Consider the following 115,343-nt stretch of genomic DNA (forward strand, 5'->3'; position numbering starts at 1 on the left):
AAGGTTAACCAGGACGTGTATGGCCTAACTGCCAAGGTGAATTGGGAGAAGACTGAACGGGTAGGCCTTGCTGTCGAAGTCGGCTCCGAAAAAGGCGATGGCTATGACGCTATCAATGCACAGGTGACCGGCACTTACAAATTTTAAGCGCATGATCACAAGAAATAAAACCTCTGCCAGGCAGGGGTTTTGTTTTTTGTAGCCAGCCAAAGCAGTAAAAGTTTATATTGACTACAATATCTAGTATGCTTCGTCGATCAGCGAAGTACTGTGTATCATCGTAAAACGTATCTATCCGGTAGTTATTATGAAAAGGCGACAATTTCTCAGCCTGGGCCTGAAGTCTATTTCTTTGCTGACCATGGCGCCTGCTTTTTCTGCGCAGGCAACCTTTCCGCCTGTGCAACATGCCACCTTGTTGGCTTTTCTGGATACCTTGATTCCTGCAGATGAGACCCCCTCAGCTTCGCAACTTGGCTTAGATAAATCATTGATCCGTCATGCCCTGTCCATAGAAAACTATATGGGCTTGCTTGCTCTGGGTTGCCAGTGGCTGGATAAACAGGCAAGCACCAGGGATCGGTTGCCTTTTTGGCAACTGGCAGAAACTGAGCGGCAGGCCATAATTGCGCAAGCCGAGAACAGCCAGCCAGGCTCCATACCCAGACAATTGTTTGATCATGTCAGGGCGGACCTGTTTAATTTTTACTATTCGCATCCTGACATTTTGCCCAGCCTGGGGTTGCAAGGCGCACCGCAACCTTTTGGTTACCTTGATTATGTCCATGCACCTAAGAAAAACACCGCATGAAACCGTTTGATGCTGTTGTGATTGGTTCAGGTGCCGGTGGCGGGGCAAGCGCTTATGCTTTGACTAGGCAGGGGTATCGTGTTTTGGTGCTTGAGGCAGGTCCTGTCTTTACGCCAGAACAAGATTATCAGGTGGGGACTTCACGCTGGCAGCAAGGCTTTCCACATAAAGCCGGGTCACAGGGCCAGTATAGTTATGTCCTGAATCAGCGATTGTCCGAAAACTGGTCCCACATCCGTTCTTGGAACCATATCACCGGCCGCTTGAATCCCGGTGATGAGCGTATTGCATTCGCATACCATCATGTACGGGGTGTTGGCGGGAGCTCGCTGCATTTCACTGGTGAGGCACATCGCCTGAATCCCAAGTCCATGCGTATGTTCTCACAATTTGGAGTGGCGGCTGACTGGCCCGTCAGTTACGAGGCGCTGGAGCCTTATTACGTCCAAGCCGAAAATATTGTGGGGGTTGCGGGTCCTGCAACCAATGATCACAGGCCGCGGTCTGCGCCTTATCCTTATGCCGCGCATGCCATGGGGTATACCACCCAGTTATTGCAAAAAGGGTTTGCTCGCGTGAGGATGAAGTTGGAGCCCAATTCGCTGGCGGTATTGCCGCAAGCGCGCCCGCAACGCATGAATTGCAATTACTGTAACAGTTGCCTAAAAGGCTGCCCCAGAAAAGACAAGGGGAGTATTGATGTCACATACCTGCAATCTGCAAACCAAACCGGATTATGCGAAATCCGTTCAGGGTGCGTGGTGACGAAAATATTGACGGATTACACGAGCGGGACCGTTTCTGGCCTGGAATATATAGCCAATGGTAAAAAACATAAGGTCAAGACTCCTTTACTGGTTATTGCTGCAGGCGCCATTGAAACACCGCGCTTGTTGCTGTTGTCTGCCACGGCAGATTCGCCCAATGGCTTGTGTAATGAGAGTGGGCAAGTTGGCAGGAACTTCATGGAAACACTGTTGTGGACCAGCAATGCCCTCTATCATCAGCCCGTGCAAAGCTATCGAGGTCTGCCAGTCGACAGTATTTGCTGGGACTTTAATGCACCTGATGCTATTCCCGGTGTAGTGGGCGGATGCCGATTCTCGCCGTCGGTCGCAGAATCGGACCTGCTTGGACCGGTTGCTTATGCAACAAGGGTGGTGAAGGGCTGGGGGCGACAACACAAACAAGAGATGCGTCGGCGTTTTGGTCAGGTGATCTCATTAAGCGGAATTTGCGAAAGTTTACCGCACGCGAAATCTTTTGTTGCGCTGGATCCTGTGACTAAAGACAGGCATGGCCTACCTATAGCCAGCATACATAGTTATGTGGATGATATGGCCGCTAAACGGATTGCTTTCATGGCGAAAAAATGCCGGGAAATATTAAAGGCGGCGGGCGCGACGGAAATATTTGAAGAGTTCAGTTCTTATGATATTTTCAGTTCCAGTCATGTTTTTGGAACCTGCCGTATGGGCAATGACCCTCAACAGTCCGTCGTCGATGCGAATTGTCGCAGCCACCGCTGGCGCAATCTTTATATTCTTGATGCCAGTGTGTTTCCGAGTTCTGGTGGCGGTGAATCGCCGGGATTAACCATACAGGCCCTGGCATTGCGCGCCATGGACCACATTGAAATGAGTCAGGCGAGGGCGGCATGAAACGCTTTCCTCTACCTTTGCTTGCGGCTTCTGCAAGGCAACGATCTGCTGGTGGACATCAACATCGCCCCAAGAAATCACCACTCTCCCATGGTGTGGGCTATATTGCTTCACCAGCGCTTGATTTTTGGCTAACTGGTGGCGTATCTGTGATTGTCATGGCGATGTTGTTACTCCTCTATTGGTGGGATGGAAACCAATCAACCAGCGTGACAGCTGCGATTAGCCAGGCGATTGTGCTACAGGCGCTGGTGAACTGGCCGCATTTTATGGGTGCGTATGGCTTGCTTTACCGGCCATTAAGCAATATCAAAAAATATCCCTTTGCGACGCTATATATTCCCGCAATATTATTGATTTGCCTTGTGGTGGCTTTAGTGACGGCGCCACATCAAGTTTCTATATGGGCGGTTAATCAAGACATCGCTTATGCCATTTGGCTAGTCGCCGCTTTCTACCTGGCATGGCATTACACTGGCCAGGCCTGGGGCATGATGGCGACCTTTTCACGACTGTCGGGATTAGCGCTTGATCAACGGCAGCGTTGGTTGCTACGAGCGGGCTTGCGATTGTTGTTGATTTGGCACGTGGTCTGGGGCGCTCAGGATTTGCCGGAGAAATGGCTTGGTGGATGGAGCCGCTACATTCCCGAGTTGCTGGCAGTCATGACATGGCTTTGCGTCATCGCCTTTTTTGTCGGGCTGGGTATCTGGTCCAGAATCAGAATGCAAAGTGGAAGATGGCCTGACAGGCGTGTTTTGGTGTCTTGGCTCGCAGTGTATATGTGGTATTGGGTCCTGCTGTTTATGCCGGCTGCATATATCTGGGTGCAGCTATCACATGCCTTGCAATACCTGGCTTTTCCGATGCGCATGCAAGTTAATCAGGCGGCTGCCTCGATTTCTGCAACGATGAGTAAAAACAAGCGCTTGCTGGTATGGATGCCAGCAGGGCTCAGGTATTACCTTTGGCTTGTGGCGCTGGGGATGTTGATTTTTTATGTGCCTACGATCTTGTTTCCGGCGACCCAGACTTACGGTTTATCTGTGGTGCTCGCCTCCATGGTCAGCATCCATCATTATTTCGTAGATGGGTGTATTTGGAAGATCAGCCATCCAGAAGTCAGGCGTGCATTATTCTGGCATTTGCCTGCGCAGAAGGCCGCTTGAGTATGCGTTCTGTTTGGATCGCCTGTTTTTGCTTGCTGGCCAGCTGTGCCCATCAGGAAGTGTCTGACAGGGTGCAGGCTGTGGCCTCTTTGTTTGATCGGCATGGATTTGTTCAGAGGGATATCATCACTGATCAATTCAATCTGCGTGTGTGGCAGCATTCGGTTTCTGGCGCGGGTACCATGCATGTCTATATTGAAGGAGATGGTTTCGCCTGGGTAAACCGCTACCAGCCTTCCATGAATCCAACGCCTGTGAACAGTATCGTTGCTGCGATGGCAAGCAAGGACGATATTGCAGCGCATGTCGTTTATCTGGCAAGGCCTTGCCAGTACGTATCGTTGGCAGAGCGTGCTTGCCCATCCGTTTACTGGACGCAGGCCAGGTTTGCTCCGGAGGTCGTGGCAGCGATGAACCAGGCGGTGAGCCAGCTGAAAAATGAAACCAAAGCGCAAAAGATTGTGTTGATTGGTTACTCTGGTGGAGGTGCGCTGGCTTTGTTAATGGCAGCGCAAAGACAGGATATCGGCTCTGTGGTGACCATTGCTGGTAATCTTGATCATCATGCCTGGGCTAGGCTGCATGGGATCAGTGAGTTGCAAGGATCATTGAATCCCCCAGATTTCTCGAAAACATTGCAAATGATCAGGCAAGTGCATTTTATCGGTGGTCAGGACTCTAACATGCCAGTGTCCGTCTATCAGGCTTATCGTTCTGCATTTCCGCCTCAAGCCGAGATACTGCGAGAGGTGATCCCCGGTTTTGATCATCAATGTTGCTGGGTGGAACGCTGGCCTTCATTGCTGCATCGTTATTTGAATTAAACGGTGTATGTTGGTCAACTTATGATTTTATTTCTGCTGACGCTTGCTATGATGACATGAACCGCCACCCCTCAGTTTGTGGCAAGGCGTTTGTTAAGGATCAAAGAACTGCTATGAAATTAATTATTCAATTAATGTTGTGTGCCGGTCTGGCGTTAACCATGCCTATTCATGCACTGGCAAGTTATGAGACTGGTCTGGAAGCCGCAAACCGCGGAGAGTTTGCACTCGCTCAAAAGGAGTGGGAAGCTGCTGCTAAAAAAGGCGATATGAATGCCCAGTATAACCTTGGAGCGTTGATGCTTTCAGGCAAGACCGGCCAGAGCGACCCCAAAAAAGCAATTAAATGGATAGAGCAGGCTGCCAACAAAGGGCATGTGGATGCTGCTTATTCGCTTGGGTTGCTGTATTACACAGGCTCCAAAGAGTTTAAACAGGATTTTTCCAAGGCGTACAAGGCATTTGAAGTCGCGGCTAAAAAAGGTCATTCTGCTGCTCAATTCAGTATGGGCGTGATGCTGATTAATGGTCAGGGTATGAAAAAAGATGCTTCTGCTGGCCTGGAGATGTTGAAGAAATCTGGAGAAGCTGGAAATCCCGAGGCGCAGTTTAATTTAGGGATGGCCTTTGCGAGTGGACAGGCTGGTAAAAAAGATCCGGCAGAAGCTTTTAAGTGGTTTTTGCGTTCTGCAGATGGCGGTTATCCCATGGCTCAATATCAGGTGGGCAGGATGTACCTAGATGGACAGGGTACCGATTTGAACCCTGCAACAGCCAAAAGCTGGTTTCTCCGTGCGGCTGATAAGGGACATATAGAGTCTCAGTATGCGCTAGGTCTGATGGCGTATACAGGGCTTGGGCAAGCAGTGAATTTCGAAGAAGCGCAGCAGTGGTTTATGCGGGCAGTCAAAGGGTGGGACCGCAACGCACAGTTTTATCTTGGCAAAATGTACATGAACGGCGAAACAGGTAAGGCAGACATGGTTGAGGCTTACAAGTGGCTCGATCTTGCTGCCAGTAGTGGTCACGAGGATGCGCATTTTTACCGCTCATTCGTCGCAAGCAAACTGCCGAAAGTTGATGTGCAAAAGGCGCATGCAATGGCACAGCAATGGTTTGATGCTAACCACAGTCAACCACACAAGCATTATGATTTAAAGCCACACGCGCATCATTAATCAAAAAGGGTCTTAAGCTTGAAGAGAAGCGATGGATTCTGTATAATCTTGGATTGGCTTTTATAGTCAATTAATTTGCATGTATTCACATAGGGTGCCCTTTGGGGTGATTTTGAATGCATGTTTGATGAATAACCCTTTGAATGGAAAGATAAAATCATGTCCGTGACTATGCGTCAAATGTTGGAGGCTGGTGTTCACTTTGGCCACCAAACCCGTTACTGGAACCCGAAAATGGCTGAGTTCATTTTTGGTGATCGTAACAAAATCCATATCGTAAACCTTGAAAAAACCCTGCCACTGTTTGAAGAAGCGCAGAAATATGTGCGCACACTGGCAGCCAACAAGGGTCGTATTCTGTTTGTGGGCACCAAGCGTCAAGCTCGCGACATCGTCAAAGAAGAAGCGCAACGCGCTGGTTGTGCATACGTCAATCACCGCTGGTTGGGTGGTATGCTGACTAACTTCAAAACTGTTAAACAGTCTATCAAGCGTCTGCAAGACTTTGAAGCCATGATGATTGATGGCAGCATCGAGAAGTTTGGCAAAAAAGAAGCTTTGGGTATCAAGCGCGAAATCGAAAAGCTGGAGCGTTCAATTGGTGGTATTAAAGAGATGGGTGGCTTGCCAGATGCGATTTTTGTGATCGACGTTGGTCACGAAAGCGGTGCCATTACCGAAGCACGTAAACTGGGTATCCCAGTGATTGGTATCGTCGATACCAACAACTCTCCAGATGGCATTACTTACGTGATTCCTGGTAACGATGACTCCTCACGTGCAATTCGTTTGTATGCACGTGGTATGGCGGACGCGGTGCTGGAAGGCCGTGCCAACGCGATTTCTGAAATCGTGAAAGCGGCTCAGGAAGAAACAGCACCAGTGGCTGAGGCGACTGCCGAGTAATTGCTCGTGGCTGAAAAAGGGGCGATGCGCCCCTTTTTCTATTGCATCGCATGCAATATGACTGACACAGAGTCGGTGTATTGTTGTTAAAAGAATTCTTAGACAAATCCTGAATGATCATCCTCAATGCAGGAATCCTAACAAAAGGAGTAATAAATGGCTGAAATTACCGCAAGCATGGTGAAAGACTTACGTGAGCGCACCGATGCTCCAATGATGGACTGTAAAAAAGCACTGACAGAAGCCGAAGGCGATATGGCCCGTGCGGAAGAAATTTTGCGTGTGCGTTTTGGTAACAAGGCAAGCAAGGCTGCTGGCCGCGTGGCCGCTGAAGGGACTGTTGGTATCAGCATCACTGCTGATGGTAAACTGGGTACCTTGATTGAAGTGAACTCAGAAACTGACTTCTGTGCTAAAAACGAAGAGTTCCTTAAGTTTGTTGGTGAGTTGGCACAAGTGGTTAACGAAAATAATCCAGCCAACATCGAAGCGGTTGCTAATGCGCCTATGCGTGGCGAAACAGCTGAAGCGGTGCGCGCGCAACTGGTTGGTAAAATCGGTGAAAACATTACTCCTCGTCGTTTTGTGCGTACACAAGCCCAAGGCAAACTGTACAGCTACGTACACGGCAGCAAAATTGGTGTGTTGGTTGACCTGGTGGGTGGTGATGAGACTCTGGGTAAAGATATCGCGATGCACATTGCTGCAGCTAAACCAAAGTCACTGGATGCTAGCGGTGTAGATGCTGCATTGATTGAAGCCGAGCGCCGTGTCGCGATTGAGAAAGCAAAAGAAGCAGGCAAGCCTGATGCGATGCTGGAAAAAATTGCTGAAGGTACCGTCCAGAAGTTCCTCAAAGAAGTCACCTTGCTGAGCCAGGCTTTTGTGAAGGATGATAAAGTGACTATCGAGCAGTTGCTGAAATCTAAAGGGGCTTCCGTTGCTTCTTTCACCCTGTATACTGTTGGTGAAGGTATTGAAAAAGCAGTGGTTGACTACGCTGCTGAAGTAGCTGCTGCCGCTAAAGTTTAATCGTTTTTAAACGATGGACAGGAAAAGTGGAATCCTTGGATTCCACTTTTTTTATGGCTCGCGGGTCGGTTGACGGCCCAAAAAACCTTGTTTTGTGATTAAATAAGCACATTTTGAGTTTGGGAAAATAACGATGGCACAACCTGTTTTCAAGCGCGTTCTCCTTAAATTATCCGGTGAGGCGCTGATGGGCGATGATGCATATGGAATCAATCGCGAAACAGTCAATGCGATAGTCGGGCAGATCAAAGAAATTGTCGATATGGGCGTGCAAGTCGGTATCGTCATTGGTGGTGGTAACATTTTTCGTGGTGTCGCACCTGCTGCCGAAGGCATGGATAGGGCAAATGCCGATTACATGGGCATGCTGGCCACAGTCATGAATGCGATGGCACTGCAGGATGCCATGAAGCATGCCGGCGTACCCGCGCGTGTGCAAAGTGCGTTGAATATTGAAGCAGTCGCAGAACCTTATATCCGAGGCAAGGCTATTCGCTACCTTGAAGAAGGTAAAGTAGTCATTTTTGGTGCTGGTACGGGTAATCCATTTTTTACCACCGATACTGCAGCGGCTTTGCGTGGGGTTGAAATCGATGCCGAAATCGTGTTGAAAGCCACCAAGGTGGATGGCATCTATACGGCTGACCCGAAAAAAGATCCGTCGGCAACGCGGTATGATCAGGTCTCGTATGACGAGGCAATCAATAAAAACTTGAAGGTGATGGATGCGACAGCTTTTACGCTGTGTCGTGACCAGAAAATGCCGATTGCTGTCTTCAGCATTTTTAAAGAAGGGGCACTCAAGAGCGTCATCTTAGGTGAGAATGAAGGAACACGCGTCAGGGCTTAAGCCGGACGCTGGCGTTATGGAGAAACAATAATGGTTGAAGATATTAAAAAATCTGCTGAGCAGAAAATGCAGAAGTCCCTGGAGGCTTTGAAAACTGATTTGGCTAAAGTCCGTACGGGACGTGCGCATGCTGGTTTGCTCGACCACGTGATGGTTGAGTACTACGGTTCCATGGTGGCGATTAACCAGGTAGCTAACGTCAATCTGGGCGATGCGCGTACGATTAACGTTCAGCCCTATGAAAAAAACATGATTGCGAAAGTCGAAAAAGCCATCCGCGATAGTGATTTGGGCCTGAACCCAGCCACAAATGGTGACTTGATCCGTGTGCCTATGCCAATGCTGACTGAAGAACGTAGGCGTGACCTGACCAAAATTGTGCGTAACGAAGGTGAAGGCGCTAAAGTGGCGATCCGCAATGTGCGTCGTGATGCCAATGATGCCTTGAAAAAACTCATCAAGGATAAAGCGATTTCTGAAGATGATGAGCGCCGTGCCCAGGATGAGGTTCAAAAGATGACCGATAAGGCCGTGGCTGAAGTTGACAAAATCCTGCAACAAAAAGAAGCTGACTTGATGGCTGTGTAACAGCCATCAACGCGAACGGAAGCTGTTTTGGGTTTATTCTCCAGTTCTACCAAAGAGGTCCCGCCAATTCAAGAGGTGCCACAACATGTGGCTGTCATTATGGATGGCAACGGGCGTTGGGCCAAAAAACGCTTTTTACCGCGCGTGGCAGGCCATCAACGCGGTTTAGAGTCAGTGCGTGCCATGGTGAAAGCTTGTGTCCGCCTGGATATCAAGTACCTGACGCTGTTTGCATTTAGCAGTGAGAACTGGCGCCGACCTCCCGAGGAGGTTACTTTCCTGATGAGCTTGTTTCTGGAGGCGCTGGATCGCGAAGTCAAAAAACTGCATGAAGCCAACGTGATTTTGAAGCTGATTGGCGATCGTTCAGCTTTTAATGCCACCTTGCAGCAAAAGATGCTCGAAGCTGAGCAGAAAACAGCAGCGAACACAGGATTGACCCTGACCATTGCTGTGAATTATGGCGGGCGCTGGGATGTGGTGCATGCGGTTAACCAGTTATTGCAGGCTCAACCACATCTCAAGCAGATACAAGAATCAGATTTGACGCCATATCTTTCCATGCCTTATGCGCCTGAGCCTGATCTATTCATCCGCACCGGTGGTGAGACACGTATCAGTAACTTCCTGTTGTGGCAGCTGGCCTATACCGAACTTTATTTCACACCCACCTTATGGCCGGACTTTGATGATGCAGCATTCGAAGCGGCATTAACTTCTTACCGTCAGCGTGAACGCCGTTTCGGACGCACCAGTGAGCAACTGGTTGAGCCAAACGCTTCCTGATTATGCTAAAAACTCGAATTCTTACTGCCATAGTATTGCTTGGGTTGTTTTTACCCGCTTTGTTCTGGTTACCTTTGCTGGCTTGGGCCGCTATCATGTTAGGGCTCATGCTGGTTTGCTTGAGTGAGTGGGCAGGGTTCCTGCAGTTGAGTAAGTCGCAGAGGCATGTGTACCTGGTTGTGTCTGCTTTGCTTGGGTTGACGATGTTATTTTTATTGCCTCAACAAGGGTTCCACTGGTTTTTTTATCATGCCTTGCAGGTGTTTGCATTGGCCACTGCGTTTTGGTTGGTTGTCGTGCCTGTCGCTTTGTTCTTTCATGTGTTCTCAAAAAATAAGGGAATCAATGCTATCGTCGGCTGGGGTTTGATGATGTCTTTGTGGCTGGCATTGGTGGCGGCCAAAGAGGTTAACCCTTATGTGTTGCTAGTGATTATTTCCACGATCTGGCTTGCCGATAGTGCAGCCTATTTTGCTGGCAAGCAGTTTGGACGACATAAGCTGGCGCCAGCCATTAGTCCTGGTAAAACTTGGGAGGGTGTGTTCGGTGCCTTGTTTGCGGTGGCCATCTATGCAGCGGTATTAAAGATATTTGGGGCAGTATCCACCTGGTGGATACTGCCGGGATTATGGGTGGTGACCATTGCTGGTGTTTATGGCGACCTGTTCGAATCATTTTTCAAACGCCGCGCCAACCTGAAAGACAGTGGGCAATTTCTGCCCGGACATGGTGGATTGCTGGATCGCGTTGATGGCGTGATTCCAGCATTGCCTATTGGCATGTGCTTGCTGTTCTGGTTTCATTACTGGCAACAGTCTTATTCGTTTTAAGAGGTTATTTTGCAATACGTCACCATACTTGGCAGCACTGGCACCATCGGTCAGCAGACGCTGGATGTGATTTCACAGCATCCTGGGCGTTATGGCGTATTCGCGTTGGCCGCGCACAGTAATGTGGATGCCATGTTGCAGCAGTGTGCAACATACAAGCCTCGCTATGCCGTGATGCAGGACACGGACGCCGCGCAGCGATTGCGTCAGCGTGTACAGGCCGAACAATTGAACGTCGAAGTACTGGCTGGCGTTGAGGGATTAACCTTGGTGTCTGCCCATGCCGAAGTGACTATTGTCATGGCAGCCATTGTGGGTGCTGCGGGCTTGTTACCTGCGCTGGCTGCTGCAAAAGCGGGTAAAAAGATCCTGCTGGCTAATAAAGAAACCCTGGTGATGGCCGGTCAGCTGTTTATGGATGCAGTGAAACACGGGCAAGCCACTTTGCTACCGATAGATAGCGAGCACAATGCCATTTTTCAGGTGATGCCCAAATTACCCTATGATGAGTTGGCTGATGTCGGTGTTAATCAGATTATCCTCACTGCTTCTGGCGGGCCTTTCCGCACTTATAGTCAGGGACAGCTGCAGCAGGTGACTCCAGCCCTCGCGTTAAAACACCCTAACTGGGTGATGGGTGCAAAGATTACTATCGATTCTTCTACGCTCATGAATAAGGGGCTGGAAGTGATTGAAGCACATTGGTTGTTTGATGCACGCCCAGACCAGATTGATGTGGTCGTGCATCCGCAAAGTGTGATTCATTCCATGGTGTCGTACGTCGATGGCAGTATTCTTGCGCAGCTGGGTAATCCTGATATGCGTACCCCGATTGCTTATGGCTTGGCTTATCCTGAGCGCATCGCTTCTGGCGTGAAACCGCTGAGCTTGATAGAGGTGGCCAGGTTGGAGTTTGAAGCGCCAGATACTCAGCGTTTTCCATGCCTGAAATTGGCTTATGATGCATTGGCTGCTGGAGGCACTGGACCCGCGATGCTGAATGCAGCAAATGAAGTGGCCGTCGCCGCATTTTTACGCGAACAAATCCAGTATTTGGATATTCCCGCACTGATCAATGCCACTCTGCAGAAATTGTCTATCGAACCCGTGCAGTCGATTGAGCAACTGCTGCTTGTGGATAGCCAGGCCAGGGCTTATGTGCAAGCACTCATTTCAAAAATGACTGTTAAACCTGTACGCAAGGTTGCCAGCGTATGACATCAGTCCTGGCGTTTATTGTTGCGATAGGTGTCTTGGTTACTATCCATGAATTTGGCCATTACCTGGCTGCACGCAGTTGCGGTATACGCGTGCTTAAGTTCTCTATCGGTTTCGGCAAGCCGATATTCAAATATCAGGCGAACCCTCAATCCACACAGTGGATATTGTCCTGGATCCCGCTGGGTGGGTACGTCAAAATGCTGGATAGTCGCGAACATGAATCTGTGTCTGAACAGGTGGATTGGTCGCAGGCATTTGACCGCCAAAGCATCGCTGCCAAAATGTGGGTGGTGTTTGCCGGGCCATTCGCTAATTTATTACTGGCGTTTGTGTGCTACTGGGGTTTGATTGCCCAGGGCGAGGTGGGACTGAAACCCTATATTGGCCCGGTAGAGCCAGGTTCATTGGCGGCCCAGGCAAAGTTACGCCAGGGTGACCTGATTGTTTCGCTGGATGGCAAGCCGGTCGAAACCTGGCAGGAAACCCAATGGCACATGTTGGAGAACTGGGTGGCGCATCGATCGGTGCTTGTGTTGACCCAGACTGCACAAGGCGATGTACATCAGCATGTGCTGCCTTTGAACCGCTTGCCGGGTGACCCTGATGGCGAAGTCATGCAAAAAGCTGGTCTGACTGTATTAATGCCGGTTGTCCCGGCAGTGATAGGTGAGGTCATCCCTGGTTCAGTGGCTGAGAAAAGTGGTCTGCAGACCGGTGACCGTATCCTTAAGGTAAATCAAAAAACAATTTCTGACTGGCAACAGTTTGTTAAAGTGGTGCGGGGTAATCCAGGTCAGCCGTTAAAAATAGAATACCAACGCGCTGAGCATTTGTACCAGGTAAGACTGCTGCCTGAAACAGTCCAGCAAGGTGGCCAGAAGGTCGGGCGCCTAGGTGCTGCGGTTAATATGGATGCAGTCGATCTCAAACCATATCAGGTGGTCCGTCATTACAGCTCGTCACAAGCAGCAGTACGTGCGGTGGATAAAATGCATGAAACGATTGCTTTCACCCTTAATATGCTGGGGAAAATGATCACGGGTCAGGCTTCGCTTAAAGCCATCAGTGGCCCCGTCAGTATTGCGGATGCTGCGGGCGAGTCTGCCGGGATGGGTATCAAGCCTTATATTGGGTTTATTGCATTACTCAGCATCAGTATTGCAGTGATGAACCTGCTGCCGATTCCAGTATTGGATGGCGGCCATTTGTTGTATCATATGGCGGAATTGATTCGAGGAGAACCATTACCCGACAAGGTGCTGGCAATAGGACAGCGTTTGGGTCTGGGTATTTTGGGGGCATTGATGTTTATTGCTTTTTTTAATGACATCAATCGTTACCTGATTGGTTGAAAGTATAGTTAATGAGAATAAAATCCAGTTCCAAGTTGTGGTTGTGTTTGTTGGCGGGGGTGATGCACCTGAACGCACATGCGACAGAGCCATTTGTCATTACCGATATCCGTGTTGAAGGTTTGCAACGTACAGAGCCCGGTACTGTCTTCAATTACCTGCCCATGCAGGTAGGTGATGTCATGAGCGACGAAAAAGCCGCACAGGCAATTAAGTCTCTCTATGCGACCGGCTTTTTCAAGGATGTGCGGATTGAGAATGAAGGCGATGTGCTGGTTGTGACTGTGCAGGAGCGCCCTTCTGTCACGCAAATTGATTTCAGCGGTAACAAGTCCTTTCAGACAGACAAAATCAAGGAAGGTTTGAAACAGATTGGGATTGCCGAAGGCCAGATTTTTGATAAATCGCAACTGGACCGGGCAGAGCAGGAAATCAAGCGACAATACCTGTCTCAGGGTAAATACAGCGCTGAGGTCAAGGCCACCGCCAGTCCGCTGGAACGTAACCGTGTTGCCATCCGCTTCGAGATTACAGAAGGTCCTGCAGCAAAAATCCGTGATATCAATATCGTCGGTAACCATTTATTTACCACAGAAGATTTGCGCGCCAACTTTTTGCTCACGACGCCAAACTGGATGAGCTGGTGGAACAAAGATGACCAGTATTCGAAACAAAAACTGACGGCTGATCTGGAAGCATTGCGTTCTTTTTACATGAACCAGGGTTATCTGGAGTTTTCCATCGACTCCACACAAGTGTCCATTTCTCCTGACAAGCGTGATGTTTACATCACCATCAACCTGACCGAAGGTGAAAAATACAATATCAGCAAGACCAAGCTGGCAGGCGATATGTTGTTGCCAGAGGAGGACTTGCGCAAGCTGATCAATATCCAGGATGGTGAAGTATTCAATCGCCAGAAGGTGACAGATGCCAGCAAGATCATTAACGACAAGCTGGGTGAAGAGGGTTATGCGTTTGCCAACGTGAATGCAGTCCCTGAAATCAACAAGCAGGAGCATACGGTTGCGTTTACCTTCTTTATTGATCCTGGCCGTAAAGTCTATGTCAGACGGATTAACGTGCAGGGCAACACCCGCACACGTGACTCCGTGGTCAGGCGTGAAATGCGTCAGATGGAGTCTGCCTGGTATGCAGGGGATAAGATCAAGCGTTCCAAAGAACGTATCCAGCGCCTGAACTTTTTTGATTCGGTTGAGCTGGAAACGCCATCTGTGCCTGGGATCAATGACCAGGTGGATATGAATGTGACGGTGGCTGAAAAAGCGACGGGTAGTGTGCAGTTTGGTGCGGGTTTATCGAGTAGTGATGGTGTCGTTCTGGGTTTCAATGTGAACCAGCCTAACTTCCTCGGCACTGGTAACCGTGTAGCCTTGCAAGTCAATACAAGTAGCTTCAATACGATTTATTCGTTGTCGTATACAGACCCTTATTACACACCAGATGGTATCAGCCGTGGATTTGATATTTATCGTCGTGATGTGGATACTAGCCGTAGAAATTCAACTCAGCTGAATGTGGGTACCTATAACAGTCAGTCTTACGGTCTAGGGGTACGTTTTGGCATGCCGATGTCCGAAATGGACTTTATCAGTGCTGGTTTGACGCTGGACCTGACTGAAGTTGAACTTTCCAGCAGTAGTCCGATTCAATACCTGAGATTCTGTGAAAACAGCAGTGGTTGTAGCAGTAATTCCATCGTATTCAATGCTGGCTGGACGTTCGATTCAAGGGATAATATCCTGTTCCCGCGCAGGGGTGTTTTACAGCGGCTGTCTGGCGATGTATCCATTCCTGGTCTGGATCTGCAATATTACAAAGTCAGTTATCAGCACAGCTGGTATAAAGACATGGGTAAAGACTTCACGCTGATGCTTAATGGGGAAGCTGGCTATGCTAATAGCTACGGCGGTAAAAACTATCCGTTCTTCAAAAACTTCTATGCTGGTGGCGTGAACAGTGTCCGTGGTTTCCTGAACTCTTCTTTAGGTCCGCGTGATATCAATCCAAGTTCAGGTTCTGACTTTGCTGTCGGTGGTACCAAGCGTTTTGTTGGTAATGTCGAATTATTTATGCCTGTACCATTTGTCTCGCAATCCAATCAGTTCCGGTTGAGTGCGTTTGTGGATGGTGGTGGTGTATATGGTAAAGATGATTCAATTAACTCCGAATATTTGAGATTCTCTACTGGTGTGGGCGTGACTTGGGTCTCTCCATTTGGTCCATTGAAACTGGTCTTGGCCAAACCACTGAATGAGAAAGATTACGATGACACGCAAGTGCTGCAATTCCAGTTCGGGCAACAGTTCTAATGCTGAGAAAAGCTAAAGCTGGTGTGAAGGGAGTCATTGCATGAGAAGCATATGGTTAGGATTTTTCTGCTTGTTACTATATGGTAGCCAAGCGACTGCTGCTGACTTCAAGGTTGGTTATGTGCAAGTGGACAAGTTGCTACAAGAGGCACCACAAACTGCTGAGACAGGCAAAAAGCTCGAGAAAGAATTCAGTCCGCGATCCTTGGAACTGGACAAGTTACAAAAACAGATCCGTGACTTGGAGTCTCAACTGGACCATGACCGTGCAACGAGTATGACTGAAGCTGAACGCCGTCAAAAAGAGCGCCAATTGAATAATTCACGCCTTGAATTCCAGAGCAAGCAGCGTGAGTTACGCGAAGATATCAACCTGCGAAAAAATGAAGAGCTTGCCTTGTTGCAAGAGCGTATCAACAAGGCTGTACAGACAGTGGCCGAAAGTGAAGGTTATGACCTGGTGGCTTACAGCGGCGTGGCCTATGCCAGCAAGCGTATTGATATCACAGATAAAGTCCTCAAATTGCTGGGTAAAAAATAACCAGTCATCTTTTCACGTCAAGTTTTATTCTCAAGGACAGTCTTTTTTATGGCGCAACACTTTACATTACATGAGATAGTTGCGTCTCTGGGAGGGCAGGTTGATCTTGGTCAGCCTGAGCAAGCAAAGTCGCTGAAAATTTCACGTTTGGCCTCTTTAAAACAGGCTAAGCCTGGCATGATCAGTTTCTTTAATGATACAAAATATACGCAGTCATTACAGGAGACGCAGGCTTCTGTCGTGATTTTGCGTCCAGAGCATCGTGCCTTGACTGGGTTGCCATGTATCCTCACGGATAATCCATACGCCTATTTCGCCAAACTGTCAGCCTTGATGAACCCGCCCAGGCAATATATCAATCATGTGCATCCTACTGTTGTGATTGGTTTTGATACGCATCTGCCATCCGAGCGGACGATTGATGCCATGACGAGTATCGGTGACCGTGTCAAATTGGGTCATGGTGTGCGCATTGGTGCAGGCTGTGTGATTGAAGATGATGTCACGATTGGTCCAAATACAGTATTGGAGCCGCGTGTTGTCATCAAGCACGGGACAATCATTGGAAGCCATTGCCATTTATTTTCTGGCTGTATCATTGGAAATGATGGTTTTGGTTATGCCGAAGAGCAGGGGCAATGGGTTAAAATACCACAAGTTGGCCGTGTCGTGATTGGTAACCATGTGGATATCGGTGCCAACACCACCGTGGACCGAGGCGCGCTTGATGATACCGTCATCGAGGATGGTGTTAAGTTGGACAATTTAATACAGGTCGCCCATAATGTCCGCATTGGTGCGCATACGGTCATTGCAGGTTGCGTGGGCATTGCTGGCAGTGCCGAGATTGGCGCACATTGCAAGATAGGCGGTGCTGCCATGATTCTCGGCCACTTGCAGATCGTTGATGGCGTGACCATTTCGCCGGGCTCAATGATCATGCGTTCGATACAGCAGGCAGGCACCTATACGGCACTGATGCCATTCCAGAAGCATGAAGACTGGTTACGGACGGCGGCAAATATCCGGCATTTGGAGCAATATCAGCTGAGACTCAAGCAACTTGAGCAAGCAATAAGCAATATACAAAAACATTCGGAAGATTGAGAGAATTTATGGCTGAAAATACAATGAATAGCATGGATATTCATGAGATTCTGGAACACCTGCCACATCGCTATCCATTTGTACTGGTTGACCGTGTCCTGTCTATGGAGTTAGGTAAAGAAATTACTGCCGTGAAAAACGTCTCGGTCAATGAGCCTTATTTTCCCGGCCATTTCCCATACCACCCGGTGATGCCCGGTGTACTGATTGTTGAGGCAATGGCACAGGCGGCAGCCTTGCTGTCGTTTAAAACTATGGGTACCAAGCCCACCAATGATTCGGTTTATTATTTTGCCGGTATCGACAATGTGCGCTTTAAAAAACCGGTCTCTCCAGGCGACCAGATTATTCTGCACGTCAAGATAGACCGTATCCTGAAAGGGATCTGGAAATACATCGCCGTTGCCAAAGTGGGTGACGAAATCGTGGCAGAAGCCAATATGATGTGTATCCTCAAAGCCATTGAAAAATAATTTTTGACTAGCGTGTCCTGAAAGACACCTGGGACGCCTGAACATGCAAAACCTGATTCATCCTAGCGCAATCATAGATCCTAAAGCCGAGTTGGATAGCTCGGTAGAAGTGGGCCCTTATACCACCATAGGTGCTGGCGTACGAATTGATGCCGGCACCAAGATAGCCTCACATGTCGTGATTGAAGGGCCTACCACCATAGGCAAACATAACGAAATCTTCCAGTTCTCTTCACTAGGTGCTAAGCCACAGGATAAAAAGTTCAAGGATGAACCTACCTTGCTTGAGATAGGTGATCACAATACTATCCGTGAATTTTGTACCTTCAACCGAGGGACAGTGCAAGATAAAGGCACGACCAAAATTGGCAACCACAACTGGATCATGGCGTACGTGCATATTGCGCATGATTGCATCGTCGGTAACCATACCATCATGGCCAATAACTCTTCACTGGCTGGACATGTGACGATTTACGATCATGCCATTTTGGGTGGATTCACCCTGATTCACCAGTTCTGCCAGATTGGCGAGCACATTATTACTGCTGTGGGTTCTGTGGTCTTTAAAGACATTCCACCTTATGTGACGGCAGCCGGTTATGATGCACAGCCCCATGGCATCAATGCTGAAGGCTTGAAGCGTCGCGGTTTTAGTGCCGAGACCATACAGCAAATCAAGCGTGCTTACAAAGTGCTTTATCGTCAGGGCCTGTCGTTTGAAGAGGCCAAAGCGGCCCTGGCGGACATGGAAAAATCATGCCCCGAAATTGGCCTGATGACCCGTTTTCTCGCGCAAACCACGCGCGGTATTGTGCGTTAAATTAAAAAATATATGGCAAAGATTGCAATGGTGGCGGGAGAGGCCTCCGGAGACTTGCTGGGCTATCATCTCATCCAGGAACTGAAATCACTCCATCCTGATGTCGAGATTTTCGGCATCGCAGGCCCCAAAATGATGAGTTTGGGCGCTAAATCGCTATTCCCGATAGAGCGGCTATCCGTGCGTGGCTATCTTGAAGTGGTCAGGCATTTGTGGGGGCTCTTGAAGCTGCGTAAGCAGCTTTACAAGGAAATACTCAAAGAAAATCCGGATGTTTTTATCGGTATAGATGCTCCCGATTTTAATTTCTGGCTTGAGCGCAAACTCAAGGCCAAAGGCATCGCTACCATTCATTATGTCAGCCCGTCCATCTGGGCCTGGCGTAAAAACCGCATCCACAAGATCAAGCGGGCGGTGTCACATATGCTGGCACTGTTTCCATTTGAACCACCTCTCTACCAGCAAGTTGGCGTGCCAGTCACCTATATCGGCCATCCACTCGCAGACGCCTTACCCATGGAACCAGACGCTGGTCAGACCAGGGAAAAACTCAAATTAAAGAAAGACAGCGTGGTGATTGCCATGCTGCCTGGCAGCCGGCAATCCGAAGTGAATTTTCACGCGACCCTGGTGCTGGAAACCGCGATTGTTTTTGACCGCCTCATGCGTGAAAATGGCAAGAAAGTCCAGTTCCTGGTGCCTTTGGTCACACGCGAAACACGCGATATTTTCCAGAATGCCTGGCACCAGTTGCTGACTCAGCAACCTGATACCAGCATAGATTTACAGATTATGTTTGGTCACGCACATGATGCCATGACGGCCTCAGATGCGGTATTAGTGGCCTCTGGCACAGCCACACTGGAAGCTGCCTTGCTTAAAAAGCCGATGGTCATTACCTATAAAATGTCCAATATGAGCTGGCAATTATTAAAACGTATGCGGTTGCAGCCTTATGTAGGACTGCCTAATATACTGGCTGGTGAATTTATTGTGCCTGAATTGTTGCAAAATGAAGCGACACCGGAAAACATAGCACAAACCTTGTATAACTTGTTGGCAGATAAAGCGGGTTTAACGATCTTGCAAGAAAAATACCGCAGCATTCATGCGCAGCTCAAGCAGAACAGCGCACAGAAAGCGGCTGCTGTTGTTAAACAGTTTTTAAGGGCCTGACCAGATGCATCTCCTGTGTGGGATTGATGAAGCGGGCAGAGGGCCATTAGCGGGAGCCGTATACGCCGCTGCAGTGATCCTGAATCCGGCACGGCCTATCACCGGCCTGGCCGATTCTAAAAAACTGTCTGAAGCCAAAAGGGATGCGCTAGCGATTGAAATCAAGGCGCATGCACTTGCCTGGGGAATTGCCAGTGTCAGTGCGCAGGAAATTGATGCTATCAATATCCTGCAAGCCAGTTTGCTGGCCATGCAACGCGCTTATCAGGCGATGGTTGATCAGTTTGGACTGCATGCAACATTGATTCAGGTGGATGGTAATCGTACGCCAAAGTTTCAATTACCATGCGAAGCGATTGTGCAAGGAGATAGCAAGGTCGCAGAAATTTCAGCAGCTTCTATTTTGGCCAAAACTGCCAGGGATGCTTCTTTATTAGAGTTGGATACACAGTATCCACAATATGGTTTTGCCCAGCATAAAGGCTATCCAACAGCGCTACATCTGGAGCGCCTGGTGCAATATGGGATTACTCCCGAACATAGACGCAGTTACGCACCAGTGAAAAAGCTGCTAAGTATGATTGTAGAATAGCTTGATCGTTATAAAGAAAAAGCCGCTTGATAGCGGCTTTTTTGTGTGCTTGCCCGAGGCAGGTATTATTCAACCAACAATTCTGTTTTACCTGGTTTACCATTCATTTCATCTGCATTTGGCAGTGGTTCTTTACGCGCAGTAATTGTCGGCCATACGGTGGCTAGGCGCGCATTCAGTGCAATAAAGTGTTGCTGGTCAGCGGGGACATCATCTTCCGAGAAAATCGCTTCTGCCGGACATTCAGCCACGCACAAGGTGCAGTCGATGCACTCATCAGGATTGATTGCCAAGAAGTTAGGGCCTTCAACAAAGCAATCTACCGGACACACATCTACGCAGTCGGTGTATTTGCACTGAATACAATTTTCGGTTACTACATAAGTCATGTTTCAAATCCTTTGCCGGCTATTTCAGCCAAAACGATATTTTATTGCAATTTAGCTCAATTGACGATGTATGTGTTTGTCTTTTATCAAACGATCATGCCTGCACCGACCGTGTTATTGGTGCTTTCGTCAATGACAATAAAGGCGCCGGTCGCGCGATTTTTGTCATAGCTATCCACCATCAGTGGTTGCGCCAGTTTAAAGCTGACACGCGCGATATCATTCATTTTCAGGTCTGTGGTGGCCTGTTGTTCCAGCGTGTTCACGTCTACCTTGTATTGAATGCTGCCAATCTTGGCTTTGGACTCACGTGTTGTGTGGCGCACGATATACGTCCTGGCGGGCGACAGCGGTGTCTCTGATAACCAGCAGACGTGTGCTTCAATTTGCTTGACGGCCTCAGGCGCTTCGCTGGTTTTGACGATCATATCACCGCGTGAAGTATCGATTTCATCTTCCAGCAACAGCGTAATACTTTGCTCGGTTTGTGCGCTTTGCAATTGCTCGTTACCTAGCTGTATAGCTTTCACTTTGGATTGATAGCCGTTAGGCAACACCGTCACGGCATCGCCCACGGCAATGCTGCCTGACTCAACACGCCCCATAAAGCCACGGAAATCGTGCAATTCAGGATTCGCTGAATCATGCGGACGGCACACAAACTGCACCGGGAAACGGAATTGCTCAGCCTGATCGCTATGTGCAGCTGGCGCCGCTTCCAGGAGTTCAAGCAGGGTTTCACCCTGGTACCAGTCCATATTGTCCAGGCGGTCTACCAGCATGTCGCCATTCAGTGCAGACATCGGGATGAATTTGATATCACGAGCCTGTGCCAGGCCGATTTCGCTGGCAAAGGCAATGTAATCAGCCTTGATTTTTTCATAAATGGCCTGATCGTAGTTCACCAGGTCCATTTTGTTCACCGCGACCACAATATGTGGAATGCCTACCAGATGTGCCAGGTAGCTGTGGCGACGGGTTTGTGTCAGCACGCCTTTACGCGCATCAATCAGGATGATCGCCAGGTTAGCCGTCGATGCAGCAGTCACCATGTTGCGTGTGTATTGCTCATGGCCAGGCGCATCGGCAATGATGTACTTGCGGGTGCCTGTGCTGAAGTAGCGGTAGGCCACGTCAATGGTGATACCTTGCTCGCGCTCAGCTTGCAGGCCATCGGTCAGTAATGACAGGTCTACCGCCTCCATGCCGCGCTTTTGTGACGTGCGGGCAATATTGTTGAGCGTATCGGCCAGAATGGTTTTGGTGTCGTACAGCAAACGGCCAATCAAGGTACTTTTGCCATCATCCACGCTACCGCAAGTCATAAAGCGCAGCAAAGAGTCGTTGTGTTGTGTTGTCATATTAGAAATAACCTTCTTTCTTGCGCTGCTCCATCGAAGCCTCGGAAGTTTGATCATCTAGACGGGTCGCGCCACGCTCGGTAATGGTGGTGGTGGCCGTTTCTACCACAATCTTGCTGACATCGTCGGCGTCAGAGAGCACAGGGGCAGTACAGGTCACGTCACCGACAGTACGGAAACGGACTTGCATGTTAATCACTTCTTCGCCTGCTTTAGGTTGGTTGATCACCTCACCGGATGTCAATGGCACATTGACCGGGAAAATGGCGCCGTTACGCATGACGATGTCACGCTGATGGGCAAAATAAATACTAGGCAATTCGAGTTTTTCGCGCTCGATATACTGCCAGACGTCCATTTCTGTCCAGTTCGAGATCGGGAAGGCACGGATATTCTCACCCTTGTGTACACGTGCGTTATACAGGTTCCACAGTTCAGGGCGCTGGTTTTTAGGGTCCCATTGGCCAAACTCGTCACGGAAACTCATGATACGTTCTTTGGCACGTGCTTTTTCTTCATCCCGGCGGGCGCCGCCAATGCAGCAATCAAAGCCGAACTCTTCAATTGCTTCGAGCAAGGTCACAGACTGATGCTTGTTACGTGGTTCATCCGGCGTTTTCAAGACAACGGTGCCGCGTTTCATGGAATCTTCTACGGAGCGCACGATCAGCCGTTCGCCCAGTTCGGCGGCACGCTGGTCACGGAAGTTAACCACTTCCTGGTAGTTGTGACCGGTATCGATATGCATCAGCGGGAAGGGGAAGCGGCCAGGGCGGAACGCCTTTTCAGCCAGTCGCAAAATGCATAGTGAATCTTTACCACCGGAGAATAGCAATACCGGGTTGGCACATTGGCCAGCGACTTCACGCAGAATATGAATGGCTTCTGCTTCCAGCCAGTCCAAATGACTTAAAGGTTGTTTTGTAGACATGAATATTTCAATCGTAACGAATTTATTTTTTGACGTGCAGACCGCATTCTTTGCTGTCCGGGTTTTCCCACCACCAGCGGCCGGCGCGGATATCTTCACCCATGGCGACAGCACGTGTACACGGTGCGCAGCCAATACTGGGGTAGAATTGGTCGTGCAAGGCGTTATAAGGCACTTCAAACAGGCGAATATAAGCCCAGACTTCTTTTTCAGTCCAGTCGCTCAGCGGGTTGAATTTTTCAAGCTTGTTACCGGCATCATATTCACGCGTGGGCAGGTTGCTACGGGTTGCGGCCTGTTCAGCACGCATACCGGTAATCCAGGCTTGCTTGCCGGCGAGGGCGCGCTGCAACGGCTCCACTTTGCGCATATGGCAGCAGGCTTTGCGCAGCTCTATGCTTTCATAGAAGGCATTGATGCCCTGGGTATGAACGTAATTTTCCACGGCTTCATGCATGGGGAAAAAAACCAATGGTTTAATGACGTAGTTTTGCTCAACTTCACCCATCAGGGTGTAAGTCTCGGCAGGCAGGCGGCCGGTATCCAGCGAGAAAATCTCAATAGGCAGATTTTCTTTTGCAATCAGGTCGGTCAGCACCATATCTTCGGCGCCGTAGCTGTTGGCAAACGTGATGGCCGGGAATTCAGCCGCCGCCGCGCGCAGCAAAGCGAGCGCCTGCGCACGCTTTGCGTGTACGCTGGCGACCAGTTCGTCTGTCAGGGCCGGGCGTGTGGCCGGATTGTTAGCCGCCGGTTTGAGCATGCTGACGCCGAAACTCATGCGCGGTTCACCCTGCGCCAGACGGGCACGTCAGCCACTCCACCCTGGTAGGGTTGGCTGAAATCGTTCAGGCTGGCCAGTGCATCTTCGGCGGAGCGGTCAGCACGGATCAGGAAGCTGTTAAAGCCTGCGCGTTTGTGGAAAAACAATTGGTCGCGCAACACGTCGCCGATGGCACGCAACTCATTTTTATAACCAAAGCGCGTACGCAACCAAGCGCCTAAAGTGAAAATGCGACCATCTGCAAAGCGCTCCACAAAAATCGCAATAATCGGCAGGCTGTTGATGTCTGCAAATTCTGCTTGCAGGGCTTCTGCAGTTTCGTGTGTGGCTAATACAATGCCTAACTCGCCAGCCGCCAGGCGAGGTTGTAATTCGGCCTTGCGCGCTTGCCAGATGGTCAGGGGCACCAGAATTTTGCCAGTTGCTGGAATGTGCGTGTTGGCAATTTGCTCTGCGCTAAAGGTAGGTTCGCCTGTCAGTTTGAAAAGAACGACTTTGCCAGCCTGTTTGCGCACAGATTCTTCCGCTGGCGCAGGGGGAACAACACGTGTCCATTCATCAGCCACAATGCTGGCCTGGCCATTGGCAGCCAATTGAATCAGTTGACTCATTATGCAGTTTCCTTTTCTGCGTAGACGTGGGCCTTGAACGGTGCCACGCCTAAACGACGTACAGTATCAATGAAGCGCTCTTCGTCCTGGCGCTCGCGGACGTAAACTTCAATCAGGCGTTTGACCACGCCAGGCATTTCTTCTGCCGAGAATGAAGGGCCAATGACGGTGCCTATGCTGGCGTCATTGCCTTGTTTGCCGCCAATGGTGACCTGATACCATTCAGAACCATCTTTATCCACACCGAGGATGCCGATATGGCCAACATGGTGGTGACCGCATGCGTTCATGCAACCAGAGATGTTGAGTTCCAGGTCGCCGATTTCATACAGGTAATCCAGGTTGTCGAACTGCATCTGGATGGCTTCGGCAATCGGGATGGACTTGGCATTGGCCAGGCTGCAGAAGTCGCCACCAGGGCAGCAGATAATGTCAGTCAGCAAACCAATGTTAGGGGTCGCCAAACCAGCAGCACGGGCTTTTTCCCAGACGGCAAACAGGTCAGACAACTGCACATCGGCCAAAATCAGGTTCTGCTCGTGTGAGGAGCGCAACTCGCCAAAGCTGTAAGCGTCTGCGAGGTCGGCCACCACATGCATTTGTTCGCTGGTGATGTCGCCTGGTGCTTTGCCATGTGGCTTGAGCGACAAGGTCACGGCGCGGTAGCCAGGTACGCGGTGTGCGTGCACGCAACGTTTCACCCAGGCGGCAAACGCCGGGTTGCTGGCCACGGCCGCATCAAACGCAGCATCATGCGCTGGCAAAGTTTTATAAGGCATAGGCTCAAAATATTTGGCCACGCGATCCAGTTCGTTTTGCGTGATGGTCAGTGGGCCATCTTTGAGATGAGCCCATTCCTCTTCCACCTGGCGGTTGAACTCTTCAATGCCCAGGGCTTTCACCAAAATTTTGATACGCGCTTTGTAAATGTTATCGCGGCGGCCGTGGATGTTGTAGACACGTATGATGGCTTCGCAATAAGACAGCACATGTTGCCATTCCAGATGCTCGCGGATGACGGTGCCCAGGATAGGCGTACGGCCCAGGCCACCACCAACCCACACTTTAATCGCCATCTGTCCTTGTGCATCTTTGTAAAACTCAAGACCGATGTCGTGCGCTTGCACAATAGCACGATCTTTTTCTGTCCCGGAGACGGCAATCTTGAATTTCCGAGGTAACAGGGCAAATTCCGGGTGGAAGGTACTCCACTGACGCATGATTTCGGCGATGGCACGTGGATCAATAATCTCGTCTGGCGCAATGCCGGCAAACTGGTCGGTGGTGATATTGCGGATACAGTTACCAGACGTCTGGATGGCATGCATCTCTACGGTGGCCAGCTCAGCCAGGATATCCGGCGTGTCTTCCAGTTTGGGCCAGTTTAATTGCAAGTTTTGGCGGGTGCTGAAGTGGCCATAGCCACGGTCATATTTCTTGGTAATGTCAGCCAACTTGCGTAATTGCTTGCTTGACAGCAGCCCATAAGGCACGGCAATGCGCAACATGGGCGCATGACGTTGAATATACAGGCCGTTTTGCAGGCGCAACGGGCGGAACTCCTCATCGGTGAGCTCACCTGCCAGGTAGCGTCTAGTCTGGTCGCGATATTGCGCGACGCGTTCGTTAACAATTTGTTGGTCTATCGGGTCGTATTTGTACATGCTTGAGTCACTTTGTTCGCAAAAAGCGAAGAGGCAGTATTTTAATGGAAAACGAGCTTAAAGCCTACATAAATCAATATCATAGCCAGCGCAATGCGCACCCAGTGTTCAGCGACGCGTGAGCTCATGTGGCTGCCAAGGTAGATACCTGGAATGGAACCGATCAGCAATGTGCCCAGTAAGCTGTAATCTATGGTGCCGAGGGAGGCGTGTCCCAAACCCGCAACCAGGGTCAGCGGGACGGCGTGCGCGATATCACTACCGACAATCGTGGTGATTTTTTCTTTAGGGTAGAGCATGATCAATGCCGTCACGCCCAGTGCTCCGGCACCCACTGAAGTCAGTGTAACAAGCCCACCCAAAGTGGCACCCAGCACAACGGTAGCCGCTGGCACGTAACGCGCTGGAATCCATTCATCTTTTGAAACCAGTGCAATCAATTTGTTTCTTAATAATACAGCGGCAGAGGTGATGATCAGCGCAATCCCCAGCCAGAATTTAATGGTGGTGACCACATCGCCAGATTGCAGGTCCATATCATGCAAGGCCCAGAGTGTGAGGATAGATGCAGGGACGCTGCCTATCGCAAGACGTTTGACAATGCGCCAGTCAATATTACCCAGTTTGCCATGCGCAAAAATGCCTACTGATTTGGTAATTGAGGCGTACAGCAAATCAGTCCCAACGGCAACCGCAGGCTTGATGTTGTAAATCAGTAATAAAATGGGCGTCATGAGCGAACCGCCACCCACGCCTGTTAAACCAACCAGAAAACCGACAGCGAACCCTGCCAGTATGTATCCGAATTCCATGTGGAGTATCTTCAAAAACGTTTAGAGCGCGCAATGTAACAGATTTTTAATCGTTGATTTAATAATAAATTGTTCTAATATATAGCATTTGGTTATATAGGGTTGCCAATGAAATTTCACCAATTACGCTATATACATGAAGTGGTACGCCAGCACTTAAATATTTCGGCCGCTTCTGAAGCTTTGCATACCTCTCAGCCAGGTGTCAGCAAGCAGATTCAGTTATTGGAAGAAGAGTTGGGTTTGCAGATATTCCAGCGTAACGGCAAACGATTGGTCGGTATCACTGAGCCTGGGCGTAAAATCGTAGAACTGGCTGCCCGCGTTATGCTGGACATGCAAAATATCAAGCGGGTAGGGGATGAGTATAGCCAGGAAGACCGCGGCGAACTGACCATTGCGACCACCCATACCCAGGCCCGTTACCGTTTGCCTGCGGCGGTCAAACAATTCATGGCGCACTATCCTAATGTGAAACTGACCATACACCAGGGCAACCCTTCACAAGTCACTGAGCAAGTGGCCGCGGGCGAAGCCGATATCGGGATCGCGACGGAAAACATCAGCAAGGATGAGCGGCTCTCCTGCTTGCCATGCTATGAGTGGAACCGTTGCCTGGTGGTCCCTCCCGATCATCCTTTGCTGGAAAAGACAAACCTGAGCCTGAAGGACTTGGTCAACTATCCCTTGATTACCTATGATTTTGCCTTTACCGGCGGCACGCTGGTCTCCAAGGTCTTTCATGATGCCGGTCTGCAACCTAACGTGGTATTTACCGCGATTGATGCAGACGTGATTAAAACGTATGTCAATTTGGGGCTGGGGATAGGACTGATTGCGAACATGGCCTACGACGACACAAGGGATGCGCCACTTAAAAGCATTGATTGCAGCCATTTATTCCCCAACAGTACCACCTATCTAGGTGTGCGTCGTGATGCTTTCCTGCGCGACTATATGCTGAATTTTATTACCATGTTGTCACCGCAATACGACAAGCGCAGCGTGCAACGGGCTTTGCATCAGCACTTGTGATGCAGGTCACATTGGCTCGTGTTGTGAAATGCTGTAATGGTTGGGTATGGGAAACATCCAGGAGATATCGTGCGTCCAAATAGCTTAAATATATTGTGCTGCCTTTGTCTCTTTGTGTCTTTGGCGGCCTGTGCCGCGCCAGCTAATCTCCGCGTGATTGGTCATGGCATGCCCGATGTTGATCTGGATAACGCCATTTATGAGGTCCCGGTTCAGCAAGGAGTCAGCTACCAAGATCTAGTAGATAGCCTGAAGTCTATTTCCGAAGGGATGAACTTCGTGAACCCTGCCAATTTCCCGATTGGTGACCATATGAAGCAACGTGGCCAGGACCCGCAAGGCGTGAAAGAGGTGCGGACCTTTTGTAACCTGAGCATGGGCACGGAGATTATCCTGGATCATCCTGAATTTCTGGTGTTCGCTCCTTGCCGTTTGGCGATTTATGAGAAGCCTGATGCTAATGGCAAGCGCCAGCTCTATCTTGGCCTGGATAGGCCGACGCATGATTTAAAAAATATCAAACGGCCCACTGCCCGGGCACAAGCTTCGGCTCAGCAGCTTGAAGATGCGCTGATAGAGCTTATGGAAAAAGCTCGCCGTGGCGATTTTTAGACCACACAAAACCTTATTTCTGCCGCCGATTAAAAGCAAATGACTTAAACGAATTGATGGGCTTTGAAAAGCGCATTATCTGCGTTTACCGGCGGTAAGAATATTTTGTACCTTCCCCTTTTTTCAGCCATCGCCTATACTCAAACTTAACTTTAATTGTTCGAGTCTCCCCATGATCCAATCCATGCTCATCGCGAAAAATAACGATACCGACAGCGTGATGCTGCCGCGGATGGCCAATCGTCACGGCCTGATTGCCGGAGCGACTGGCACCGGTAAAACCGTCACTTTGCAAAGTCTGGCCGAGCAGTTTTCACGTATCGGTGTGCCGGTATTTATGGCCGATGTCAAAGGTGACTTATCCGGCATGAGCCAGGTGGGCGGTGGCAATGCTAAAGTTGAAGCCAGGGTTCAGCAATTAGGCCTCACCGGCTACGCCAATAAAGCCTATCCGGTGATGTTCTGGGATATGTTTGGTGAAAAAGGCCATCCAGTCCGCACCACCTTAAGCGAAATGGGACCCTTATTGCTGGCTCGCATGCTTAACCTGAATGAGGTGCAAGGTGGCGTGCTGAATGCCATTTTCAAGATTGCCGATGACAATGGCATGCTGTTGCTGGACATGAAAGACCTGCGCGCCATGGCGCAGCATTGTGCAGAAAACTCGGCCACTTACCAGACACAATACGGCAATATATCTTCTGCCAGTGTGGGGGCGATCCAGCGTGCTTTACTGCAACTGGAAACCGAAGGCGGTGATGTGCTGTTTGCAGAGCCAGCATTGAATCTGGAAGACATGATGCAAACCGATGGCAAGGGATTGGGATTTATCAATATCCTGGCGGCAGACAAATTGCTCAACTCGCCTCGCGTGTATGCGACGTTATTGTTATGGATTCTCTCCGAGTTGTTTGAAAAACTGCCAGAAGTCGGTGATATGGAAAAACCCAAACTGGTGTTTTTCTTTGACGAAGCGCATCTGTTATTTAATGATGCGCCGGATATTCTGATGCAGAAAATCGAGCAGGTAGTGCGCCTGGTGCGTTCAAAGGGCGTGGGCGTCTATTTTGTCTCGCAAAACCCGCTGGATATCCCGGATGTCGTGTTGGGACAACTTGGTAACCGTGTCCAGCATGCCTTGCGCGCGTTTACGCCACGCGACCAGAAAGCGGTGCAGGTAGCGGCGCAAACTTTCCGCGCCAATCCCAAACTGGATGTCGCCACAGCGATTACCGAATTGGGTGTGGGCGAAGCGCTTGTTTCTTTTCTGGATGAAAAGGGCGCACCGACACCCGTTGAGCGTGCACTTATCTGCCCGCCGGAAAGCCGTATCGGCCCGGCGACGGATGCTGAGCGCAGGCAGGTGATGGCGCAATCACTGGTGGAAGGCGTGTATGACAAGCTGGTAGACCGCGAATCGGCTTATGAGATTCTCAAACAACGTGCCGAGCAGGCGGCATCTGCTGAGCAGGCGCAAACGCAAAAAGAGCAGGAAGGTTCTGGCTTTGACCTGGGTGGTATCCTCGGTGGCAAGTCCAGCCGGTCTGATTCTGTGCTGGAGTCTGCAGCCAAATCTGCGGCCCGTGCGATAGGCTCTCAATTAGGCCGGGCCATTATTCGCGGAGTACTGGGCTCTATTCTTGGTGGAAGCAAAACCAAGCGTTAAAGGTGGGTAGCCAATTCATTGAGCCAGGATTGTTAACATGTTAAGTGACATCGACATCGCCCAGGCTGCAACCCTAAAGCCGGTGACTGACGTGGCTGCAAAGGTAGGTTTGTCGTCGGATGACCTGCATTTATATGGCAGGCACATGGCTAAATTGACGCAGGCGACGGTGAACCGGCTACAAACGCAACCGGCAAAAGCCAAGCTGATTCTGGTCACTGCCATCAACCCCACCCCAGCCGGAGAAGGCAAAACCACCACCACGATTGGGCTCACCGATGCGTTGAACCAGGCTGGTTACCATGCGCTGGCTTGCCTGCGCGAGCCTTCCCTGGGCCCTGTGTTTGGTATGAAGGGCGGGGCCACCGGCGGCGGCTATGCGCAAGTGGTGCCGATGGAGAATATCAACCTGCACTTTACCGGTGATTTTCATGCCATCAGTGCGGCCAATAACCTGCTGGCAGCTTTGATTGATAATCATATTTACCATGGCAATACGCTACAGTTTGATACCGTGAGCTGGCGCCGTTGCATGGATATGAATGACAGGGCTTTGCGCCGGGTGACTATTAACCAGCCCACTTCCTATGACACTGGTTTTGATATCACAGTCGCCAGTGAGGTGATGGCGATTTTCTGCCTGGCGACTGATCTGGCCGATTTAACCCGACGCCTTGGCCGCATCCAGGTGGGCGTGTCGGTACAAGGCCAGCCTATCTTGGCGAGCGATCTACAAGCGGAAGGCGCGATGACGGCTTTACTGAAGGATGCTTTTCAGCCTAACCTTGTACAAACCCTCGAAGGCTCGCCTGCTTTGGTGCATGGCGGACCCTTTGCCAATATCGCGCATGGTTGTAATTCGCTGGTTGCTACCCAGGCCGCCTTGCGCCTGGCAGATTTTGTCGTGACCGAGGCTGGTTTTGGTGCTGACCTCGGGGCCGAAAAGTTTATGGATATCAAATGCCGCCAGTCTGGCCTGCGGCCAGATGTGGCTGTGATCGTGGCCACCGTACGCGCCTTGAAATACAACGGAGGCGTGGAAGTGCCCGACCTCAATACCCAAAATCGGGCGGCGCTTGCCATAGGGGTGGCTAACCTTAAAAAGCATGTGTCTAATCTGCGCCAACACTTTGGCTTGCCTGTGGTTGTCGCGCTCAATCATTTTACGGCGGATACCGACGCTGAAGTTGCTTTGGTGCAGGCCGCTGTGGAGGCGCTTGGAGCCAGCCTGCATGTGTGTCGCCACTGGGCGCAAGGCGGTGCAGGGGCGGTTTCACTGGCTCATGCGGTGGCTGCGCAGGCGCAACAGTCAGCGGCGCCAACACTGTTGTATGTCGATGAGTTGCCTTTGGCGGAAAAACTCAACATTTTGGCAAAGAATATCTATGGTGCCAGTGCAGTCACGTTTAGCGAGCTTGCTCAACAGCAGTTGGTGCAGATGGCTGAAGCCAGCCAAGGACTGCCGGTCTGTGTCGCCAAAACCCAGTATTCGCTGTCTTGTGATGCCAAATTGCGTAATGTGCCCGAAAACCATGTGCTGCATGTGCGTGAGCTACGGCTGTCACGCGGAGCCGGGTTCTTGGTTGCGATTTGTGGTGACATCATGACCATGCCGGGCTTGCCCAAGCAACCGGCCAGCGTCCGTATCAATGTCGATGCCAATGGTAGAATAAGCGGCCTTTCCTGAAGTCTTTGTCATGCTCACGTTTAGTCAACCCGGCCAGGCCGATCAAACCATCAATAAATCCCGTTTTATCGCACGTGCCAGGCGCTGCGAAAACGAGCGTGAACTCGCCTTGTTTTTACGCCAGTTTGCCAGTGAGCACCAATCGGCAGGGCATTTGGCCTATGCCTTTCGTATGAAAACGGCAGAAGGCATCGTTGCCCGTTTTTCAGATGCCGGAGAGCCTGCCGGGACGGCGGGTAAGCCGATTATGCAAATGCTGGACGGCCAGAATTATGTCAATTGCTGTGTCGCTGTCGTACGCTATTATGGCGGCATTAATCTGGGTACTGGCGGCCTGGTGCGTGCTTATGGCGGCACGGCCAAGCAGGCGATGGAGCAGGCAGGGAGCATGCCGTTTGTAGAAATGGTACAACTCAAGATCTCGACCACTTACAAGCGTGTGGACGAGCTGACACGTGAAGTTCAGCGTTTAAATGGTGAAATCCTCGACAAGCAGTTTGATGATGCAGTGCATTTTTTGCTGAAATTGCCGGTGGATAGTGCCAAGCAATTACAAGCCAGATTTTAAAGAATCTTTTTGAATATCCTTATTCGGAGCCAGTGGTGACCCAATCTCAACGATTTGATATTGCAACGTATGTATTGATGGCGCTGCTGATGTGGCTGGTATTGCAAGTGCAACTGCTGCCAGCGCTCCTGGTCGGGTTGCTAGTGTTTGAGTTGATCCATGTGATCTCTCCGCTGATTGCCCGCAAACTCCCTGGGAGATACGCTAAATGGCTGGCCGTGGTGCTGATTGCGACGCTGGTGATCGGATTACTGGTAGCACTGGGGATGGGGATCGTAACCTTGATTCGCAGTGATGCCGGCGGATTGGCCGTACTGTTCGACCAGTTGGCCAAAATCATTGAAGATTCGCGCAAGGTTCTGCCGCCGTGGCTGAATGACCGTCTGCCTGATGATGCCATTACCTTGCAGCAAACCGTGATTGAGTGGCTGCGTGCGCATTCCGCTGACTGGCAATTGCTGGGCAAGGAAGCCGGACATCATCTTGCGCATATTCTGATCGCGATGGTGATCGGCGCCATGGTTGCCTTGCATGATGTTCAAACCAGGGTAAATCATAAACCGTTTGCCCAGAGCTTGTTGCAACGCATCAGCTTGTTTGCGCAGGCCTTCAAAAACATCGTGTTTGCCCAAGTGAAGATTTCTGCTGTCAATGCGGCCCTGACCGGTGTTTACCTGACGATCATATTACCCATGTGCGGGGTGCATTTACCATTCACCAAGACCATGATAGTCATCACCTTTCTGGTTGGCTTGTTGCCTGTGATCGGTAACCTGATTTCCAACACTGTGATTGTGATTGTCAGTACCAGCCACTCGTTTATGGTGGCCATGGGTTCGCTGGCATTCCTGATTATTATCCATAAACTCGAATACTTTTTGAATGCCCGCATTGTGGGGGGACAAATTCGTGCCTATGCCTGGGAGTTATTGCTGGCGATGCTACTCATGGAGGCGACCTTTGGTTTGCCGGGCATCGTCGCCGCGCCTGTGTATTATGCTTATGTGAAAAGTGAGTTCCGTGAACGTAGCTGGGTTTAATACTGACTGTTTTAACCAAAATGAAAAACTGCATTTTTGAGCCAATCACAGCGCTGAACTGAAGGGTGTACAAGCAAGGTGTTGTTGGTGACCCGAACGGGCCATTGTGAACAGCTGGCAAGGTCAGTATTCTAGCAACATCACAAGGACGCAGCGATGATCACCCGCTTAAATTTGAAGATTTTATTGATCGGATTTTTGCTTTTACTGATTGTCGGCATCTTTGATGCAGTTGTGTGATTGTGGCGTGTTTTTCAAGTTTAAAGTCTCTTTATAGCCCCGCCTATGCGGGGTTTTTTCTTTTCTGCTTCTGGTCAATATCCGCGACGTAGTCAGGCGCGTCATATAAGCTTCATGTCACTGAAAACTTTCTGACATACAGTTTTCAAGAGTGCTCAAGGTAACACAGCGGGCTTCATCGTAAGCGTACAGAGAGGATTTTCAGAATGAAACGTAAATCTTGCAGAATCACCCCCTGGTTAATCGCAGGGTTGCTGGGAACGGCAGTATTCGCCCCGGTGCAGGCTGCAGAATTGATTCAAAACGGTGGTTTTGAAGTGCAGGGCGCAGATAGCTATGATATTGCTGGTTGGCAGGTTGCCGAGCAAGGCTTTTTCGGCGGCGTATTGTCACAATCAGGCAATGTGTCTGAAGTGACTGGCAAAGCTACCGCAGGTGCATACCAGGGCAGCTATTATGGCTTGCTGGACAACTATGGCCTGGCGGGCAATGTGCTGTATCAATCTTTTACCACAGCGGCTGTCAGCCAGGCGACCTTGTCATTCCAGATGTTTGTCAATAGCCAAGACTCCACGACCGAGATCAATACGGCAGGGCTGGATTATAGCGTGGACGCCACTGACCATCCTAACCAGCACGTACGCGTGGACTTACTGAAGGCGGGTAGCGATCCATTTTCAACCAATAGTGCGGATATCCTGCAAAGCCTGTATCTGGGCGGTGCAAATGGTGGACTGGCCATCAATGACTATGTCAGCTACCAGTTTGACCTGACTTCCAGCCTGGCCGCTGGTGGCAGTTATGTGCTGCGTTTTGCCACTGTGGCTAACCAGAACTCCCTGCAATTGGGTGTCGATAACATCAGCCTGCAAACAGTGTCTGCCGTACCGTAATCCGATACCAATGCCTTGATGTGATCTGGACTGGGCATGATGACATTGGTCATGCGCCGTCTCTACTCATAAATTACAATACTAAAACCTGATCAAGGACTCATCATGCAATCATTCAACTTGAAACGTACAGCCATGGCCGCCATGCTGCTGAGCGCACAATTACTTTCTAATACGGCATTGGCTGAAGATGCACAGTTCTGGCTGAATGATGGTGCAGCCAGCCTTAATGACAGTAAAAAACTGGTACCCAATGCTCGCAAAGCCAAAAACGTCATTCTGTTTGTGGGTGACGGCATGGGGATTTCTACCGTGACTGGCGCACGCATTTTTGAAGGTCAGCTGAAAGGCATGGACGGTGAACGTAACAAGCTGTCTTTTGAACAGTTCCCATATGTTGCGCTGTCCAAAACTTACTCCACCAACCAGCAGACTGCCGACTCTGCACCCACCATGACAGCAATCATTTCTGGTGTGAAAACCAATGACGGTATCATTTCCCTGAACCAGTCTGTAGCACGCAATGAGCCAAGCCAAAGCATATTGAATGCCAACAAAGTGACTACTTTGCTGGAGCAAGCTGAGCAGGCCGGAAAATTGACCGGTGTGGTTTCTACGGCCCGTGTGACTCACGCTACGCCAGCCGCGACTTACGCTCATATCTCCAACCGCGACTGGGAGGCCAACACTAACCTGTCACCCGCAGCCGTGAGCGGTGGTGTGAAGGATATTGCCGCGCAACTGATTGATAACTTCGGTGCCGGTAAAATTGGTGACGGTGTTGACGTCGTATTTGGTGGTGGCCGTAGCTATTTCCTGCCTAATACGATGACTGATATTGAAGGCACCAAAGGCCGTCGTACCGATGGCCGCAACCTGGCACAAGAGTATGTGACCAAGTTTGGTGGTGTGTATGTAGAAAATCAGGCGGGTTTTGATGCTATCAATCCGGCCACGGCCACCAAGGTGCTGGGCTTGTTTAACCCCTCTCATATGGAATATGAGCAAGATCGTCCGAATGATATCGCTGGCGAGCCATCACTGGCCGAGATGACCGGTAAGGCGATTGATATTCTTAAGAAAAACAATAAAGGTTTCTTCCTGATGGTAGAAGGTGGCCGTATTGACCACGCCTCCCATGCAGGTAACGCTTACCGCACTTTCAAGGATACCGTGGCATTGTCTGATGCTGTGCGTGAAGCCGTGTCTAAAGTCAACCTGAACGATACCCTGATTATTGTGACGGCTGACCACAGTCATACACTTACCATTGGCGGTTATCCAAAACGCGGCAACCCTATCCTGGGTAAAGTGGTTGAGCCAGGCAAAACCACGCCAACGCTGGCTGCAGACGGCAAACCATACACCACTGTGAGCTTTGCTAACGGCCCAGGCTATCACATTAACTCCCCAGGCGATGCGGTTTACAATGAGTCTATCGCCGCTGGCCGTGTGGTGGATATGTCTGGTGTAGATACCGAAGATCCTGATTTCCACCAGGAAGCACTGGTACCACTGAGTTCTGAAACCCACGCCGGTGAAGAAGTAGCGATTTACGCGATTGGCCCTAAATCTTACCTGGTACACGGTGTACAAGAGCAGAGCTATATCTACCAAGTCATGAAAGATGCTTTTGGCTTCTAAGGCAGACGCGGTTAAATAGTCAGTGATAGTCAAGCAGCCCTGATCCCTTTGAGACGGAATGGAAGCAGATGATGTTTAAAAAAGTAGCCGGATGCCTGGTAATGATGTCAGTGAGCGTTGGTGCACTGGCCGATGAGGTGGTGAATGCGCGTTATGAGACTGTACAGTGCGCGCAACCATGCAAACCGGAAGAGGCCAAGCATCTGCAATGGTGGCTGATGCGCGAAGGCAACCAGGTGGAAATACGCAATCTCTACCAGAATGGCGAACCAGCGCATCACAGCAGCTTGTGGCTTAAAAAACCAGCCGGACAAATGAATTATATCTATTTGATGCACGATGAACGACGTGCCATTGACTACGCCGATGTGGATTTGAAACTGTTGTCTATCAAAACAGATGAGCAGTTCTGGCAACTAAAATCGCAACTGGTGACTGATAGCGAATTGGCCAGTCTGAAAAAAATGGCAGAGACAGAAACGCAATACGGTTATTCGGTGGAAAAATATACCGGTACGCTAGGAAATGGTATCCAGAGCGAAGTATGGTGGATCCCGGCCTTAAAATTGCCCTATAAGGTGAGCTATATTTACTCGCAACATACCGTCAGCATCCAGTTGCAATCATTACAACCCGCAGCCAAGCCAAATCAACCGGTAGAGATTGCACCCAGCACTTCCTTAACCGCGCTCTCAAACTACCAGCACGTGGACTATGCCGACCTGGGCGATATGGAACACAACCCTTCTGAAATGCAGTGGCTGGCTAAAGCGCACGCTGCACCTGGCTTGCAGGCACATCATCATGAGTCTTCGCCTGACTATTTGCAAGGCAAGTAAACTTTAAACAGCCATGCCCATCGTGAGCCTCTCATTGCAGAGGCTCAATTTCCTGCAACCTAATTTTCCGGTACTGTCATCGGCTATAATGCCGTCATGGCACTACAAATTATTCAATTACTGTTATTGCTGCTGGTTATCGGCATACTGCTCTGGCATTCACGCAAGCAGCAGTTGGCTTCGCAGCAAGCGCTGGCGCAGCTTCTTGCGCAACAACTCGAAGAAAAACACCGCATGATGATGAGCGAGATGCATCAATCGCTTAATCAGTTGGCTGATCGTTTGCAAAACCTCAATACGGACCAGCAGGACCGCTTGCGTGCGCAGTTATCTCTGGAACTCACCGCCACGCGCGAAGCCATGCAGGCTTTGCAGGTAGCGCAACGAGACCATTTGACACAGAGCAGCGAACAATTAAGCTTAAGTTTGCGCAATGGCTTGTCAGAGCAAGGCATGTTGCAACAAAACCTGCTTAAAACCGCCTTGCAAACCACGACTCAAAGCCTGACCCAAAGTATTGAAGCCCTGACCAAAATCGTGGATACGCGCCTCGAAGAAATGAGTGGCAAGGTCTCAGAGCGCCTGGAAGCAGGGTTCAAAAAAACCAACGAAACCTTTGTTAGCGTGATGGCTAGACTGGCCACGATTGATGAAGCACAGAAAAAAATTGATGGCCTCAGCGTCAATGTGGTGAGTCTGCAAGAGCTGCTAGGCGACAAGCGTAGCCGTGGCGCGTTTGGTGAAGTACAACTGGAAGGACTCATCCGCAATGTGTTGCCCAATAGTAGCTTTGCCATGCAGCATACCTTTAGCAATGGCGCCCGCGTAGATTGTGCCTTGTTCCTGCCTGAGCCCACAGGCACGGTGGCGGTCGACAGCAAATTCCCGCTGGAAAACTATCATCGTATGACAGATAGTGGCCAGGGCGATCTGATACAGGCACAAGCGGCCAAGCTATTTAAAGCTGATGTGAAAAAGCATATTGACGATATCAGCAGTAAATACATCATTGCCAATGAAACGTCAGATGGGGCGGTGATGTTCATTCCGGCTGAAGCCGTATTTGCCGAGATTCATGCCTATCACCGGGATGTGGTCGATTACGCCATGCAGAAACGGGTGTGGATGGTCTCGCCAACTACCCTGATGGCGGTGTTAAACACCGCACGCGCCGTGCTCAAAGATGTGGAAATGCGCAAGCAGGTACATATCATTAAAGATGAACTGGGTAAACTCAGTAAAGATTTTGACCGCTTTGATACCCGCATGAAAAAACTGGCTGATAATATCCGTCAGGCGCATGAAAATGCACAGGACGTACATATCAGTAGCCAGAAAATTTCCAGGCGCTTCGCCCAGATTGAAAAAGTCGAACTGGCACAAGCAGAGGGGCTGGAGACGCTGGAATTGCTCGATGAATTAGACGAAGTCGGAAAGAACACGCCTACATGAAAATCACCATTTTATATTTTGCCCGTATTAAAGAGGTTGTGAACTACTCCTCTGAAGAAGTGGTGCTTCCAGAGGCTGTGGAAACGATAGTCGCTCTCAAGTCCTGGTTATCTGGCCGCGGCGACACTTGGCAAAAGCTGTTTAATGGCGGTGGCGTGGTGCGTGCAGCGATCAACCATGAACTGGTCGATGACATGGCCATGTTTGAAGAAGGCGATGAGGTGGCGTTTTTTCCACCTGTGACCGGAGGCTAAATTGGGCGAGGCGCTTTATCTAAAGGTGTCCGTACAGCCGGAGGATTTTGATGCCGGGCATGAGTTACAGCAGCTACGGGCAAGCACACCGCAAGCCGGAGCGTTGGTCAATTTTGTTGGCCTGGTGCGTGAAATCTCTGAGAGTGGCCAGTTAAGCGAGATGGTGATTGAGCATTATCCGGGCATGACTGAAAAAGCCTTGCAGCAGATTGCCCAACAGGCGTCACAACGCTGGCCCATCCTGGGTGTACGCATCATACATCGCGTTGGCACCCTGCCAGCGCAGTCGCAGATTGTCATGGTCGCCACCACCAGCTTGCACCGGCAGGCAGCGTTTGAAGCTTGCGCTTTTATGATGGATTATCTCAAAACCGAAGCACCGTTCTGGAAAAAGGAAATAGGGGACTTTGGTCAGCACTGGGTAGAAGCCCGGGCGACTGATGAACAAGCAAAACAACAATGGAAACAGCCTAAATGATGCAAGTACTTAGCCCTGATGAAATCACCGTTTCCCATAAGCTGTCGCCTATGTCGTTCGAGTCTACCGAAGAGCTGCTGGCTGCGGCTGATTTGAGCCTCACTGACTATGGCTGGAAATTACAGCCGGAGGCGCAGAAAACCCTGATGCTGGGGCTGTCATTACAGCAGGCTGGTTGCAATGTGCTGGTGCTGGGTACGCCAGGCTCCGGTCGAGCCGGACTGACCATGGCAGCCATGAAGGCAGCGGCAGTCACTGGTATCGACAGTTCGCTCACCGACCTGGTGGCCCTGTACGATTTCAGCCAACAGTCCTGTGCCAATTACATCAAGGTGCCAGCCGGATTGGGGGCTCAATTACGCACAGTGATGGAGTCCTTTATCAAGGCGTTGATAGCCGAGATGCAACAATGGGTGGATGCCAACGGCCAGGTGAATTTTCCACAGGCGGAAACCTGGTTGGAAGAACGTGTGGATGGTTTACGCTCGCAGCTAAGCAGCGCCAAGCTGTCGCCTTTTTTTAATGTCATCAAACCCGAAGTACTGGGCTATTTGCAGGCCTGGCAACAACTGGGTAATGACAGCGAAAACGGGACGGATGGATTGGCTAACGAGGCCTTTTTATCTCGCTTCCGTGTAAATTTGCTAGTGGATCAACGAGCCAACCTCACGACAGGCGTCAAACAGCCGGTGATAGAAGAAAAAGACCCTGGATTTGCCGCCTTGTTTGGCATGCTTGAAACAGCGGTTGGCGAAGCAGCGCAATGGCCGGAGTTCCTGCGCTTACGTGCCGGTAGTGTGCATCAGGCCGATGGCGGTATGTTGTTGCTGCACCTGCGCGACCTGATGCAGGACGAAGGGAATGGTAGTGCGCTGTTGGAAAAATTGTATCGCCTGATGCGCAACCGCGAAGTGCAGATTGAAGATTGGGCTAACCATGCCCAGCATGGGGCTGGCGGTAACCGTCACGGTGCACTTCCTGTATATGTCAAAATCATCATGATCGCCAGCCGTGAAGACTATTATGATTGCCTGGAAGCGCAGCCAGACTTTTTTGATTTCTTCCCGATCAAGGTCGAGTTTGAAGACCGTGTTGCCGCGTCTCTGGACAATTATGCCTGGATCGCGGGCTATATTGCGCGCAAGTGCCAGCAACAAGTATTGCCACACTTTAGCGGTGCCGCTGTCAATGTCATGTTGCAATTTATGCACAGGGTAGAAGAGGACCAGGGCCGTATCAGCACCCGTTTTGTCCATTTGGACCAGCTGATGCATGAGAGTGTGGCCGTCGCAGGCGATGCCCGCCTGGTGACGGATTCCCACGTCAAGCAGGCACTGTCAGCGCGTTTGTTGCGCCAGCAATTCTTTGAAACGCAGATTCGTGACTCTATCATTGATAATGAGCTACTGATTCAGGTGCATGGTCATGTGGTAGGCCAGGTGAATGGCTTGACCCATATTGAACTTGGCGATGCCAGCTTTGGCTCACCTATCCGCATTACGGCTCGCTGTTACCCCGGCCGTAGTGGCGTGATCAATATTGACCGCGAGGTCGAGATGAGTGGCCCCAGCCATGACAAAGGCATCTATATTCTACAAAACTGGCTCAGTGCCAGTTTTTGGGCGTTGGCGCCATTGAGCCTCAATGCTTCACTGGTGTTTGAGCAGGAATACAACGGTGTGGAAGGGGATTCTGCGTCCTGTGCCGAGTTATTTGCGTTGCTTTCGGCGCTGACAGGGCTGCCGATCAAGCAGGGCATGGCTGTGACTGGCGCGCTGAATCAATTTGGTGAGGTGATGCCGATTGGTGGCGTCAACGAAAAAATTGAAGGCTACTTCCGCGTTTGCCAGGCACTTGGATTGAATGGCGAGCAGGGTGTAATTATCCCTAAACGTAACCAGCGCCATCTGATTCTGGATGAAAGTGTGGTGACAGCTGTGAATAATGGCATGTTCAAGATTATTGCCATCGACCATGTGCTGGAAGGCATTGCCCACCTGACTGACTGTGAAGCCGGGGTGCAGGAGGCGGATGGCACCTACCAGGGCGATAGTCTGATGGCGCGGGCCCAGGCGACATTGGCCAATTACCGCCTCACGCTGGAGCGTAACCAGGCACGCATGGCCCACATTCAACAACAGCAAGATCATTTAAGCGCTTAAGTCTATGCCACGTACCCATCATCGCAAGCAGGAGGCACCCCCAGAAAAGGATGACGGTTGTCGCCTGGATAAATGGTTGTGGGCGGCGCGTTTTTTCAAAACCCGTAGCCTGGCTGCCGAAGCCGTAGATGGCGGTAAAGTGCGCATTGATGGTGATCGGGCCAAGAATGCGCGCGAAATGAAGCAAGGCATGCGCGTCAGCATTAAAAACAAGGATATGCAGATTGAGGTTGAAGTACTGGCCTTGAGTAATGTAAGGCGCGGTGCGCCCGAAGCAGCGTTGCTTTACCGGGAAACGGAAGAGAGCTTGCGTGTTCGCCAGCAAGCCAAAGAGAGTGGGGCCGAGCATTTTGCCGAACGTGACCGTGGCATGGGGCGTCCGACCAAGCGCCAGATGCGCGAAATTCAGCGCTTTACCGGGCGCGGTTAGTTCATCAGCTAGCTGGGGCGACGTGCGCCAGTCACCATGCCGGTTTTAGCCACGGCTTGTGCGCGGCAGGACACATCCAGTTTCTGGAATATGCGTTTGAGGTGATTTTTCACCGTATTGGCGCTGATATCCAGAATCATGCCGATTTCAAGATTGGTTTTGCCGCTACGTACCCAATGCAGAATCTCCTGCTCGCGGTCGGATAATCCCCCTTGTGTCATGCTGTCGAGCAAGTCTTCATCCTTGACGATTGGGGTCAGATGACCCACGCGGCGGATGGCGGCATCCACATGTGGCATGATCATGCCCAGCATTTGGTCTGGCACGTAAAATTCCTTGGTGCGATCAAAAAAGACATAAATGCAATCGGCCTTGCCACGTGTATCACGCACACCATACACCAGCAGTGAATGCATTTTGATCAGTTGCTGCGTAAACGGGTTAGGAGATTGGGCATGAATGCCACTAGCGTCAAAGCGGTTCACTACATACCATTTGTCGTCATTTTCTACCCAGCGTTTATAGAGATTACACATCAGGTAATTGACGATGGCAGAGTCTTCGAGCAGTCGTTGCGTGGTCAGTTCCGGCAAGGAGGAAGAAACATCAAAATGCAGGTCGCCGTTGCTAAAGTCTCCCCATGCTGCCAATAACACATCGTGCCGCATCAGCGGATGAATGTCTTGTTTTAGCCAGTTAAAAAATTCGATATGGCGTTTGATCGCATATGAATTCTGGATGGCCTGCAGGATACCTTCCCAATGGGTTTGTTTTTTTTGTGCCAACATGGAGTCACCTCAATTGATGCTACGCAGGGCGCAGCTTGCCCTTGTCTGTTCATGGTCTAAGGGTTTTTACGACGTAAATTGGTACTTCTTTAATTGAAATGTGTTAAGAAAAGAAATTGATGTAACTCAAACATTGAACAATCAGGCATTTTTCCTTTCCAAAATAAATCGTGCATTGGATAAAATAATGTTTGCTTCACTGGGTTTGAGCATTTTTACTATTAGGTAATCATGGGTATATTGAATAAACTTCCAGGCGGCGTCCGCTACCCTAGCCATAAAGAGTGGCAGTTGCTGAAAAAGCTGCCTAAATGGTGGCTAGTGGGGACAGTACTGTTCGCAGCGCCCATTGTGCATGCCTGGTGGCAAGACGGTGATTTGCTGACGCATGATATTGAGCGCACCTCCATGTTTCTGGGCCTGCTGTTTACCTTCTGGTTTTTTATAGGTGCCATGATGATAGGCCTCATAGTGATTATTATCATGAAAGGGCCGGGCTATGTGTCTGACCCTTATTACCTGCCCAAGGAAGATAAAAGCCTGGAGAATCCGCCCAAGCAGGAATAAGTGCTTGATTACAACATGAAAATCAGTTTATAATCGCTGGCTTTTCAACCTTGCCACACTTTGTTCGTGGCTGTTTGAGTGTTTATGCACTTGGGTAGCTAGTTCTGAAGGTGGCTTAATCCACAAGGAAATCTCATGCGACACTATGAAATCGTGTTTATTGTTCACCCTGACCAGAGTGAACAAGTGCCTGCAATGATTGAGCGTTACCGCGCACAAATCACAGGTAATGGCGGCAACATCCACCGTCTGGAAGACTGGGGCCGTCGTCAACTTGCCTACCCAATTCAAAAAGTACACAAAGCGCACTACGTGTTGATGAACATTGAGTGCAGCCAAGAAGTATTGGAAGAGCTGGAGCATGGCTTCAAATTTAACGATGCTGTATTACGTCACCTGACCATCTCGACTAAAACAGCCGTCACAGCACCAAGCCCAATGATGAAAGAGGAAAAATCCAAAACCATCGTGGGTGATGCACCTGCTGCGACCACTGAGGCAGCTGCTTAAGGGTTGTGAATACGCTGGTGATCGCGGCAACCATTCACTCTGTTGAAGCGTTGCGTTACACACCGGCAGGCTTACCCTTGTTGCGATTGCAATTGCAACACGATTCAGAACAGCAAGAAGCCGGGATGAGTCGGAAAGTGCAGTGTCAGTTACCCGCAGTGATTATTGGTGAAAAAGCCAATTTACCATTGCAAAGCGGCGATCAGATCAAAGTCAAAGGTTTTTTGGCGCAGCGCAGTGCAAAGAGCACACAAGTGGTACTGCACATACAAGAGTTACAGCGAATACAGTATTAAAGAATTTAAGGAGTTTCAAATGGCAAGAGATATGTACAAACGTCGCCGTTACTGCCGTTTTAGCGCAGAAGGCATCAAAGAAGTTGACTACAAAGACGTAGATCTGTTGAAAGATTTCGTTTCAGAAAACTTCAAAATCATCCCAGCCCGTATGACTGGTACTAAGGCTAAATACCAGCGCCAACTGACAACTGCGGTTAAACGCGCACGTTTCCTGGCCCTGATGCCTTACACAGACAAACACCCAGGTTAATCGGCGGCTTAGGAGAACAACATGCAAGTAATCTTATTGGAAAAAGTAGCAAACCTGGGTTCCCTGGGTGACGTGGTAAAAGTGAAAGACGGTTACGGCCGTAATTTCCTGATTCCACAAGGTAAAGCCAAGCGCGCGACTGAAGCAAACAAAGCAGTGTTTGCAGCACAACGTGCCGAGTTGGAAAAACAACAAGCTGACCTGTTGGCCGCTGCCCAAGCGCGTGGCGAAAAACTGGCTGGTTTCGTACTGACCGTGGCTCAAAAAGCCGGTGTTGATGGTCGTCTGTTCGGTTCCGTGACTAACATGGACATCGCTGAAGGCTTGAAAGCACAAGGCCACGAAGTGAAAAAAGCAGAAGTGCGTCTGCCAAACGGCCCACTGAAGACCATTGGTGACTTCGCTGTGAGCGTGGCTCTGCACCACGACGTAGTCGTAGACATCACTGTCACAGTGACACCAGAAGCTTAATCAAGCCTCTGTTTGCACCACCAGAAAAGGCTACTTCGGTAGCCTTTTTGTTTTTAGCCACAGAGCTCACAGAGTCCACAGAGTTTTTGGCTCGCTGGATCAAGTGACTTGATAACTTACCAATATAGAGTATGGGTTTTTCTCTGTGTCCTCTGTGATCTCTGTGGCTAAAGTATTTTAATCTTTGATCTCTTCTGAAAGCTCAAAAAGCCAGACTGCTTTTCGGTATAATCGCCAGATGGCTGATGAACAACTCGAATTCTTAAAACTCCCTCCACACTCTATCGAAGCTGAGCAATCCGTACTGGGTGGGTTATTGCTCGACAATGAGGCGCTGGACAAGATTGCCGATATCCTGGCACCGCAGGACTTCTACCAGCATGACCACAAGCTGATTTACGAGCACATTGCCAGGCTGATTGAACGCAACCAGCCTGCCGATATCGTGACGGTGGCTGAATCCCTTGAAAACAGTAATGAGCTGACCACTGTGGGTGGCGTGGCTTATCTGGGAGCGCTGGCACAAAACACACCGACGGCAGCCAATATCCGCCGCTATGCGGAAATTGTGCATGAGCGCTTTGTCATGCGCCAACTGGTCGCAGTGGGCACCGACATTGCCGAAAGTGCTTACCAGCCTAATGGCCGTGATGCCCAGCAATTGCTGGATGAGGCTGAAGCCAAGATTTTCCAGATCGCAGAAGGTGGTAACCGCAAGAGCCAGGGTTTTCTGGGGATGCAGGTCTTGCTGCCACAAGTGGCTGACCGCATTGATTACCTGTATTCGCGTGAAAACCATTCCGATGTGACCGGGATCCCGACCGGGTTTACTGACCTCGACTCCATGACCTCGGGCCTGCAAGGCGGCGACATGGTGATTATTGCCGGTCGTCCTTCCATGGGTAAAACGGCATTTGCTATTAACATCGCCGAAAACGTCGCGCTCGAAACCAATAAAGCCGTGGCGATTTTCTCGATGGAGATGGGCGCGACACAGCTGACCACTCGTATGATCGGCTCGATTGGCCGCCTCGATCAGCACAAAATGCGTAACGGTAATCTTGAAGACGAGGACTGGGAAAAACTGACCACGGCGCTGGGAAAACTGAATGAAGCGCCGATTTACATTGATGAAGGCGCAGGCCTGAGCAGCTTTGACGTGCGTGCGCGTGCGCGCCGCTTACACCGCCAGACCGGCGAGCTTGGCCTGATTGTGATCGACTATTTGCAGTTGATGACCTCGCCTGCGGGGCGTGCCGGTGAGAATCGTGCGACGGAAATTTCTGAAATCTCACGGTCTCTGAAAGCTTTGGCCAAAGAGTTAAACGTGCCGCTGATTGCGATTTCGCAGCTCAACCGTAGTGTGGACCAGCGGCCGGATAAACGTCCGGTGATGAGTGACTTGCGTGAATCGGGCGCGATTGAGCAGGATGCCGACTTGATCATGTTCGTCTACCGGGACGAATACTACAACCCGGACAGTGCCGAAAAAGGCACCGCCGAGATCATTATCGCTAAGCAACGTAACGGTCCGATTGGCCGTGTACGCTTGACCTTTATGGGCGCGCATACCCGCTTTGCCGACTACGCCAATGCCGCCTACATGCCAGACGAGTATTAATTCCCTGGTACTTTGCATGCGTCCTATTGTCGCCCATATTTCAGAAGCAGCGCTGGCGCATAACCTGGCGCAAGTCAGGCGCTATGCGCCGCAATCCAAAGTCATTGCCGTCGTCAAGGCCAATGCCTATGGTCACGGCCTGCTCAACGCCGCGCGCGGTTTGAGGGAGACGGATGCTTTTGCGGTACTGAATATCAGTGAAGCAATTGCATTGCGTGACGCAGGCTACCAGCATCCTATCCTGTTACTTGAAGGTATTTTCTCGGCGGAGGAGATGATGCTGGTTGATCACTACCGCCTGGATACGGTGGTCTCACATCAGGCCCAGCTGGCCTGGTTGCTTGAAAGCCGCCCCAATATTCCGCTGAGGGTATTTCTCAAACTGGATAGCGGCATGCATCGCTTGGGCTTCCAGCCGAATGAGTACAGCCATGCATTACAACAATTGCGTCTTTCTGCCAATGTGCGTGAAGTGATTCTGATGACGCATTTCGCCAACGCGGATGTGGCCGATGGCACAGATGCTGCCATGCAAGTGGTGGCACAAATGATGCCCGCATCCTATGCCCGCTCGCTGGCCAATTCTGCGGCGATTGTGCAGCAACCGCATACCCATGCAGACTGGGTGCGTCCTGGCATTATGCTGTATGGCGCTACCCCTGTCGCTGAGAAACCCGCAAGCAGCCTGGGGCTGAAACCGGTGATGACCTTGCAGTCAGGGTTGATTGCCGTACAGGAAATTGCCGCGGGCGAGAGTGTAGGCTATGGCAGTTTGTTTACCGCGGACAAACCCACGCGTGTGGGCATCGTGGCTTGTGGATATGCGGATGGTTATCCGCGCCATGCCCCAACGGGGACGCCAATTGCTGTCGCGGGTCGCTTAACTCGGACGCTAGGGCGTGTTTCCATGGATATGCTGGCAGCCGATATTACTGATATTCCAGAGGCGACTATCGGCAGCACCGTGGAGTTGTGGGGTGATCAAGTGCCAGTCGATGAGGTCGCGCATGTTAGCGGCACCATAGGCTACGAACTGTTATGTGCCGTCACGGCCAGGGTACCCTTCAAAATTCATGGCTAAAGCAAAAACACAATATACCTGTACCGAATGTGGCGCCGTTGAGCCTAAATGGCAGGGGCAGTGCCCGAGTTGCCATGCCTGGAATACGCTGGTCGAGACGGTGCCTGAAACTGCCACGCAAAGCCGGTTTGCCAGCCTGGCACCGACCGCGCAATTGCAAAAACTGGCCGAAGTAGAAGCGCAAGATGTCTCCCGCCAGGCGACTGGAATTTCTGAATTTGACCGCGTGCTGGGTGGGGGGCTGGTGGCTGGTGGCGTGGTGCTGATAGGCGGCGATCCCGGCATTGGTAAATCTACCTTGTTATTGCAAACCGTCTGTAAGGTCTCGCAATCTCTCAAAGCGTTTTATATCAGTGGAGAGGAGTCTGCGCAGCAGATTGCCATGCGTGCGCAACGGCTGGGCCTGGATGCCAGCAAAGTGGATGTGCTGGCCGAAATCAACCTGGAAAAAATCAGCCATGTGCTGCAACAACATCAGCCTGGCGTCGTGGTGATTGACTCTATCCAGACCATGTACTCCGAAGCCTTACAGTCAGCGCCCGGTTCTGTGGCGCAGGTGCGTGAATGCAGCGCGCAATTGACACGGATTGCCAAACAGCTGGGGATCAGCATGATCCTGGTCGGCCATGTCACCAAAGAGGGTTCGCTGGCTGGCCCGCGGGTGCTGGAGCATATTGTGGATAGCGTCCTCTACTTTGAGGGCGACCAGAATTCGAGTTTTAGGCTGATCCGCGCGTTTAAAAACCGTTTTGGTGCGGTGAATGAACTGGGCGTATTTGCCATGACTGAAAAAGGCCTGCGCGAAGTCAGCAATCCTTCTGCGCTCTTTTTATCGCATCATGAGTCGCCTGTTCCTGGTTCATGTATCACGGTCACCCAAGAGGGCACGCGGCCATTATTGGTGGAAATCCAGGCGCTGGTGGATACGGCACATGCGCCAAATCCAAAGCGCTTGTGTGTGGGCCTTGAGCAAAACCGCCTAGCCATGCTGCTGGCAGTATTACACCGGCATGCCGGGGTCGCCTGTTATGACCAGGATGTCTTTATCAATGCCGTCGGCGGCGTGAAAATCAGTGAACCTGCCGTGGATTTAGCGGTATTGCTGGCGATTGTGTCATCACTCAAAAACAAACCTTTGCCTGGCAAACTGATTGTGTTTGGCGAAGTTGGGTTGGCTGGGGAAGTGCGCCCCATTCAGCGCGGCCAGGAACGTCTTAAGGAAGCGGCCAAGCTGGGCTTTACCCATGCCATCATCCCCAAAGCCAATGCCCCTAAAGGCGGTATAACCGGTTTACATATTGATGCGGTTGACCGGCTTGAGCAAGCAATACACGTACTGCGCGCATAAAAAAATGGCAACGACTGCTGGGAATGCAATCGTTGCCTGAGAGTGAGGCTACCCAGAAGAGGAGGGGCAGCCACAGGGAAGCTTGCAACCATAAGGCTGCTGTCTAAAAAATCCTGTTGTTTCCACTTGCCTGGCTCAATCTTTCTTAAGACGCACCAATTGCCTGGGTCGGTAAGTTGCGCTCCACGCGGTTCATGACTTCTGGCAGGCTTTTGGTCATCAATGATGGATACAAGTATAGGAAATGCGGGGAAGGCTGTCAGTTACAAAGAGGTGGTGTTTTGTAGCGATTTGTAGCTGCTTGGATACAGTGAAATTACTCGATACAGGCGGCTGCCGAGGCAATTGGTCACAAAAATTTCATGCAACTATTCCCCAATCCCGGTTGCCAAAATTGAGTCAGATATCATACTTGTATGACATTAAGATGACATTCGGCAAAAATGCACTGGGGGAACAATAATGAAAAAAATCATTTTTCTTGTACCACTCATGATGGCTGCGTGTGCCAGCGTCACTCCAAATCAATATACAACGCAAAATGGCAGGATGGGCTATACGCTCACATGCAGCGAATTCAATACTACCTGGGAGCAGTGTCAGTCCAAAGCGGGTGCCTCGTGTTCACACGGTTACGAGGTGGACAAGCACTTGTCTTTTACTGAACACTTTCCTGATAGCGGAGATGGTATTTATAGACCAGCGAACAATCACCTGGCGGTGATTTGTAAAAATTCAGGCTAAGAATTGCTTTTAGGACTGCCCACAATCGCTTGTGCTGCGGCGTAACCGCTGCGGATTGCGCCTTCTATAGTCGCTGGATAAGGTCCCGCGACATAGTCCCCGGCGAGCAGTAGTTGGGGTTGTGAGGTGATGGTGGTCGGTCTCACCATGGCTGGCAGGCAGCTGAAGGTAGCGCGTTTTTCAGTAATCACCTGCGACCAAAGTGGGGCGTCTTCCAATTGTGTGCCATAGCTGGATAAAGCCTGGTTGATTTCAGTGATGCACTGCTTTACTAATACGGACTTATCGGCAGCCAGTGGGGCATGCGCACTGATCACTACAGCAAGTAACCCTGGCTGGCCGCAACATTGGCCGCGGTCAAATACCCATTGTGCAGCCCCATGACACAAGCCCATGATCGGATGGGGTAAGCTGACATCTGCGCCGTATTGCAGATAGATCGTCGTAATCGGTTGATATTCAAAAGCAGACAGGGACAGTTCACTCCTGATGGTTTTGAGCTGATGCGGGCCAACCGCAATAATCACTTCATCATAAATGTCTGTATCCGTGGCTGTGGACACTTCATAGCCTGTTGCTGACTGTTGAATGGCAGTGACGGGGCTACGTAAGCGAATCTTGCCACCCAAGGCCTGAACGTGTTGCAGCAGTGGCTCTATCAAGGCACTTGATAAGTCTGTTTTAACCACCAGAAAGTCACTATCCTGACGTTTGTGTTGAAAGCTGTCCCGTAACACATTTAGGAATACTTGCGCACTGGCCGATTGAATAGGCGTGTTAAGAGCCGCCAGGCAGAGAGGTTCCCACAAGGTTCGGATGGTCAGTGAGGTTTGTGCGCCCTGTGCCAGCAGGTCTGCGACTGTGATGTCTTGTGCCAGGGTGAACGCTTGATGTTGGAGCTGTTGCATCCAGCGGATGGCACGCCATTTACTGGGCCAATCCAGGCCTGTTGCTGTCAGTAAACCCCATAGTAAATGCAAGGGCGCAGGTAACCATGTTGGGGTGACCAAAGACATGCGTTGTGCACCATTGTGCATGTGTAGCGCCAGTGGCAAGCGTTTGAATACCTGTGTTGCATCCAGTCCGGCTTCTTTAACCAAGCCGAGCGTGGCGCTGTAAGCACCCAAGCACAAGTGTTGGCCATTATCAAGCATGGTGGTGGTATGGGTGACACTCCGCGCCCGGCCACCAGCCTGAGGGGCAGCCTCAAATAGCGTGACCTGATGGCCATGTTTTAACAGTGCATGGGCTGCGGCGAGGCCAGCTAATCCTGCACCGACAACGGCGACATGACGTCTGACGTTTGAAGATGTCATTATTTGCGATATTTAAACCAAGCACTCACGGCCAGCTTCAGTTTCCTGAAGGGGGGCAGCATGATTTTATGCGTCAGTACCAGATTGGGGTCTGGCTTGATTTCTTGTAGCAGGGCGCGGTAAATCGCAGCCATCAGCAGGCCTGGCAATTGTGACCGGACGTCTTTTGCGGGCAGCTGGCTCAATGCCTTGTCATAAAACATTTCGGCCCGTTCAATCTGCTTGAGCAGCAATGCCTGCATTTGCGGCGAGGCTTGACTGTTTAACAGCTGTTGTTCAGTCACGCCTGCCTGTTCGAGTTCATCCAGCGGAATATAAATGCGCCCGCGCCTGGCATCTTCCCCCACATCGCGGATGATATTGGTCAACTGGAACGCCATGCCCAGATCGTGTGCATATTCCATGGTGGCCCGGTCGGTATAACCGAATATTTGTGCAGACAGCAAGCCAACGACACTGGCGACACGGTAACAATACAACGCCAATTGTTCAAAATCGGCATAACGGTTGTATTGCGTATCCATTTGCATGCCATCGATGATTTCGTTGAAATGCGTTTCTTGCAGACCGAAACTATTTACCACAGGCTTTAAAGCTTGCGTGACAGGGTGTTGCGGTGTTTCATGAAATAACCTGTGGATTTCATGCTTCCACCAGGCCAGTTTGGTTTGGGCAATCTGGTAGTCGGTACATTCATCAACCACGTCATCCACTTCACGGCAAAACGCATACAGTGCCGTCATGGCATCGCGTTTATCTTTGGGCAAAAACATAAAACTTAGCGTGAAACTGGAGCCACTCTCACGGGTTTTCTGTTGGCAATATTGTTGCGGTGTCATTGTTTAAACAGGGCTTTCAGCAAAATAATCGGCCAGTCATAGGCTTTCAGGGTCGGGCGATGATGGTAGATATCACCACGACTATGTTTCAGTTTATGCAGGATACGTTCACCCCCTGCAATCATCATGCGCAATTCAAAACCTATGCGCCCGGGCAGGGCGCGGCCTAAAGGTTTGCCCGATTGCAGCAGTTGGCATGCCCGGTGCACATTGTGCATGAAAAAAGCTTCCCAGGCAGGGTCTAACCGTTGCTTGCGTAAATCCTGTTCAGTAATGCCAGCGGCTTGCATTTCATCCTGACTCAGGTAAACGCGTCCAATGTCCCCGTGTTTTTTCAGGTCGATGGCAATGTCCTGGTAAAAATTAATCAGTTGCAGGGCAGTGCAAATCTGGTCAGACCACACCCGGTGTTGCGCGGTGTCACTGCCATAGAGTTGCAGCATGAGACGGCCAACAGGATTTGCCGAGTAACGGCAATAATCTAGCACCTCATCAAAGTTGGCATAACGGGTTTTCACCACATCTTGCTTAAAAGCATGGATGAGATCTAACAATAATTGTACGTCGAGCTGATGGGTTTTAATGACTTGTTGCAGCTCGATAAACAGGGCCTGCGAGGGACGAATATAGGCTTGAATCAGCAATAACTCGTCTTCATAAGCTTGCAAAGCCTGCAAGCGTTGAGTTTCGCTGGCATCCCCTTCATCGGCAATGTCATCTGCTTCGCGCGCAAACTGGTAAATCACCGTGACAGCATGTCGCAAACGGGCCGGCAACAGCAAGGAAGCAACCGGGAAATTTTCGTAATGCGTTTTTGCCAACGTGAGACTGGCTTGCGATTGGGCTGGCTTGGAAAAGGCTTGCATGGCTTAAGTATGCCATAAATCCGTGATACGCTTACGCCTTGCATATTAACAAGTAGTGAAGAGAGTTTATGTTAGGGATTATTGGAGGCACCGGGCTGACGGCACTGGATAATTTGAATATTTCTAAGCGACTGATTGTGCGCACGCCTTATGGAGAACCTTCACAGCCGCTGGTGTTTGGTGAGATCAATGGCAAAGAAGTGGTGTTTCTGGCACGTCATGGTGGCGGGCATACCATTCCGCCACATGCCGTCAATTACCGCGCCAATATCTGGGCGCTGCATTCGGTGGGTGTGTGTGATTTACTGTCGGTGGCGACTGTGGGTGGCATCGCCCGGAATTTAATTCCTGGAGACATTGTACTGCCCAACCAGATTCTGGATTACACCTATGGCCGCAGTAATACTTATCATGATGGCGTGGAACTGCCGGTACGTCATATCGATTTCACGCATCCCTATGCACAAGCCATGCGTGAGCGTTGCCTCAAGGCAGCCGCAGATGTGGGTTATAGTGTGGTGGACGGTGGCGTCTATGCTTGTGTGCAGGGGCCGCGATTGGAAACTGCGGCAGAGATAGACCGTTACGAGCGGGATGGGGCGACGATTGTAGGTATGACAGGGATGCCTGAAGCGGCCTTGGCGCGGGAGATGGGCGTCTCGTACGCGGCAATTTGCCCGGTGGCTAACTTTGCCGCAGGGCGGGGAGATAGTGCCCAGGCTATCCAGTTTGAGCAGGTCATGCCTTTGTTGCAGCAAACCATGGATAAGGTGCGTACGGTGATTGCACAGTATCTGTCTGATAATGATTGTTCTGCTTAAGGCAAAGGAATCATCATGGCAGTGAAACCAGTATTACGTATGGGTGAACCACTGTTATACCGCGTAGCAGATAGAGTCACGGCGTTTGATACGCCTGAGCTGCACGCACTTATCCAGGATATGCATGACACCATGACCGACATGAATGGTGCCGGTATCGCCGCACCTCAGATAGGGGTCAGCCTGCAAGTCGTGATGTTTGGGGTAGGCAAGAATCCGCGTTATCCAGATGCAGAAGAGGTGCCATTCACCATTTTGATTAACCCCGAATTAACGCCGATTGACCAGAGAGAAGAAGAGGGCTGGGAAGGTTGCCTGTCTGTGCCCGGTATGCGCGGCCTGGTGCCGCGTTATCAGCACTTGCATTACCGGGGTTTTGACCCGCAAGGAAACATCATTGACCGGACGGTGAGTGGCTTTCATGCCCGCGTTGTGCAGCACGAGTGTGACCATTTATTTGGGGTACTTTACCCCATGCGTATTCGTGACATGACAAAATTTGGCTTTAATGAAGTACTTTTTCCTAGAATGACGCTCCCAGATGATTAATTGTTTGCTATAATGCGCGCTTTCGGGAAGAGTGGCAGAGCGGTTTAATGCAACAGTCTTGAAAACTGTCGAGGGTTCACGCCCTCCGTGAGTTCGAATCTCACCTCTTCCGCCAGAACATGAATGCCGCAGGAATGCGGCATTTTCATTTGAAGTTTTTATTCATTACATATTTAAGGAAACGTCATGACACAAATCATCATCGACCATAACCCATCAGAAGAGAAATTGAACGAACTGGGCGTAAGAAGCTGGAACACCTGGGATTGCGCACCTTCCAAATTCCCTCTGGATTTCACTGCGACTGAAAAAGCCTACGTGCTGGAAGGCGAATTCAAAGTGACTCCACAAGGTGGCGACACTGTAACGATCAAGGCTGGTGACTATGTTGAGTTTCCAAAAGGCCTGAAATCTCAGTGGGAAGTGGTCAAACAATTGAAAAAACACTACAAGCACTTCTAATTGCTGCTTGTCACAATTGTTTGAGAAAAACCCTGCATCGCAGGGTTTTTTGTTTTGGGTGTATGAGATGGTTAAAGCTGAAGTCATGAAATTCTGCCATTGTGCCGAAATACAAACCTAATTCCACCATGCACTCTAGCCAACTTATTGATATTAAAATACAATCTCACCTTGATTGAAAAATCAAACGCCTTGGGGTGGCTAACGCCTGAGATCTCGCGCAAGCGGGAAACCCAATGAACCTGACCCAGATAATGCTGGCGTAGGGACAGGCAGAGCATCTACAACGCAAATGTTTTTGGTTTGTTGTTCCATCAACGAGCCTACTCACGTCATTGTCACTCTTCCCCTGTCCTTTTTATGTATCTTATAGAAAGGATTCTCTTGAAACCGATTACAAAACCGCTGTCTTTGATTAGTCTGCTACTGACCACACCTGTGTTGGCCGCAGAAGATGATGAGACAGTGAAGCTGCCTGAAGTTGTAGTGAGCGCGGATTTTCGTCCAAACACGGCGGAGAAAACCCCAATCAGCCTGACTGAAATCAAGAAAGAAACCATTGAAGCACGTGGCGCCCAGCACCTTGAGGAAGTATTGAATCTCGCGCCTAACGTCAATGTAACCAGCGGGGCTTCCCGTGGGAGGTTTTTACAAATCCGCGGCATGGGTATACGCAGTCAATATAACAATCCTGTGAATCCGTCAGTTGGCCTCATTATTGACGGCATTGATTTCAGTCGATTGGGTGGGGCGGCAACGTTGTTTGATATTGATGCAATTGAGGTCCTGCGTGGACCGCAAGGCACCAAGTTTGGCCCTAATGCGATTGCAGGGGTGGTGACCATGCAAAGCGCTGAGCCAACCAAGGACTTCAAATTACGCGCCCAATCCGGTGTCGCCGAATATAACACACGTAACCTTGGCCTGGCAGTAGGAGGCACTATTGTAGAAGACCGTCTGCTGGGGCGTGCCTCAATTTACTCACATAAGTCTGATGGCTATATGCAGAATGATACTTTGGGCCGTGATAATACCCAAAATCAGGATGAGTTGACCTTTCGCAGTAAATTCAAATTATTTGCGACAGAAGATTTAACACTGGACTTTACCCTGATGCATTTGAATATTGACAATGGCTATGATGCATTTACCTTGGATAACAGTCGTCGCAGTAAAGCAGACCAGCCTGGTGAAGATGCGCTCAGAGCCAATGCCTTTGGGGTAAAAGCTAACTGGCAGGCGTCAGACGCAGTGATTATTCAATCTGAAGCAACTTACCTGAAAGCAGATTCTGCTTATGGATTCGATGGCGACTGGTCAAAAGGGCTTGCCATTGGGTACAGCGGTACAGAACAATATAAGCGTAAACATGATAATTACTCATTTGAAGTGCGGGCCCTATCTGATAAGGTAGGCAGGATTTTCAATGATTCAACAGATTGGACAGTGGGTTTCTACCATTTTAGCCAGGATGAAAAATTTGATTCCAACATCAATTACGGCACCCCGAATTTACTGAATGGCCGCTTTGATACGGACAACACTGCCTTATTTGGTCAACTAGACAGCCATTTAACAGAAAAGCTCACTTTGGTTACTGGCTTGCGCGCTGAGCACTTTGAAGCTCGTTATAGAGACTCTGACAATCTTGTTAAAAATATCTCTGAAATGCTGTACGGCACTAAGCTGGGACTCAATTATCAGGCCAATCAAGACCATCTTTTGTATACTTCGCTGAGCCGCGGTTACAAGCCAGGCGGTGTCAACAACGATAATAGGGTGCAGCCAAGTCAGCGGGCATTTAATACCGAATATATGTGGAATCTGGAAGCAGGGGTTAAATCTCATTGGCTGGACGGATCTCTTGTAACGAATGTGGCTGTGTTTTACGCAAAGCGTAAAGATGCACAAACAAAAAGCTCTACACAGGTTGGCACTTCGTTTATTGAATTTTATGACAATGCCGCACAAGCTACGCATATGGGCCTGGAAGCAGGCCTAGACTGGTTTCTCACTGACCAGTTACGTGTGATAGGTTCATTGGGTTTGTTAAATGCCAAGTTTAACGAGTATCAAAATCCCAATCCTGCGGCTGTGAAGTTGCAGGGACGCGATGTTGCCAGCGCCCCTTCATATCAATATAACCTTGGTGCAGAATGGTATGCCAATGCCGCATGGACTTTAAGGGCGAATGTAGAGGGTAAGGATGCTTTTTATTTCTCTGACAGCCATAACTCAAAATCTAGTGCTTACGCCTTAGTGAATGCGAATGCTGATTACAAATATGACAAACATTGGCGAGTAAGTATCTGGGTGAGAAACTTGCTAGACAAAGATTATGCAACCCGTGGATTTTTCTTTGACCAGGGATTTGGCAATCAGGGTTATCAGCAATACGGTGAGCCACGCATTGGTGGTATCACGGTGACTTTCGATTATTAAAATTAAACAAGCGGGTGTGGATTGGCCCGCGGGAATGTCCTTTATTTTGGAGTTTATATGCGTATTTCAGTCGATATCAGTTTATATCCCCTGACCGAAGGCTATGTAGAGCCTATTCTGGCGTTTATCAATAAGCTTGAAGGCAATAAAAAGCTGGTGGTCAAGCGCAATAGCCTGGCCACGCAAGTGTTTGGTGAATACCGCGACGTGATGGATTGCCTGGATGGAGAAATGGAGGCGGTGTTTAACGCGCTGCCACATAGCGTCTTTGTCATGAAGTTTATCGGCACAGACCGGGCGGATGTGGTGGATGTTTAACCCGTCATGTCGTGTGTGCAAGCTTGTTAACGTATTTGCTGTGTGCTAGTCATGAACCAAGATCTCTATCAAGCCATCCTGAACGCATTTCATCAGATGTCTCACTGGGAAATTGCCGCTGCTTCAATGGGCGTTGCTTATATTCTGCTGGCGGCTAAAGAGTCTCAGTGGTGCTGGCCGTTCGCTTTCTTCAGCACACTGGTCTACACCGTACTGTTTTGGCATGACCAGCTGCCCATGCAGGCATTCCTCAATTTTTATTATATGGGTATGGCCATTTATGGCTTTTGGGTGTGGCATCAACACGGCACGCAAACAGACACGTTAACCATCAGCCGCTGGCCTTGGCTCAGGCATGTGGCCTTTATTGCAGTCGGAGTCGCCGTGAGCGCTGTGGTCAGTGCTTATTTGCAAAAGACTGGTCAATCTCAAAGTCCGGTGTTGGATGCTTATACCACGGTGTTTTCTGTGATGAATACCTGGCTGATTGCCAGGAAAGTACTGGAAAACTGGTTGTATTGGGCAGTGATTGATGGCGCTGCCACGCTGTTGTATGTGCAAACAGGGTATTACGCAACGGCAGCTTTATTTGTACTGAACACTATTTTGGCGATTGTCGGGTTTATCAGCTGGGTGAAGCTTTACAGGCAGCAAACTAAATAGGGCACTTTGAAGAAGGTTGCGTTTTATATTCGCTGCATCCACTTTTCCAAATCACTTTCACCAAGCACATTCATTAAAAATAATAGCAATTGGTAGCAGGGCGACTTTGCATTGTGGTCTGGCCAGCGATGTGTTTGCGTATAGCGCTGTTTGAATAATACCAATTGCGTTGGCGTTAACACATATTCCAGCAATATCAGGTCCAGCGCACGCGGTGCAATCACAAACGCATCAAGATCAATCAGTACCAGATCATTGTTGCCAGAATCACTTAAGCGGAATTGATCCCAGCGCAAATCCAGCATGACCGGTACAAAGTCCGTTTCTTGGATACTTTTTGCGTGCGCTAATACTTCCTTGAGTAATGGTTCAGCAATGCGCTTATGTTGTTGCTGGACCAGAAAAGCAAGCGTTTCATACAAATGGTCACCCCATTCGGATGCGGAAAATTGAGGCGCATGTAGCATGCCCCAACGGCTGTAGGTGCATTGATGCAGTTTGGCGATATGTTCAGCCAACTTAACCACCCATTGGTCGGCGACACGTTCCGTTTCCACATCTTTACCAGCTAAAAAGTGGGTGAGCACGAATCGGTTGGAACTTGCTGAAACAAAATCAGGCACGGCAAGCGCACCGTTTTTCTCCAAGAAATGATGCGTTGAACGGATATTGCCCAAACTGTTTGGAAAGTCAGCGGCAAATAAATGGTTGGCGCCTAACCAGAAATGAGACTTTTCAATAGTGGCTTCATTACACACTTTCAGCACCATTGGACCATCTATTGTCTGGCAATAAAAAAGCTGATGGGTGCTATCTTCAAACTTATTCTGGATAGCTTTGGGTTGAGCAATCAGTTTGGGTAGACGGGCTTGTTCGGACGCGGTGAGTTGTGGGTAGGTAAGCATGGTCAGAACTCTAGTTTCAGAGCCGTATTTTAAGCCATCAGGCTGTTTAAATCATCTGATAAGACAACCTTCATGGCGAGGTTCTCCTTGTGCTACATTGAATGGAGGGTGCATGGAGTCAAAGACTGTATCGTAACGTTGTCTTCGCGACTCGCAGGCGATTAAAATAGCTTTAACCTGTCAATGGAGAGCGATATGTCAGCTATTATTGTAGAGAAACCTACGCCAGAGCGATTAAATGAACTGGGCGTCAAGCAATGACCTACTTGGTCCAAAGAGGTATCTACCTTCCCCTGGCAATACAGCAGTACTGAGATTGCTTATATCCTTGAAGGAGAGGTCACGGTAACGCCTAAGGGTGGTCAGCCGGTGAGTTTTGCTGCGGGTGACCTGGTCACTTTTGCCACCGGGCTGGATTGCGTGTGGGAAGTGAAAAAACCGCTACGCAAGCATTATCATTTTGAGTAGCTTCAAGTTACCGCTACAGCTCGTTTAAGGCCTCACTGAGGGCGGCAATTTGTCTGTCGCCGAGCGGTTGGCCATCGCAGGCAGAGATCAGGAAGCTATCTTCAACGCGGTTGCCCAGGGTGTTGATCTTGGCATTGTGTAATTCAATACCATGTTTGAGGAATATCTGCGCCATACTGGCCAATAGGCCAGGTCGGTCATTTGCAATCACATCCAGCTGCTGAAATGCATGGCCTTGGGGTGGGTGACCAGCCACCGGCCGCAAACTGACCTGCGTGGTGATAGGCATATGTTTCACCTGACGGCTGACCCGTCCGCGTATCGGTGTGGGGATGGCCTGATCACTGAGCAATTGCTCGGTGAGCCCTTGTTCTATGTGTTTAAGCAGACCGTTGTAGCTGATCTGGCGAGTGTCAGGCTCGAGCACAATAAAATTGTCCAGTGCGTAGCCGTGTGCAGTGGTGAAAATTTTCGCCTGCACGATGTTGTATTGCATGCTGTCAAAAAAGTGGCAGATACGGGCAAAAATTTCTTTCTGATCCCGGCTGTAAATCATGACCTGAATGCCATCGCCTTTGGGGCTTAGCCTTGCACGAACAATGGGTTTGTCTGCCGCTTGATGCGGGATCAGTAGGCGGCTTTGCCACGCGATTTCGTCACTATCAAACCGGCTGAAGTAACCCGCGCCAAACGCTTGCCATAATGGATGCACAGACGACTCTTTGAGGTTGAAACTGCTGAGTTTTTGCAATACTTCCTGTTTGCGCAGGCTCAGTTGCGCTTCTGTATTGAGCGATTGTTGCAATACGCGGCGCGTTTGCAAGAACAGGCTTTCCAGCAGTTTGGCTTTCCACGCATTCCACACATTGGGGCTGGTGCCACGGATGTCTGCCACAGTGAGCAAGTACAAAGCGGTCAGCCGGTATTCTGAGCCTACCAATTGTGCAAAGCCTTCAATCACATCGGGGTCCGACAAATCACTTTTCTGTGCAGTGCTCGATAATTTTAAATGTGCTTCGACAAGCCAGGCCACTAGTTCGGTATCATTTTTGGGTAAGCCCAGCTTGCGGCAAAAGCGCCTGGCATCCAGGGTACCTAATGTTGAATGGTCGCCGCCACGGCCTTTGGCAATATCATGAAAGATCGCGGCCAGGTATAACAGGTGTGGCTGGCTGAACGCATTAAACAGCTCGCTACACAACGGAAATTCGTGGCGCAAATCTGCTTTAGCAAAGCGACGCAGGTTACGCAATACGTTAAGGGTATGTTCATCCACGGTATAGACATGAAACAGGTCATGTTGCATTTGCGCAATGACGCGTCCGAACACCGGGATATAACGGCCCAGGATACCATAACGATTCATGCGGCGCAGGCTGCGGTGTACTCCTTCACGGCTTTGCAGAATTTGCAGAAACAGTGCCTTGTAGGCTGCATTTTGCCTAAACTTGTGATCAATCAATGGTTGAGTGGCTTGCAATGCCCGCACCAGTGGTGCGCTGAAGCCAGTGATTTCAGGATGTTGCTGCAATAGCTGGAAGCAGCGCAAAATGGCTTCAGGTTTGCGTTGGAACAGGTCAGCACTTTGTGCACTGAGCAAGCCTTGTGAAAGCGTAAAGTCTTCATCTATTGCCGTGGCTGGTTCAGTAGCAGGATTCACACGGGCATGCATGAGTTTGAGCAGCACTTCATTTTCAATAATGATGGCTTTGGCACTGCGATAAAACCCTTGCATCAATAGCTCACTGGCACGTTTTTGCGGAGTGGTTTGATAGCCCATTTGTTCGGCCAGGGCGTTCTGGAAATCAAATACCAGCCGGTCTTCACGCCGCTTGGCCAACAAATGCAGGCGGATGCGCAGGTTCTGCAGCAATCGTTCATGGCGTTTGAGTTGGTTCGCCTGGCTGCGGCTCAGCAGGCCAGCATGCACCAGGTCATTCCAGTCATGGCCTAAATTCTGGCTTTGGGCGATCCATAAAATCATATGTAGATCACGCAGTCCGCCTGGACTTTCCTTGACATTGGGTTCAAGGTTATAAGCGGTATCGTGAAACTTGGCGTGGCGCATTTGTTGTTCGCGCAGTTTTTCGGCAAAGAAACGCACGCTGTCTAACTGTGTCTGTAATGAATGCGCCAGTGTTTTGAAACTTGATTTGTCACCGGTCAGCCAGCGTGCTTCCAGCAGGTTGGTCATGATGGTCACATCGAGTTTGGCCTCATCCAGGCATTCCTGCAAGCTTCGTACACTGTGGCCAATATTGAGGCCAATATCCCACAAGGTGCCAATCAGGGATTCGACATCTGTTTGCAACTGCTGGCTACTGAGCTGTGGCATCAGGATCAGCAAGTCGATATCCGAATGCGGGAACATATCGCCGCGACCATAACCACCCACGGCAATCAGGCTGACGGTGTCAGGCAAGGCGTAAGCGCGCCAGATATCCCTTAATAGTTGGTCGAGTACACGGGTGTGTTGCCGCAATAATGTTTTTGCTTGCGGAGTGGCCAAGTAAGCATCGGCAATCTGCTGACGAGCCAGTTGTAACGACTCGCGCCAGTGCTTGAGCTGTTCTTTGGCAATCACCGTCATGTAGCTGCGGTCACTTATAGGTCTGGACGTGGCGGTGTACCGGCAGAGACGGTCATGATCTCAAAACCATCTTCCGTCACCAGTACCGTGTGTTCCCATTGGGCGGAGAGGCTGCGGTCTTTGGTGACGACCGTCCAGCCATCCGACATGAATTTGATGTCACGACGCCCGGCGTTGATCATGGGCTCTATGGTAAAAATCATGCCTGGCTTGAGCGTGAGGCCTGCACCGGGTTTGCCATAATGCAGTACCTGGGGTTCGCAATGAAATTTTTTGCCTATGCCGTGGCCGCAGAATTCGCGCACGATGCTGTAACCATTTTTTTCTGCAAACGATTGAATAGCATAGCCAATATCACCCAAGGTATTGCCTGGTTTGACTTTTTCGATCCCGCGCCACATGGCCTGGTAGGTCAGGTCACACAAGCGTTTTGCCTGCGGCGTGACGCTACCCACCATAAACATACGTGAGGTGTCGCCATGGTAGCCATCTTTAATCACAGTGATATCTATATTGACGATGTCGCCGTTCTTGAGCTCTTTTTCGCTGGGCACGCCATGACAAATCTGCTGGTTGATAGAGGTGCAGATGGATTTAGGATACGGTGTATGGCCATCAGGCGCATAGTTCAACGGTGCTGGAATCGCCTGCTGCTCATTGACAATATAATCATGACACAACTGGTCCAGCCTGTTGGTGGTGACACCCGCCACCACAAAGGGGGTGATGTAATCCAGTACCTCAGCGGCCAACCGGCCAGCGACGCGCATTTTTTCAATTTCTTCGGGAGTGTGCAGAATAATTGCCATATGCCTGATGATCTTCAAAAGCCAGCTTTTGAGCAGCCAGCCTGGGAATCAATAACTAAAATGTCATTCTAACATAGGCATTTATCAGAGATGACTAAAGAAAAAGCGCTTTTGCGCCGTTAAACTGATAAGTCAGAGAACAAACAGGCAGTGAATTGTGCGATTGATTACAGCATCGCCCAGCGCTGCAGTGTTTTATACTCGGGCGCATGAATCAAGCTGGAGCGTACACATGGTGACACTCACCGAAGCAAGAGAAAACCGGACAGTCAATGATTGGGTCGCCTTTTTTAAACAGGCGGACATCCCGGTATTGCGGCAGACAGCCAGGGAACTCGCAGCATTGCGTGAACGTGAGGATGAAATGGGTGCCCGCGACATTACCCGTGTGGTGATTAATGACCCACTCATGATGTTCAAGGTGCTGACGTACGCCAATAATCATCGGAGCCGCCATCAGTTACAAGATCTGGTGCAGGTTGAACAGGCTATTATCATGATGGGCAACAGTACCTTTTTTGACCAGATTCCGACTGTGCCTCATGTAGAAGATGTGCTAGATAGTCATGTTTCAGCACTGGTCGATTTGCTCAAACTCATGATACGTGCACACCGGGCCGGTTATTTTGCGGCTGATTTTGCTTCGCACCTGATGGATCTGCATGCTGAAGAATTACGCGTGGCAGCGTCACTGTATGATTTTGCCGAAATGCTCATGTGGATTTTTAATCCGGAGGCAATGAGCGAAATCAGGAACCGGCAAGCTGCTGATAAAACCTTGCGTAGCCGAGTCGTACAGCAGGAAATACTTGGTTTCCGGGTCGTAGAGTTGCAAGAAGCGCTGGTGCATGTATTTAATCTACCGTCACTGTTAACGGATTTAATGGATGAACAGCGTGCGCATTTGCCCCGCGTGCGTAATGTACAGTTGGCAGTGAATCTAGCCAGGCACTCTGCGGATGGCTGGGATAATGCGGCTTTGCCAGATGACTACAAGGATATTTCACAGCTTTTGCATGTGGATATAGAGCGCGTGATGCACATTGTTGGCGCGCGTCACTAATCGATTGGGTTTTAGTCTTAACGAATGACTAGTAAATCTGTGATCGCCTGATGCACGCGGTCAATCACACTTTCCCAGGACTCTTCATGCGCTTGCCTGAAAATGCGCATTCCCGGATACCACGGACTGTCTTCCCTGTATTGCAGCCAGCGGAAATGGCACTGGTGTGGCAGCAACAGCCAGACTTGCTTGCCCAGTGCTGCTGATAAATGTGCGACAGCCGTATCCGCGGAAATCACCAGATCCATTTGCATGATCAGCCCCGCAGTCTGGGTGAAATCCGTCAACGCCGGATGATGACATTCCAGCATCGGAAAGCGTTTGAGCATGATGTGGTCTTCACGCCGGAACTCTTTTTGCAGGCTATGCCATTCAACCTCCATATGCAGCAGGGGCGCCATCAGGTACAAGGGAATGCTGCGCAATGTGTCATATTTATTGCCGGCATCGCCGCACCAGTTGAGGCCAATACGCAAGCGCCTGGCTGGACCTAGCAATTGCTGCCAAGGTTGCTGGTGCCGCTCTGAAATCTGCAAGTAAGGCAGGGTGGCAGGGATCGTGTCCAACAAGGTGTTGAAAGCGACAGGCAGGCTCAGCATGGGGCAATGCACATCAAAATGCGGCAGGGGTCGCCCATCCTGTCGGATGATAAAAATACTTGCGTCCTGTGCCCAAAATTCGTTGAGTAAATCAAACAATGCCTCAGGGACAGCGACGATGATCTGGTTAGGCTTGAATGCCTTGATCAATGGAATATAGCGGCAAAACTGCAAAGTGTCGCTGAGAGCCATTTCAGCCTGGATGAAGATGGTTTTGCCGACCAGCGAGCTATTGCCACGCCATAATCGTTGCAAGTCCGGACGTTGGTTGTCAGGAAACATATGCCAGCGTGCTTCGTACATCGGCCAGCCAGTCTCATATTCCCCTCTTGCCAGTTGTAGCATACTTAAATAGTAACGGGCTTGGGTGTGATTGGGTGCATGCTGCACGGCCTTGCCCAGGCATTGATAGGACTCGTCACTATCGCCGTTTTCATAGAGCGCCAGGCCTAGATTACAGTAGGCAGAGGCATATCCCGGGTTGAGCTGCAAGGCCTGGCGGAAGTCGCTGATAGCCTCAATATATTTACCTAGCTGGCACAAAATGACGCCACGGTTGTTGTAGGGCACAGGGAGGTTAGGCTCGTAGCTAATCGCTTGGTTAAAGCTGCCCAGGGCCTCTTGTGTGCTTCCCTGCAACTGCAGTATGAGTCCACGTTGATGATAGGCTTCTGCAAAATCCGGCTGGATCTGGACGGCCTGGTTCATGCATGCCAATGCTTCATCTGTTGCCTGCATCTGCTGGCACAACACCCCCAGACGGTAGTGAAAATGGGCATGTTCCGGATGTGCGGCAATCGCCTGTCTGAGCACCTCAATAGCTTTTTCAACTTGCTGAGCCTGTAGCATTAAATCCACGCATTCACTGAACGCTTGCATATGTTGCGGATTTAACTTGGTCACTGTACGCAAACGCAAAATTGCTTCCGGGAGACGACCCAGGTTTTTCAGCGCACGTGCATCCAGGTAATAAGCATTCGCGTGTTTTGCATCCAGCGCAATCGCCTGTTTATAGCATTCATGTGCAGCCTTGAACTGCTGCGTGCGCATATGCAGGTTTGCAAGCTGCAAACGCAGCTCCAATAAATCAGGTTTCAGGCTGATAGCTTGCAACAAGTATTGCTCGGCGGCATGAAACTCCTGGTTTTGCAGCATCAGGCCGGCCAGTTTCTGGTAGGCCTCCCACTTTTCCGGGTCTGCGGCAATCAGTTTGAGCAGTTTTGCAATGGCTTCATTATTCATGGGAGTGACTGCGGACCTTCAAACGATTGCGGATGACCTTAGGATAACGGAATAAGTGGCTACGCGGGCAAATCGCTGTGTTGCGCGGTCCTCATCACCTCGCCGTACTTCATGTACTGTCTCGGTTCTTGCGTTCCGTGCGCCTTGCACTTTATCCCGCTCGCTCACTTCTTCCGTATATCCCTTAAAATGACTGATGGCGGATTAAGGTACAATAAGCAGCTGTAAGCGTCAACGACCTGAATGTCATAAATCTGTTGTAAAGAAGGAAAATCGAATGCTGATCAAACTGATCATGTACGGACTTTTGCTGTGGCTGGCCATCTGGGGCTACCGCCAATACCAGCAGCCATCAACCCGCGTCAGTGTCGGCATGAAGGCGCCGGATTTCAAATTACCGGATGCAGAGGGCAGTATGCGCAGTCTGTCCGACTGGCAAGGCAAATGGCTGGTGCTGTATTTTTACCCCAAGGATGATACGCCAGGATGCACGCGAGAGGCCTGCCAGTTCAGGGATGATATCCAGCAAATTCGCGCCCTGGGTGCTGAAGTGGTCGGTATCAGCGTAGACACGGTCGCAAGTCACGCCCAGTTTGCGCAAAAGCATGGTTTATCCTTTCCCATCCTGGCAGATAGTAATGGTCAGGTGGCTGACGCCTATGGTGCCTTGTTTAACCTGGTTGTGTTTCAGGCTGCCAAACGCATGACGTTCGTGATTGACCCCCAAGGCATGGTGGCCGAGATGTACAGTAACGTCAATCCTGATGGGCATAGCCAGACCATTATCAACGACCTCAAACGTCTGTCAGCCTTTTAAAGACCATATCCATGCAAGCACTTTCTCTCATAGTCGCCCACGCTGATAACCGCGTGATTGGCCACAATAACCAGCTCCCGTGGCATTTGCCAGAAGACCTCAAGCGATTCAAGCAGCTCACCATGGGGCACCACATTATCATGGGGCGTAAAACCTACGAGTCGCTGGGACGATTGTTGCCTGGCCGCACGACCGTGATAGTCACCCGCGATACTGAATACACCGTGGAAGGAGCTAAGGTTGTGCATTCATTGCCGCAAGCGCTTGCAGCCTGCGCTGGGGATGAAGAGCCGTTTTTAATCGGCGGAGCAGAGATGTATGCGCAAGGGTTGCCTTATGTCACGCGGCTATACATTACGCGTGTCTATGCGCATGTGGGCGGAGATGCGTTTTTTCCTGAGATAGAGATGCATGAGTGGGAATTGGTGAGTGAGGAAGGGCATACCTCGGAGAATGGCTTGCATTATAGTGATATGGTGTATCAGCGGCGCTGATAGATGCGCTTTTTAGATTGATTGATGGAAAAAATGAAGAGGGTCATTCTTTATATCGTGCTTAATTTAAATCCAAGTCAGTCGAGTTTTCCGTCATCCGGGTGTAGATCTTAATCTAGATGAGGTTAATGGTTAGCTTGATTGCAATAAAAGAACAAACTTTGGATACGTTGGAAGTAGATGTTTTTCTGGGTATTCAACATTCTTTTTCGCCCCTGGGCGAGTTACTTTTCTTCGCTTGCGCAGGGAACAATTTAGCATTTAAGCATTAGCTGAATTGATGAACGATTTATTTCGCCCTTACGGCGACCATTCTTTCTTATGCTTGTCCATAAGAAAGAAGGCAAAGAACAAGATACCCCAGCTTCCGCTTGTTTCCTGCGTTGCTCGGTTCAGGACTTTCGTCCGTTGCTTTGCCGGACTTAGGCATAAGCGCTCGCAGAACTCATCCTAGCGGCCTGCACAAATCGCAGTCCACCGCGGGATTCGGACAGCCGCTCGCCTGATCTTATTTTGCCTGCGCTACTCGGCGCGGCAGATGGGGACCCTGAACACCCGATGAGCGTAACGATCCGTGGATTGAAGAAAGGAATTGGTGTTTTTCAACGATCCAAACTTCAACGATGCGAGTTGGGCGAGATAAATCCCATCCCATCACCCTGAGTAGCGGAAACAAAGTAAGGGAGAAGGGAGCGACTGTCCTAGTCCCGCAGCAGCTCACGTTTTATGTGAGCTGCCAGGTCGAGTTTCGTGACCGCTTACTTTGTTGATAACTAAGACTGCGCAGCAGTCTGTTACGGCGTAGGCTAACTCGCGTATCGATGTTAAGCGTAGCGGCCGTAGCCAACAACGCAAGGGAGCCGCAAGGCCGCGATGGCGGGGTGTCGTCCTCTTTGGTTACTTTCTTGGGGACAAGCACCAGAAAGTAACTCGCCCAAAGGCGAAAAAAGCTCTCCGTAAAATAGCAAAGGCAACCATTAAGTTGCCTTTGTTAAAGCTCGAGAGCAATGAAACTCAGTAAAAAGTAGCTGAGTGGAGTAAGAAGATTAATCTTCCTGCTTCACGCAATCCACGTAATACACAGCTTTACCATCGACTATTTGCTTCACTAACCCATGGTTATCCGTCTCAAACCCAGGGAATTTCTCATTAAACTCACGTGCAAACTTGAGGTAGTTCACAATCACCTTATTAAAGCGTTCACCGGGAATCAGCAGCGGAATACCCGGCGGGTAGGGTGTTAACAGCACTGCCGTCACACGGCCTTCAAGGTCATCAATCGCTACGCGCTCAATTTTGCGGTGTGCCATTTTCGAGAAAGCGTCAGTCGGTTTCATGGCTGGGACCATGTCAGACAGGTACATTTCCGTCGTCAGGCGCGCCACGTCATTGGCTTTGTACACTTCGTGAATTTGTGTACACAAGTCTTTAAGACCGACACGTTCATAGCGCGGGTGTTTCTGCACAAACTCTGGCAACACTTTCCATAGCGGCTGGTTCTTGTCGTAGTCGTCTTTAAACTGTTGTAACGCGGCTACCATGGTATTCCAGCGGCCTTTGGTAATGCCGATAGTGAACATGATAAAGAATGAGTAGAGCCCCGTTTTTTCAACAATCACACCATGTTCTGACAGATATTTTGTCACAATAGCCGCCGGGATGCCGAACTCCTCAGAGAAGTCACCCTCTACATCAAGGCCAGGGGTAATAATGGTGGCTTTGATCGGGTCCAGCATGTTAAAGCCTTCGGCCAGGTTACCGAAACCGTGCCAGCGCTCATTGGCTTTGAGCATCCAGGCGTCGCGCTCTTCCAGGCCGTCTTCAGACAAATCAGTCGGGCCCCAGACTTTAAACCACCAGTCGGTGCCCCATTCTTCGTCCACCTTGCGCATGGCACGGCGGAAGTCCAAAGCTTCTTTGAGAGACTCTTCTACCAAAGCGGTACCGCCAGGGGCTTCCATCATGGCAGCGGCCACGTCGCAGCTGGCAATAATTGAGTATTGCGGGCTGGTGGAAGTATGCATGAGATAAGCTTCGTTAAACACGTCACGGTCCAGGCGGTTCTGGTCCGCATCCTGCACCAGAATCTGTGAGGCCTGGCTCAACCCTGCCAGCAGTTTGTGCGTGGACTGGGTGGAGAACACCATGGATTCTTTACAGCGCGGACGGTCAGCGCCAATCGCATGGTAGTCACCATAAAAGTCATGGAAGGTGGCATGTGGTAGCCAGGCTTCGTCAAAGTGCAGGGTGTCAATTTTGCCATCCAGCATTTCTTTGATTTCTTCGACGTTATACAAGACGCCGTCATAGGTAGATTGTGTGATGGTCAGCACGCGTGGTTTTGCATTTTTGTCGGTAGCAAAAGGGTTGCGCTCGATTTTTTTCTGAATGTTTTCCCAGGCGAATTCACTTTTTGGGATAGGCCCGATAATGCCGAAATGGTTACGCGTCGGCATCAGGAATACTGGCACGGCACCCGTCATGATGATGGAATGCAATACGGATTTATGGCAGTTGCGGTCAACCACCACAATGTCACCCGGTGCCACGGTTGAGTTCCAAACAATCTTGTTCGATGTTGAGGTGCCGTTAGTGACAAAGTACAAATGGTCGCAGTTGTAGATGCGCGCAGCGTTGCGTTCAGAAGCGGCCACCGGGCCGGTGTGATCCAGTAATTGGCCTAATTCATCCACCGCATTACACACGTCTGCACGCAGCATGTTCTCGCCAAAAAACTGGTGGAACATCTGCCCGACAGGCGATTTCAGGAAGGCAACGCCACCGGAGTGACCAGGGCAATGCCAGGAGTAGGAGCCATCAGCCGCGTAATGAGTGAGTGCCTTGAAGAAGGGCGGTGGCAAGCTGTCCAGGTAGGCTTTGGCTTCGCGGATAATCAGGCGCGCCACAAACTCAGGCGTGTCTTCATTCATATGGATAAAGCCGTGCAACTCGCGCAACACATCGTTAGGGATGTGGCGGCTGGTACGGGTTTCGCCATGCAGGAAAATGGGGATTTCCTCGTTGCGGTAGCGGATTTCCTGCACAAAGTTACGCAGTTGCTCAATGGCTTCCGGTTTCTCCTCAACGATTTCCTCATCATCAATCGACAGGATAAAGGCTGATGCACGGCTTTGCTGTTGCGCAAAAGACGTCAGGTCGCCGTAGCTGGTCACGCCCAGCACTTCCAGGCCCTCATCTTCGATGGCTTTCGCCAGCACACGGATGCCCAGGCCGGAAGAGTTCTCGGAGCGAAAGTCCTCGTCAATAATGACGATAGGGAATCTAAATTTCATGCAATAAATCCTTTACCGCTAAAATCAAGACACAAGGGCACAGAGAAAGCATTTGCTTTACACCGTGCCCTTGGTGAATGTCAGGTTATTGTTCAATGTTGCCGTTATATTTTTGGCAAAGTCACGCCAGTTTGACCCTGGTATTTGCCACCACGGTCTTTGTAGCTCGTTTCACAGATTTCATCAGACTCCAGGAACAACACTTGCGCGCAGCCTTCGCCAGCATAAATTTTGGCGGGTAGCGGTGTGGTGTTGCTGAATTCAAGTGTGACATAACCTTCCCACTCTGGTTCAAAGGGGGTGACGTTGACGATAATGCCGCAACGCGCATAAGTCGACTTGCCCAGGCATACAGTCAGTACAGAGCGAGGAATACGGAAATACTCTACCGTGCGCGCCAGTGCAAATGAGTTAGGGGGAATCACGCAATAGCCTTTGCCGGAGACCTCGACAAACGACTTCGGGTCAAATTGTTTAGGGTCGACAATCGTGCTGTTGATATTGGTAAATACGCGGAATTCGTCAGCACAACGGATATCGTAGCCGTAAGAAGAGGTGCCATAAGACACAATCTTCTGGCCATTGGTCTCACGTACAAGCTTGGGCTCAAACGGCTCAATCATGCCGTGTTGTTCAGCCATTCTGCGTATCCATTTGTCAGACTTAATGCTCATTCCGATATCCAGTCACTCGCGCTAAAGCGTATGTAATAAAGAGAAAAAAGCGGAGTTTAAACTCCGCTTTTAGTGAGTGCAAATAATAACAACAAAAGCTGCTAAATTTGCAAATTATTTATGAATTTTTAGCGATAGGTGCAACGTGGCCTAAAACTTGTCGCCGCCCAGTTCAATGCTGTAACGCCAGAACTGGTCTTCACCTTCAAAAATCACTTTGGATTCAATCGGATCACGGCTGCCAGCAGGATACTGAAGCACAGGGCGCTTGTCTTCCGCCCAAGCTTTCACGACTGGGTCGACCAGGCGCCATTGTGCTTCAGCTTCAGAAATATGCAGGTAGTTGGAGTTGTCACCTTGCATCAGGTTCAGCAAGAGGGCTTCGTAGGCATCTACGGAGTCGTCGCTATCCCAACGGTTAGCTGCATCCAACTGGATGGTACGTGTTTGCACGTCCAGGCCAGGAATCTTGGACTGGATTTCCAGCTTGATACACTCGCGAGGCTGGATGCCGATAATGAGCCAGTTCTGGTCCTGGTCATTGATTTGCAAAGGTGCCTTCTTGAAGCGGATGGAAATGCGTGTGTCGGCTTCGTGCAGGCGTTTTGCCGTACGGATATAGAACGGTACACCTTTCCAGCGCGGATTATCGATAAACAGTTTCAACGCCGCATAGGTTTCAACGACGCTGTCCTTGTTGCCTAATTCTTCCAGGTAGCCAGGGACTTTTTCGCCGTTGATTTCGCCAGCAGCGTATTGTGCACGGAATGCGTGTTTTTCCAGCTCTTTAACGGGAATTGGGCGAATTTCTTCAAGCAATTTGATTTTCGCATCACGCACGCCTTCAGGAGACAGGTCTTTTGGCTGCTCCATGGCGGTTAAAGCCAATGTTTGCAAAATATGGCTTTGCAGCATGTCACGCAATGCGCCAGTGCTGTCATAGAACTGTGTACGGTCGCCTACACCCAGCATTTCGGTGTTGGTGATTTGTACGTGGTCGATATACTGGTTGTTCCAGATCGGCTCCAGCACCGTATTGGTAAAGCGCTGCAGCAAAATATTCTGCAAGGCAGATTTACCCAGGTAGTGGTCGATACGGTAGATTTGGCTTTCTTTGAGGTGCTTGGTGATCGCAGCCTGCAGCTCTTTCGCAGATGGCAGGTCCGTACCGAATGGTTTCTCGATCACTACACGGCGCCAGTATTTGTCTTCTTGAGTCAGGCCAACATTTGCCAGGGATTCCACCACTGGGGCAAAGTCAACGGGACGTACAGACAGGAAGTAAGCCAGGTTCTGCGGGAAGGTTTTTTCGTCACTCAGGGTCGCTTTCAGTTTTTTGAAAGCGTCTGGATCTGTCGGCGGGTTGGCATGATAGAAGTTACGGGCGATAAAGCGCTCGAACACTTTCTGGTCGTAGCCTTTTTTGAATTTGGTATCCAGCATGGATTTGATGTCTGCACGCCAGGCGTCCAGATCAACCACTTGGCGGCCAACGCCGATAATTTTCATGTCATCAGGCAAGCGGCCCAGCATGTCTAGCCTGAACAAACCAGGATATAGTTTTACGCGGGCCAGGTTGCCACTCGCGCCAAACAATACCAGGGTGCATGGATCAATTTTATTCGTCATTTCTAACCTTAAGATAAAAATGTAAACGGGAAAGGGCAGGCCTTTCCCATATGTCTGTTAATTAAACTAGTTAGTTCTAACAGTGTGCGCAAGTCATTAAGCAAAAAGCCTCCCATCACGAGAGGCTTATTCTGAATTACTTGGTTTTAACTGCGTGGCCACCAAATGCATTACGCATCAGTGACAACAGTTTGTAGCTGTAACCTTTGGAGTCCTGGCTGCGGAAACGGGCTTGCAATGCAACAGTCAATACTGGCGCAGCAACACCTTGTTCAACCGCTTCAACCACTGTCCAGCGGCCTTCGCCGGAGTCAGCAACATAAGGAGCGATGGCTTCCAGCTTCTGGTCACCTTTCAATGCTTCAGCAGTCAGATCCAGCAACCAGCTGCGAACGACGGAGCCATGACGCCACAATTCAGTGATTTGCGCCAGATCCAGGTTGAAGTCTTCTTTACCTTTGATCAGGTCCAGACCTTCGGCAAACGCTTGCATCATGCCGTATTCGATACCGTTATGGATCATTTTTGTGAAGTGGCCGGAGCCGACTGGACCCACGTGTGCCCAACCACGGTCTGCGTGCGTCAGTGCCTGAGCGTAAGGTGCCAATACATCTGCATATTGTTTTTCACCGCCGTACATCAGGCAGTAGCCGTTTTCCAGGCCCCAAACACCGCCAGAAGTACCGCAATCGATAAAGCCGATACCGTGCTCAGCCAACATTGCACCGCGACGCTGACTGTGTTTGTAGTTGGAGTTGCCGCCATCGACGATGATGTCGCCTTTGTTCAGCATTGGAATCAAATCTTTGATTTGATTTTCGGTGATTTCGCCAGCAGGCAACATCAGCCAGACAATTTTTTGGCCTTCGAGTTTGCTTACAGCATCCGCCACAGAGGTTGCCGCTTCCATGCCTTCTTCTTTAACCAGTCTGTTAACGAATTCGGTGTTGAAGTCAAAGCCAACTACGTTGATTTTGTGACGCAGCAAGCGTGCAGCCATGTTGCCGCCCATTTTGCCCAAGCCAATCATTGCTAATTTCATTCGGATTTTCCTATGGTATGAGGATAGTTTAAGAGACACCCATCTTTTGGATGGCATGAACCCGATCAGTGCTTCGGATAATTTTGCAGAATTATCATGTCGAGTCAGCTATAATTATAGCAAATGCCGTTACGCACTAAAAGGCTGCGCGCGCTTTTTTGTATTGTTTTTTACAGGTTTTCTATGTCTTTGAATGCTCAAACCCGTTGGCTCACATTTCAATCCCAGCAAGAAATTAATCAAGCTGCCTTGAACAGAATTTTGGCTGCTGCTGATGCGGCAATTGCCAAATATGGCAGCTTTCTCATTGTATTGGCTGGTGGCAGTACCCCAAAAGCCGTTTATCAGTTGCTGGCAAAGGCTAATGCCGACTGGGCTAACTGGCATGTGTATCACAATGATGACCGCTGCTTGCCGGTCGATCATGCCGAACGCAATAGCAAGATGGCGCGGGACGCCTGGCTGAGCCATGTGCCTATTCCAGAAAATCAGATTCACGATATTCCTGCCGAGCTGGGCAATGTGGAAGGCGCCAAAGCCTACGCCCAAACCCTCAAAGGAGTGCGTACTTTTGACCTGGTGATTCTTGGCTTGGGTGAAGATGGCCATACGGCTAGCTTGTTCCCTGGTCATGCGGTCGATAACTCTGCTGATGCAGTTCCCGTGTTTAATTCGCCCAAGCCGCCCGCGGACCGAATTACCATTAGCCAAAACCGTTTGAACAATTCGCACGAAGTCATGTTCCTGGTGACCGGGGCAGGCAAACAAGAGGCGGTCGATCAGTGGCGTAGCGGGGTTGCAATCCCGGCAACATTGATTCAATCACCCAATGGTGTGGATGTCTATTGTTTTGGTGTCGAGTTGAAATAGACACTGCCCAATAAAAAAGCGCCGACAGGCGCTTTTTTATTGGGGCTTTCCGGCTAATAGTTTTTCCAGCAAGCTGATTTGCTGTTGCTGTAAACCAATCAGTTCCTGCCATTGCTGTTCTCGCAAGTGATCCATTTTTTCGTGCAACAACAATATTTCCAACTCTGCTTTTAAATTCACTTCATAGTCATGCTCGGCTTGCTGGCGGTCAATTTCTGCCTGGCGGTTTTGTGACATGAGGATAATCGGTGCCTGGATTGAAGCCAGCATGGACATGAACAGGTTGAGCAAAATATAGGGGTAGGGATCAAACGCGTTGCCATATCGCAACAGGATGACCGAGTTGAGAATGACCCAGCCCACCAAGACGAGCATAAACACGAAAATAAAGGCCCAGGAGCCGCCGAAGCGTGCCATGGCATCGGCGGCACGTTGACCTCGGCTCAATGTTTCCTGGGTGGGGGGTGCAGCCAGGTTACGCGAAACCGGGTGGCGTTCGGTAACATGGCGTGCCACCCGTTGCATATGCTCATCCATCGCTTCGTATTGCGCACCCATCAGGCCTTCAGCAATATGGTGTTCGCGGAGTGTCATACGCAGCTTCTTTCAGGGGGGGTATTCAGGTTTTCTGGATCACAATGTTAGGAAACTTGGCGCTGTGGTCCAGGCTGGCAATGGCGATTTTGCTCGCCGCTTTGCGTGCAATCTCTTTATAAGTATTCGCAATCGCGCTTTCCGGGTGTGCAACCACGGTAGGCTGGCCGCCATCTGCCTGCATGCGGATGCTCATATCCAAGGGCAAACTGCCGAGTAAATCTACGTTGTAATCTTTAGCCATGAGCGCGCCACCACCGGCACCAAAAATATGTTCTTCATGGCCGCAATTGGAGCAGATATGCGTGCTCATGTTTTCGACGATGCCCAGGATAGGGATGCCGACTTTCTCAAACATTTTCAAGCCTTTGCGCGCATCAAGCAAGGCAATGTCTTGTGGCGTCGTGACAATGATCGCACCTGTCACAGGAATTTTTTGTGCCAGTGTTAATTGAATGTCACCCGTGCCCGGTGGCAGGTCTATGACTAGATAATCGAGGTCTTGCCAGCGCGTATCGCGTAATAGTTGTTCTAAAGCGCCAGTCACCATGGGGCCGCGCCAAACCATAGGTGTATCTGTATCCACCAAAAAACCGATGCTCATGGCCTGAATGCCATGCGCACGCATGGGTTCTATGCTTTTGCCATCGGCGCTGTCAGGGCGGCCGGAAATACCCAGCATCTGTGGCTGGCTGGGGCCGTAGATATCGGCATCTAGCAGGCCCACAGTCGCTCCCTCTGCGGCTAGCGCCAGTGCCAGGTTGACGGAGGTGGTGGATTTGCCCACGCCACCTTTGCCGGAAGCCACCGCAATCACGTTTTTCACATTGGGCAGCAAATTGACGCCGCGTTGCACGCTGTGCGCAACAATACGACAACCCACATTGACGGTGACCTTGCCTATGCCTTCAATACTGCTCAAGGCCTCAGACACTTGCTTGCGGATCACCTCCAGTTGTGTTTGGGCCGGATAGCCCAGCACCACATCCAGACTGACGTCGTTACCATTTATCTGGATATTTTTAATAGATTTTCCACTGATAAAGTCTTTGCCGGTATTTGGGTCTATGCAAAGTTTTAGGGTGCTTTGAATCAATAATTCGCTGATGGCCATGCCTGAGATCCCTGCGGTAATGCCTGACTAATTAGATCGGGTATTTTACCGCATTGGTGTGTGTTCGTCATGTTGCATGTGGGAGGGTCGTTCCGCAAACTGTTCTGCAGATTGTTGGTAATGGTGTTGAAAGGTATCAAAACAGTGAGACCAGCTCCAGAGACTGCGCGCCTTGAGGCGGATCGCCTGTCTATCCAATGACCGACAACGCAGGATGGCCTGCTTCAGATCGTGGTATAGCACACCCGAAAATCCTTGTTCGACAACGTCACATGGCCCAGTAACGTTAAAAGCCGCCACGGGCAAACCATTACACATGGCTTCTATCATCACAATGCCAAACGTGTCTGTACGTGAGGGGAAGGCAAACACGTCGTTATTTGCATACAGCTCAGCTAATGCCTGGCCGTAGTGGTATCCCACAAAATGCACACGCGGATATTTTTGCTTTAATTCGTTTAAATATGGGCCGTCACCGACGATGGTGATCTCAAATTCGTCCTGATATACACACAAGGCATCCAGGTTCTTTTCTTTGCTGACGCGACCAACATTCAGCACGCGTAACTTGCTCCCTGAAGAGGCTGCATGTGATGTGCTTATCAGTTGCTCGGACACGCCGCGCGACCAGATGACCAGGTGCTTAAATCCCTGTTTTAGCAATGTCCGGCGCATGCTTTCTGTGGTGACAAACGTCGTCAATGCGTCACGGTGAAACCAGCGTAAATAGCCATAGGTCCAGCGCGATGGAATATGCCACATTAGTTGCAGATATTCAGGAAAACGCGTGTGGTAAGAGGTGGTATATGGTTTTTTGTGCAGTTTGCACCAGCAACGTGCCACCAGGCCCATCAAACCTTCGGTAGCGATATGCAATTGCGTTGGTTGCATGCGGTTGAGCGTGCGCCAAAGCCGCCACGGTTGCAAGTTGAGCTGTATTTCGGGGTAAAACGGTAATGGCATCCAGCGAAACAAGCTGGGATGCAATACCCTGAAGCGGAGATTGCGTGAACGGGCGACGCGGCGCAAGTTTTTATAGGTTGTTGAAACACCATTTGTTTGCTGAAAGGTGTCAGTCACAATCAACATCATTCACTACGCTCCGCATAGAAGGGTTGATGTATGTTGGCAAGCTTAAATGACGGATTGATGACTATTTAAGTGTTTATGATGGTGGCGTCCTCTGCCGTTTTGCACATCATCGTACGTGGTCAGCTGGCTGTAAGCTTCGCGCCCCATGCGGTAAGTTCACTGTAAGGCTGGATTGCTAAGGTAAGCACATCGATGACAGCAATATCCATCAAGCAGTCACGGTTAACTTATCTGGAGAACACGCATGAACAAACTACTTGCACTGACCCTGTTAGCGATGAGCTATGCCCATCATGCCAATGCAGACACCTTGCTGCAAACCGCTGATCAAGAAGGTGACTTCAAGACCTTTTTACAAGCCGTTAAAACGGCCGGCCTAGAGAGCACGCTCAATGATAAAGGCCCGATTACCCTGTTTGCCCCTAATGATGCGGCGTTTGCCAAACTACCAAAAGCAAAATTTAAAGCCTTGATGGCTAATCCCACAGAGCTGAAAAAAGTGCTCAACTACCATATTTATCCCGGCAAAATTACCCAGGCTGACGTAAGCGCTGGCAAAGTCAAATCGCTCGAAGGTGCTGACCTGATGCTCTCTGTGACTGATGGTGTGAAAGTCGATAATGTTAAGGTGGTGGGCGATGAAATCAATGCGGATAATGGCGTCATTCATATCATGAGTGCGGTGCTGATCCCAAAGAGTTGATCTGTGGAGCCTTGGGTCAGTAGGGGTAGCGGGATCAGAGTGAAAAAATCAGATTTTATTTTACTTTTTACTATGACCCAGTTATCACAGGGATCAGTCCGGTACAAAGTTCCAATTCAAACTGAACCAGATACCGCGAGGTGCGCCTGGCGCAATAAAGTTGGTACTCAGCCAATCACCAGAGTTATGGTTATATCCATCAGGACCAATGGCTCCATTAATACTAGGTGAGAAAGGGTTTCTTCCTAAACGCCCAGCACTAAAGTACTCAGTATCAAAAAGGTTGTTAATTAACATCGTAGCGGTCCATTCCTTGTTGAATTTATAGCTCGTTTGAAAGTTAAAAACAGCGTAGCCCGGAACTTTTCCGGGGTTTCTCGTGGGGGGAAGTCTCAAATATGCTTGACCTGATGGTTCTGTCACAGAACCTGGTGTTCCAGGAGCAACCTGCACGGTCCTTATAACTCCTGGTTGATGCTCATTATTTTCATTGCCTCGTACATAGCTATCTGAATGCATAACCGTGCTAATACCAATACGCCATTTATCGTTTATATCGTAGGCGAGACTGGCATTCAAATTGTGTAGAGCTACGCCTGGAAGTGTACTTCCTGGTTTAACTGTAATCTCTCTAAGGCCAAAGCCTGTATCAACAGCACTACTGTTGTCATTGCTAAACATTCTGAATTTGTCTTCAAAAGTAGCATCGTTAAGGCTGTAATTTATACTAAAAGTGAATTTATCTTTTTTTCCAGATATACCAGCTTCAACACCTCTTCTTCTCGTCCGCCCAACTGTATCAAAAAATCCTTGTCCGTTGGCTACAGATACAAAGTAGATATCATCTTGAAGGTCTGTTTGATAAGTGCCAAGGTTCCACTGGATAGTATCGCTTCCGAATAACCCACTAAGCGTTCCGCGCATGCCAATGTCGTAACTAGTTGACTTTATTTGTGGTAAGTATGGGTCGCCGGATAGCGTAGTGGGTAATGAGCACTCTCTATTCTCTTGTACGCTCTTATATTCATAAATTGGGTTTTCATCAGTGCCGCCAGTTCTCACTAAGGTTTTGTCTAATGCACAACCTAGTTCAATTACACTAGGCGTACGAGTCCCTTTAGCAACATTTGCATAAATATTCAGATTTTCCTTTGCTTGCCAGGTGGCACCTATCGAGGGATTAAAAGAGTAATAGCTAAATTTCTCCGTCTCTGCTGGGTCAAGTACTTTGGACAGATTAAGTAATCGATATCCATGTTGATAATTAGTGCATTCTGCATCGGTTCTACAAATGTCCCAGGTATTTGGTTGTGATATTAGCTGGTACAAATCAAACGCACCGAAGCCATAGCGCGCAGCAACCGTGTTTTTAGTTTTAGTTTGGTTGTAGCGTCCTGAAATGTTGAAGTTCCAGGTTTCAGTGGGTTTCCACGTTTCGCTGAAGTAGATGCTTTTTGTAGTATTCGTTCCACTGAAATCGTTATTAGCGACAGCTACACTAGCGGCTGTCCATTGTGGATGTAATAATTCTGGAGCTATGAATCCATTTCTGTTTGCATCTAAAACCCCAAGTTGTTGCGTGTTTGTGTAAGTGGCACTTGCTGCGTCTATGGACATACCCAGCATTAATTTATGCTTTTCAAAGTTCCAGTTGAATTGTAATGATGCACCATCTGTGACTTGTTTAATCTGATTATTAGTGATTAGTGCTGTTGGAGTGCCTTCTACAACACCTGGACCCCCGTCATATAAACCATCTATACGCCTTACAACTGGATTACCACTCTCATCCAATTTTACTAATCTGACACCAGAACCACCATCTAGCGCGGCAGAAGCTAAGCATGCCTGCTGGTTTATTGGAGCTGGCACAATCATATAATTCTTATAAACAACGCCATTTTCAAGCGAGTAATAAAAGTTATCTAAAGCAAAAAATGGATCTATGGAGTTATCTGCTCCACCATTCCCATTGTAGTGGTTGTAACTTATCGCTGCTCCTGGCTCGCCATTACTTGAAATAGGAGGGACAGCAACTTGTAAATCTAATTGATCTCCTTGAGTTACAAATTCTTGCGTAAAATTATTAGCAGTTTTAAAAAGCTGTACGAGCCTTGCTTCCGCAATCGGGTTTGTAATAGGCTTGTTAAAAACGATATTAGGGAATAAGTTATTCTGTAGTGCTTGATCAAGTGTTGCTCTATCAGTAATACCACTCTGAACAAAAGGATCCAATAGGAAATCTGATGCGTCATTAGGAGGGTCAATAGTGGTTAGGATGTAATAATCAGGCAATCCATTTGCGTTAGACGATTTATATAAGCAAGTCGTCTGCTCATTGGCGTCGGGAATTCTCCGATCAAATGGACCAAACTCATCTCCAGCAAGGTCGGTATATACATCTGACCCTTTTTGTTGCCTATCGCTATTTCTTCTGTAAACCTGACCAGTGACGCTAAAGCTATCATTAACTTGAAAAGCACCACTGAGTTGAAATTGTTGCAGTCGATTTTTAGTACTATCTGGACTTGTAAAGACATCGTTTCTGTCTTGTGCATACATTTCACTTGGAATTAACCCGTTACCAACCAAATCAGTTCCAACTAACAATGTGTTTAAATTTAGGTCAAGCCTATCTCCTCGATAACTGGCTTTGCCAAAGAATTGGTTTACCTTGCTTGGAGAGTGTTTCCGCCAACCATCTTCCAAAAAGAAATTGCCCGCGGCAAATAAACCAATCGGCCCATTATTCCAGCCACCTTCAACCTGTAGTTGCTTCCTGCCAAATGAACCAGTCAGCACATCAGCATCCACACCTGTATTATTAAAACCATCTTTGGTTTTCATCGAAAAAGACCCGCCTAAGGTATTTAAACCAAAGATAGGGTTAGAGCCAGGGAATACATCAACGCTTGATAAGGCATTCATGGGAATCATGTCCCAGTTCACGACATCGCCAAATGGCTCGTTGACACGAATTCCATCGAAAAAGACTGACAAACCTTGAGGTGTACCAATCTGCGGGCCGGCTGTAAAACCACGGTACTGCACATCCATCTGGAATGGGTTGCCTTGGTAATCATTGACTGTCACAGACTGCAGCTTGCGATTCATGAGGTCAGTCAGACTTAACGAATGTGCTTCTTTTATTTCTTTGGCAGAGATACTTTGAACGTTACCGGGGATTTCTTCTTTGGTTAGTCCTAAGCCTGGCAATGGGCCCACTTCATAAAAGCGCTTGGCGCGTACTTCAACCTTGTCCAGTTCGAGATTTTCGGTTTTCTTTTGAACAACCGGGCGAGCTGTGCGGATGACGATGGTGCCATCTTCTTGCACGGCTTCAAGACCGGAGTTTTCGAGCACTCTCTTTAACGCGTCCATCTCGCCAAAGTTACCTTTCACGGGCGGGGCGGTTTTACCGTTGACCAGAGTTTTATCAAAGATGATATTTTTCCCGGTTTGGGTGGCAAACTGTTTTAAGGCATTGCCCAATGGCTGGGATTGAATATTGATATTGGCTGGAATCTCGGTTTTGAGCGGCTCTGCGCTGGCGATTCCTAAGTTGATGGCACATAACAATATGGCAGATTGTTGGCCAATACGATTGATTTTATTTGTTTTAAACACGTCTCCACCCGTCTTAAAAAGTCCTTGTACAGACTATTGACGGGGAGGGCGCTGCCTCCCTGATGTGTGGAATGTAAAATTTTGTGATGGCTTAGCGGTCAACGATGGCTGTTTCTGCTTCGGACTCTTGCAGTTTTACCGGAGCAACCGCTGGTAAGGTTTTGATAAATTTATTGAGTGTGTGCACATCAACCACTGCTGAAATCTCTGTGTCGGAGGTTGAGTGGTTAACTATGGGCGGCTGGCGGTACCTTGAGAGTGTCTCGGTGACTTCAGAGAGCGAGGCTCCATCAAAAATCAGTCTGCCCTGCAAAAAGGCAAAGTAGTCCTTGGCTGATTTATTCAATTTGACCGGCTTGGCCTGGTCTTTCACTTCTGCCACTTCACCATTGCTTAACAATACGCTGCTGGTTTGACCAGCCTGCAAGGTTTCTACCAGCACTTTGCCATGATCCACGGCGACCACGGTTTTGTGATTGATCATATTGACGACAAAACGTGTGCCCTTGACGGTGATTCTGGCGTGATCACTTTCTACAATAAATGGGCGGTCAGCATCTTTCACCACTTCAAACACGGCCTGGCCATGAAGCAGTCTGACATAGCGCTTGTCACGGTAATAGACCACTTTGGTATCACTGTGCGCATCCAGGGTCAGTTTGGTACCATCAGGCAGGAAGCGGCTAACCATATGGCCGGGTGCGCTGGTCTGTGCGATGGTTTCCAGCGGCTGCGCTTGCCATGATTGCCATTGCTGAAAGCCAAATAGGCTGGCAAGGCCAATTGCGACCACCGCGCCCAGTTTAGCAAGAGTATTGGCACGCTGACGTTTGCGGATATCTTCATCCAGTTTTCTGGCACTCATGGCCTGGGAAATATGCGTGATTCGTGCAGGGGAATCAAAATCGCCCCAGGTTTCTGCAATCCGCTGATAGGCCTGGCGATTGGCTTCAGACTCCATGAGCCAGGCTTCAAACCTGCCACGGTCGGCATGGTCAGGCGCTGCGTCCTTGAGGCGCAAAAACCATTTTGAGGCCTGCTCTAAAGCAGTATTGCGTGGCTGGGTCATTATTCGTGTAAAAGGTAGTCTTTTGCCAGCGCAATATCCACCAGAGCGCGAATCATGTGACGTTCAACCATATTCAGGCTGATGCCAAGTTCCGCGGCGATTTCCAGTTGTGGCTGGCCTTCAATACGGTGCATCCAGAACACCTGGCGGCATTTGGGGGGCAGGCAATCAATGATGTTTTGCAGCGCATGCATGCGTTGCTTGATATCCACCATTTTTTCCGGTGAATATTTGTCACTCAATTCCAGTTCAGGATCAATGTTAGTGGAGTCTGCCCCCAATAATCCGGCATCCACATAGTGTGCGGCATCGCGGTAGTAATCGACCAGCGTATTTTTTACAATCCCACGCAAATAAGCCTGTGGCTCATCAATCTGCTTCAAGCTGTTTTTCACCGCAAACTTCACAATCGCATCGTGCAGCACATCGTTCGCTAAATGAAAGTTACGCGTTCGTCCGTAAATGCTACGAAACAAATCGGTATACACCCATTTCAGGCTCAGATTGCACCAGAATGTATCGTTTTCGGTATTGCTAAAAAAACTCATTGCATTCAACCAAGTTGATGACACTTACTTAAATGGTGCGCAATATTTGTGCCGAATTCTGTATAAAATATAACGCATTGATTTCAATGGTTTAAATAAATGGAGCATGACCAAAATTTGGTTGTTATGGAAAATTATTGGTTGATATCAGCCAAACTTATTGGCTGAAAAAAGAAATTTTCAGGCGCTTATATTCAGCTTATAGCTTAAACCGATTTGATTTGGCTATTGCTTGCATGCTGATCGTGATATTTTGAACTAGGCAGCTTAAATCTCTTGAAGCTCCACCTGGGCAGCCATTTCCGCTTCTTCATCAGCAGCAATGACCAGAATGGGTTTAGAGGTGGGGTCACTGATCCAGGTTTGATGGGTTTGGTTGGCGCTTGGGGACAAACGAAAGCCTAAAAATGAGAGCGGGTCACAAATGAGTGTTCTGATTTGGCTGGCGTGTTCGCCTATGCCGCCCGTAAACACCAATGCATCAATGCCACCTGCTTTCGCAGCATAACTTCCTATCATGGCGCGAGCGCTACGGGCAAAGTAGTCCACCGCAAATTTTGCAGCAGGGCTGTCGCTTTCAAGCAAGGTTTGCATGTCGCTGCTTTCGCCGTTAGAGAGGGCGAGTAAGCCGCTTTGGTGAAAAATCAAATCCTCCAGTTGTCTGCTGTTCAACTGTTTTGCGAGTGCCAGCATCACGCCGGGATCCAGGTCGCCACTGCGCGTCGCCATCGGAATGCCACCTGCTGTGCTATAACCCATACTGGTATCCACTGATTGCAGGTTTTCAAGCAGGCATAGGCTGCATCCGCTGCCAAGGTGGGCGACAACAACACGCCCCCGTGCAACCTGATCGCCAAGCACTTCGGGTAGCTGCTTGACGATATGCGCATAATTCAAGCCATGAAAGCCAAATCGACGCAGATGCGCTGTTTCAGGTACTGCATAGCGGTAAGCCAATGCGGGTAGGTTGTAATGAAAACCGTTGTCAAAACACGCCCACTGCGACAGCCGCGGCTGGTCGGAATAGTGCCTTGCACAAAGCCTGACCCCTAACAAGTTGAGCGGGAGATGCAAAGGTGCGAACGAAACCAGGCTTTCAAGACGATCTTGCTCTTCCTCCGTCAGTAAACGTGCCGTGTCCTCAATATGGCCACCAAACACAAAACGGTGTGCGATACGGGTTGGGCGGGCAGCCCCCAACTCTGTAAAAAGCTGTTTAAATGTAGCCTCGAAGCCCTCTGTCACTGGTAGGTGCGGGGCTATACAATAATGGTAATTCTGGCGGGCTTTGTTGGGTGCAAAGTAGGCCGCTTTCAGGCTGGATGAGCCGCAGTTGATCACCAGTAAGGCGTGATCGTCATTCAATTGGGCCGATGCATTCACTTCTGCCATTGCCACTCATCCTCTTCAGGCATATCCACGCCATGCTCATAGGCATATTCACAGCAGGCGATCTGGCGGTTCAGGAGTTCTTCTTGCACATGGGCACCGATATTGCGTAGGCCGGGGATACGGTAAATGGCTTCAATGGCCAGGCTAAAGCGGTCAATCTTGTTCTGGATGGCCAGCTCCAGCGGTGTGTTGATGCTGCCTTTTTCGCGATAGCCTCTCACATGCAGGTTTGCGTGATTGGCGCGCCGGTAAGTGAGTCTGTGAATCAGGTAGGGATAGCCGTGAAAATTGAACAGGATGGGTTTGTCCGTGGTAAACAGGCGGTCAAACTCCTTATCGGATAAACCATGCGGATGTTCGCTCTCTGGTGTCAGTTTGTATAAATCGACGACATTGATAAAGCGGATTTTTAGCGCAGGAAAGTGGTGCATGAGCAGCTGGGTAGCCGCAAGCGCTTCTTTGGTTGGAATGTCGCCCGCACATGCCATAATCAAATCGGGTTCGCTCCCCGCGTCACTGCTGGCCCACTCCCAAATCCCCAACCCTTTTGCGCAATGGATGGTGGCACTTTCAATATCAAGATACTGAAGGTGTTTTTGTTTGTCGCAGACAATCACATTAATGTAATCAGTGCTGCGCAAACAGTGATCCGCCACAGAAAGCAGGCAGTTGGCATCGGGGGGTAAATAAATGCGTGTAATTTCCGCACTTTTGTTGGCGACCAGATCCAGGAATCCCGGGTCCTGATGCGTAAAGCCGTTATGGTCTTGCCGCCAGACTGTGGACGTAATCAATAAATTCAAAGAAGAAACCGACGCACGCCAGCTGACTTTTTTCGACATCTCCAGCCATTTGGCATGCTGGTTAAACATGGAGTCAATCACATGCACGAATGACTCGTAAGTGGATAGAAAACCATGCCTGCCTGTTAGCAGGTAACCTTCCAGCCAGCCTTCCAGTGTGTGCTCAGACAGGTATTCCATGACTTTGCCATCTGCCGCCAGCTCACCGCCATCGTCATCCTCTGGCAATCGATCAGCCAGCCAGGTCTTTTTGCTGGCGGTGTACACGTCCTGCAGCTTGTTCGAGCTGGTTTCATCAGGCCCAAATACGCGAAAATTGTTGGGATTGGCTGATATCACATCACGCAGCAGGCAACCCAGCGGTTGCGTATTGGAGTGAAGGGCGCCTTCTTTCGATGATACCGTGACCGCATACTGGCGGTAGTCTGGCAAAGCCAGCGGCTGGCGCAACAGCCCACCATTGGCATGCGGATTGGCACTCATGCGTCTGGTGCCGCGTGGCGCTAACTCCGCCAGCTCAGGCAAGAGACGCCCCTCAGCATCAAATAAGCTTTCAGGTTGATAGCTGCGCAACCACGATTCCAATTGCGCAAGATGCTCAGGGTTCTCCGCGGGTTTGCTGATAGGCACTTGATGCGCACGCCAGCTGTTTTCCACTTGATGCCCATCCACCGTTTTGGGGCCAGTCCAGCCTTTGGGACTACGTAACACAATCATGGGCCAGCGAGGGCGGCTGACGTCATTATTTGTTCTCGCGTTTTGCTGGATGTTCTGCATTGACTGAATAGCGGTTTCAAGCGCTTGCGCCATCTCCTGATGCATGCGGTCTGGATCATTTCCTTCTACAAAAATGGGTGTCCAGCCGTAGCCTTTGAGTAAATCCTCCAGTTCCTGGTGTGATATCCGCGATAACACGGTTGGATTGTTGATTTTGTAGCCATTCAGATGCAACACTGGTAACACCGCGCCATCTCGAACGGGGTTCAGGAATTTGTTTGAATGCCATGCCGTAGCCAGCGGGCCAGTTTCTGCCTCTCCATCTCCCACCATCACAGCCACCAATAAATCCGGATTATCGAATGCAGCCCCAAAAGCATGCGAAAGGCTATACCCCAGTTCACCGCCTTCATGAATGGAGCCAGGCAATTCAGGCGTGCAATGGCTGCCAAACCCACCTGGAAAAGAAAAGTCTTTAAACAAATTGCGCATGCCTAATTCGGTTTGGGCTTTGTCTGGATAAATTTCGCTGCAAGTGCCTTCCAAATAGACGGGCGCCAGTACACCGGGTGCGCCGTGCCCAGGTCCGGCGATAAAAATCGCATTCAAGTCGTATTTTTTGATCATGCGATTGATATGAATGTAAGTAAAACTCAATCCTGGACTGGAGCCCCAATGGCCTAGTGGCCGTTGTTTGATATGGCCAGCTTCCAGCGGTTTTTTTAATAGCGGGTTGTCCTGCAAGTAAATCATGCCCGCAGCCAAATAATTGCATGCCGACCAATAACGATTAATGCATTTCAGCTCATGCTCGTCCAATAAAACCCTGTGTTCAGTCATATGCGCAACCCTCTCGTTTTCACTGATTATTTGAATAGTATGTCACTCACCATGGCAAATGGTTTGGCATAAATCAAAAGAAAGTATTTTGGAACAGGGATGTCGGGCGCTGGTGTTGCGCCATAGAGCAGCTTTGAAAGCTTTTATAAAATACGAAGATTAAAAGGGGATTAAAGGGTTAGACTGTCTTGAAGCTTAAACACTTTCAAACCAGCCTGACCCTTTGGGTTCTACTCAACGCTCTCTAAATTCTTTTTAGGTTGAAACTCGTAACTTAATGTGACAAAAGCTGACCTTGGTGCGCCTATGCCCAAAAAACTAGTTCCCTGCCAGTCCGCGCTGTTATAGTTAAAGCCGCTTTCTCCAATGACCCCTCTGATAGAAGGAGAGAACGCATTTAAACCCAGGCGTCCAGCACTTGCATATTCCTTATCAAACAGGTTATTCACCTGTAGGCCAAATATCCACTCCGGAGTAATTTTATAACTGGTCTGAAAGTTGAATACTGCATAACCAGAGCTTTTTCCTGGGCCGAAACCGGCGCGTTCAACCGCAGGTCCATTTGGGCCTGTTGGAAAAATGGGTAAAGCAGACCCTGCTTTATGTTTGTTGTTTTCATTTCCACGGATAAAAGCTTCGGAATGCATCACCATATTGAGCCCGATATTCCATTTGCTAGTGAGCTCGTATGCCATATTCAAGTTCAGATTATGTAATGGTACGCCAGGCATTCGGTTGCCAGGCTTGACCTTGATTTGCCCATAAGTGCCTTCACGATCGTAATTCAAGTCGTACACATTCCCTGCAGAACTATTGTTAGGGCTATCCAAGGTAAATTCGGATTGGAAAGTAGCATCGGTCAAACCATAGTTAATGCCAAAAGTTGTCTTGCCCCACCGGCCTTTCAACCCCATCTCCAAACCTTGACGGCGAGTGTTGCCAATATTTTTGAAATAGCTCTGTACTCCATTCACCGCAACAAAATAAATATCGTCAGTTAAGTCAGTACGATAAACACTTGCATTCCACTCAAGATAATCTGTCAATCGCCCTCTTGCACCAAACTCCAGGCTGTTAGAACGCACTTGCTTCAAGTAAGGATCCCCCGACATTGCACCAGGCAGATTGCAGGAACGACGCTCACGCCAGCTACGCTTCACATACACAGGTTGACCAGTAACTGAATCGATCTTATCGAAAACGGGACTATCATCAAACGCACAACCCAATTCAATAGTTGTGGGAGTTCTGGCACCCCGGCTCCAATTGCCATATAAGTTCAAATTTTCTTGTGCTTGCCAAGTTATCCCCAAAGAAGGGTTGAAAGAACGATACTTAAACTTCTCTTTCTCTCCTGTAAACATTGCAAGCATGTTTTTGCCATCACTGCCTATAAAGCCATCTCCCATATAGGCATAGCTAGGATCAAATGGAACTATGGCGTCATCCAAGCCTAAAGGACAATCACTGGCTTCTATCGTGCCGTTATTATTTGTGTCTGTACATAAGACTGGATAGTTGAGTAAGTTCACAATCCTATTTACATCGCCAAAATGACTTAACTTTGTAACATCTAGTTGATTGCGAACAATAGTGTGGTTGAAGCGTGCAGCCGCATTAATGCTCAGTGTTTTGGTAGGTGTCCAGGTTTCACTGAAATAAATACTTTTAGTTGTGTTATCACCTTTAAAATCATTTAGCGCAAAGCCTCTTTCGGGGCTATTCGCCGAATACTCCCATCCTAATTGACTAGGATCGACATAACCGTGTCTATTTTTATCAAGAAAACCAAGATACTGCTTGCTGGCATAAGTACTGTCCGATGTATCAAAGGATGACCCAATCATCAATTTGTGCTGATCAAGATTCCAGTTCAGTTGCACTGCTGCACCTTTGCCGAGCTGATTAATTTCTGTATCGTTAAAAATCGCTGTTGGGGTGCCCTCGATATAACCTGTCGCAACGCCATTGTTGAGTACACTAGCCTTGCCATCTCGATATATATAATTGCCGTTTGCATCCTTGACACAAGGAGAGGAACCCACAGCACCAATCCCTGTCATCGCACATAACTCAGGGTAAACGCCTTTGTTAATCGGTTCTGATAACTCCCAGTAACTATGAAAAAATCCAGATGAATCTGTATAGCCCCCGAAGACGCCCCCCGCGGCACCTAATCCAGCTAAATCATAATCATAGTTAGGATTTCCTGCACCCGCATGCTGCGTTGATGATCTAGGCAAAAATCCTGCGGACACACCATAAAGATTATTCGTTGCCTTCATTGCAGCCCTATTTTCCCAAGTAAAGCGTACTAATTTGGCATACTCTTCGGAGGCGACAGGTGCATTAAATGCATCAGGAATTTTTGAAGGTGCCAAATTACCACCTAGACCATAAAAGTCATTACCGATGCGTGGATCAAAAGTCCAATTCCAAACTTTAGTTCCAGAACCATCTGTAGCATCTACTTGAACTTGATCGGTAACATCCTGCCACTGCCCCTGTTCATCACGATATCTGGCACGGGTGCCGAAATCAGTGCCGTAAATTAAGCGTTCAGCACAACTATCCTCGGGGTCAAGGCACGCCCCTACGCTGATAACGCCAGTCACAGGGTCTTCAAACGTTGCCAGTGGGTTGTAGTTTGCATCTGCCGCTACATTCATTGTGTAATCGTTATAGTCTGGTAGACCATCGCGATTTATATCCTGAAGCCCAGGTAGTAACTGCCGAGTACGGTCTCTGGTACTCGCAGTCGCAGCGACATCATCATCGCCTCCGAAGTTTTCATTTACATCTGAAGTATGACTTTTGCGTTTACTTTTACGGTTGTATATTTGGCTTGTAATATTAAAAGTATCGGTCACATCCCACACTCCTGATAACTGGAACTGCAGAAGATCATTTTTGCTTTCATCGGGAGAAGTGTAAACTTGCTTTGGATTCTGGTCGACCATTTGCTGAGGTAGCAGACCATTTCCGGTAAGTTTGTTTCCGGCGTATAGCATGGATAAGCCGAGACGGGCACGATCACTCTGCCATTCAGCTTTACCAAAGACTTGGTTGACCTTGCTAGGAGAGTCTTTCCGCCATCCGTCCTCCAAGAAGAAATTACCTGAAACAAATCCTGCTATAACATCGTTATTACCGCCAGCAGAAGCTTGTAGTTGTTTACGACCAAATGACCCGGTTAGAATTTCCGCATCTAACGATTTGCCATCAAAACCACTTTTAGTCCGCATAGCTAACGCACCGCCTAACGTACCCAAACCAAAGACAGGATTGGATCCCGGGAACATATCCAGGCTGCTAAGCGCATTCATGGGAATCATGTCCCAGTTAACTACATCGCCAAACGGCTCATTAACGCGAATACCGTCAAGAAATACAGAAATACCCTGTGCTGTACCCAGTTGTGGTGAAGCGGTAAAGCCACGATATTGCAAATCCATCTGAAACGGATTGCTTTGATAGTCATTGACTGTGACCGACTGCAGCTTTCTATTCATTAAGTCGGTGATACTTAATGAATGAGACTCTTTGATTTCTTTAGCGGAAATACTTTGCACGTTACCAGGAATTTGATCTTTACTAAGACCTATGCCTGGCAGCGGGCCTATCTCATAAAACTTTTTTGCTCTGACCTCTACTTTCTCAATATTTATGCTTTTTTCTTCACTGATATTTGGTATCCGCTGTATATAAAGCGTATTGTCATTTAGCTTGGCTTCCAGCCCAGTGTTTGCCAGTAGTTTCTGCAAAGCTTCTTTGCTGCGCATAGTGCCACTTAGCGCCGGAGCTTGTTTGTCCGAAACAAGTTTGTCGTTATAGGTGATGTTTAATCCTATTTTGGCACTCAATGCTTTGAGTGAGGCTGCCAGTGGTTGTGCTGGCAAGTTGATGGTGATTTTTTGCGAGAGCAAAGCGTCTTCTTCTGACTGCGGCAGGTTGGTGTTAAGTTCTGCTGCCCATAAAGGGTTGATCCAGGCTGGCTGGCTGCTAAAGCAAGCAGCGATGGCTGCGCCCAGAATCAGTTTTTTTGGTGTGTGCATCTGACTTCCCCGTTACTTTTTGGCTTGTTATTGCCTTAATGCACGGGGGGGCAAAACCCTGATATGTCGATTGCAAAAAAATGTAATGATGCGTGCCGAGCTTATTTGGCTTGATTGAAGGTTTCCAGTTGTATGCCTTCTGGGCTGTTGTGTACCCGCACATTGGCGATGCGGGGTAGGGTGGCGATAAAGCTGTTGCTATCTTTAATGGCGACCACGGCGCTGATTTTCTCCTGTGAACGCTCATCGCTGGTGACGGGTTTGGGCTGGTAGCGCGAGAGGGTTTCGGAGATTTCTGACAGTGATGCCTGATTAAATACCAAGGTGCCGCTGATAAAGTGGAAGTAGTCTTGGGCGCTCACTTGTGGGCGAGCTTGCAGACCATGCTGGTTGATTTCAGCCACCTGATTATTTTGCAGAATCAGCGTTTGTGCAGCCTGTTTATTCACAACTTGCACTTTGCCGTGATCGACACTTACGCGCTCAAGTTGTTTGAGTTTATTAACGGCAAAGCGGGTGCCCAGCACGGTGACTTTCAGGCGCTGGGTTTCTACCACAAAGGGGCGGTCACGGTCTGGGGTGACTTCAAACACGGCTTCGCCTTGCAGCAGGTCAATGTGACGCTGGTTGCGGTAGTACTTGATCTCAATACGCGAGTTGGCGTTGAGTGTGACGCGGCTGCCGTCGTCCAGCGTTTGGGTGGTCAGTTGTGCGGTAGTTGTCTGCGCGGCGAGTTGTAGTGTGGGCGTGTTCTGCCACACATGGTATTGATGCAAGCCAGCCCAGCCTATGCAAAGCGCAGCCACCACACTGGCCAGAGTACCTGCCAGTTTTTGCCTCGATTTTTTGCGCTCGCTTTGTTTGAAAAAAATATCGGCCTGTTTGGCCTGCGCCATGGTTTGCAGGTCGCCTATGGAGTCTATGCCTTGCCAGGCGTCGCTGATGCTTGCATATTCCTGCTGGTGTAATGGGTGTTGCATCAGCCAAGCTTCAAACTGGCTGCGTTCAGGCGCATCGGGCGCTGCCTCTTGCATGCGGATAAACCAGCGGGCAGCGGTTTCAGATATTTTTTTGTGAGCTGACATGCGCTTATTTGAGAAACTGCTCACGGGCCGCGCGCAGGTCCAGCAAGGCGCGAATCAGATGCCGTTCGACCATATTCAGGCTGATGTGCATCTGCTCGGCGATGTCTTTTTGCGCGTAGCCTTCAATGCGGTACATGATAAACACCTGGCGGCATTTAGGCGGCAGGTCTTGAATGATTTGGGTCACGAGTTCGAGGCGCTGTTTGATATCAGCCAGGTGCTCAGCTGACACCGTGGCAGGCTCTTCCAGCTCTGCTTGTTGCCGGTAGTCGGCAAAGTAGCTGTCTTTGCGGTATTGCTCCAGAATCAGGTTTTGCACAATGGTGCGCAGGTAGGCATGTGGTTCCTGGTTGCGGTGTGGGCTAGTGGTCAGGGCAAAGCGTAAAAAGCCATCGTGCAAAATATCTTTTGCATGATGCGGGCAAAGCGTTTTCCGACGGATGCCAGGAAGCAACGTCGTATATGCCCAATGTAGGTTGATGCCATGCCAGAACATGCGATACGCGATAAGAGGTTTGATCAATGGCAAAACACAGGCAAAGATTGTTCCTGAATAAATGTTGTGGCGCCTGGTGGTGGTAAATGCTTGTTTCGCCTGCTAATTTAACAATAGTGGTTAGAAGAGGTGTGTGATTTTATTTCGGTTGTAATCAGCCAGTTTGGCTTTAATAAACCAATCTGGTGTGGGCGCGGTCTTGGCTTATATCAAATATCTAGCTTGGAATCGCTGAAGTGTCTTATGGTTTGCTAAAATAGCGTTTTTACTTGAAACCCTGTTGTCATGACACGCAAAATTCTGGTCACTTCTGCACTCCCTTATGCCAATGGCAGTATTCATTTGGGGCATCTGGTCGAATATATCCAAACCGATATTTGGGTACGTTTTCAGAAAATGCAGGGGCATACAGTGCATTATGTGTGTGCGGATGATACTCACGGCACCCCCATCATGTTGCGGGCGGAAAAAGAGGGCATCACGCCTGAAGCGCTGATTGAGAAAGTGCATGCTGAGCATAGCCAGGATTTTGCGGATTTCCTGGTGCAGTTTGATAACTACTATTCCACCAATTCTGAAGAAAATCGTGAACTCGCAAGTGGCATTTACAAAGCGCTGAAAGCCAATGGCAAAATTGCTACTAAAACCATAGAGCAATATTTTGACCCGGTCAAAAGCATGTTTTTGCCGGACCGCTTTATCAAGGGCGAATGTCCTAAGTGCCATGCCAAAGACCAGTATGGCGATAACTGTGAAGTGTGTGGTTCCACCTATAGCCCGACTGATTTGCTGAATCCCTATTCAGCCGTTTCTGGCGCAACACCCGTGCGCAAAGAGACTGAACACTACTTTTTTAAACTGAGTGAGTGTGCAGACTTTTTGCGGGACTGGACACGTTCCGGCACCTTGCAAGCTGAAGCCGCTAACAAAATGAGTGAGTGGGTGGGCGAGGTTGGTGAGAACAAACTCTCCGACTGGGATATCTCGCGGGATGCGCCTTATTTTGGTTTTGAAATCCCGGATGCGCCAGGCAAGTACTTCTACGTTTGGCTGGATGCGCCGATTGGTTATATGGCTAGCTTCAAAAACCTGTGTTCCAAAGCAGGCTTGGATTTTGACGAATATTGGAAAAAAGATTCTTCGACCGAGCTGTATCATTTTATCGGTAAAGACATCCTCTATTTCCATGCCTTGTTCTGGCCAGCGACACTGGAGTATTCTGGTCACCGCACGCCAACACAGGTATTTGCGCATGGCTTCCTCACCGTGAATGGCGAAAAAATGTCCAAGTCACGCGGGACGTTTATCACGGCACGTAGCTACCTGGATCATGTGAAAAATCCCGAATATTTACGCTATTACTATGCCGCCAAACTGAATGGCAGCATGGAAGATATCGACCTCAACCTGGAAGATTTTGTTGCGCGTGTGAACAGCGACTTGGTGGGGAAATACATTAATATTGCCAGCCGTACGGCAGGGTTTATCGCCAAGAAGTTTGATAACAAGCTGATTGCAGCGAAACATGTTGTGATTGACGAGATGCGTGCTGCTGCACCTGCCATCGCAGAAGCGTTTGCTGCACGTGATTTCGCACGGGCTTTGCGTGAGATCATGAAGCTGACTGATGCGGCCAATGCCTATGTGGCAGAAGCTGCGCCTTGGGTAGTGGCAAAAGACGACAGCAAGGCGGCAGAATTGCACGCGATTTGCAGTAACGCGCTGGAAATGTTCCGCTTGCTGACCATTTACCTGAAACCGGTATTGCCAAATATTGCCGCAGCTGTCGAAGCGTTCTTGAATGTACAGCCATTAACATGGGCCGATGTCACTCAAGGCTTGGGTGCGCAAACGATACAGCCATATAGTCATATGGTGACCCGCCTCGAAGGCAAGCAAATCGAAGCCATGGTTGAAGCCAATAGAGAAAGCCTGCAAGCGGCAGCGCCTGCCAACACTGAAGCCAAGGTTGAAGCGAAAGCCGACACCAAGGCTGTCGAAGAGGGCGACTATATTTCGATTGATGACTTTACCAAGGTCGATTTGCGGATTGCGAAAATCGTCAGTGCTGAACATGTAGAGGGCGCTGAGAAGCTGCTTAAATTATTACTGGATATTGGCGAGGAAAAGCCACGCCAGGTGTTTGCAGGCATTAAATCTGCGTATGACCCTGCGACGCTGGTCGGGCGTTTAACCGTCATGGTCGCCAACCTGGCGCCACGCAAAATGAAGTTTGGCATGAGCGAAGGCATGGTGCTGGCTGCCAGTGATGAACGTGGCGGTCCTTATATCCTGTCGCCAGACAGTGGTGCGCAGGCAGGTATGCGAGTAAAGTAAAGCATTTATTTGTAATGGTGCTGGTAGGTTATTTTTTACTGGCACCATTCGCACATGTTTGTTGTGCTATATCAAGTTGTCTGTCACGCTTAGTGTTCTAATGGTACTTTCGGAAAGCATCTAACACATTGATTTATATTATATTCAATCATATAATATAAAGTTGTATATTGTTTCACGGACGGTCCATCACCCAATGGCAAAACCTTTAGCAGTGAGCAGTGCAAACCCATGGCAAGGACTGGATGTCCAGTCTGAATGGGAGCGATTTAGTCAACGCGATGCAACTGCTGCCGATGTGTGGACATCCCATGTCTGGGTCGACAATATGCATTGTGCAGCTTGCAGTGGGCGCATAGAGCAGACAATTAAACAACAGCCAGGTGTGCTTGCCGTGCATGCCAGTGCAGCCTCCAAACGTGTTCGAGTTGTTTGGAATGCAGCAAAAACCTCTCCTTCACTATGGTTTGCTAATCTCAGCGAGATTGGTTATCCCGCCTTACCGCTCAACGAATATAACGCCATTTCGGATAGAACCATTCAGCAGCGCAAAATGTTGTGGCGCCTGGTGGTGGCTGTCTTCTGCATGATGCAGGTCATGATGTATGCCTACCCGACTTATTGGGTGGGCAGCAATGATATGGCACCTGACATGGTGCAACTCATGAAGTGGGCTTCATGGGTGCTGACGTTGCCTGTCATGCTGTTTTCCGCTACTCCGTTTTTGTCCCAGGCCTGGGCCAGTATCAAGCAGCGTCAATTAGGCATGGATGTGCCGGTGTCGCTGGGGATTGTGGCTGCATTTGTCATGAGCACACTGGCAACCTTTGTGCCCGGCGGCTGGTGGGGCGACGTCGTTTACTACGATTCACTGACCATGTTTGTGAGTTTTCTGCTGATCGGCCGCTGGCTGGATGTCAAACTGCGTAACCGTACCGCCGGTGCGCTGGAAAACATGATGCGCCGTTTGCCGAATGCGGTGCTCAAAAAAAACGACGCTGGCGAGTGGGTGCAAATAGCGGCAAGCAATATCAATGCAGGCGATATTTTGTTTGTGCGCCCAGGCGAAGTATTTGCCGCCGATGGCAAAGTGCTTGTCGGGAATACCAGTGCTGATGAATCCATGCTCACTGGGGAGTCTGAGCCAGTGATGAAGCCAACAGGCGCAACCGTGATTGCTGGTTCCGGTAACTTAACCTCAGCCATTGAAATGCAAGTGGAGCAGGTGGGCGAGGGGACACAATATCATGCGCTGGTGAACCTGATGGCATCGGCTTCCACTGAAAAACCTGGCATTGCCTTGCTGGCCGATAAGGTGGCGCAACCTTTCTTATGGGGTGTGTTGCTGGCTGCGCTGTATGCCCTCATCTTCTGGTGGACCACGGATCCTGCCAAAGCCATCATGTCTGCCGTGGCAGTGCTGGTGGTGACTTGCCCTTGTGCGCTGTCGTTGGCTACCCCAGCTGCCATGCTGGCCAGTGCCGGTACGTTTGCCAAAGGGGGCGTGTTGATCCGCCGTTTGCAGGCCATACAGGCCATTAGTGAAGTAGATACCATCGTCTTTGATAAAACGGGCACGCTGACTGAAAACCTGCAACAGGTAGCCCTTGAAGAGAGTCATGCTTCGTGGGACCGCCAGTGGATATTTGATGTGATTGCGACTATGAGCCGTGATTCACTGCACCCTGTGGCAAAAGCTTTACATGAATTTGCTTTGCATCAAGATGCGCAAGATAAGCTGGAGATGCAGGGTTGGCAGGAAATTGTCGGTGGCGGCATGTCTGCTACATTTACTACAAAAAACGGGGCGTTACTGCCGGTGAAGCTAGGGAATGCAGACTTTTGTGGTGTGAGCTCTGAAGCTGAACTCGAAGCGTTACGCCAGGTCTATGTCACAGCAGGTGAAATCATGCTGGCAAGACTGTCTTTGACGGAGCAAGTCAAACCACATGCCAGGGCGGCAATTTCGCAATTAATTTCACAGGGCCTTGATATTCAGCTGTTATCTGGTGATAGAATAGCGCCCGTTAAAAACCTCGCATCGCAACTGGGTATCCAGAACGCGGCAGGGTTACAAAAAGCAGAAGATAAGCTTAAGCACGTAAAGTTGCTGCAACAACAGGGGCGGAAAGTTTTAATGGTTGGTGATGGTTTGAATGACGGCCCTGTCATTGCAGCAGCGCATACTTCTATTGCAATGGGTTCCGGCGTCCCTTTGACGCAGGCGCAGGCCGATATGGTGGTATTGGGCAATGATATCGGTGTGCTGGTTTCGCTCATTTCGCATTGTAAAAAAACCATCCTCATCGTAAAACAGAATTTGTTATGGGCGGCGTTGTATAACGCCGCCGGAGTGCCTTTGGCGATTTTGGGTCTTTTACCTGCCTGGTTAGCCGGGTTGGGCATGGCTGCCAGTTCGTTATTGGTGTTGCTGAATGCATTGCGTCTCACGGACTGGGATAAGTCCGGTTGGCAGAAAGGTCAGGCATAGCATGGAAATAGCATACTTATTGATCCCGCTGGCAGTGATGCTGGTGTTTGTGATTCTGGGTGGCCTGTGGTGGGCGATCCAGACGGGTCAGTTTGAAGACCTGGAAGAAGAAGGGTCCAGGATTCTTGAGCATGATTGAGGATTCTTGAACACGATTGATGTGTATCAAATCAGATTTGTGACATCTCTGAGATTATCAGCGATGAACAATAAGCAGTTTGTTTAGTGTTGGGTGTTTGTTTTAATCATTGGGAGAAATCCATGCAAAATGCAACCGTGAAGGCTGCGACCTACAACGATACCGTGGTCCGCCAGTTCGCAATCATGGCAGTGGTCTGGGGTGTTGTTGGTACATTGATGGGCGTGATTGTCGCGTCCCAGCTGGTGTGGCCAGAGCTTAACCTGGGCTTGCCATTTACTTCTTTTGGCCGTTTACGACCACTGCATACCAATGCAGTGATTTTTGCGTTTGGGGGCAGTGCTTTATTTGCTACCTCATACTATGTCGTGCAACGTACCTGCCAGACCCGTTTGTTTAGCGACAAGCTGGCCAGTTTTACTTTCTGGGGCTGGCAAACTGTCATTGTTGCCGCTGCCATCTCCTTGCCATTGGGCTATACCCAGGGTAAAGAGTACGGTGAACTGGAGTGGCCAATCGATATCCTGATTGCAGTGGTATGGATTTCTTATGCCATCGTGTTCTTCGGTACTATTGGTATCCGCAAGGTAAAACATATTTATGTGGCTAACTGGTTTTACGGTGCCTTTATTCTGGCAGTGGCTTTGTTGCACATTGTTGAGAGTGCGGCGATTCCGGCTGGCATGTTCAAGTCTTACTCTGCTTATGCTGGCGTGCAAGATGCGATGGTACAGTGGTGGTATGGTCATAACGCGGTGGGTTTCTTCCTGACAGCAGGCTTCCTGGGCATGATGTACTACTTTGTGCCTAAGCAAGCTGAGCGTCCTGTGTATTCTTACAGCTTGTCTATCGTGCACTTCTGGGCACTGATTTTCACTTACATGTGGGCGGGTCCTCACCACCTGCATTACACCGCTTTGCCTGACTGGACTCAGTCCCTGGGTATGGTGTTGTCCTTAATCCTGTTTGCACCAAGCTGGGGCGGTATGATCAACGGTATCATGACCTTGTCCGGCGCATGGCACAAACTGCGCACAGACCCTATCTTGCGCTTCCTGATCGTTTCCCTGTCTTTCTACGGCATGAGTACCTTTGAAGGTCCTATGATGGCGATCAAGACCGTGAACGCTTTGTCTCACTACACTGACTGGACAGTTGGCCACGTGCACTCTGGTGCGTTGGGCTGGGTTGGTTTCATCTCTATCGGTTCCCTGTACTTCCTGATTCCTCGCCTGTTCGGCCAGAAACAAATGTATAGCGTGAAAGCGATTGAAGTGCACTTCTGGATGGCGACCATCGGCGTGGTGTTGTACATCGCTGCACTGTGGATTTCCGGCGTGATGGAAGGTTTGATGTGGCGTGCGATGAACGCTGACGGTACTTTGGCCTACACCTTCGTTGAAAGTGTGAAAGCGAAGTTCCCGTACTACTTCACACGTGCATTGGGTGGCTTCCTGTACATGAGTGGCCTGGTCATCATGTTGTGGAACACATATAAAACAGCAACTAGCGGCAAACCAGCCACGGTAGAAGTACCAGCTGTTGTTGCACACGCTTAAGGAAATCACTATGGCAACTCATCAAAATAATAGTGGCAATCTGCATGAAAAGATTGAAACTAATAACTTCCTGTTGATCGTGCTGACTTTTATCACGATCTCCTTTGGTGGTCTGGTTGAAATCGTGCCGCTTTTCTTCCAGAAATCCTTGACTGAGCCTATCCGTGGTTTGCAGCCTTATACACCGCTGCAACTGGCAGGCCGTGATATCTATCTGCGTGAAGGCTGCTATAACTGCCACTCACAGATGATTCGCCCGTTCCACGCTGAAACACTGCGTTACGGTCATTACTCTGTCGCTGGTGAATACGTGTATGACCACCCGTTCCAGTGGGGTAGCAAGCGTACCGGTCCTGACCTGCATCGTGTGGGTGGTAAATACTCCGATGACTGGCATCGTGTTCACCTGAACCAGCCTCGCGATGTGGTTCCTGAATCCATCATGCCAGCCTACCCATGGTTGAACGAAAACCTGGTAGACGATGCCACCATCGGTGACCATATGGCTGCCCTGCGTAAAGTAGGTGTGCCATACACTGATGAGCAGATCAAAGCTGCCGGCGAAGAAATCAAGGGTAAAACCGAGATGGACGCATTGGTTGCATACCTGCAGGTATTGGGTACCCACCTGAAATAAGGAGACGCGCCATGGACACAATCAACCTATTACGCATATTGTTTACAGTACTGAGTTTCGTCCTGTTTATTGCAATCGTGGTGTGGGCATGGCGCAATCGTCACTCCGCACAATTCAAAGACGCGCAGCACTTGCCGTTCGACCAAGACTAATATTTGTGCGGATAAGTTAAGGAAAACATCATGAATGATTTTGTAAACGGATTTTGGCCGATCTGGATTTCGACCATTACCTTGGGTGGGATTGCTTTTTGTGTTGGCTTACTGATTTTCGCCAGCCGCATTAAAGTGAATGTGCAAAGTGACAACACCAATGGTCACGAGTGGGATGGTATTAAAGAAATGAACAATCCGCTGCCAATGTGGTGGGTAGGCTTGTTTATCATCACTGTGATTTTCGGTTTGGCTTACCTGTTCCTGTTCCCTGGTCTGGGGACTTACAACGGTAAGTTTGGCTGGACAGAAGTAAAACAGTACGAAGCGGAAGTCGCCAAAAACAACGAAAAGATTGCCCCTTTGTATGCCAAATATGCGGCAATGCCAGTAGAAGAAGTGGCCAAGATCCCCGAAGCGCGTGATATTGGTAAACGTATTTTCCTCAATAACTGTGCCGCCTGTCATGGTTCAGATGCCAAGGGTAGCCGTGGTTTCCCTAACCTGACTGACAATGACTGGCTGTACGGTGGTGCACCTGACACCATCAAGCTGACCATCAACAACGGCCGTAACGGTATCATGCCGCCGATGGCTGCTGCTGTAGGCTCTGAAGAAGATGTCAAAAATGTGGCTAACTACGTACTGAGTTTGTCTGGCAGCATTCATGACTCTGGTCGTGCCAATGCCGGTAAAGAAAAATTTGCCGTCTGTGCAGCTTGTCATGGTCCAGAAGGTAAAGGAAACCAGGCAATTGGTGCTCCTAACCTGACAGATAACATCTGGTTACATGGCCAGGGTGAGGCTGCAATTATCAAGCGTATTCACGAAGGTAAAAATAACGTGATGCCAGCATGGCAAGAGAAATTCACGCCAGAACAAATTCACTTGCTGACCGCTTATGTTTGGGGCCTTTCCAAAAAATAGGTGAATGCAAAACACAATGAGCGATATTAAAGAAAGCGCTGTGATCAAAACCACCATCCCTGAACAGGAGGTGGTTTTGTCACTTTATAAGTCCGCAGATAAAATTTATGCCCGCAGCGTATCTGGGATTTTTCATAAATGGCGTTGGGTCATGGTCTGGGCCACGCAGCTGTTTTTTTATGGTGTGCCATGGTTGCAATGGGATGGCCGCCAGGCCATGCTGTTTGACCTGGAGGCCAAGCGGTTTTATATCTTTGGCCTGATCTTTCATCCGCAGGACCTGATTTACCTCTCGTTCCTGCTGATCGTTTCCGCGCTTGCACTGTTCCTGTTTACAGCGGTGGCTGGGCGGTTATGGTGTGGCTACACCTGTCCACAAACGGTGTATACCGAAATCTATATGTGGATGGAACAGAAGATAGAAGGGGACCGCATAGCCCGCATGCGTCTTGACGACAGTCAGTGGAATCTCAACAAGATTACCCGCAAGTCGCTCAAGCAGTTTGCCTGGATCACGTTTGGCTTATGGACAGGCGTCACCTTTGTCGGCTACTTTTCACCCATCCGTGAGCTGGTCCCCGCCATTTTTGAGTGGCAACTGGGTGGCTGGGAAACCTTCTGGATCTGCTTCTACGGTTTTGCGACTTATGGCAATGCAGGCTATATGCGCGAGCAGGTTTGCAAATACATGTGCCCATACGCGCGTTTCCAGAGCGCCATGTTTGACGGTGACACCATGACCGTTACTTATGATGAGGCACGTGGCGAGCCTCGTGGAGCACGCTCCAAAAAGGCGGGCGAAAATGCCAACGGGCTGGGTAGCTGTATTGACTGCAGCATTTGCGTGCAAGTGTGTCCGACAGGGATTGATATCCGTAATGGCCTGCAATATGAGTGTATAGGTTGCGGCGCCTGTATTGATGCCTGTGATGACGTGATGGATAAAATGGGTTATGCCAAGGGCCTGATCAAGTACACGACGCAGAATGGCTTGGAAAATCGTTGGACCCGTCAGCAAATGTGGCGTCGTCTGTTGCGGCCACGTGTGCTGGTTTACACGGCAATTCTGTCTGCGTTAACCATTGGCATGGTCGTCAGTCTTTATTTCAAACCTGACTTCAGGCTCGACGTACTTCGTGACCGTGCCATGATGGCGCGCTACACCAATGAAGGTAAGATTGAGAACGTGTATAACCTGAAATTGGAAAATGATACCGAGACTACGCGCGATTACGCATTGCAGGTGACTGGGTTGCCTGACATATCCGTGCATATTTCAGATAATAATGGCCAGCCATTCAAAGGCTTTAAACCTTTTGAAACCAGAAATGTGATCGTCGAGTTGCAACTACCTGATGGCGTCACCAATGCGGGCTCTCACAAAATTTATTTTGAAATGACGGATATTGCATCCAAAGACACGATCAAAGAAAAATCAGTGTTTATCGTGCCAAGCAATTAACGCATCAGAAACTAATGCGTCACAAATGAACGGAGTTACACATAATGAGCAATACGCAAGCAATCGCTAATGGAGCGTCTGTCAAGGGTGACCAGAAATGGTACCACAACCCGTTCGTCTGGTTGATTATTGGCGGGCCTTTATTGGTGGTTGTCGCTTCTTTTATTACCCTGTACCTGGCCATTACGCATCCTGATCCAGCCATTGATGATTACTATCGCAAGGGCATTGAAATCAACAAGACGCTGGATGCGCAAGGCCAAGAGTCACAGAGTGAGTCCATGGCGCCTGCCATCCAGGCACGCAATCACGCCCAAACCGGCTTAAAACCGGCTGAAGAGTAATTTTACTCATCTACTGAAACACGCGCACGCAAACGACCAGCGTGCGCAACCTTTCTGCATATTCCTCCAGTACTTCAGCTGGGGTGGTCTGAAGGCAACCTTTGCTATCCTGCTGGCTTTGCCTGGCAATACCATACAGCAAAATTCCGCTGATCTCTTCTTTCACCGATTGCAAGGCGTCAATATAGCCAGGCAAGCTAGGGGTCGTAATCAGCTTCCCGTCCGTTATTCTGCTAACAACGGCAGTTTGTACCCATGTTTTACAAAGTGTGCAACAAGTCTGCAGGCGCTGCAAATGCAAGGAGAATGGCAGATGCGTGTCGTTGATGGCGAGCATTTCAGCATCATTCCCTGCATCCAGTTTGAACCAGACTTCACCCTCTATGTCATCCAGTAATTTGAGCGCATGTTGCACATTGGCATGATGTAGCTGGCTACCATTGGTAATTAGCCGGACATGCGCAGGACGGTCGTCTGGGCGGCGCTGTCTTAATAACGCAATCAGTTTGTAGAGTACCTCGGCAAACTGTGGTGATGTGGTCGGTTCGCCATCCCCAGCAAAAGCAATATCTTGCACGCAGTCTTTTAGCGTGAGGGGGGCGCAGTGTTGACTGAGCCAGTTGAGGCAATCAGTGAGTTCCTGAATAAGCTGGGGGTTATCAATCGTTGGAGATGGGCCGCGCTGCAATCCGGGCACCTGACAATATAGGCAATGCCAGTTACAGCAGTGATTCGGGTGCAGGTTAATGCCTATGGAAAGACCGCCAGCGCGACGAGACCATACCGGGTAAATATATTGCCAGTGACGACCACTGGCATACTCGGTCAGGGCGGTAAAAAGGGGAGAAGGCTCCATACCCTGAACCGATTGCCAGAAAAAAGTAGTTTTTAGCAGGTGCTGGCGTTGAAAATAGTTTTCAGTTTTTCGTGGTCCAGGATGCGGATATTTTTCTGTTTGACCTCAATGATGCCGTCTTCACTGAACTTGGAAAAGGTGCGGCTGACAGTTTCCAGTTTCATGCCCAGGTAGCTGCCAATTTCTTCACGTGTCATGCGTAAAATCAGCTCACTTTTTGAGTAACCCCTGGCATGCAAACGTTGCAATAAATTGAGCAAGAAGGCCGCCAGGCGTTCTTCCGCGCGCATATTGGCCAGTAACATCATCACGCCATTTTCACGCACAATTTCACGGCTCATGATTTTGTGTACATGTCGCTGCAGCATGGGGATTTCACGGGACAGATCTTCGACATGGTTAAACGGCATCACACAGACCTCAGCGTCCTCAAGGGCAATCGCGTGGCAGTTGTGTTTGTCGCTGACAATCCCGTCCAGGCCCATGATTTCACCAGCCATCTGAAAACCCGTGACTTGCTCACGGCCATCTTCTGACACCACACAGGTTTTGAAAAAGCCAGTACGGATCGCATACAAGGTGGTGAAGGCATCGCCGCTGCTATACAGGTGGCCGCCTTGTTTCACTTTCTTGCGGGTGGCAACCATCCCATCCAGCTGCTTCATTTCATCGGTACTTAAACCGATGGGGAGGCACAGCTCACGCAGGTTGCAATTAGAACAAGCGACCTTGAAGCTGGATTCGGCTTGCATGGGAGGTGTCCTTGTCTGTCGTTGAACATGCGAAGGATTATACGCCTCTTCAGAGATGGTTTCATTGAACATGGTGATCTATCTTCCCTTTTATATTGCGTTGCATTATGCATGGGACGCTCTAGACAGCGTTTGATTTGCATCAAGAAGTCATCTATTGCTTTGTGGCAAAGTGGCATCCAATGATCCCGGGGCTGCTCGCCCCCACTGTGCTGACAGGAAAGAATTTGCTAGAAACCATGAAACAACCGTTGATGATCACCCAGGAGCATATCGAACGCTATGATGTTTCCGGGCCGCGTTATACCTCGTATCCGACGGCAGACCGCTTTGTTGAAGCTTTTGATGCGGCTGCCTATTACAAATCGGCAGAGCAGCGCAACATCAGTAACTGGACGCAGCCACTGTCGGTGTATGTGCATATCCCGTTTTGTGCCTCACTCTGTTTTTATTGCGCCTGCAATAAAATTGTCACCAAACGCTATGAGCAAAGCGCCATTTACCTCAATTACCTGCAACGTGAACTTGGCTTGCATCTTAACAAGATTGGAAAAGCACAGGCAGTGAATCAGCTGCATTTGGGCGGAGGCACACCGACTTTCCTCAATGATGAAGAGTTGTCCAGCCTCATGCAGATGCTGAAAACAGCTTTTGTATTCAGTGAGGAAGGTGAATATTCCATCGAAATTGACCCGCGGACCGTGAATCAGGCCCGTTTGCAACACTTGCGTGACCTCGGCTTTAACCGCCTGAGTTTTGGCGTGCAGGATTTCGATGCAGAAGTGCAGCAGGCCGTACACCGGGTACAGTCTTATGCGCAAGTCGACACCCTGATGCAACAGGCGCGGCAGATGGGCTACCAGTCTATCAATGCCGACCTGATTTATGGTTTGCCCAAGCAAACGCCAGCGACTTTCCGCGAAACCATTAGTAAAATTACTCAATTGCGTCCAGACCGCATTGCCTTGTATGGCTATGCGCACCTACCTTCACGTTTTAAGCCACAACGCCGCATTTTGCAGGAGGATCTGCCGAATGCCGTCGATAAAATCCAGATGCTATCAGAAGCCATCCAGCAATTGATGCAGGCAGGTTATGTGTATATCGGGATGGATCACTTTGCCTTGCCTACGGATGCGCTGGCGATTGCCAAGCAGCAGGGCAGGTTGCACCGCAATTTCCAAGGCTACAGCACCATGGCCGACCAGGATATCCTGGCACTGGGTGTCTCTGCTATCGGCAAGATGGGCGCCACCTACAGCCAGAATGCCAAAACGCTGGAAGAGTATTATGACTTTCTTGATCAAGGCCAGTTGCCCATCGTACGCGGGCTGGCGTTGAGCCGGGATGACCTGATCCGCCGTGCCGTGATCATGGCCATTATGTGCCATGGTGAGCTCAGCTATGAATCTATTGATCTTTCCTATATGGTTAACTTCAGAGATTACTTTAAGTCAGAAATGCAACAACTTGTTGAAAAAGAAAAACAAGGCTTGGTAATTCTGGAAGATGATGGTCTTAAGGTCACCGAAATGGGTTGGTATTTTGTACGTGCGATAGCCATGGTATTTGACCGCTATTTACAGCACGATGCCAATCGTGCAAGGTTCTCCAAAATCCTTTAAACTGCCGGCATGTTAGCCAGCTTACTCCTGACGGCCTTCGTCATGGGGCTGGCAGGCGGCCCGCATTGTATTGCCATGTGTGGTGCAGCTTGCGGCGCCATGCAGTCCTCCTCACACACGACCAGCCAATTTCGTTCCATCCCATTGCGAGTGGTTAAAACCATCCCCTGGAGCTTTTACCTGGGGCGCATGCTAGGTTATGGCCTGTTGGGTGCGTTGGCAGCTGAAACACTGCGCGGCCTGGCCTGGCTTTCTAACCAGAGTCATGTTTTTCAACCTTTATGGACCTTTTCCCACACCCTGATTTTTGCCTGGGGTGTGTTGTTGCTCATTACCGGGCAACAGCCGCAATGGGCGGTGCAGCGCGCGCAACAGGTCTGGGCATGGATCAGGCAACGTACCGAGCATGCCAGGCTGGGATATTTGCTGACAGGCATGATCTGGGCCTTGCTCCCTTGTGGCTTGCTCTACTCGGCAGTCATGCTGGCCTCCTTGCAGTCGCAATGGTTGCAGGGTGCCCTGGTGATGATGGCATTTGCCTGTGGGTCAGCAGTGATTCTCGCCATCGCTCCCCTTATCTGGCGTGCAAGCCAGCAATCTTTGCCAGCCTGGTTTAAAGAATCCACCGGCATGCGCTTAAGTGGCGTGGTATTGATTGGGCTCAGTCTGGTCGCCTTGTGGATGGATGTCATGCATCACGACAAATTGTGGTGCCAGTTACTTTAGGGATTGCGCGCTTTCCAGCATCCTTGCCTTTATTGCCAGTATTCTGTAACTTACGATTGTTAATTTATTTTAATAATTGGGGTTGTGATGCTACGGCTAATCCGTCATTTCCTGCTTCTATGTTGTTTTTTTGGGGCGGTACACGTCCATGCACAAGCACCTGCCATTTTGCTGGCGCAGATTTACAACGAGGATATCCCGGTACAAGATTACCTGGTCAGTGAAAAGCTGGATGGTATTCGTGCAATTTGGGATGGACAGCAACTGATCAGCCGGCATGGACATCCTATCCATGCCCCGGCATGGTTTACCAAAAACTTTCCAGCGCAAATGTTAGATGGTGAATTATGGATTGCACGTAGCCGTTTTGAACAGCTTTCTTCTACTGTCAGGCAGTCGAATCCCAATGATGCGGCCTGGCGGCAAGTTGCCTATTATGTCTTTGAATTGCCGGAGGCCGAAGGTGATTTCTCCCAGCGCGTGCAGCGGATTGCGGAAATCGCCCGGCAAGTGCATAGCCCTTATCTCAAACCTCTGCCACAGTTCCGCGTAAGCGACAGGACTAAACTTAAGCGTACGCTGGACAGCATTGTCGCCAAGCGCGGCGAGGGCCTGATGTTGCACCGAGCCGATGCGCCATACCTCACTGGTCGCAGCCATGTGTTACTCAAGCTCAAACCACAACTGGATGCAGAAGCCAAAGTCATTGCCTATGTCCCCGGCAAAGGCAAGTATCAAGGTAAAATGGGCGCATTACTGGTAGAAATGCCGGATGGAACTCAGTTCAAGTTAGGGACAGGTTTCAAAGATGCCGAACGTGCCCATCCACCGCCGATAGGCAGTCAGGTCACGTATACTTATCGGGATGTGACTAAAAACGGCAAACCCAAATTTGCCAGTTTTTTGCGGGTACGCCCGCCCGAATAATCAATGACAGAAGGAAGATAAATGAAGTGGTTGGCAGGGTTGTTATTTAGTTTGATGACTGTGAACGCGTATGCACTCGATTTAAGTGGTGTGTATGCCTGTAGCGGCGATGATGCGCATGAAGGTAAATACACAGGCACCGTGACCATGCAGTTGCGCCCAGAGCATAGCAAAGGGGCAGATGCCAGCTATGACTTTCAGCTGGAAGTGCCTGACTATGGTGTTTATAAAGGCCACGCTGCGGTACATGGCATGCATGCGGCCATGCACTTTGCCTTACCGATGGAGAATGGTGAGTATGGTAGTAAAACCCATGATTATGGGACAGGGATTGCTGAATTTAAGAAAAATGCCAAAGGGCAGTTGAGTTTCAGGAAGTTTTATTTTGAACCGGCGTTTAAGGGTGGGAATACAGGGGTTGAGGAGTGTGTTAGAAAGTAATTCTTTAGTGTTCTAACCTTTGGTTTGAGTATTTATGAAAGGTTTCTTTTCGCCTGCTGGCGAGTTACTTTTCTTTGCTTGCACAAAGATAAAGTAACCAAAAGAAATGCACCCTAGCTTCCGCTTGTTCCCTGCGTTGCTCGCCAAAACAAGCGGTCACGAAACTCGACCTGGCAGCTCACAAAATACGTGAGCTGCTGCGGGACTCGGACAGTCGCTCCCTTTAATCTTGTTTTGCCTGTGCTACTCGGCGCGGCAGATAGGGGCCCGAAAACTACTGAGCGCTACCGTTTGTGGAGTTAAGAAAAGAAGTTGAGTTTTTAAACGTCCAATCTTTCACTGTGTGACTTTGACGAGATAAATCCCATTCCATCACGCTGAGTAGCGGAGACAAAGTAAGAGAGAAGGGAGCGGCTGTTTGAGCTCCGCAACAAGCCACGAATTGTGTGGCTTGTCAGGGCGAGTTTCGTGACCGCTTACTTTGTTGAGCAACGCAAGGTAGCCGAAGGCCGTGATGGCTGGGTGCCCTCTTCTTTGGTTACTTTCTGTGGGGCAAGCAACAGAAAGTAACTCGCCTAAAGGCGAAAAAAGATGTTCAAGCAGTGCAAATTCAGCTAGTCGTAAGGCAGCCATGCTGCATGCCATCCCGCATGCCATGTTAAAATCCCACCCCTATGACCGCTGTCTCACCCATCCAACTCATCAGCCAACTCGAAAAGCAACTCCCCCAGTGCATGCTGGCCGACCGCTTCCCGTTAAAGCGTCGTTTGAACCAGTTGCGCGATGCGTTAAAACAAAACAAACCTGTCGATAAATCTCTGCTCGATATTGCCCACAAAGTCCAGGCATCGCAGCAGCGTTTGCAGGCCCGATTAAGTGCTTTACCCAAACCAGAATACCCCCCCGAGTTGCCAGTCAGTGGCAAAAAAGATGAGATTGCAGCAGCCATCGAGAACCACCAAGTAGTCATTGTCTGCGGTGAAACTGGCTCCGGTAAAACCACACAGTTACCCAAGATTTGCCTGGAGTTAGGCCGGGGTGTGACTGGGCTAATTGGTCACACGCAACCTCGCCGGATTGCCGCGAGGTCAGTGGCGTCACGCATTGCGCAGGAACTCAAAAGCCCGCTAGGTGAAGCCGTGGGTTACAAGGTGCGGTTTAACGACAAGCTGTCTGAGAGCAGCTACGTGAAACTGATGACAGACGGTATTTTGCTGGCAGAGACGCAAAGCGATAAATTCCTCAATGGCTATGACACCATCATCATCGATGAGGCGCACGAGCGCAGTCTGAACATTGATTTCCTGCTCGGTTACCTCAAGCAGCTGTTACCGAAACGGCCTGATCTAAAAATCATTGTCACTTCAGCGACGATTGATGCTGACCGCTTTTCCAACCACTTCAATGGCGCACCCGTGATTGAGGTTAGTGGCCGTACGTATCCGGTCGAAATTCGTTACCGTCCTTTAGGTAATAAAACCACAATGGTGGCCGTCGAAGTGCCTGTTGATGATGGGCTGGATGATATAGACCGCTTTGCGCAGGATCTGATGGGTATCAAGCGCAAGCCGCCACGCACTGAAACGCGCTGGCTGGAGGAGGATGACGAAGAAGAGGTGATGGAAGATGCCATCCTCGATACGGCGGATGATTTGTTACGCCTGGGGGATGGCGATATCCTAGTATTTTTGCCTGGTGAGCGCGAAATCCGCGATACGGCTGACCATTTACGCAAGTATCAGGGACGCTCGCCGAAGCTTAAGTCCATTGAGATTCTGCCGCTGTTTGCGCGCTTGAGCATAGAAGACCAGCAAAAGATTTTCCGCCCCAGCGGTCAGCGCCGTATTGTGCTAGCCACCAACGTGGCTGAAACATCGCTGACGGTGCCGGGGATTAAATATGTCATTGATGCCGGGCTGGCACGTGTTAACCGCTATAGCCCCCGCGCCAAGGTTGAGCAATTGCAGATTGAGAAGATCTCGCAGGCGGCAGCCAAGCAGCGGGCAGGGCGCTGCGGCCGGGTATCTAACGGTATTTGCGTACGCCTCTATTCAGAAGAAGATTTTAACCAGCGTCCGGCCTTTACTGACCCTGAAATTCTGCGCAGCTCACTGGCTAGCGTGATTTTACGCATGGCCGATTTGCGTTTGGGTGATGTCGCGGAGTTCCCGTTTATTGAAGCGCCTTCCTCACGCCTGATCAGTGATGGCTACCAGTTGCTGCAAGAGCTGGGCGCCGTGACCGAGCGTCGCGAAATCACCGAGCTGGGGCGCCAGATGGCGCGCTTGCCGCTGGACCCGCGCGTGGCACGCATGATTATTGCGGCGAAAAAAGAAGGCTGTTTACGCGAAATCTTGATCATCGCCAGCGTGCTGAGTATTCAGGACCCGCGTGAGCGGCCCATGGACAAGCGCGAAGCGGCAGACAGTGCACATGCCAAGTTCAAGGCGGATGACTCTGATTTTATGAGTTATCTCAAACTGTGGGAGTGGTATGAGCAGGCACTCAAAGGCAAAAAGTCCAACAAGGATTTGCTCAACCAGTGCCACCAGAATTTCCTGTCATTCCTGCGCCTGAAAGAGTGGCGAGAGTTGCACCAGCAACTGCTGGAGATGGTTGAGGAAATGGACTTCAAGCGCAGCGACAAGGAAGCCAGTTACGAGCAGGTGCACCGGGCCTTGCTGTCTGGTCTGCTAGGCAATATCGGCTTCAAGGATGGAGATAGCGAGACTTATGCCGGTGCACGAGGTATTCGTTTTACCATAGCACCGGGCTCTGCCCTTAAGAAGAATCGTCCCAAATGGGTGATGGCAGCCGAGTTGGTGGATACCACCAAGCTGTACGCGCGCGTGGTCGCGAAAATTGACCCTGACTGGATAGAGCCGATTGCCAATGAAGGCGGCAGTCGTGACCTCACGCAAAGTCATTACAGCGATCCACGCTGGGACCGTAAAACCGCGCAAGTGGTGGCCTGGGAGCGTGTGAGCCTGTACGGCCTGACTATTGTGCCCAAACGCCGTGTGCATTACGGGCCGGTGAATCCTAACGAAGCACGCGAGATTTTTATCCGCGAAGCGCTGGCGAATATGGAATTTGATACACGTGCGCCATTTTTTGAAGCCAATCGGCGCCTCATTGCCGAGGTCGAAGCGCTGGAACATAAGGCGCGCCGCCAGGATGTGCTGGTCGATGAGTATCAGTTGTTTGCGTTTTACGACAAAGTGGTACCGCCAATTGCGGAGCCTGGCCAGCAACAGGCGTATCGCATTTATAACGGGGCTGCGTTTGAAAAATGGCGCCAGGATGCAGAAAAAACCAATCCCAAAGTACTGTACCTGACACGTGAGTCGCTGATGCGGCACGGCGCCAGTGCCATTACCGAGGTGCAGTTCCCAGAGCAGATGTCCATTGATGGTGAAACTGTGCCGCTCAAATACCGTTTTGAGCCTGGTCATGTGCTCGATGGCGTCACGGCGACGATTCCGTTGGCATTACTCAACCAGCTGGATGCGACGGTCACCGAGTGGCTGGTGCCTGGCATGATACGTGACAAAGTCACTGCACTCATCAAGGCCTTACCCAAGACTTTGCGCCGCGTCTGTGTGCCGGTGCCTGAGTTTGTGACCGGATTTTTGGAAGCCAAAAATCCGCAACAGTCCTTGCTGCCTGCGCTGGCCGACTTTATCCAGCACAAGACTGGGCTGAAGTTAAAACCGGAAGAGTTTGACCTGGCTGGGCTGGAGGCGCACCACCTCATGAACTTCAGTGTGGTGGATGAAAAAGGCCGCGAGCTGGGCATGGGCCGCGACTGGCACCTGCTCAAGAAACAGTTAGGTTCTGCCGCACAGCTGACCTTCAGAACAGGTTCGCCCGGCATAGAGAAATCCGGCCTCAAACAATGGGATTTCGGCGATTTGCCGCAAACACTGACTTTTAGCAAGGATGGCCGCCAGCTGACTGGTTATCCAGGTCTGGAAGACAATACCGACAGTGTGGCCATTAAACTGTTTGATACGGCGGAAGCCGCTGCCGATTCGCACCGCAAAGGGGTGTGCCGACTGATGCGTTTTGAGCTCAAAGAGCAGATGAAACAGCTGGAAAAAGGGTTGCCTGGTTTTAACCAGTATGCATTGTTGTTGCGTGCGGTCATGAATCCTGACCAGCTGCGCGAAGACATGCTACAGGCGATTGCCGACCGCGCCTTTATTGCCGAGGATGCGTTGCCGCGCACCAATGCCGAGTTTATGCAGCTCAAAACCCGTGCGCGTACACGCTTGCCCGCTGTGACTGAGGCCCTGACCCGTCAGGCACAATTGATTGCCAACGAATACCAGGTACTCACGGCGCAATTGCAAAAAATGACACCAGTGACGCAGAAAATCAAACGTGAGTGTGAGCAGCAATTGCAAGGCTTGCTTTACTCCGGCTTTTTCAGCCGCACACCGTGGGAGCAGTTGCCGCATCTACCGCGCTACCTCAAGGCGATTAAAATGCGCATCGATAAATACCCGACCAGCATAGAGCGGGATAGTCGCCATGCGCAGGCGCTGACACAAATTGAACAACGCTGGCAGCAGAAAGTCGAGCAATTACGCAAGGCGCATTTGCCTGTAACCAACCAGTTACAAGAGTTTGCGTGGCAGTTGCAGGAGTTACGTGTATCATTGTTTGCGCAGGAATTAAGAACCCCTTATCCTGTCTCAATCAAACGTCTTGAAAAACTCTGGCAAGAAATGCAATAGTCATGCGCGACACCCGCTAACATGTGATGAATCCTGTACATGCAGCCATCTCCTTTTGAACCCTTTAGCACGCCCAACTGGCTGAAGCCCAAGCAACGCGATCGTGTATTGCGTATTCCGGCTCGCCTGATGTGGGCACTATTGTTGTCGCTAATTTTTCACGCGATTATATTCTGGGGATTTTTGCTGGATTTGCTTAAGCCAACAGAAGAGCCAACACAAGCGCCACTGAATATCGTGCTGGATTTAGGCTTACCGGTCCCGCCCACGCCCAAAGTGGCACCGCCACCACCACAAGAGATGCCGGAGCCGGAGCCTGTCCCGCAGCCTAAACCCAAACCACCGCCAAAGGCTGAACCTAAGCTGCCGAAAAAAATCATTCAGTCGCAACGGCCGGATAGTCCCTTCAAGGTGCCTGAACCCAAGCCACAATCAAGGCCAGAGCAGCCGCAGCCAATGCCTGCGCCCCCGGCAGAAGATTTTTCAAGCTTTATCAAGCGCAAGCAGACTGACCGCAATGCAGATGAAATGGCGGCCAAGCAGATTAATGATGCGGCAGCAGCGGCTGAGCGCGGTCCTTCGGAAGATGAGCGCCGCATGAAAAACATCATGAACAATCTCAAGTTTGGCACCAACGGCTTGTTCCAGATCCGCCGCATGGACCCATACAATGCCACCTTCAGTTTCAAGGGCTGGGTCAATGATTACACCTCAGCCAATACGCAGTATTACGAGGTGGAGGCTGGTAGAGGCGAAGATATCCGCCTGGTGATGATACGCCGCATGATTGCCATTGTGCGTGAGCACTATGATGGCGATTTTGACTGGATATCCAACCGTCTGGGCCGCACGGTGACGCTGTCCGCCCGGCCCGCGGACAACGCGGCACTTGAAGATTTCCTGATGAAGGAATTCTTTGGCAATAATTATAAAAATCTGGACGTCTACGGGCGCTAGTGACCTTCATCCATGATGCCTGGCATCAGTCACTGCAATCGGCTTGGGTTATTTTTCGTCAGTTAACAAGTGCGCGATTCACTACCTGAGCAGGTAACTAGTGATTACGTTTTGTAGCTAGCCTTTGCCTTTTTCTCATGCAATAACTTGTACACCTCTTCAATTTCTTTTTGCTCAGCTACATCCAGTACTCCATCGTGATTAGCATCCATGTGCTCAAAGGTTTTCTTCTGGTTGCTTGAGTCGCCTTGCAAATACTCCTGTAGCGAAATCACACCATCTGCGTTTTCATCCAGGTAGCTGATGCTGTAGTTAGGCGGCATTTTGCTGCAATCTGGCATCGCGCCGTGCTCTTCAGCATGCGAGTTTTGGTAAAGCGATGGCACTAAAAAAACAATGAATGTCAATGCCGTTATTTTCATATCAACACACCCCGTTGCCTCATTCCAAGTAAGTGCTCCATATGATTAACGCGATAGCTAACTAGTTCCTCGGCGCAGTTTATTTTTACGCTTCAAGTCAGCAATCCAAACTATCATAAAACTTGTTTCATCTTTCATTTGAATAGTCTGTTACCGAAACACTTACAAAGCACCCAGTGTTAAACAGGCTAATGGCTTGTTTTAATAGTCAAAATTAGGGTCTGTAAGCGTTCGCATGGACTTGCTTGCAAGCAAAAGCTGTTGCTCAATAATATGTTCTGTCTGGCATGACATTGACTTTTGTTTACTGTCGATGCGCCAAACAGGTAAGCCCTCTAGGCTATAAATCGGTTTGATTTTCGACAAAATAATCGACTGCTCATGCCACTGATCGCCAACCACCCAGATTCGGGGAGCAGATTGTATGCAAATGGTTTGATCCAGTTTGCTGGGCACGATTAATATCTCTGAGGTATCAACGTGCGCGAAATGACTTGCTTCATGTAGTTCACGCCGCCAGTTATCGTGTCTATCTATATCCGCGGCATGCCAGTCATCAACCACACCCAATGGATGATTTAAATCGAGTGATGAGCGTAAGTCATAGATGTACTTGCCTAGCAAAATCACCTTGTCCTCTTGATTAACCTGTTTTTTAAGGTAGCTGGTTAACATTGAGGATGTTTTTTTATGATCATGTATTTGCGTCATCTTGATTGCGGATAGACAGCCAATCGCTGCAATGAAAAGCATGATTTGCAATCGTTTGCTGAATTGTTGTGTCGCAGATTGAGGTGAGATCACCATTGCGATGAGTGTTGCAAATGCGGGTAGCACCGGAATAATGTATCCAGGTGGTTTTGATGACGGTAAAGAAAAAAATAATACTATGGAGGCTACCCAGATCAGCATCAGTCTCAGGATTTCTTTTTGCCGGGGTGCCATCTCCGTCATCATCTGACGGTATCCTCTAAGCAATCCCAGACTCCAAGGCAATGTCAGCAGTGGAAGCAATATCAGAAAAAACCAGAATGGTTGCTTGTTATTAAATGTTGATTCTGTATAGCGTTCAAAGTGATGGTGAATAAAAAAGTATTTGATAAAGCCTGGATAATGAAACTCAACCATGCATATCCATGGCAAGCATATTAAAGACAGAATGATCAATCCGCGTGGCAAGATTAATCTGGCGATCAGCTTTCCCCTGCCCGAAGCTAACATCCAGCAAAAAATCACAATGGCTGGCAATACAATGCCAATGAGCCCTTTGGCAAGCATGCCCAGACCGGCCATGGCATAGGCCATCATCAATATGTTTTTGTAAGGCAAGTGTGACTCAAGCCTGAAGATGGCATGTACTGTTGCCAGAATAGTCAACGTTGTAAACGTAGACACCAGCATGTCCGGATTTGAAAACTGGGCTGCAAAATAAAAGAACGGTAAAGTGACCAGTATTA

104 protein-coding genes, 1 tRNA gene, 1 pseudogene and 1 riboswitch (2 of these 107 running past the window's edge) are annotated in these 115,343 nt (G+C 49.7%); of the genes and pseudogenes, 72 read left to right on the forward strand and 34 right to left on the reverse strand.

From position 1 onward, the window contains the following. From ACJ67_RS05800 to rnhB, 21 genes are all read left to right on the forward strand, one after another. Positions 1–147, forward strand: partial view of an autotransporter outer membrane beta-barrel domain-containing protein gene (locus ACJ67_RS05800; RefSeq protein ID WP_049638257.1) — the final stretch only. 1,476 nt of this gene lie to the left of the window's left edge; only the last 147 of its 1,623 coding nucleotides appear in the window; the start codon falls outside the window, past its left edge; it ends in the stop codon at positions 145–147. 160 nt (positions 148–307) lie between these two features. Next, positions 308–811: a gluconate 2-dehydrogenase subunit 3 family protein gene (locus ACJ67_RS05805; protein WP_049638258.1), complete on the forward strand. Its 504-nt coding sequence runs from the start codon at positions 308–310 to the stop codon at positions 809–811. Further along, positions 808–2,472, forward strand: a complete 1,665-nt coding sequence (locus ACJ67_RS05810; RefSeq protein ID WP_049638259.1) for a GMC family oxidoreductase — start codon at positions 808–810, stop codon at positions 2,470–2,472. The genes ACJ67_RS05805 and ACJ67_RS05810 overlap by 4 nt, the downstream gene beginning before the upstream one ends. After that, positions 2,469–3,641, forward strand: a complete 1,173-nt coding sequence (locus tag ACJ67_RS14915) for a hypothetical protein (protein ID WP_049638260.1) — start codon at positions 2,469–2,471, stop codon at positions 3,639–3,641. The genes ACJ67_RS05810 and ACJ67_RS14915 overlap by 4 nt, the downstream gene beginning before the upstream one ends. A gap of 2 nt (positions 3,642–3,643) precedes the next feature. Beyond that, positions 3,644–4,465 carry an alpha/beta fold hydrolase gene (locus ACJ67_RS05820; RefSeq protein ID WP_049638261.1) on the forward strand — a complete coding sequence of 274 codons (822 nt, stop codon included), beginning with the start codon at positions 3,644–3,646 and terminating at the stop codon, positions 4,463–4,465. Between the two features lie 113 nt (positions 4,466–4,578). Continuing rightward, a complete protein-coding gene (locus tag ACJ67_RS05825; protein ID WP_049638262.1) occupies positions 4,579–5,643 on the forward strand; it encodes a tetratricopeptide repeat protein in 1,065 nt (354 codons plus the stop codon). Between the two features lie 159 nt (positions 5,644–5,802). After that, positions 5,803–6,549 (forward strand): 30S ribosomal protein S2, encoded by a 747-nt coding sequence (gene rpsB / locus ACJ67_RS05830; RefSeq protein ID WP_049638263.1) that lies wholly within the window; start codon positions 5,803–5,805, stop codon positions 6,547–6,549. A gap of 156 nt (positions 6,550–6,705) precedes the next feature. Further along, positions 6,706–7,581, forward strand: a complete 876-nt coding sequence (gene tsf / locus ACJ67_RS05835; protein ID WP_049638264.1) for a translation elongation factor Ts — start codon at positions 6,706–6,708, stop codon at positions 7,579–7,581. Between the two features lie 133 nt (positions 7,582–7,714). After that, on the forward strand, positions 7,715–8,431 hold the full coding sequence (gene pyrH / locus ACJ67_RS05840; RefSeq protein ID WP_018985648.1) for a UMP kinase: 717 nt from the start codon (positions 7,715–7,717) through the stop codon (positions 8,429–8,431). 30 nt (positions 8,432–8,461) lie between these two features. After that, on the forward strand, positions 8,462–9,019 hold the full coding sequence (gene frr / locus ACJ67_RS05845) for a ribosome recycling factor (protein WP_018985647.1): 558 nt from the start codon (positions 8,462–8,464) through the stop codon (positions 9,017–9,019). 27 nt (positions 9,020–9,046) lie between these two features. After that, complete coding sequence (locus ACJ67_RS05850) at positions 9,047–9,805, forward strand: isoprenyl transferase (RefSeq protein WP_049638265.1); 759 nt, start codon at positions 9,047–9,049, stop codon at positions 9,803–9,805. 2 nt (positions 9,806–9,807) lie between these two features. Further along, a complete protein-coding gene (locus tag ACJ67_RS05855) occupies positions 9,808–10,635 on the forward strand; it encodes a phosphatidate cytidylyltransferase (protein ID WP_049638266.1) in 828 nt (275 codons plus the stop codon). Positions 10,636–10,644: 9 nt separating this feature from the next. Continuing rightward, positions 10,645–11,853 carry a 1-deoxy-D-xylulose-5-phosphate reductoisomerase gene (gene ispC, locus ACJ67_RS05860; protein WP_049638267.1) on the forward strand — a complete coding sequence of 403 codons (1,209 nt, stop codon included), beginning with the start codon at positions 10,645–10,647 and terminating at the stop codon, positions 11,851–11,853. Continuing rightward, positions 11,850–13,208: an RIP metalloprotease RseP gene (gene rseP, locus ACJ67_RS05865; protein WP_049638268.1), complete on the forward strand. Its 1,359-nt coding sequence runs from the start codon at positions 11,850–11,852 to the stop codon at positions 13,206–13,208. Before ispC ends, rseP begins: the two co-directional genes overlap by 4 nt. Before the next feature lie 62 nt (positions 13,209–13,270). Continuing rightward, the gene (gene bamA / locus ACJ67_RS05870; RefSeq protein WP_049638269.1) at positions 13,271–15,541 is read left to right on the forward strand and encodes an outer membrane protein assembly factor BamA; all 2,271 of its coding nucleotides are present in this window, start codon (positions 13,271–13,273) and stop codon (positions 15,539–15,541) included. Between the two features lie 40 nt (positions 15,542–15,581). Beyond that, the gene (locus tag ACJ67_RS05875; RefSeq protein ID WP_049638270.1) at positions 15,582–16,082 is read left to right on the forward strand and encodes an OmpH family outer membrane protein; all 501 of its coding nucleotides are present in this window, start codon (positions 15,582–15,584) and stop codon (positions 16,080–16,082) included. Positions 16,083–16,130: 48 nt separating this feature from the next. Then, entirely contained in the window at positions 16,131–17,189 is a 1,059-nt protein-coding gene (lpxD, locus tag ACJ67_RS05880; protein ID WP_049638271.1) for a UDP-3-O-(3-hydroxymyristoyl)glucosamine N-acyltransferase, read from the forward strand. A gap of 8 nt (positions 17,190–17,197) precedes the next feature. Then, the gene (fabZ, locus tag ACJ67_RS05885; RefSeq protein WP_018985639.1) at positions 17,198–17,662 is read left to right on the forward strand and encodes a 3-hydroxyacyl-ACP dehydratase FabZ; all 465 of its coding nucleotides are present in this window, start codon (positions 17,198–17,200) and stop codon (positions 17,660–17,662) included. 43 nt (positions 17,663–17,705) lie between these two features. After that, a complete protein-coding gene (lpxA, locus tag ACJ67_RS05890; RefSeq protein WP_049638272.1) occupies positions 17,706–18,485 on the forward strand; it encodes an acyl-ACP--UDP-N-acetylglucosamine O-acyltransferase in 780 nt (259 codons plus the stop codon). 12 nt (positions 18,486–18,497) lie between these two features. Further along, positions 18,498–19,661: a lipid-A-disaccharide synthase gene (gene lpxB, locus ACJ67_RS05895; RefSeq protein ID WP_049638273.1), complete on the forward strand. Its 1,164-nt coding sequence runs from the start codon at positions 18,498–18,500 to the stop codon at positions 19,659–19,661. 4 nt (positions 19,662–19,665) lie between these two features. Next, entirely contained in the window at positions 19,666–20,253 is a 588-nt protein-coding gene (rnhB, locus tag ACJ67_RS05900; protein ID WP_049638274.1) for a ribonuclease HII, read from the forward strand. 65 nt (positions 20,254–20,318) lie between these two features. Here rnhB and fdxA read toward each other — a convergent pair whose 3' ends face one another. The 7 genes from fdxA to ACJ67_RS05935 form a co-directional block, all read right to left on the reverse strand. Continuing rightward, on the reverse strand, positions 20,319–20,642 hold the full coding sequence (fdxA, locus tag ACJ67_RS05905) for a ferredoxin FdxA (RefSeq protein ID WP_018985635.1): 324 nt from the start codon (positions 20,640–20,642) through the stop codon (positions 20,319–20,321). A gap of 86 nt (positions 20,643–20,728) precedes the next feature. Continuing rightward, positions 20,729–22,003, reverse strand: coding sequence for a sulfate adenylyltransferase subunit CysN (cysN, locus tag ACJ67_RS05910; protein WP_049638275.1), 1,275 nt, complete (start codon positions 22,001–22,003; stop codon positions 20,729–20,731). 1 nt (position 22,004) lies between these two features. Beyond that, positions 22,005–22,934, reverse strand: a complete 930-nt coding sequence (gene cysD / locus ACJ67_RS05915) for a sulfate adenylyltransferase subunit CysD (RefSeq protein ID WP_049638276.1) — start codon at positions 22,932–22,934, stop codon at positions 22,005–22,007. Positions 22,935–22,956: 22 nt separating this feature from the next. Further along, positions 22,957–23,715, reverse strand: a complete 759-nt coding sequence (locus tag ACJ67_RS05920; RefSeq protein WP_049638277.1) for a phosphoadenylyl-sulfate reductase — start codon at positions 23,713–23,715, stop codon at positions 22,957–22,959. Further along, positions 23,712–24,329 (reverse strand): DUF934 domain-containing protein, encoded by a 618-nt coding sequence (locus ACJ67_RS05925; protein WP_049638278.1) that lies wholly within the window; start codon positions 24,327–24,329, stop codon positions 23,712–23,714. The genes ACJ67_RS05920 and ACJ67_RS05925 overlap by 4 nt, the downstream gene beginning before the upstream one ends. Continuing rightward, complete coding sequence (locus tag ACJ67_RS05930) at positions 24,329–25,993, reverse strand: nitrite/sulfite reductase (protein WP_049638279.1); 1,665 nt, start codon at positions 25,991–25,993, stop codon at positions 24,329–24,331. Before ACJ67_RS05930 ends, ACJ67_RS05925 begins: the two co-directional genes overlap by 1 nt. 41 nt (positions 25,994–26,034) lie before the next feature. Further along, positions 26,035–26,805: a sulfite exporter TauE/SafE family protein gene (locus tag ACJ67_RS05935; RefSeq protein ID WP_049638280.1), complete on the reverse strand. Its 771-nt coding sequence runs from the start codon at positions 26,803–26,805 to the stop codon at positions 26,035–26,037. A 108-nt stretch (positions 26,806–26,913) separates the two neighbouring features. Between ACJ67_RS05935 and ACJ67_RS05940 the strand changes: the two genes are divergently transcribed. From ACJ67_RS05940 to ACJ67_RS06005, 14 genes are all read left to right on the forward strand, one after another. Then, a complete protein-coding gene (locus tag ACJ67_RS05940) occupies positions 26,914–27,840 on the forward strand; it encodes a CysB family HTH-type transcriptional regulator (protein ID WP_049638281.1) in 927 nt (308 codons plus the stop codon). Positions 27,841–27,909: 69 nt separating this feature from the next. Then, positions 27,910–28,452, forward strand: a complete 543-nt coding sequence (locus tag ACJ67_RS05945; protein WP_049638282.1) for a DUF302 domain-containing protein — start codon at positions 27,910–27,912, stop codon at positions 28,450–28,452. A 172-nt stretch (positions 28,453–28,624) separates the two neighbouring features. Beyond that, positions 28,625–30,118: a helicase HerA-like domain-containing protein gene (locus tag ACJ67_RS05950; RefSeq protein ID WP_049638283.1), complete on the forward strand. Its 1,494-nt coding sequence runs from the start codon at positions 28,625–28,627 to the stop codon at positions 30,116–30,118. Between the two features lie 37 nt (positions 30,119–30,155). Continuing rightward, positions 30,156–31,805 carry a formate--tetrahydrofolate ligase gene (locus ACJ67_RS05955; RefSeq protein WP_049638284.1) on the forward strand — a complete coding sequence of 550 codons (1,650 nt, stop codon included), beginning with the start codon at positions 30,156–30,158 and terminating at the stop codon, positions 31,803–31,805. A gap of 10 nt (positions 31,806–31,815) precedes the next feature. After that, entirely contained in the window at positions 31,816–32,373 is a 558-nt protein-coding gene (locus tag ACJ67_RS05960; RefSeq protein ID WP_049638285.1) for a YigZ family protein, read from the forward strand. A 35-nt stretch (positions 32,374–32,408) separates the two neighbouring features. Continuing rightward, positions 32,409–33,413: an AI-2E family transporter gene (locus tag ACJ67_RS05965; protein WP_049639798.1), complete on the forward strand. Its 1,005-nt coding sequence runs from the start codon at positions 32,409–32,411 to the stop codon at positions 33,411–33,413. Positions 33,414–33,859: 446 nt separating this feature from the next. Further along, entirely contained in the window at positions 33,860–34,546 is a 687-nt protein-coding gene (locus ACJ67_RS05970) for a hypothetical protein (protein ID WP_231587265.1), read from the forward strand. A gap of 105 nt (positions 34,547–34,651) precedes the next feature. After that, positions 34,652–36,190, forward strand: coding sequence for an alkaline phosphatase (locus ACJ67_RS05975; RefSeq protein WP_049638286.1), 1,539 nt, complete (start codon positions 34,652–34,654; stop codon positions 36,188–36,190). A 68-nt stretch (positions 36,191–36,258) separates the two neighbouring features. Continuing rightward, positions 36,259–37,029: a hypothetical protein gene (locus ACJ67_RS05980; protein ID WP_049638287.1), complete on the forward strand. Its 771-nt coding sequence runs from the start codon at positions 36,259–36,261 to the stop codon at positions 37,027–37,029. 96 nt (positions 37,030–37,125) lie between these two features. Further along, positions 37,126–38,481 carry a DNA recombination protein RmuC gene (locus ACJ67_RS05985; RefSeq protein WP_049638288.1) on the forward strand — a complete coding sequence of 452 codons (1,356 nt, stop codon included), beginning with the start codon at positions 37,126–37,128 and terminating at the stop codon, positions 38,479–38,481. Continuing rightward, positions 38,478–38,735 carry a molybdopterin converting factor subunit 1 gene (moaD, locus tag ACJ67_RS05990; protein WP_049638289.1) on the forward strand — a complete coding sequence of 86 codons (258 nt, stop codon included), beginning with the start codon at positions 38,478–38,480 and terminating at the stop codon, positions 38,733–38,735. The genes ACJ67_RS05985 and moaD overlap by 4 nt, the downstream gene beginning before the upstream one ends. Before the next feature lies 1 nt (position 38,736). Then, positions 38,737–39,213, forward strand: coding sequence for a molybdenum cofactor biosynthesis protein MoaE (locus tag ACJ67_RS05995; RefSeq protein ID WP_049638290.1), 477 nt, complete (start codon positions 38,737–38,739; stop codon positions 39,211–39,213). After that, positions 39,210–41,375, forward strand: a complete 2,166-nt coding sequence (locus tag ACJ67_RS06000; protein ID WP_049638291.1) for a Lon protease family protein — start codon at positions 39,210–39,212, stop codon at positions 41,373–41,375. Before ACJ67_RS05995 ends, ACJ67_RS06000 begins: the two co-directional genes overlap by 4 nt. A 4-nt stretch (positions 41,376–41,379) precedes the next feature. Further along, the gene (locus ACJ67_RS06005; RefSeq protein WP_049638292.1) at positions 41,380–41,805 is read left to right on the forward strand and encodes an RNA-binding S4 domain-containing protein; all 426 of its coding nucleotides are present in this window, start codon (positions 41,380–41,382) and stop codon (positions 41,803–41,805) included. A gap of 8 nt (positions 41,806–41,813) precedes the next feature. Here the strand turns inward: ACJ67_RS06005 and epsA are convergent, their stop codons facing one another. Further along, complete coding sequence (gene epsA / locus ACJ67_RS06010) at positions 41,814–42,593, reverse strand: XrtB/PEP-CTERM-associated transcriptional regulator EpsA (protein ID WP_049638293.1); 780 nt, start codon at positions 42,591–42,593, stop codon at positions 41,814–41,816. A 231-nt stretch (positions 42,594–42,824) separates the two neighbouring features. Here epsA and ACJ67_RS06015 point away from each other — a divergent pair, with 231 nt between their 5' ends. The 9 genes from ACJ67_RS06015 to ACJ67_RS06055 all read left to right on the forward strand — a co-directional run bounded on the left by ACJ67_RS06015 (position 42,825) and on the right by ACJ67_RS06055 (position 49,484). Next, complete coding sequence (locus ACJ67_RS06015; protein ID WP_049638294.1) at positions 42,825–43,160, forward strand: hypothetical protein; 336 nt, start codon at positions 42,825–42,827, stop codon at positions 43,158–43,160. A gap of 135 nt (positions 43,161–43,295) precedes the next feature. Beyond that, positions 43,296–43,670: a 30S ribosomal protein S6 gene (rpsF, locus tag ACJ67_RS06020; protein WP_018985612.1), complete on the forward strand. Its 375-nt coding sequence runs from the start codon at positions 43,296–43,298 to the stop codon at positions 43,668–43,670. A gap of 5 nt (positions 43,671–43,675) precedes the next feature. After that, positions 43,676–43,966, forward strand: a complete 291-nt coding sequence (priB, locus tag ACJ67_RS06025; protein WP_049638295.1) for a primosomal replication protein N — start codon at positions 43,676–43,678, stop codon at positions 43,964–43,966. A gap of 19 nt (positions 43,967–43,985) precedes the next feature. After that, entirely contained in the window at positions 43,986–44,219 is a 234-nt protein-coding gene (gene rpsR / locus ACJ67_RS06030) for a 30S ribosomal protein S18 (RefSeq protein WP_024929836.1), read from the forward strand. A gap of 21 nt (positions 44,220–44,240) precedes the next feature. Next, positions 44,241–44,690, forward strand: coding sequence for a 50S ribosomal protein L9 (gene rplI, locus ACJ67_RS06035; protein ID WP_049638296.1), 450 nt, complete (start codon positions 44,241–44,243; stop codon positions 44,688–44,690). 238 nt (positions 44,691–44,928) lie between these two features. Further along, positions 44,929–46,311, forward strand: a complete 1,383-nt coding sequence (dnaB, locus tag ACJ67_RS06040) for a replicative DNA helicase (RefSeq protein ID WP_049638297.1) — start codon at positions 44,929–44,931, stop codon at positions 46,309–46,311. Positions 46,312–46,327: 16 nt separating this feature from the next. Continuing rightward, the gene (gene alr / locus ACJ67_RS06045) at positions 46,328–47,392 is read left to right on the forward strand and encodes an alanine racemase (RefSeq protein ID WP_049638298.1); all 1,065 of its coding nucleotides are present in this window, start codon (positions 46,328–46,330) and stop codon (positions 47,390–47,392) included. After that, a complete protein-coding gene (radA, locus tag ACJ67_RS06050; RefSeq protein ID WP_049638299.1) occupies positions 47,385–48,740 on the forward strand; it encodes a DNA repair protein RadA in 1,356 nt (451 codons plus the stop codon). The genes alr and radA overlap by 8 nt, the downstream gene beginning before the upstream one ends. Before the next feature lie 462 nt (positions 48,741–49,202). Then, positions 49,203–49,484 (forward strand): hypothetical protein, encoded by a 282-nt coding sequence (locus tag ACJ67_RS06055; RefSeq protein WP_049638300.1) that lies wholly within the window; start codon positions 49,203–49,205, stop codon positions 49,482–49,484. On the opposite strand, the gene hpnE is transcribed toward ACJ67_RS06055, so the two are convergent. The 3 genes from hpnE to hpnC are packed head-to-tail and all read right to left on the reverse strand — an operon-like array spanning position 49,481 to position 52,505. After that, positions 49,481–50,800 carry a hydroxysqualene dehydroxylase HpnE gene (gene hpnE, locus ACJ67_RS06060; protein WP_231587266.1) on the reverse strand — a complete coding sequence of 440 codons (1,320 nt, stop codon included), beginning with the start codon at positions 50,798–50,800 and terminating at the stop codon, positions 49,481–49,483. The two genes, ACJ67_RS06055 and hpnE, sit on opposite strands and share 4 nt — an antisense overlap. Then, positions 50,800–51,639, reverse strand: coding sequence for a presqualene diphosphate synthase HpnD (gene hpnD / locus ACJ67_RS06065; RefSeq protein ID WP_049638302.1), 840 nt, complete (start codon positions 51,637–51,639; stop codon positions 50,800–50,802). Before hpnD ends, hpnE begins: the two co-directional genes overlap by 1 nt. Further along, positions 51,636–52,505: a squalene synthase HpnC gene (hpnC, locus tag ACJ67_RS06070; protein WP_049638303.1), complete on the reverse strand. Its 870-nt coding sequence runs from the start codon at positions 52,503–52,505 to the stop codon at positions 51,636–51,638. Before hpnC ends, hpnD begins: the two co-directional genes overlap by 4 nt. A gap of 68 nt (positions 52,506–52,573) precedes the next feature. On the opposite strand from hpnC, the gene ACJ67_RS06075 reads away from it, so the two are divergent. The 7 genes from ACJ67_RS06075 (at position 52,574) to pnuC (ending at position 57,760) form a co-directional block, all read left to right on the forward strand. After that, positions 52,574–53,326: an S-methyl-5'-thioinosine phosphorylase gene (locus ACJ67_RS06075; protein WP_049638304.1), complete on the forward strand. Its 753-nt coding sequence runs from the start codon at positions 52,574–52,576 to the stop codon at positions 53,324–53,326. Positions 53,327–53,341: 15 nt separating this feature from the next. Beyond that, entirely contained in the window at positions 53,342–53,875 is a 534-nt protein-coding gene (gene def, locus ACJ67_RS06080; RefSeq protein WP_049638305.1) for a peptide deformylase, read from the forward strand. A gap of 25 nt (positions 53,876–53,900) precedes the next feature. Further along, positions 53,901–53,990, forward strand: a tRNA-Ser gene (locus ACJ67_RS06085). Positions 53,991–54,061: 71 nt separating this feature from the next. Further along, positions 54,062–54,337: a cupin domain-containing protein gene (locus ACJ67_RS06090; RefSeq protein WP_049638306.1), complete on the forward strand. Its 276-nt coding sequence runs from the start codon at positions 54,062–54,064 to the stop codon at positions 54,335–54,337. Between the two features lie 183 nt (positions 54,338–54,520). Next, positions 54,521–54,624, forward strand: a riboswitch (TPP riboswitch). 97 nt (positions 54,625–54,721) lie between these two features. Beyond that, positions 54,722–56,779 carry a TonB-dependent receptor gene (locus ACJ67_RS06095; RefSeq protein WP_049638307.1) on the forward strand — a complete coding sequence of 686 codons (2,058 nt, stop codon included), beginning with the start codon at positions 54,722–54,724 and terminating at the stop codon, positions 56,777–56,779. Positions 56,780–56,836: 57 nt separating this feature from the next. Continuing rightward, positions 56,837–57,097, forward strand: coding sequence for a YkoF family thiamine/hydroxymethylpyrimidine-binding protein (locus ACJ67_RS06100; RefSeq protein ID WP_049638308.1), 261 nt, complete (start codon positions 56,837–56,839; stop codon positions 57,095–57,097). Positions 57,098–57,148: 51 nt separating this feature from the next. Continuing rightward, entirely contained in the window at positions 57,149–57,760 is a 612-nt protein-coding gene (pnuC, locus tag ACJ67_RS06105) for a nicotinamide riboside transporter PnuC (protein WP_049638309.1), read from the forward strand. A gap of 23 nt (positions 57,761–57,783) precedes the next feature. On the opposite strand, the gene ACJ67_RS06110 is transcribed toward pnuC, so the two are convergent. After that, positions 57,784–58,665: a phosphotransferase gene (locus ACJ67_RS06110; RefSeq protein ID WP_049638310.1), complete on the reverse strand. Its 882-nt coding sequence runs from the start codon at positions 58,663–58,665 to the stop codon at positions 57,784–57,786. A 273-nt stretch (positions 58,666–58,938) separates the two neighbouring features. On the opposite strand from ACJ67_RS06110, the pseudogene ACJ67_RS06115 reads away from it, so the two are divergent. Continuing rightward, a pseudogene (locus ACJ67_RS06115) lies at positions 58,939–59,133 on the forward strand (cupin domain-containing protein); the annotation flags it as partial. Between the two features lie 13 nt (positions 59,134–59,146). Here the strand turns inward: ACJ67_RS06115 and ACJ67_RS06120 are convergent. Beyond that, a complete protein-coding gene (locus tag ACJ67_RS06120; protein ID WP_049638311.1) occupies positions 59,147–61,723 on the reverse strand; it encodes a [protein-PII] uridylyltransferase in 2,577 nt (858 codons plus the stop codon). Between the two features lie 14 nt (positions 61,724–61,737). Next, positions 61,738–62,532: a type I methionyl aminopeptidase gene (map, locus tag ACJ67_RS06125; protein WP_049638312.1), complete on the reverse strand. Its 795-nt coding sequence runs from the start codon at positions 62,530–62,532 to the stop codon at positions 61,738–61,740. A gap of 232 nt (positions 62,533–62,764) precedes the next feature. On the opposite strand from map, the gene ACJ67_RS06130 reads away from it, so the two are divergent. Continuing rightward, positions 62,765–63,595, forward strand: a complete 831-nt coding sequence (locus ACJ67_RS06130) for an HDOD domain-containing protein (RefSeq protein WP_049638313.1) — start codon at positions 62,765–62,767, stop codon at positions 63,593–63,595. A gap of 17 nt (positions 63,596–63,612) precedes the next feature. Here ACJ67_RS06130 and ACJ67_RS06135 read toward each other — a convergent pair whose 3' ends face one another. Further along, positions 63,613–65,436, reverse strand: a complete 1,824-nt coding sequence (locus ACJ67_RS06135; protein ID WP_049638314.1) for a tetratricopeptide repeat protein — start codon at positions 65,434–65,436, stop codon at positions 63,613–63,615. A gap of 277 nt (positions 65,437–65,713) precedes the next feature. Between ACJ67_RS06135 and ACJ67_RS06140 the strand changes: the two genes are divergently transcribed. Further along, entirely contained in the window at positions 65,714–66,253 is a 540-nt protein-coding gene (locus ACJ67_RS06140) for a peroxiredoxin (protein ID WP_049638315.1), read from the forward strand. A gap of 11 nt (positions 66,254–66,264) precedes the next feature. After that, entirely contained in the window at positions 66,265–66,747 is a 483-nt protein-coding gene (locus ACJ67_RS06145; protein WP_049638316.1) for a dihydrofolate reductase, read from the forward strand. A gap of 1,046 nt (positions 66,748–67,793) precedes the next feature. Here the strand turns inward: ACJ67_RS06145 and ACJ67_RS06150 are convergent. The 4 genes from ACJ67_RS06150 to gnd form a co-directional block, all read right to left on the reverse strand. Then, complete coding sequence (locus ACJ67_RS06150) at positions 67,794–70,040, reverse strand: arginine/lysine/ornithine decarboxylase (protein WP_049638317.1); 2,247 nt, start codon at positions 70,038–70,040, stop codon at positions 67,794–67,796. Between the two features lie 104 nt (positions 70,041–70,144). Further along, entirely contained in the window at positions 70,145–70,714 is a 570-nt protein-coding gene (gene dcd / locus ACJ67_RS06155; protein WP_049638318.1) for a dCTP deaminase, read from the reverse strand. Positions 70,715–70,864: 150 nt separating this feature from the next. Beyond that, the gene (gene zwf / locus ACJ67_RS06160) at positions 70,865–72,343 is read right to left on the reverse strand and encodes a glucose-6-phosphate dehydrogenase (protein WP_049638319.1); all 1,479 of its coding nucleotides are present in this window, start codon (positions 72,341–72,343) and stop codon (positions 70,865–70,867) included. A 136-nt stretch (positions 72,344–72,479) separates the two neighbouring features. Continuing rightward, entirely contained in the window at positions 72,480–73,385 is a 906-nt protein-coding gene (gnd, locus tag ACJ67_RS06165; RefSeq protein WP_018985583.1) for a phosphogluconate dehydrogenase (NAD(+)-dependent, decarboxylating), read from the reverse strand. Between the two features lie 183 nt (positions 73,386–73,568). On the opposite strand from gnd, the gene pgl reads away from it, so the two are divergent. Continuing rightward, the gene (pgl, locus tag ACJ67_RS06170; RefSeq protein WP_049638320.1) at positions 73,569–74,255 is read left to right on the forward strand and encodes a 6-phosphogluconolactonase; all 687 of its coding nucleotides are present in this window, start codon (positions 73,569–73,571) and stop codon (positions 74,253–74,255) included. Positions 74,256–74,291: 36 nt separating this feature from the next. Here pgl and ACJ67_RS06175 read toward each other — a convergent pair whose 3' ends face one another. From ACJ67_RS06175 to ACJ67_RS06185, 3 genes are read right to left on the reverse strand one after another with little or no spacing between them, the layout of a single operon-like run. After that, positions 74,292–74,849 (reverse strand): DUF1003 domain-containing protein, encoded by a 558-nt coding sequence (locus tag ACJ67_RS06175; protein ID WP_049638321.1) that lies wholly within the window; start codon positions 74,847–74,849, stop codon positions 74,292–74,294. 25 nt (positions 74,850–74,874) lie between these two features. Then, positions 74,875–75,963 carry an iron-sulfur cluster carrier protein ApbC gene (gene apbC / locus ACJ67_RS06180; protein WP_049638322.1) on the reverse strand — a complete coding sequence of 363 codons (1,089 nt, stop codon included), beginning with the start codon at positions 75,961–75,963 and terminating at the stop codon, positions 74,875–74,877. A 45-nt stretch (positions 75,964–76,008) separates the two neighbouring features. Beyond that, complete coding sequence (locus ACJ67_RS06185; protein ID WP_049638323.1) at positions 76,009–77,055, reverse strand: glycosyltransferase family 1 protein; 1,047 nt, start codon at positions 77,053–77,055, stop codon at positions 76,009–76,011. Positions 77,056–77,299: 244 nt separating this feature from the next. On the opposite strand from ACJ67_RS06185, the gene ACJ67_RS06190 reads away from it, so the two are divergent. After that, positions 77,300–77,758 (forward strand): fasciclin domain-containing protein, encoded by a 459-nt coding sequence (locus tag ACJ67_RS06190; protein WP_049638324.1) that lies wholly within the window; start codon positions 77,300–77,302, stop codon positions 77,756–77,758. Between the two features lie 93 nt (positions 77,759–77,851). Here the strand turns inward: ACJ67_RS06190 and ACJ67_RS06195 are convergent, their stop codons facing one another. The 8 genes from ACJ67_RS06195 to ACJ67_RS06230 all read right to left on the reverse strand — a co-directional run bounded on the left by ACJ67_RS06195 (position 77,852) and on the right by ACJ67_RS06230 (position 92,390). Further along, positions 77,852–81,385, reverse strand: a complete 3,534-nt coding sequence (locus ACJ67_RS06195; protein WP_231587267.1) for a TonB-dependent receptor domain-containing protein — start codon at positions 81,383–81,385, stop codon at positions 77,852–77,854. Positions 81,386–81,476: 91 nt separating this feature from the next. Next, complete coding sequence (locus tag ACJ67_RS06200; protein WP_049638325.1) at positions 81,477–82,454, reverse strand: FecR domain-containing protein; 978 nt, start codon at positions 82,452–82,454, stop codon at positions 81,477–81,479. Then, positions 82,454–83,002 (reverse strand): RNA polymerase sigma factor, encoded by a 549-nt coding sequence (locus ACJ67_RS06205; RefSeq protein ID WP_049638326.1) that lies wholly within the window; start codon positions 83,000–83,002, stop codon positions 82,454–82,456. Before ACJ67_RS06205 ends, ACJ67_RS06200 begins: the two co-directional genes overlap by 1 nt. A 267-nt stretch (positions 83,003–83,269) precedes the next feature. Then, positions 83,270–84,394, reverse strand: coding sequence for an acetate/propionate family kinase (locus ACJ67_RS06210; RefSeq protein WP_049638327.1), 1,125 nt, complete (start codon positions 84,392–84,394; stop codon positions 83,270–83,272). Next, positions 84,382–86,754: a phosphoketolase gene (locus ACJ67_RS06215; protein ID WP_049638328.1), complete on the reverse strand. Its 2,373-nt coding sequence runs from the start codon at positions 86,752–86,754 to the stop codon at positions 84,382–84,384. The genes ACJ67_RS06210 and ACJ67_RS06215 overlap by 13 nt, the downstream gene beginning before the upstream one ends. Positions 86,755–86,984: 230 nt before the next feature. Continuing rightward, on the reverse strand, positions 86,985–90,809 hold the full coding sequence (locus ACJ67_RS06220) for a TonB-dependent receptor domain-containing protein (protein ID WP_049638329.1): 3,825 nt from the start codon (positions 90,807–90,809) through the stop codon (positions 86,985–86,987). A gap of 101 nt (positions 90,810–90,910) precedes the next feature. After that, the gene (locus ACJ67_RS06225) at positions 90,911–91,894 is read right to left on the reverse strand and encodes a FecR domain-containing protein (protein ID WP_049638330.1); all 984 of its coding nucleotides are present in this window, start codon (positions 91,892–91,894) and stop codon (positions 90,911–90,913) included. Between the two features lie 4 nt (positions 91,895–91,898). After that, entirely contained in the window at positions 91,899–92,390 is a 492-nt protein-coding gene (locus ACJ67_RS06230) for an RNA polymerase sigma factor (protein WP_049638331.1), read from the reverse strand. 285 nt (positions 92,391–92,675) lie between these two features. On the opposite strand from ACJ67_RS06230, the gene metG reads away from it, so the two are divergent. From metG to ACJ67_RS06275, 9 genes are all read left to right on the forward strand, one after another. Continuing rightward, complete coding sequence (gene metG / locus ACJ67_RS06235; RefSeq protein ID WP_049638332.1) at positions 92,676–94,727, forward strand: methionine--tRNA ligase; 2,052 nt, start codon at positions 92,676–92,678, stop codon at positions 94,725–94,727. Positions 94,728–94,923: 196 nt separating this feature from the next. Continuing rightward, the gene (locus ACJ67_RS06240) at positions 94,924–97,218 is read left to right on the forward strand and encodes a cation-translocating P-type ATPase (RefSeq protein ID WP_049638333.1); all 2,295 of its coding nucleotides are present in this window, start codon (positions 94,924–94,926) and stop codon (positions 97,216–97,218) included. 1 nt (position 97,219) lies between these two features. Then, entirely contained in the window at positions 97,220–97,357 is a 138-nt protein-coding gene (gene ccoS / locus ACJ67_RS06245; protein ID WP_018985569.1) for a cbb3-type cytochrome oxidase assembly protein CcoS, read from the forward strand. 122 nt (positions 97,358–97,479) lie between these two features. Then, positions 97,480–98,916: a cytochrome-c oxidase, cbb3-type subunit I gene (ccoN, locus tag ACJ67_RS06250; protein WP_049638334.1), complete on the forward strand. Its 1,437-nt coding sequence runs from the start codon at positions 97,480–97,482 to the stop codon at positions 98,914–98,916. 10 nt (positions 98,917–98,926) lie between these two features. Continuing rightward, positions 98,927–99,553, forward strand: coding sequence for a cytochrome-c oxidase, cbb3-type subunit II (ccoO, locus tag ACJ67_RS06255; RefSeq protein ID WP_018985567.1), 627 nt, complete (start codon positions 98,927–98,929; stop codon positions 99,551–99,553). Between the two features lie 11 nt (positions 99,554–99,564). Then, positions 99,565–99,705 (forward strand): cbb3-type cytochrome c oxidase subunit 3, encoded by a 141-nt coding sequence (locus ACJ67_RS06260; protein WP_018985566.1) that lies wholly within the window; start codon positions 99,565–99,567, stop codon positions 99,703–99,705. 30 nt (positions 99,706–99,735) lie between these two features. Next, positions 99,736–100,632 carry a cytochrome-c oxidase, cbb3-type subunit III gene (gene ccoP / locus ACJ67_RS06265; RefSeq protein ID WP_049638335.1) on the forward strand — a complete coding sequence of 299 codons (897 nt, stop codon included), beginning with the start codon at positions 99,736–99,738 and terminating at the stop codon, positions 100,630–100,632. A 16-nt stretch (positions 100,633–100,648) separates the two neighbouring features. Further along, the gene (gene ccoG / locus ACJ67_RS06270) at positions 100,649–102,094 is read left to right on the forward strand and encodes a cytochrome c oxidase accessory protein CcoG (protein WP_049638336.1); all 1,446 of its coding nucleotides are present in this window, start codon (positions 100,649–100,651) and stop codon (positions 102,092–102,094) included. A 44-nt stretch (positions 102,095–102,138) separates the two neighbouring features. Further along, a complete protein-coding gene (locus tag ACJ67_RS06275) occupies positions 102,139–102,438 on the forward strand; it encodes a FixH family protein (RefSeq protein ID WP_049638337.1) in 300 nt (99 codons plus the stop codon). A 10-nt stretch (positions 102,439–102,448) separates the two neighbouring features. Here the strand turns inward: ACJ67_RS06275 and ACJ67_RS06280 are convergent, their stop codons facing one another. Both ACJ67_RS06280 and fnr read right to left on the reverse strand, forming a co-directional pair. Further along, on the reverse strand, positions 102,449–103,294 hold the full coding sequence (locus ACJ67_RS06280) for a radical SAM protein (protein ID WP_049638338.1): 846 nt from the start codon (positions 103,292–103,294) through the stop codon (positions 102,449–102,451). A 32-nt stretch (positions 103,295–103,326) separates the two neighbouring features. Then, positions 103,327–104,046 carry a fumarate/nitrate reduction transcriptional regulator Fnr gene (fnr, locus tag ACJ67_RS06285; protein WP_197080673.1) on the reverse strand — a complete coding sequence of 240 codons (720 nt, stop codon included), beginning with the start codon at positions 104,044–104,046 and terminating at the stop codon, positions 103,327–103,329. 239 nt (positions 104,047–104,285) lie between these two features. On the opposite strand from fnr, the gene hemN reads away from it, so the two are divergent. The 6 genes from hemN to ACJ67_RS06315 all read left to right on the forward strand — a co-directional run bounded on the left by hemN (position 104,286) and on the right by ACJ67_RS06315 (position 113,464). Beyond that, the gene (gene hemN, locus ACJ67_RS06290) at positions 104,286–105,671 is read left to right on the forward strand and encodes an oxygen-independent coproporphyrinogen III oxidase (RefSeq protein ID WP_049639800.1); all 1,386 of its coding nucleotides are present in this window, start codon (positions 104,286–104,288) and stop codon (positions 105,669–105,671) included. 9 nt (positions 105,672–105,680) lie between these two features. Continuing rightward, positions 105,681–106,397 carry a sulfite exporter TauE/SafE family protein gene (locus tag ACJ67_RS06295; RefSeq protein WP_049638340.1) on the forward strand — a complete coding sequence of 239 codons (717 nt, stop codon included), beginning with the start codon at positions 105,681–105,683 and terminating at the stop codon, positions 106,395–106,397. A gap of 87 nt (positions 106,398–106,484) precedes the next feature. Further along, positions 106,485–107,324 (forward strand): DNA ligase, encoded by an 840-nt coding sequence (locus ACJ67_RS06300; protein ID WP_049638341.1) that lies wholly within the window; start codon positions 106,485–106,487, stop codon positions 107,322–107,324. 21 nt (positions 107,325–107,345) lie between these two features. Next, a complete protein-coding gene (locus ACJ67_RS06305) occupies positions 107,346–107,765 on the forward strand; it encodes a hypothetical protein (RefSeq protein WP_049638342.1) in 420 nt (139 codons plus the stop codon). A gap of 734 nt (positions 107,766–108,499) precedes the next feature. Next, positions 108,500–112,507, forward strand: coding sequence for an ATP-dependent RNA helicase HrpA (gene hrpA, locus ACJ67_RS06310; protein ID WP_049638343.1), 4,008 nt, complete (start codon positions 108,500–108,502; stop codon positions 112,505–112,507). Between the two features lie 39 nt (positions 112,508–112,546). Beyond that, a complete protein-coding gene (locus tag ACJ67_RS06315; RefSeq protein ID WP_049638344.1) occupies positions 112,547–113,464 on the forward strand; it encodes a hypothetical protein in 918 nt (305 codons plus the stop codon). A 104-nt stretch (positions 113,465–113,568) separates the two neighbouring features. Here the strand turns inward: ACJ67_RS06315 and ACJ67_RS06320 are convergent, their stop codons facing one another. Continuing rightward, positions 113,569–113,886: a hypothetical protein gene (locus ACJ67_RS06320; RefSeq protein ID WP_049638345.1), complete on the reverse strand. Its 318-nt coding sequence runs from the start codon at positions 113,884–113,886 to the stop codon at positions 113,569–113,571. Positions 113,887–114,087: 201 nt separating this feature from the next. Beyond that, positions 114,088–115,343 carry the 3' portion of a glycosyltransferase family 39 protein gene (locus ACJ67_RS06325; protein WP_082163930.1) on the reverse strand. It continues 397 nt past the right edge of the window, so 1,256 of the gene's 1,653 nt are visible here — the last part of the coding sequence; its start codon lies off the right edge, out of view — the gene reads right to left on this strand; the stop codon is at positions 114,088–114,090.

It is taken from the genome of Methylophilus sp. TWE2 (assembly GCF_001183865.1).
GTDB lineage: Bacteria > Pseudomonadota > Gammaproteobacteria > Burkholderiales > Methylophilaceae > Methylophilus.

What these genes read in the sequence shown, in the direction of transcription:
- ACJ67_RS06315 (WP_049638344.1), top strand. Translation starts at nt 112,547, where the DNA reads ATGCAGCCATCTCCTTTTGAACCCTTTAGCACGCCCAACTGGCTGAAG.
- bamA (WP_049638269.1), top strand. Translation starts at nt 13,271, where the DNA reads ATGCACCTGAACGCACATGCGACAGAGCCATTTGTCATTACCGATATC.
- radA (WP_049638299.1), top strand. Translation starts at nt 47,385, where the DNA reads ATGGCTAAAGCAAAAACACAATATACCTGTACCGAATGTGGCGCCGTT.
- pnuC (WP_049638309.1), top strand. Translation starts at nt 57,149, where the DNA reads ATGAACCAAGATCTCTATCAAGCCATCCTGAACGCATTTCATCAGATG.
- dcd (WP_049638318.1), bottom strand. Translation starts at nt 70,714, where the DNA reads ATGAGCATTAAGTCTGACAAATGGATACGCAGAATGGCTGAACAACAC.
- ACJ67_RS06280 (WP_049638338.1), bottom strand. Translation starts at nt 103,294, where the DNA reads ATGGAGCCTTCTCCCCTTTTTACCGCCCTGACCGAGTATGCCAGTGGT.
- hpnD (WP_049638302.1), bottom strand. Translation starts at nt 51,639, where the DNA reads ATGACACCGCAACAATATTGCCAACAGAAAACCCGTGAGAGTGGCTCC.
- metG (WP_049638332.1), top strand. Translation starts at nt 92,676, where the DNA reads ATGACACGCAAAATTCTGGTCACTTCTGCACTCCCTTATGCCAATGGC.
- ACJ67_RS06100 (WP_049638308.1), top strand. Translation starts at nt 56,837, where the DNA reads ATGCGTATTTCAGTCGATATCAGTTTATATCCCCTGACCGAAGGCTAT.
- ACJ67_RS05920 (WP_049638277.1), bottom strand. Translation starts at nt 23,715, where the DNA reads ATGAGTTTCGGCGTCAGCATGCTCAAACCGGCGGCTAACAATCCGGCC.
- ACJ67_RS06230 (WP_049638331.1), bottom strand. Translation starts at nt 92,390, where the DNA reads ATGTTCTGGCATGGCATCAACCTACATTGGGCATATACGACGTTGCTT.
- ACJ67_RS06150 (WP_049638317.1), bottom strand. Translation starts at nt 70,040, where the DNA reads ATGAAATTTAGATTCCCTATCGTCATTATTGACGAGGACTTTCGCTCC.
- pyrH (WP_018985648.1), top strand. Translation starts at nt 7,715, where the DNA reads ATGGCACAACCTGTTTTCAAGCGCGTTCTCCTTAAATTATCCGGTGAG.
- ccoO (WP_018985567.1), top strand. Translation starts at nt 98,927, where the DNA reads ATGGCAACTCATCAAAATAATAGTGGCAATCTGCATGAAAAGATTGAA.
- ACJ67_RS05955 (WP_049638284.1), top strand. Translation starts at nt 30,156, where the DNA reads ATGTTAAGTGACATCGACATCGCCCAGGCTGCAACCCTAAAGCCGGTG.
- rpsF (WP_018985612.1), top strand. Translation starts at nt 43,296, where the DNA reads ATGCGACACTATGAAATCGTGTTTATTGTTCACCCTGACCAGAGTGAA.
- ACJ67_RS06015 (WP_049638294.1), top strand. Translation starts at nt 42,825, where the DNA reads ATGGGTATATTGAATAAACTTCCAGGCGGCGTCCGCTACCCTAGCCAT.
- ACJ67_RS06090 (WP_049638306.1), top strand. Translation starts at nt 54,062, where the DNA reads ATGACACAAATCATCATCGACCATAACCCATCAGAAGAGAAATTGAAC.
- rseP (WP_049638268.1), top strand. Translation starts at nt 11,850, where the DNA reads ATGACATCAGTCCTGGCGTTTATTGTTGCGATAGGTGTCTTGGTTACT.
- ACJ67_RS05940 (WP_049638281.1), top strand. Translation starts at nt 26,914, where the DNA reads ATGAAATTTCACCAATTACGCTATATACATGAAGTGGTACGCCAGCAC.
- tsf (WP_049638264.1), top strand. Translation starts at nt 6,706, where the DNA reads ATGGCTGAAATTACCGCAAGCATGGTGAAAGACTTACGTGAGCGCACC.
- ccoG (WP_049638336.1), top strand. Translation starts at nt 100,649, where the DNA reads ATGAGCGATATTAAAGAAAGCGCTGTGATCAAAACCACCATCCCTGAA.
- ccoN (WP_049638334.1), top strand. Translation starts at nt 97,480, where the DNA reads ATGCAAAATGCAACCGTGAAGGCTGCGACCTACAACGATACCGTGGTC.
- apbC (WP_049638322.1), bottom strand. Translation starts at nt 75,963, where the DNA reads ATGGCCATCAGCGAATTATTGATTCAAAGCACCCTAAAACTTTGCATA.
- ACJ67_RS06260 (WP_018985566.1), top strand. Translation starts at nt 99,565, where the DNA reads ATGGACACAATCAACCTATTACGCATATTGTTTACAGTACTGAGTTTC.
- rnhB (WP_049638274.1), top strand. Translation starts at nt 19,666, where the DNA reads ATGCATCTCCTGTGTGGGATTGATGAAGCGGGCAGAGGGCCATTAGCG.
- ACJ67_RS06175 (WP_049638321.1), bottom strand. Translation starts at nt 74,849, where the DNA reads ATGACACTCCGCGAACACCATATTGCTGAAGGCCTGATGGGTGCGCAA.
- ACJ67_RS05820 (WP_049638261.1), top strand. Translation starts at nt 3,644, where the DNA reads ATGCGTTCTGTTTGGATCGCCTGTTTTTGCTTGCTGGCCAGCTGTGCC.
- ACJ67_RS05810 (WP_049638259.1), top strand. Translation starts at nt 808, where the DNA reads ATGAAACCGTTTGATGCTGTTGTGATTGGTTCAGGTGCCGGTGGCGGG.
- ACJ67_RS06200 (WP_049638325.1), bottom strand. Translation starts at nt 82,454, where the DNA reads ATGACCCAGCCACGCAATACTGCTTTAGAGCAGGCCTCAAAATGGTTT.
- ACJ67_RS05975 (WP_049638286.1), top strand. Translation starts at nt 34,652, where the DNA reads ATGCAATCATTCAACTTGAAACGTACAGCCATGGCCGCCATGCTGCTG.
- ACJ67_RS05985 (WP_049638288.1), top strand. Translation starts at nt 37,126, where the DNA reads ATGGCACTACAAATTATTCAATTACTGTTATTGCTGCTGGTTATCGGC.
- hrpA (WP_049638343.1), top strand. Translation starts at nt 108,500, where the DNA reads ATGCTGGCCGACCGCTTCCCGTTAAAGCGTCGTTTGAACCAGTTGCGC.
- ACJ67_RS05925 (WP_049638278.1), bottom strand. Translation starts at nt 24,329, where the DNA reads ATGAGTCAACTGATTCAATTGGCTGCCAATGGCCAGGCCAGCATTGTG.
- ACJ67_RS05930 (WP_049638279.1), bottom strand. Translation starts at nt 25,993, where the DNA reads ATGTACAAATACGACCCGATAGACCAACAAATTGTTAACGAACGCGTC.
- lpxB (WP_049638273.1), top strand. Translation starts at nt 18,498, where the DNA reads ATGGCAAAGATTGCAATGGTGGCGGGAGAGGCCTCCGGAGACTTGCTG.
- ACJ67_RS14915 (WP_049638260.1), top strand. Translation starts at nt 2,469, where the DNA reads ATGAAACGCTTTCCTCTACCTTTGCTTGCGGCTTCTGCAAGGCAACGA.
- pgl (WP_049638320.1), top strand. Translation starts at nt 73,569, where the DNA reads ATGTCTTTGAATGCTCAAACCCGTTGGCTCACATTTCAATCCCAGCAA.
- ACJ67_RS06215 (WP_049638328.1), bottom strand. Translation starts at nt 86,754, where the DNA reads ATGACTGAACACAGGGTTTTATTGGACGAGCATGAGCTGAAATGCATT.
- rpsR (WP_024929836.1), top strand. Translation starts at nt 43,986, where the DNA reads ATGGCAAGAGATATGTACAAACGTCGCCGTTACTGCCGTTTTAGCGCA.
- ACJ67_RS06240 (WP_049638333.1), top strand. Translation starts at nt 94,924, where the DNA reads ATGGCAAAACCTTTAGCAGTGAGCAGTGCAAACCCATGGCAAGGACTG.
- ACJ67_RS05805 (WP_049638258.1), top strand. Translation starts at nt 308, where the DNA reads ATGAAAAGGCGACAATTTCTCAGCCTGGGCCTGAAGTCTATTTCTTTG.
- ACJ67_RS06190 (WP_049638324.1), top strand. Translation starts at nt 77,300, where the DNA reads ATGAACAAACTACTTGCACTGACCCTGTTAGCGATGAGCTATGCCCAT.
- ACJ67_RS06220 (WP_049638329.1), bottom strand. Translation starts at nt 90,809, where the DNA reads ATGCACACACCAAAAAAACTGATTCTGGGCGCAGCCATCGCTGCTTGC.
- ACJ67_RS06295 (WP_049638340.1), top strand. Translation starts at nt 105,681, where the DNA reads ATGTTAGCCAGCTTACTCCTGACGGCCTTCGTCATGGGGCTGGCAGGC.
- ACJ67_RS06225 (WP_049638330.1), bottom strand. Translation starts at nt 91,894, where the DNA reads ATGTCAGCTCACAAAAAAATATCTGAAACCGCTGCCCGCTGGTTTATC.
- ACJ67_RS05855 (WP_049638266.1), top strand. Translation starts at nt 9,808, where the DNA reads ATGCTAAAAACTCGAATTCTTACTGCCATAGTATTGCTTGGGTTGTTT.
- ACJ67_RS05980 (WP_049638287.1), top strand. Translation starts at nt 36,259, where the DNA reads ATGATGTTTAAAAAAGTAGCCGGATGCCTGGTAATGATGTCAGTGAGC.
- dnaB (WP_049638297.1), top strand. Translation starts at nt 44,929, where the DNA reads ATGGCTGATGAACAACTCGAATTCTTAAAACTCCCTCCACACTCTATC.
- ACJ67_RS05950 (WP_049638283.1), top strand. Translation starts at nt 28,625, where the DNA reads ATGATCCAATCCATGCTCATCGCGAAAAATAACGATACCGACAGCGTG.
- rpsB (WP_049638263.1), top strand. Translation starts at nt 5,803, where the DNA reads ATGTCCGTGACTATGCGTCAAATGTTGGAGGCTGGTGTTCACTTTGGC.
- rplI (WP_049638296.1), top strand. Translation starts at nt 44,241, where the DNA reads ATGCAAGTAATCTTATTGGAAAAAGTAGCAAACCTGGGTTCCCTGGGT.
- ACJ67_RS06075 (WP_049638304.1), top strand. Translation starts at nt 52,574, where the DNA reads ATGTTAGGGATTATTGGAGGCACCGGGCTGACGGCACTGGATAATTTG.
- ACJ67_RS06300 (WP_049638341.1), top strand. Translation starts at nt 106,485, where the DNA reads ATGCTACGGCTAATCCGTCATTTCCTGCTTCTATGTTGTTTTTTTGGG.
- ACJ67_RS05935 (WP_049638280.1), bottom strand. Translation starts at nt 26,805, where the DNA reads ATGGAATTCGGATACATACTGGCAGGGTTCGCTGTCGGTTTTCTGGTT.
- gnd (WP_018985583.1), bottom strand. Translation starts at nt 73,385, where the DNA reads ATGAAATTAGCAATGATTGGCTTGGGCAAAATGGGCGGCAACATGGCT.
- ACJ67_RS06275 (WP_049638337.1), top strand. Translation starts at nt 102,139, where the DNA reads ATGAGCAATACGCAAGCAATCGCTAATGGAGCGTCTGTCAAGGGTGAC.
- ACJ67_RS06140 (WP_049638315.1), top strand. Translation starts at nt 65,714, where the DNA reads ATGCTGATCAAACTGATCATGTACGGACTTTTGCTGTGGCTGGCCATC.
- map (WP_049638312.1), bottom strand. Translation starts at nt 62,532, where the DNA reads ATGGCAATTATTCTGCACACTCCCGAAGAAATTGAAAAAATGCGCGTC.
- ACJ67_RS05825 (WP_049638262.1), top strand. Translation starts at nt 4,579, where the DNA reads ATGAAATTAATTATTCAATTAATGTTGTGTGCCGGTCTGGCGTTAACC.
- ACJ67_RS05970 (WP_231587265.1), top strand. Translation starts at nt 33,860, where the DNA reads ATGAAACGTAAATCTTGCAGAATCACCCCCTGGTTAATCGCAGGGTTG.
- ACJ67_RS06305 (WP_049638342.1), top strand. Translation starts at nt 107,346, where the DNA reads ATGAAGTGGTTGGCAGGGTTGTTATTTAGTTTGATGACTGTGAACGCG.
- frr (WP_018985647.1), top strand. Translation starts at nt 8,462, where the DNA reads ATGGTTGAAGATATTAAAAAATCTGCTGAGCAGAAAATGCAGAAGTCC.
- ACJ67_RS06130 (WP_049638313.1), top strand. Translation starts at nt 62,765, where the DNA reads ATGGTGACACTCACCGAAGCAAGAGAAAACCGGACAGTCAATGATTGG.
- fdxA (WP_018985635.1), bottom strand. Translation starts at nt 20,642, where the DNA reads ATGACTTATGTAGTAACCGAAAATTGTATTCAGTGCAAATACACCGAC.
- ACJ67_RS06005 (WP_049638292.1), top strand. Translation starts at nt 41,380, where the DNA reads ATGCCACGTACCCATCATCGCAAGCAGGAGGCACCCCCAGAAAAGGAT.
- epsA (WP_049638293.1), bottom strand. Translation starts at nt 42,593, where the DNA reads ATGTTGGCACAAAAAAAACAAACCCATTGGGAAGGTATCCTGCAGGCC.
- ACJ67_RS06120 (WP_049638311.1), bottom strand. Translation starts at nt 61,723, where the DNA reads ATGACGGTGATTGCCAAAGAACAGCTCAAGCACTGGCGCGAGTCGTTA.
- ACJ67_RS06055 (WP_049638300.1), top strand. Translation starts at nt 49,203, where the DNA reads ATGAAAAAAATCATTTTTCTTGTACCACTCATGATGGCTGCGTGTGCC.
- ACJ67_RS06110 (WP_049638310.1), bottom strand. Translation starts at nt 58,665, where the DNA reads ATGCTTACCTACCCACAACTCACCGCGTCCGAACAAGCCCGTCTACCC.
- ACJ67_RS06000 (WP_049638291.1), top strand. Translation starts at nt 39,210, where the DNA reads ATGATGCAAGTACTTAGCCCTGATGAAATCACCGTTTCCCATAAGCTG.
- zwf (WP_049638319.1), bottom strand. Translation starts at nt 72,343, where the DNA reads ATGACGAATAAAATTGATCCATGCACCCTGGTATTGTTTGGCGCGAGT.
- def (WP_049638305.1), top strand. Translation starts at nt 53,342, where the DNA reads ATGGCAGTGAAACCAGTATTACGTATGGGTGAACCACTGTTATACCGC.
- ccoS (WP_018985569.1), top strand. Translation starts at nt 97,220, where the DNA reads ATGGAAATAGCATACTTATTGATCCCGCTGGCAGTGATGCTGGTGTTT.
- alr (WP_049638298.1), top strand. Translation starts at nt 46,328, where the DNA reads ATGCGTCCTATTGTCGCCCATATTTCAGAAGCAGCGCTGGCGCATAAC.
- ACJ67_RS06185 (WP_049638323.1), bottom strand. Translation starts at nt 77,055, where the DNA reads ATGATGTTGATTGTGACTGACACCTTTCAGCAAACAAATGGTGTTTCA.
- lpxD (WP_049638271.1), top strand. Translation starts at nt 16,131, where the DNA reads ATGGCGCAACACTTTACATTACATGAGATAGTTGCGTCTCTGGGAGGG.
- ACJ67_RS06320 (WP_049638345.1), bottom strand. Translation starts at nt 113,886, where the DNA reads ATGAAAATAACGGCATTGACATTCATTGTTTTTTTAGTGCCATCGCTT.
- ccoP (WP_049638335.1), top strand. Translation starts at nt 99,736, where the DNA reads ATGAATGATTTTGTAAACGGATTTTGGCCGATCTGGATTTCGACCATT.
- ACJ67_RS05960 (WP_049638285.1), top strand. Translation starts at nt 31,816, where the DNA reads ATGCTCACGTTTAGTCAACCCGGCCAGGCCGATCAAACCATCAATAAA.
- ACJ67_RS06210 (WP_049638327.1), bottom strand. Translation starts at nt 84,394, where the DNA reads ATGGCAGAAGTGAATGCATCGGCCCAATTGAATGACGATCACGCCTTA.
- lpxA (WP_049638272.1), top strand. Translation starts at nt 17,706, where the DNA reads ATGCAAAACCTGATTCATCCTAGCGCAATCATAGATCCTAAAGCCGAG.
- ACJ67_RS06205 (WP_049638326.1), bottom strand. Translation starts at nt 83,002, where the DNA reads ATGAGTTTTTTTAGCAATACCGAAAACGATACATTCTGGTGCAATCTG.
- ACJ67_RS06135 (WP_049638314.1), bottom strand. Translation starts at nt 65,436, where the DNA reads ATGAATAATGAAGCCATTGCAAAACTGCTCAAACTGATTGCCGCAGAC.
- hemN (WP_049639800.1), top strand. Translation starts at nt 104,286, where the DNA reads ATGAAACAACCGTTGATGATCACCCAGGAGCATATCGAACGCTATGAT.
- moaD (WP_049638289.1), top strand. Translation starts at nt 38,478, where the DNA reads ATGAAAATCACCATTTTATATTTTGCCCGTATTAAAGAGGTTGTGAAC.
- hpnE (WP_231587266.1), bottom strand. Translation starts at nt 50,800, where the DNA reads ATGACATCTTCAAACGTCAGACGTCATGTCGCCGTTGTCGGTGCAGGA.
- ACJ67_RS06145 (WP_049638316.1), top strand. Translation starts at nt 66,265, where the DNA reads ATGCAAGCACTTTCTCTCATAGTCGCCCACGCTGATAACCGCGTGATT.
- cysN (WP_049638275.1), bottom strand. Translation starts at nt 22,003, where the DNA reads ATGACAACACAACACAACGACTCTTTGCTGCGCTTTATGACTTGCGGT.
- fabZ (WP_018985639.1), top strand. Translation starts at nt 17,198, where the DNA reads ATGGCTGAAAATACAATGAATAGCATGGATATTCATGAGATTCTGGAA.
- ACJ67_RS05875 (WP_049638270.1), top strand. Translation starts at nt 15,582, where the DNA reads ATGAGAAGCATATGGTTAGGATTTTTCTGCTTGTTACTATATGGTAGC.
- hpnC (WP_049638303.1), bottom strand. Translation starts at nt 52,505, where the DNA reads ATGCAAGCCTTTTCCAAGCCAGCCCAATCGCAAGCCAGTCTCACGTTG.
- fnr (WP_197080673.1), bottom strand. Translation starts at nt 104,046, where the DNA reads ATGCAAGCCGAATCCAGCTTCAAGGTCGCTTGTTCTAATTGCAACCTG.
- cysD (WP_049638276.1), bottom strand. Translation starts at nt 22,934, where the DNA reads ATGTCTACAAAACAACCTTTAAGTCATTTGGACTGGCTGGAAGCAGAA.